Raw genomic sequence first — 113629 nt, 5'->3', positions numbered from 1 at the left:
CCGTCCCAAGTTATATACTTCGGTGGCTGTTCTTTGTCGCTGACCTCAAACATCTTATCTCTGCCAGCATGGAATATCGGCTGACCGTTTTCATCCTCGCCTAGTGTTCCTTGAGGCACCGCCATAGCCGGGTCTGAATGCTTATCTAGGATTTCTGCGATTTTGGTAAGTCGATTATTGATCTCGAAGAATAACGATTCATTTTCAGTTAAATCATCCGTACCGAAAAAGTCATCGTCTGTTGAGTAGTTCGGAATGTGGACGATTAACGGTTCGTTAACGCCTGTTTGAATGTCTTCCCTATCATCCTCAAGCTCTTCTTCGATTTTCCATTCCAGCACCTTATTTTCCGCTGTAGATGTTCGGAAAGGCGTCAGTTTGAAGCTCGAATATTTGATAAACCCCGGGTAATGCGACTCTACGTTCAACACCCACTCCTCATCGCCTGTTCCTTCAACTATCTGAGGGTAAGCGATATGGTAAGCTAACGGTGTTTTAGAATCACCCGGCAAGAACTCGATAAAAACGTATTCGGCTTTTTGGGGCTGAATCATAATCTTAAAAGGATCCGTGTTTTTCGGCAGTAAACCGTTGTATTTCTGACACCAACGAATCTTGTAAAAGGAGTCGCCGCGATAGGAGTTACCAACCGCTGATTCGTAGTTGGTAATGTTTAAATCGTTTTCTTCAACTAACCTTTCGATCGCTAACTGTTCATTCGAATCATCGTTCTTCCCTGCGCTAAATGTTGGTGTCTCCCCGAACAGGAAATCGGCTGATTTGTTGCAGATTAATTTCGCCAGATTCAAACTAATATAAATCATTTCCGCTTGGTTATCGGTTACTTTATCGATCAAATCATCGAAAGCAATGTGGTGTCTTCCTTCGAATATTAATTTGTTTTTGCGATACCGATTGATTCGGTCTTCGTGCCCAACTGGCGGGTAATACTCTCCCGGTTTAAATAGGCTCAAACGATTCACCTCCGTTTTTTTATAAGCCTGGTGGCTTGCGATGGAATGCACGCTTCCTTCTTACTCCCCCGGCTGAATCAACTGCCCCAGTCAATGCGTCAGGAATGTCGTCATGCTGTCCGGTAGGAAACTGTTCCATTTGCTCAAGTAACAAACTATGTCTTTTCTTAAAACGCAAAAAGCCACTCTCACACAACGGCTCAAGCGCTTCAATACGCTGTTCTTTCTTTGTACCGTGATGCGAAACTGACTTAATTTTCGTGGAATATATTCGTTTTTTCTGAAGCTTATCTTGTAATTGGCGATACATATCGTACCCAACACCGATTGTCTCGACTGTGAAAATTCTATGTCCGAATTCCTCTATTTTCTCTACCGCCATATTCAGCGCAACGTGTGCCGGGCATTTCTTAGCCCAAGCGTCTACCACATAAATTACACCGGTTACTCGATTCCTTGCGATGGTAACAATAGCGTTGAAGTCAGCTCGCGAAGATTTACCGGCAGCTACGTCCCAGTATGCATAGTAATCTAACGGCATTGGGCGCCCTTTGTCATCGTATAAATCCGATTCGTCAAAGTAGTGGAAGTTTTCCGGAACGAATATTTGCGACTCTTCATCGCGTGGCTCGTTCTGATACTCCGTATTAAAGGCTTTCGATCCATTGGCCCATTTCCACGTCATCAGCTTCCATACCGGTTGAACTTCCGGCCATAAAACAACCGCGCCCTCATCCATAGCAGCATGGTTAGCTTCGTAAAATTCTCTCGCCTTGATCTCACGTTCATTTATCGGAATCTGATCGCTTTGGTATATCGCCTGGCATTTCTCCCAAAGGTCAATCCGATCCGGCATCTCGATTAGCGCCTTGTATTTATGCGACTTGAAATCTGCGCGATTGTGAAGCAAGTCGTTAAGCAAACTCGCCTCATGCACGACGGTCCCCATTACGATAAATGCCGTCTTTTCTCCCTTGGCGTCACCCAATGGCATTACCGTCTGAGCGAACCAATCTCGCAACTTTTCCCGCTGTTCTTTCGTGGCTGCGTTTGTCTTAATATCTTCGAGGTCATCCCCGATTATAAAATCCGGACGTGAACCGTCCCAGTTTCTGCCTCGGAGCGCTTGGCCGGTAGATGCCGCTTGAACCATCGTTGTCTGTTTCTTGCCGTCACTTCCTGCCGTCTCCCATGCGATAAATTCCTTACTGTTATCCTTGTCGTTCATCTGTTGCTTGGGCGATAGTAACGGGCCGAAGTCAGCCCGCAGCTTAGCGTTAGTCTTTAGCTGACCAGATAGCCATTCAAGGTTGGGTTCCGATACTGACGGCGTTTCTGAGATGATTATGATATATTTTCTTTTCCGAAATACCGTTTCGCGTAGGGGAGCCGCCTTACTTAAGTACGAGCTTTTTCCGTGTGATCGGGGCGCTGCTCGCACAATCTTGGCGTTCCTGACCACGTTTGAAACTTCGTCAATCGAGGCACATATTTCTCGGTGAAATTCGGCTGCATCGTCAAGGCTGTCGAGCTCAAATCCGTCCCAGTTTCCGCTGTTGCCCGGATTACGTGATTCGCTGAAATACTCCCAAGCGAAGTATAGTAAGTTAGTTTCGCAAAGGTGAATCCGTTTCAAGCGTTCAAGCTCCGAAACCAGTTCGTCTAATTCTTCGTATTCGACCGGCGCAAGACCGACTTTTGACTCCGCCTCAAGCATTGCGTCGATGAGTTCCTTGGTGCTGTCGATCAGTTCCTTACGCTCACGCCTCGGTAACCAGCGATTTGATACCCATGCCATGACGACCGCCTCCTTCCTTCGGTTTTCACCGTGAGATTTAGTATGTAAGTACGACTAAAACCGTTAGGCATTCGATTTTAGCGCATAGAAAAAGACACCCCTCGACGGAGTGCCTTCGGTTAAATTATTTCTTTATGACTTGACGCTCAAAAGTCGCCCAGTCGGATTGTAACTTGCCTTGTCTCACATGGTAAGACGTAACCAACAAATCTGCGAATCTTACTTCGGGATGCGCTTTTATATACTCCATCCCTTTCGCCCACAGCCATTCGTAAACATTAGTTTCTGTTACTCCGCTATCTTGAACTGCTACTGTTGATCCGGAAACCTTGACGTCTAAAACAGCGAAGTCACCATTTCTTATAACTAAGCGCCTATTGTCACCTGACGGCCCTTCGTTCCAACCTTCGAACCCATCATTCTCGAATAATAATTCGTTCTGACCCATCGTCTAACCTCCCCCTTCTAACGGAAAGATTTCGACAACAATTGCGATAACACCTTTAATTGGAAGTTAAAAAGTTAAATTTGATTTCCGGATTTATCTGGCACTAGACGTAGAAACGCGCGCACGTGCCCCCGTGTGTACCCCCCTCACGAAGACAAAAAAGCCGACCGAATTAACGATCGACTTCACTCTGTTGTTTACGATTGTTTATCGCTCGATAAAGAGTCGCTTTGCTGACTTCGGTCAACTCAACGATTTCAGGAACAGAATACTCGTTACTATCATATAGTTTAAGCGCTCGTTCAACATCCTTCTTCGGCTTGGCTGGCCGACCGCCTACTCGTCCTCGTGACCTTGCCGCTTGTAGCCCTGCCTGAGTACGCTCGACTATGATATCCCGTTCAAGCTCTGCGATAGAGGCCATAGTACGGAAGAAGAACCGACCGACTGGCGTAGTAGTGTCGATGCCATCAACCACGGAAACAAAGTCGATACCTTCCCGCTCAAAGCATGCCGTCAATTCCAACAGCTTAAATGTCGAGCGCCCAAGCCGGTCCAGTTTATATACCACCAGGGCATCGCCTGACCTAAGCGCGTCCAGGCACTTTTGCAGCTCTGGCCGGTCATCTTTCTTACCGCTCATCTTCTCGGTGTATATGCGTTCACATCCAGCTTTCTTTAACGCATCTACCTGCAAATCCAACGATTGATCCTGCGTACTAACACGAGCATATCCTATTTTCATCGCTAACGCCTCCGTTTCATTTGTTGTTACAATCGTATCATTAACGGTACGTTTTAGCAACTATGAAATGAAACTATCTTTTGAGACGGTAAATCAGCGATAAACACTGTAATTATGCGCCATGTCAGCATCGTTTCACAAATAATCGTTTATGGAACGGGTAAGCCTGCGAAAATTTCCGGGAGGTCTTGCGCCATGCGCTTGCAGTCGATGTAATAGCGATAAATCACAGCGATTCACACCACGTCGGACGAGTTTCTTCTATAATATAGACGCCATTATTCTTCCGTTGTGGATTCCGCCTGTTTGTAACGGGCAAGCCTCGCCTTGATAGCGTCAATGTCTTTGCCTTCCTCACTGTTCTGCGTTACTTCTACTCGGTCAGTCAACATGTCATGCGTCTGCAAGAACGTCTTCAGCATCGCAGCGTTACCTTCTTTGATAATATGATCCGGTATAGACGCCATTACTTCCGGCAGCTTATCGATTGTGGACCGGACAATTTCGCGTTTCAATTCCTTTTCAAACAACGGATCACGGCGCCAATTATAAAGCGTGTTTGGATGAACTCCGCAAAGCTCTGCGATTTCTTCAAACGTCTTGCCGCCTTTCTTCGGAAGTGATAACCACTTAATTGCGAGTTGTTGCTCGGCATCGATTCGTTTTAATCCCATCGTTATATCTCCTTTCTAATACGGTTTAAAAAAGACCGTATGCAGGTTTCTTTGTTTGGTTTCTCTTTCTTTTCTGCGATTCTATATATAATAGAAAATAATGCCGACGATTTTATGAGTCGGAAATGTATATTTATATCGTAAATTTATTTAAGTACATTTATTTAACGGTTTAAAAAAGACCGTACGTACGGTTTAATTTCGACCGTATACACGGTATAAAAAAGACCGTATATTCATAACCAATCCATTACGTCTTCTGTGTCGACAACCTCTTCGACTGCTTCAGCGTCTTCCTTAACCGGCAATACTCCGCCCGTCCAACGAGCCTTATCAGCCAACTCTTCAGCGTCAATCTTTCGCAGCTTCTCTTCCGCCTGCTCCCGTACCTCCGGAAACTTGCGATAAAATTCCTCGATTGTCTTGACCGGCTGCTTAACGCGGTATACGTTGTTCCGCCGCCCGTTAACCTCGGCTTTTTTCGCAACAATCAAGTCGAGCTTAGTCAACGTCTGTATTTGCGTCTTCACACCGGACAATGAAAGCCCGCTGTCTCGCGCCAGGTCGTACTTAGTCGGAAACGCATATCCGTATTCATCGTTCCAGTAGTCGAAAATCAGTTCGTAAATCAGTCGAGTGTTCCCGTTAAATTTCGGATGTTTTGTATAGATTCGCTTCAGACTGTTCAGTCCTGGCGAGTAGTATTCGTTAATTTCGTATGGATATTTCTTCGCTTCGTTTTTCATTCGGATCATCCTTTTCGATTAATTTGTAGTGCTTCGATTAACTTCGTATTATTTGGCGTTGCTTTGTTGCGCCTTGTATTGGTCAAGTCCGGTCTGTAGAGCCGGAGTCTTTTCGTATAAGTTGAACGTCTTGCCTGTATTAGGGTTAATTGCTTCTGTAATCGGCACGAGTCCGCATCGATCTATTAAAAACCGGTTCACTCGGCGACTGTAGATAAACGTTAATTTGTCTTTCATTTCGCATCAATTCCTTTTCGATTAATTTGCGGGAGGAACGACTTGCTCGGGCCAATGTGAATGCCTGCTTCCGTTCTCCTCCCTCAGTCTCTATTAGGGACGGTCTTAGTCAAAAACGCGCATTAAAAAAGCCCCTGCAATTAGGAGCTTGGGTTTTCTCTGCTATAACGTAAAAATCGTACATATTCTATTACTTTCTTTTTTTCTTCTTCAGTTACTTCTTTTCCATCAATAATAGGCAATTCTGTACTTCGATTTTCTTCCTCAGTAAAGAAATAAGATACATGTACATTAAAGTAACTCGCAATCTTAATTAACAATTCAATAGAGAGTCCACCTTCCTCACTCTCAATTTTCGAAACATGAGCATGAGAAATTCCTAATTCATTAGACAGTTTCCTCATACTTATACTCTTTTCCAAACGAAGTTTCTTTATTTTCTGCCCTATTGTCATATATCTTCACACCCTTAATGAAACTAATTTTACATATGTTCCAAATAATAGTAAATTGATAATATATAATTTTTTAGAGAGGTGAACTTATGAAAGTGATCATCACGATAGGACCAAACTTTCAGTATGCCAAAGAACAAACTCAAAAATTACTTGCTCATAAGATCGTATCAAAAGCTAATCAGTATAAAGGTATAGCCCGCCGTGATTAGTCGGGTTTTTAGTGGTAACATTCTGTTACGAGTAAAAGCGATTCAACGCTTTCCTCCACCGCCACAACTCGTCAACCCTTGGCGGCCAATCACCTTTAGCTCATTCACAGTCACGCGAAACTTATTCCAGTCGTATTTCCGACCCCTCAGCGATTCATTAATGCGAATCTTCCCATCCGTCTCTACGATCTTAGCAACCTCGTGTTTTGGAACGAAAAGGATGGTCGCCTTGGTGAGGTCGTAGTTTGTTTCGCTCGGAAATAGAACAGCGACAAGGTAATCGTAAACGTCATTTCCTCCCAGCCCGTGTATTCCGTATTGAGTAACCCTTCCACCTCCAGCCACATGGACACGTGCCATTTTCACCTCAATTTTCGTTCTGTCATTAAGTACGATGTCGTGGCCTTTTTCGCTATGATTGGTCTTATGGCCGTCCATTAGAATCGCTAACATTTCCTCGGTATACTCACCCGAAAGCTCTTTCGTATGATCAATCGGCCTTAACCCGTTCTTTACCATTTCGCGATACTCAGCCGGCACTACAACCCCGTTTTCCAACGCCAACAACCCGATACATTTGAGCTGGAACACCGATTCCTCAACCTCTGCGACTTCCATTTCGATTTCTGCTGCAATTTCCGCGATTGTGGCGGTTTGGCGTTCCTTTACATACGCGAATACTGCAATTTCGTTCACTTTGTTTCCGCCTAGCCCTTGGATGATCTGTTTAATTGACATTTCGATTACCTCCCGAATTTTTTCCACGCAAAAAGGGCGCTACCGGAAGGAAAAATCCGATAACGCCCCTTGACAGGAATTGATATTTTGTTGTAGGATTAAAGTGGACATTTATATGTTGATTTCTTTGTTAGCGAAAAAAATAAAAAAACTATTTACGTTGCAGATCGCTAAGCTTCTTGTCTATCTTCTCTAACAATTCAATAATCGCGTCTATATTATTCACCTAACTCACCCTCCTTTTCTAATTCATGTTTGATTCCGTAGGTATCTAGCTTCACTATCTTGTAGGAGCTCGCTTGTTTAGGTTCAATCGTCCGTAAGAATTCGCCTTCTAGGTTGTAAACGCGGCACTGTTGAATACCAGCGAATTGTTTGTAACGACTCTTTCTAGCCACATTCTCCGCCTTTTTATCCGGATCCGATACCACTTCAGCGCTAGGTACATATTCTGCTAGTTCACGCTTCAAATTGTCGTAGTGATGCTCGATTTTTTCGTGAATAGCATATAAAACGGATGACTTCAGCGATTCCACCTCTCCCTTTAAATACGCAACCAATTCCTTCGTAGATGCAGCATCGCCAGCCAACGCCTCATACCCTAACTCAATCACCGACTCATCTTGACGTATCCATCCCGATAACTTTTCGTTCTGACCATCCAGGTCCCCATCTGATTCTGCGATTTCTATAAACTGTCTATACTTCGCGATTTCACCCAGCAAATACGTTTCCCGACGAGATATGCCGTCCTTTTTCCAGGCTTTCATTGTTCTTTCGTAGATGCGTTTCTTCATATTAGTTAGGTTAGTGCGGTCCATACCGTTTAACTCACGGAAATCACACTCCTCGACGTAATCTGTATCCTTCGATGAAGCAACCGACATACTATCGATAAATTCGTTCTGCCTGACCGTCAGGAAGTCGTGGCGATTCTCACGAAACCACTGAAGAAAAGGGTTGGCACTATATTCATAAGCAGGCGAAAATATTGATTCCGTGCAGTTATCACCGACAGTGCCTACTTGAGCATCATTTTCATCGTAGATTGGCGTATCCAAGGATTCGAAATCGATAGTTACGTAGACATTGCCGCCTGTCTCTGGGTCGTACATTCGTTTCGTGTTCGGATTGATGATTTGCGGAAGCTCATGCTCGAGTTTCGCCTCGATCGCCTTAATCAGACGATTCAAGTTATGTCGATCATCACCGGATGCAACACGTTCCCAGTCTGCGTCTTTTTCTAGGCGGAAATTAGACATCGCTTCCCATGTTTTTGTCGCTGCTTCGTTGACGATTTCTGATTCGGAAAATGTGTTCGCTTTGCCCATCGCATTGATGATACCGAATACCACTCGCTTGATTTTCGGATGCTTCGGCTTTAAAGAACACTCCATATTGCCATAGTTTGCTTCGAATAGTACCTCTTCCAACAGTTTCATTTGCGCTTCAACCATAGTAATTTCGCCCCTTTTAATAAATTTCGATTATTTGTGTTGCATTCCGGAAAATTTTTGCGTATAATAATACCAACAGGACACGTATGTCCATTTTTAGTACATAGGAATAAAAAAATTAAGAGATCAGGCGTTTGATTGCCGCGACCTTATCTGTCGTTAAGTATAATTCGCTGAATAACTTGCGTTCTAGCTGTTCCGTGATGACCCGATCCCCTCGCTCAATCTTTGCGATGAGTGACTGGCTTACACCGAGTTTGTCGGAGAGTTGTTGCTGATTGTAGCCGTAGAGCTTACGGATTGTTGCGAATAGTTTAGGTTCCATCGTTCGCCCTCCTCTGGATTCGATTTAATTACGGAGATCCCTCTCCCTCTACACCTATATAGGGCAGGTATTAGTCATAAAATTAGCACAATCACCTATAACCCTATCAAATTTTCGTATCGGTTATGTGTCACGTGAGACATTCGATGTTATACCGATATAGCAATCTGTTATTTATAATGATTATCAATAAGGTTAAATTATCCCTCTTACTCTTATAGTCTCGAGACCCCCCTCCGCACGAATTTGCGAAAAATACCCTCTTAAATTTATACGAATCCCAGACCCATTTCGTCGCACCCCTCTACTTTTTGATACCGCGTAACCACCCTCCTGTCACATACGTTTCTGAACTTCGCATTTAAACCGTCCAAATTCACGAGGAAGACCTTCTCGGCTATCTTACCATTCAAATCGATTTAAAAACGCTCAGAGGCGAATCTGAGACGTTCTGAGGCTATCCTAGCGTCTGAGTGATCGTACAACCTGCGAATATAAGTCGACAGCCCTCCAAAAAACGTTACTGACCCCCTTCAGGATGAGCAGGCGGCCCCCTATCGTAATTTGAGGACGAACTATACTCCGTTTAACTAAACTCAGGTGAACTAGACTAATAATTCCGTGTAAGTAGCGAGAAAGTATGTCACCTTTTTGTGCCTGTTTCGGGGAGATGTGTCACTATTTTGCCCAAACCGTTAAACTGCGCTAACCTTAGAGCGACAAGGGCTACATCCATTTAAAATGCCAATTAGCCGGAGATTTCTTCTTTATCTTCCAACAAAGACTGTACTGACATGGCGCTTTTTGACACTAAGAAGAACCAGCGTTTAACAAGAACGATCTTTAACCAAGATAAAACATTCCAGTCCGACAAAAACCGTCGTCCTGGCATCATTCAATTCATTTTTCGCTGAGGTCTTTTAAAGTGCTTTGCGATAAGGTATTAAAGATGGTGCGGCGACTTTAGGAGCCGAATTATTAGATCTTAAGTTCTTAGTTCTTAAGGTCTTAGTTCTTAAAAAATTTAAAAGGGTAGCACATTCGATTATAAAAAGCAACAACTAATTCAAAGATAGGTCTTTTGTACCTTTTTAATATAAATCCGATAAAATACGACGTTTTCTTGCAGGTGACATCCGACTTCAACGTTTACTAGGTATGCTGCACGATAATCGCTGACTGAATTTGCCGGAAGGCTTGGCAAAATCGTCCTCTCACCCAGAGACGAGGACATTTTGACGAGACTGTAGGCTAATTCAGCTCAGCAACTGAAATGAGGGGATTGGAACGGAGGCGGTTTTTGCCGAGAGAACAACCCCTAACCTTATCCATTAGACCGAACACATACGTCAGGCTTGCGAGACACGACGATATCCAAGCCGAAATAGTTTCCGAAGGGTAAGGGTGCCGACAGGGGCTAAGACGTCTGATTTGCCGTCCTGAGCAAGGAACAATCGAAGGGAAACGAACGGACTTACTTTCCGAGGGGTAACGGTAGGGGCTGGCGGATTGATCCGAGAAATTAACGAAATTCGTGTGGCGAAAGTGGGTGGTACGTATCACCGTTTGGGAAATCAGAGTACGTATTCCGTTATCATTTGCGATTTCTAATTGAGAATAGAGCGACAGTTATGCGGTTAAAATCAGGCGTTTTACTATATTGATATAACGATAGAAAAAGCCCGCCACACTCATCGGTGCGACAGGCCGTACTGACCTAGATGTCGAGTTTGTTCAACGGATTATGCTTCTCGTTCTTCTCCTTCAACTCTCGTCCCCATAGGTGTACGTATTTCAGGGTCATGTTCAGCGACTCGTGACGTAGCATCCGTTGTAAGCTTATCGAATCCAAGCCCGATTTAACTACATGAGACGCATAAGTGTGTCGGAAGGTATGAGGCGATACCCTCACGTCCTCCCAGCCGAACCTACTCTTCAGCCGTTTGAATATGGATCCGATTGAATCCGGCGCCAGAGCCTCGCGTTTGGTCGAGCAGAACACGTTATCGCTTAGATCGCCGTCGAAGAAGTCGTGGCAATACTTATAAAAATCCGATAGCTCCTTCCGCAGTTTGTCCGTAATCGGAATCCCATCTTCTCTGCGCTTCTTCCCTCGCACGATAATCATACTGTTCTCGAAGTCAATATCTCTCCAGCGTAGGTTCGCAAGTTCTCCACGTCTAATGTCGGTTGATAGCAACGTAATAATAATGGTGCGATTACGGTAGGCGTGATATGGCTTGTTGCGCGACTCCTTTTCGAAATAGCGAAGCATTTGTAGCAAGTGGTCAGCGCTAAAAACCTCGATGCGCGAGTCAACCTTCGCAAAACTGATTTTCTTGAACGGTTTATTCTCTGCATCATAAAGATCCTCGTCGATTAAATAGTTCACAAACGCCTTTAGAACACGTAATTTTAAATTCACGGTGTTAGGCGCGTTCTTCAGTTCGTTATGGCAGTACGCCATGAATCCTTTAACAGTTTGACGGCTAATATCCTCGACTTTCAGCACGTCCCGGGATCCGCAGTATTGCTCAAAATCGCGGAGCACACGTTTGTATGTCTTCAGGGTATAAGGCGACAGGTTCTGTAGTTTTCGGTCATCCAGGAAATCATTTACCGCAAATTTTACGATCATTATAGTCAGTCTCCTTCGCAAATTTAATAAAAAAAAAGCCCGCCGCACATTAAGCGTGCAGCAGGCCGTTAACAAAATCGTTCAATTCTTCGTATTTAGTTTCGTCTTGACGGTACGCGTCAGCTAATTCCAGCAACCGGTCAAATTGATCGGAGCCTTCCTGCGTATTTGTGTCGAGGTTCAGTTCGGCAAATAAAGCGAGCTCACGCTGGCGTAGAAGTTCGTCAGCACGGTCATGTTCCGACTGAGTGGCACCGCGGTTGGCGAGGTCGGCGGCGTAGAATTTCGCTTCGAGAAATCTGTCAAGCATACTGTTAGACTTAGCTTCCATCGTCTTTCCTCCCATATCGTATCTAAACCTCACGCTACCAATCCTTTTTTATTTCTTAAAAACCAATTTGAGATTACCGTTCTGCTCAACAATCTGAATTAGTTCGTGGCCTTCTCGACCGTATATTTCGAGAATCTTTTGAAGATCCCTTCCGCCCAAATCTACTACCTCATAATTAAAAACACGTTTAATCGTCATTATTACCATCCCCTTTCAAAATAGTTATTCAGCGCTAACCTCAAACGTTTGCTCCTCAGCGAAATCGTTCGCCATTGTCTCGCTATCGAACGCAGCACTTAGTACGAAGCTTAGCTTATCTAAATCGGCGCTCTCAACCGGCACTGCAAACTCGTTAGCTTGCTCCGTTCCAGCCATCATGGTGCTTCCTTCGTTATCATCTGTAACGATGTCGCCTTCGATCATATCCACCTGCTGAGTACCGGCCGCAAGCGTATGTACACCGGTAAATTCAATGGATTCTTCGGTCATATTGTTCTTCGCTTCTTTACCAGTTACGGCATAAATCTCTTCCGGAAACTCATCGGCAGACTCAACGCCAAGCGCCCACATTAAACCCATTTCCGCATCTTCCGTAAAGTTTGATAGCTTAATAAGTTTAACGTCTGTTAACGAATAATCCACGCTTTCATTACCTTCGAGTTTGAAATCGCCAAATTCCTTCACAACCTCTACGTCACCATAGTCGGAAATGATACCGTAGTTTTCCTTCGACTCAGCTTTCGTTTCTTCCTTAACTTCCGTGTCGGCTTTTTTCGCCTGATCGTCTGTATTGCCGGAGCTCTCTTCGCTACTTCCACATGCGGCAAGGCTTAGCGCCAACGCACCGACAGATAATAGTTTTGTAATCTTGTTCATAGAAATAAATCCCCCTTTTTCAATATTATACCATAGGCACTATCTTAAACTACTACCTTGTTAAAAAATCGGAAAGGTGAAACAAGGAGCCCGGTTAAAGGCCCCTCGTATTCCTATTTACTTGCCCCCGCTCCCACCGCCGCCTGGATCTGATACAATTTGTTGCGGTGAAATTTCTGCTGCTCCTGCGCTTGTTACTCCTGTCATTAAGATTGATGCGATAACTACTGTTTTGATTAGTTTTTTCATTTCGATTGGTCCCCTTTGTGGTTTATTTTTGTCTTAGAAGGTCGGCCACACCGCTAAATTGCAGGTATTTTTGTAGCTCTGAATACGGTAACTCCGCGTAAAACGCATCACCTCCTCTCATGAAAAGTATTAGTGACTCTACCATCACCGCAGGATCGTTTGTTGCAAGTCCAGTATAATACCGAGTGAACGGCGATTCCTGATTAAGTGTCGCAATGATGTCGAGCGCTTCGGTCTTTCTGCCATGGCGAGCGTAGTAAAATGCACGATTCGAGTCGTCCTTCAATTCCGACGGGTCCCGTACCTTATCCCACAGTACTGCGGCAAACTCCAACTCGTTCGACTCTACGGAAACAGCCGCTTCATGACGCCCGTTAGCACTGTAAATCGCGATGGCTTTTTTAAAGTATGCCGCGGTCAAATCGTAACTTGAGAACATATAAGACGTTGCCATGCGAAAGAAGGAGCCGGCGCGGTAAATCGTATTGTCAAGCACGTCCGAATTAATTATCTCCTCGCATAAGCTCCGCGGTTCTTCCTTGCGATTGTAATTGAATAAAAGCGAGATAGCTTTCGAGTCCTTAATCCGCAAAGTGTATAAGTCACGCAGATCTGAGTTCTGAACACGCTCGAGCACCTCCTCTGCCACCGTCAGGCATTCCTGCATCGCCGCCATGTGTCGCATGTCTGAGTGATAGTAAACACGTAACATTTGGCGAAGGAAACGGCCTTCAGGCGTACGTGCCTTCGTATTATCAATTCGCTGGATGAAATCGGCAGGGATGCCGACCTCCAACCGTTGGCGCTCAAGCAATAGCGTGTACATGTCGCACAGGTCCGCCAACAACTTACTGCTACTGTTATGATTCCTCATCATACGAATCTTTTCCTCGGCTACGTCAAACAACCGGTTAGCGCTCATATATTCCATCGCAAAGGATAGGTTAGTCGCTCCTTCAACATGATAGGACCATTCGGCAATTACGTTGTGATATGTATCTGGGTGCAGTATCTTTGCAACGGTAAACAGTGCGGCGAAATTTAGTTCCGATCCTTGCTTAAACTTCGTAAACGCTGAGTTTGTCATACCTACTTCCTGCGCTATCTTTTTCCAAGTCAACTTATACGGCAATTTGTCCATTGAGTCTTCAACTAACCTAGCTAATTTCATTGCGTTCCCCTCCGGAATTTTATTAGATTCATAGTTTCGCTAGTAACTTGTGACGAGACTTGTCCAACGCTATAGGTTGCCGCCAGTAGCGCTCGATCAAGCACCGCGTTACTATTAAGCGACGAGCTCGGGCGCCCTTGCCATCGACGTCCGAACTGCCGCATGCTTGCTTCATTTACCTTGCGATTGTTGCCACATAATCGAGTAAAGTCATTTCGCCGATCAGTTCCGCAGATACTTTTGCCGGAAGTTCTGCCGTTTTATAGTCACGGACGTGAAAGTTGTTTTCTTTCCGAAAACCGACGGCCACAACCCGGAAGTAAAGCATGTCATCGTATTCACTGAGTAGGATATTATCGCCAAATAATATCGCTTGCTCCTGTGTCAATTCGTCAGTGTTGTGGAAATGGACCGTTACCTTTTTCATACGAACACCTGGAAACGTTCTAGTAAGGTCAGAAGTTGGGCGGCAGACATGTCGCGGTTCGTGATAAGCTCTCGTGTGACTTCATTAGACTTAAGCGAGAAGAGTTCGTTCAGCAACTCATAATACCCGGGATAGTCATTCGAAGGGATTAATGTAGAGACAACCGCGTGGCCGTCGATTTCCGTCAAGTAGTACCCCATGTCGCTGATAAGATGCGATTTAAAATATTCCGGCTTTCCTTTTCCTTCGACTTCTAATACTACGCAAACAATTTTTTTATTTCCCAATTAATTTTCCTCCTTTAATGCGCCTGATCTATCTAAACCCACTGCCAATCCCAAGGCGAATGAACCTAATATTGAAAATCCGATTGCTGCTATCATTTATCAATTCCTCCTATTATAGATTCCCTTACCTGAGCGAGCGCTAAGACGTCTTTCTCATCAAGCACAACGTAGTCACCTGCTGCTATTAACTTGCCGTCAATTGTGGTCACGGTACCATTCGAATAAACGTGAGCGATTTGCCAAATGAAACTCTCTTTAGCTTCGTAAATGTGATCGCCAGGATTAACACCTGCGACAACTTCACCGCCGTCCCAACTGAGCAGATAGTGGATGAATTCCGGAAAGCTCATTTCCGCAAGCTTCACCGCCTCGAGGTTCTGCGGTAATTTAAAGGTGCTCATGTCGAGCGATAAAACACTGTAGTCATCTTCGCAATCTACAACTATTCGCCCCTCCTCCTTTTTATAAGTCCAAACCGCAAGGCCAGTGTCGCCAATTAGTAAGAGAAGATCCTCGTCGATTATTAAGCCTTGCATGATTTCCGTGAATTTCCTTTTTTCGCACATACAGTAAACATCTGTCGGTTTCATGTTGTGTCCTCCTATATTCGCGATTGAGTATTACCGAATCGGTATGACTTTAGTATATAACCGTTCCGGTATGACGTCAAGTAGAAAATAAAACTTTTTTTATTAATTTGAATTGGTTATAATAGATGCATATAAGGAACTGATCGGGGAGGATATTATGGCGATAAATTTTAAACTTGGGGATATACTCGCAGAACTAGCAATCTCTAAAAACGCGCTTGCTGTTGAAGGAAAGATTCGACCAGCTACTGTTGCGAAGTATGAAAAAGGCGATATGGGGAGAATAGAAATAGAAACACTCGTAGGTATGCTCGACACTCTAAACCGTATGGCAGCCGAGAAGGGTTTAAATAAAACATACTCAATAGAAGACTTAATCGAATACACTTACGAAGGCGCCAGCAACTAGGCGTCTTTTATTATGCGAAAAAAAGAGGCCACCGCAGTAGCCCCCTACATTATTATAGCGAAGAGTAATAGAATAACTCCGCAAATCATCCAATCGACGTCCCTATCTTCTACCACGTTATAACTATTATATAATCCGCGAATCTTCTTCAGCTTAATTGAGCGCGAACGATATTCCTCCGCCTGTTGCTTTGATGACTCCTTCGCGAATCGACCCTTCTCGTCGCGTGTTCTCTCCTGGCGTTGTGGCTCCGGCGGTTCCGGCTCTACTGACGTCAGCAACCGGGCCAGCACCTGCTTCTCTTCCATCGATAACATATGACGTCCCTCCCTTTTCTATTTCCGTAGGCTCCTGCGACTGCCATAACGGCGATTGTGTAGGGCGCCACTTAGGGCGAGGAAGAGAGACGTCAGCCTTCTTATATTCGCTGAGGATCGCATTGTATTCCTGCGAGTTTGCAGCTACAAACAAGGCAAGGCGAATAATTTGATTACGGTCGAGGCTAGTCGCATGAAATACCCGGTCAACATATTCGCGATAAATCTCCGAGTAACGTACGGTCGGTCGATACATATGAAAACACTCCTTTGAGTTGGCGATAGTCTATCATATGCACAGACGTCTAAAGTATGACCGAATAAGTTTTACCGGTAATTGACGTCAGTAGATTAGTCGATCACTTCTACCGTTATTACGTCATCGAAGATAATTCGCTCGAATGTACCGTCCTCGCATTCGATTTTCAATAATCGATCACTTGAGCCTATGTGATGAACCCGACCGATAAATTCTTCGCATCTACCGTTAAATTCCGACCACACTTTAAACTTTATTGCATAATGAAATTCCATTGCGTAGTGAATACGCTCTTCATTTTCGCTAAATGTAAATTCGTCGATAACCGGCTTCGAATTACGTTTAAAATCGTCCCACATATCACGGAGCTCTTTAACATGCTCCGGCAACATTAAAGACGTCCATTTAATTCGTCCACGATCCCGTATACTCATCCAATACCACCTCGATTAAATTATACAGAACAAACGTTCGATAAAACAAGCAAAATAAAACGCCCGTAGATATTCCACGGACGCTGGCGTTGTTCACTGTCAGCTTATGTGCTAGACTGCGAAAAGTTGCTAGTCTTGCTAAAAGACGTCTCGGCCCATTCGGTCGACTATATTCGCATATTCTTGGCGATAATATAGAAAAAATATCGAGGGTGACGTTATGGTTATTATAGAATATATTGTGTTTTTCGGATTACTGGCAGTAGGTCTAATTTGTTTCTCTTTATTCAAAACACCTCCAACGAGTGAGAACCCAAGAAACAAATGCGAAAGTCACATCGAAAGAAGGTTGTATGATTCTTTAACTTTTAACGGTTTTGACGTTTACACCCAAGTAAAATGCGGCCCTTATCGTATCGACTTAGCGCTCTACTTTGCAGATAAAATGATTGCAATCGAATGCGATGGGAAAGCATTTCATAGTTCACCTGAACAAAAAAGGCATGACCGTAAGAAAGACGCCTACTTACGCAAAAATGGCTGGCAAGTAGTCCGCTTTACTGGCCGACAAATAAATAGAAATCTTCCTATAACAATCGAAAAGATCAAAACGTTGTCATACAGTTAGCCACAATTAAAGTCGTGCAGTTCAATCGGAAAGATGCCGCTATCATACTTCTGCAACCCCGTCACCTCTTCAGTCGGATAAAAGCCGAGTGTAGTTCTCTTGTGAGTCCGGAATGATTCATTTTAAGGACAACGAATATAAAAAGGTGACGTCACTATTCCACTTCCGATTCCAACCGACTATTCCATTCTCAATTCCAGGCTAGAATTCTGTTTGGAAGAGGGCGAATACAGTAACGGCAAGGCTTGTGTCTTGTACCGTTGTATTCCTTTTCGCAGGGACTATATATAAATATATACGGGTTGTTCTGTACCTAATTCACTATAACCTTTTTAGAGGAGAAAAATTATTATGCTGCGACTTCATATTTAAATCGGTCATCTGAACATAGCGTCTGACCATCGCCAAGTCAGAATGGCCGAGAATCTTCTGCAGGCTAAACGGATCGCCTCCGTTCATTATATAAAAGAGAGCGCCAGTGTGACGGAACGTGTGCGGACTCACTCGCTTTCCGGTTATCTGCGCCTTTTTACCGTATTCTTGCAGAAACTTTCGTACAGTATTATCAACGATTTTTTTCCCATGCATTGTTACGAAAAGATACTCAGAATCGAATTTATCCGTCTTCCTGATGTACGTTTTCAGCATCTTTACCGTCAAATCAGAAATAGGCACCTGCCGCATCTTCTTCGTCTTTGTATCCATCGCTTTGAGCGTAACAATACCGTTCTTTAGGTCCACGTTTTCACTGCGAATCGCCAACAGTTCTTTAACCCTTACCATCGTATCCAGCATAAAATACATCATAGTGCGGTCCCTATAGCCGGTTACTGTCGTCTCATTTACTACGGAAATTAACGTTCTTACTTCCTCGACAGTGAACGCTTGAATGTTATCTTTCGGAACTTTTACCATCTTCATCTGTTCGTGAATTGGGCGCTCGATGTGACCTTCTTTATATGCGAATCTAAAGAACGCTTTTAAGGTGCGCGTACGTATGTTGACCGTGTAAGCTGCGAGCTCCAATTCGTTTAGCAAATGATTCATGTAACTGCGGACCGTATCGATAGTAAGTTCTTTCGCTTCGATTTCTCGTTTTAGATACTTCTTGAACAGCGAATAATGTAATATATAGTCCGTTATAGTCTGTTCGGCCAAACCTTGTAGATTTTTCACCACCATAAATTTATCAAATACCTCGTCCAACGTCTGCTCATTTCGGTCCCTTTGATTAGCTTTATTTTTCACTCGTCTCCTCGTTACCCTTGCCATAAGTAACACCTCCTGTAACGAGTGTACTTAAAAACGAAAAGATGCGGCAAGCTTACGCGTTATGACGTTTAAATGACGCAGTTGTTCCGTCAGCATAATCGCTGGATTTTTTTTACATAAAATACTATATGTTGTACAAGCTATTAGTAAAAAGCATAAAGGGATGTTTCTATTGGCGAAACGTATTACACGAACTAAGAAAAACAACCTGCAAATATATATTGTCGTCGGAGCGATGGGGTTAGCCTACATTTCCGGACTTAGAGACATGATGTTCGAGAGCCCGCAGGACTACGGAGTAATCGCATACCTGATGCTCCTTCCGTTTATTATCGGCTTGTTTTATAAACCTTTTCGCAGTTTGGTCTTCTATGTAATTCGGGTCTTTTGGAAGCGCCTGACTGCCCGCCATGCCTTACCGGTCAATATTCGCGAAATAGACTTAATGGACGGCATCGCCTTCGAGCAGTATTTGAAGCCGGTATTCGAACGTCAGGGATATTTCGCAACGGTAACTCAAGGATCCGGCGATTATGGGGCTGATTTGATATTGCGGAAGGGGCGGAAGAAATACGTGGTCCAGGCGAAGCGATATAGTAGTAATATCGGGGTTAGCGCCGTTCAGCAAGTTGTAGCTGCGGTTAAATACTACAAGGCTCACGGCGCCATTGTGGTGACGAATCAATACTTTACGCCTGCAGCCGTTCAACTGGCGAAGGTAAATGGCGTTAGGTTGATTGATCGGGAAAAACTGGCGAAGATGATGATTTAACTGGCGGTTCCTAGCTTCTCCGATTGTTTCCGAATTAGCTCATTCCTTTCACGTCCGATGTCGATAAGTGTTCCGATTCCCATGAATAGCGCCCCAACAGCAACGCCCGACACAATCGATATAATGGCCGTGTTAATCATGCCGCGATACAGTGTTACTTGCGTAAGGTACTCGAGATCATCGTACGCAGCCATCTTCTTCGCAAAACCGTATGCATCCCAATTAACTCCATTTAAAGCTATAAATGCTCCGATTACTCCCGCTACAATAAAGGCGATTCCTACCTTACCAATCCAATTCCCCATAATTTCACTCCTATACCTTTTATTAGTCCAATCATACTACGGTAAAGGATATTAGCCAACAGTTATTTTTATACCTTTAATCGCATAACGACGCGGTTAATCCGTGTTTTATTCCGTCTTACTTCCGTCAAGTTACCGTCAGTTAGAGTAGTTCTATCGACTCGTTTAACGGGATATATTGGAATTATCCCGGAAAGAAGTTGGCGACATCATGAGCGACTACAAGACAGGTAACTCCGGCTCGCTTTACGATTATGATCCGAGCATGAATACGAAAGAATGTAACGAGTGCCGGCAGCGACTAAGCGATAATGAGACGTATGAGGCTTACGGTAGGCTATACTGTGGAACGTGTTACCAATCGCAATAACGCAAAAGAAAGCCCGCCGTTGAGAGACGACGGGCTGTTTTTATTTATTCGCCGACAGGCAAGCATCGTCGAATTACCGTTGGCGAGCAAAGTTAATTCCTCCGAAGGGCGGTTATTCTATTCTAAATGGAATTGTTTTAAATTCCCCTTGAGAATGTTCCTTCATAATGATAAATGGTACGGGCATATCTCGAACGTTAAGAGTTGTTTCCTTTTTAGTTCTTATATTTATAATAGCTGGGAAGCCCGGAGTTATGCCGCCTTCTTTACTAACGGTAAAGACGTTATAAGTATCACCGTTAAATGAGTGATTCGGGACATAGTTCGTTAACATCATTCCGCCGCCCTTGAATGCCACATCTATTTGTGAATCATCATATTTCGTTAGCACTGCGAAACTACTAATTGGTTCATAAAATGTTTTTGCCTCTATGCGGCAGTCTATATCCCCGCTACCCGAATTAGACATAACTCCTTGAATATTTTGATAAGGTTCGTACTGAGGGGCTTTCACATTACCCTTTTCAATGATTTCGACCATTTGTCTAGTAACGACATCTATTCCGTTTCTGTACATATCAAGGTATAACCTTTGCGCTAACATGGCCGGGACTTCAACATTTTCCAATCTTATAGGTATGAAGTTAACGTTGTACTTACTTTCACGCATGATTATGTTTTGCCATTCATGCTTTACCATATCGCTTTTCAGACTATTAGAAGTGATAAAGAAGAAAAAGTACTTGCACTCTTCTAAACCCTGATTCATTTTATCTATTATTCCATCTCCCGGTTGAATAGACCAATCGTCAAAAAAGATGTTCTCTTGTCCAAAAACTTCTGCAAGATTATGAGCGACAGGACCAACAATGGGCTTGTCCTTATGTTGATGACTTAGAAATATCATGAAATTCCTCCATTTTTAGGATTTACTTTTATCTTACTATGTAAAAATCCCTAAAGTAAACATAAAAGACTTCGACAAGGTGGAACGAATGGGTTTCCGAAAGGTAAAATAAAATTTCCATCAGTATGACCGTTATGGTATTATCAATTCTTGAAGGGAGGAATCGCTATGAATAAAGGAAGCATTTCGAAACGTGGCGATAAATACCAAATTACGGTAGATGTTGGCCGTGATCCATTAACGGGAAGGAGGAAAAGGCGATACGGTACTTTCCGTACTAAAAAGGAAGCTGAAACTGCAATTGCTGAAATAGTCGCCGATGTAAACAAAGGAACGTATGTAGACGAGACAAAAAGCTCGCTCGTTTCGTTTTTGGAGGATTGGTTGAACGCGACTAGCCGCCATATACGACCAACCACCGAATACGTCTATCGGAAATACATTAAGCTGCTATCGCCTCATTTACCTGAAGTGAAAGCGAAGGACTTAACAAAGTTGCAAGCGGAGGCTTTAATTAACAATTTGCTGACTCATTATAAGCCGAGCACAGTGGCAGTTTGCAAACGATTATTGACTACTGCGTTTAAGAAAGGCGTTGAGTGGGAGTTAATCGCCAAGAACCCCTTTAGCGGAATAAAGGTGCCGCAGGATAGGCAGGAATACTCGATATGGGAGCCTGAAGAGGTCGAACGGTTCTTAGATTACGTTAAAGATACATGCGAAAATAACAAAGGTAACTGGAGCTACTACGTGGCGTTTATGTTGGCTATTCACACCGGAATGAGGAAGTCGGAAATACTTGCTTTGCGATGGGAGAACGTTGACCTAAATGAACGTGCGATCTACGTAAAAGAATCAATTCACCAACTGTATGGTCAAGGCGAACAATACGTCGGTAAGACTAAATCAAAGTCTAGTCGCAGAACTATTTTAATATCGGACAAGTTGGTTGCAGAGCTGGTTAAACACAAAAAGCGGCAAGCAAACGATCTGCCACCGCCTAAGGATTTAATAGTTACAACGAAGGAACACCGACCGATTCATCAGCGTAATTTAACGCAAGCCATGTATCGAGCAATTGTTAATTCCGGAGTACCTAAAATTCGATTTCATGATTTACGACACACCCATGCGTCTCTTCTATTAGCTAACGGTATCAATCCGAAGGTAATACAAGAACGCCTAGGCCATGCGAAAATAGATACGACAATGAACATATACTCGCATGTATTCCCGTCAATGCAACGTGAAGCTGCAGACAAAATTGACGCCCTCTTGTCGGCAAAAATGTCGGTAAAGCCTCAACGATAACTCTTCCGTAATAACTCCGAATACACACGAAGCCTTGGCGCAGTAAGCTCCGAATCATTTACGGTAATCCGGTAGAAACTCGCGAGCCATATCCTCGCTATTATATGAGTGAAAACGAATATTGATTTGATATTGGATAGTATAACGGGAACTCAGCAGTTTGTAAAGGGTCATTTCTTAACAATATGTAAATTATTCATAAAAACGTTCGTATAATGAGTAAACGGGCATAAAGTTTTATCCACTTTACACCCGTTCAGAAAGTTCCTGTAATAGCTTCCTTTTCTCCCCATCAGATAAGTCTGATGCCTTGATTTCTTTCCTCTCAGAGGCAATGAAAGCAAGCTTTTCTATATAGGAATCGTCAAATGGTTGGAAGAATTGATTGGTAAGCTTTTTAGCTAAGAATGGACTTGCCCCTCCGGTTGAAACGGCAATCGTTAAATTCCCTTTTTGTCTAAAGGAGACCATCTGCATATTTCCACAATCCCCATCATCCACCACGCATAAAAGTTGATTTTCCTCAGAGTGAATTTTCACCTGTTCATTCACCCATCGTTCATTCGTGGCAGCGATGACGATAAAAGCATCTCGTAAATCATCTGGTTCCACTTCTCTTTTGATCCATAAAATTCTATTGTCTTCATGTAATGTTTGAATTCCATCAACAGCGTCAGGACTGATGACTGTAATCATCGCACCCTGCTCTAGAAATACAGAGAGCTTCCGATATGCCACTTTCCCTCCGCCAACAATCGTTACTGGTTTTCCGTTCACATCAATCATGATAGGCAGCATGTGATTCTCCTTTTACGCAAAGGGTTTCATTCACACGGTCCAAGAATGCTTCTTCCACAAGAGGGTCATCCCCTAAATAATTACCCAGAATGATATGTTCATTTTCCGTTTGGCCGATCTCCCTTTCGATTCCTTTCATGAGTAACCCGGTAAACAGCAAGTAGGGAATGAAAATGACGTTTCTCTCTGTATTCTTTACAGATTTCAAGGTGTCTGAAAAGCTTGGTGAGGCTGCTGTTAAATAACAGGTCCTTACATCTGCTAACTTTGTCTTTCGATGCACAAGTTCAGCCAGGGCTCCTAGATCCTTTGTAACATCGGGGTCTGAACTTCCTCTCCCAATTAATACGGCAACGGTAGAAGAGTCAATTGAAGCAGCATCGTGTATTTTCATTATGACACTTTCAGCCATCTTTTCGTGAACCCCAATAGGCTTACCATACGTAACCGTAATCCAAGGATAGGCTTCTTGACAGTTTTGAATTTCATCTGGAATATCTTTTTTTGCATGAACCGCTGTCAAAAGGAGAAGCGGAACGACGGAAACGTGTGTAGCTCCTTTTTTTACGCATGTTTCAAACCCTTCTTCAATGGAAGGTGATGCAAGCTCAAGAAAGCTTATTTCCTGAATATCCGCTTCCACATGGTTCTGGCATTTTTTAATCAAATCAATGGCTTCTTCACGGGCTTTCGCAATACGACTTCCATGGCAAACGTATAAGATCGCGCGTGTCATTTACAGTGCCTCACTCATGATCGATTCCTTTTCAAAGGCTTCTTCAAACCATTGAATCTTCTCCCGGAAACGGACCACTTCTCCAACGATGATCATACTTGGATTTTCAATATTTTCTTCTTTCACAATATCGATTATCGTATCCAGCGTCCCTGTTACGGTTCTTTGCACTTCTGTAGTTCCCCAGTGGACCAGTGCCACAGGAGTATCCTCGCACTTCCCATATTGAATGAGCTTTTCTTTAATATAAGGGAGATTGCTGACCCCCATATAAATGGCCAGGGTATCGATTCCTTTGGCAAGACTTTCCCACTTTTCATCTTCTTGCTGATTATTTTGTTTATGCCCGGTAACAAAGGCGACACTTGAACTGGCATCTCTATGAGTAACGGGAATTCCTGCGTAGGCAGCCGCAGCTATACCCGAAGTGATTCCAGGGACGATTTCAAAGGGAATTCCTTTTTTTGCAAGTGCTTCTGCTTCTTCTCCTCCCCTTCCAAATACGAATGGGTCTCCTCCTTTCAATCTCACCACTACCTTGCCGCTCGCAGCATAACGCACGAGAAAATGATTGATTGTATCTTGTTTCATCGTATGATAGTTTGGCAGTTTCCCGCAGTATATCAAGTCGGCTCCTTTTTTCGCATGGGAGAGAAGCTCTTTATTCACCAGCCGGTCATATAATATGACATCTGCTTTTTGTATTGATTTCAATGCTTTTAATGTGATTAATTCAGGATCTCCAGGACCCGCTCCCACCAAGTAAACCTTCCCCATCCATTATTCCTCCTTAAGATTTGATGATTGTTTCCTGTTCATGCAGAACAAACCCTGCACCATTTCCCCGGATTCTACGTTTCTCGTAAAGAGAGATGTCTACAACATCAGGCTTTTTCAAAAAATACTTCTCGAGTTCAACTTCCACTAAATCAAAGGCTTTCTCATCTGATTCAGCCGCTACTACGACAATGGTGACAAAGACGTGAGTAGTGACTTCAAATCGATACAAGTTCATCCCCTATGCCTCCTTAAACTTCCTGAAGTAATTGATCTAACGATTCTTGTAGGGGAGCGGTACCAACCCGGTTGATATAGTCAAAAAAGGCTTCTCCCGGTTCTTTTGTTTGTTTAAAATGAAACAGCAATTGCTTTACCACTCCTGTCAGATTGCCGGCCTCCACTTTCCCTTTTAACTTTTCATTCAGTTTTCCACCGTCTTGAAGAGTTCCTCCGACGTATATTTCAAATGCTTCTATCATCTTCTTATCTTTCGTCCTCATTTTAATTCCTTGAAGTCCGATATCCGCGATTTGTCGTTGACCGCATGAATTCGGGCATCCGACCATGTGGATTCTGACAGGGACATCCAATGAAAGTTCCTGATCCAATTGATTGGCGATTTGTCTCATCCGTTCTTTCGTTTCCACTAAAGCGAGATTACAATATTCGATCCCTGTGCATGATACGGAATACCCGATGAACGATAGTGGACTTGTTGAAATGCGATCAAAGATTTTCTCAGAAAGCAAAGCATTAACATGTTCATCTGGTATGTTGGGAATGATGAGATTTTGAGAATTACAGTTTCTCAGTTCGCCATTCCCATATTTCTTGGAAATCCTCGCAAGCTCATACACCTCATCAGAATTTAATCGTCCAACCGGAACATTCAGCCCCACATAATTGAGTCCTTCCTGTTTCTGTGAATGTACACCGTAGAAATATCCTGCATTCCAACCTTCCACGGCCTCAACTCCCGCAGGTAAAAGCTCAACATACTGTAATAGAGTTTCTTTGAATTTCTCAGGACCCCAATCGGCCATTAGGAATTTCAACCGGGCCAAATGTCTTTTCTCCCGATAACCGAAGTCGCGAAAAATCGTGGTGACGGCTATCGCGACTTCCTTCACTTGATGAGGAAGGATGAATACATCCAACTCTTGGGCAAGGAATGGTCTTGCTGCCAATCCTCCACCAACTTTCAGATGGAAGCCGACTTCTTCTTTATCGTCTATCAGCTTTTTCGCGGGAACAAAGGAAACACAATTGATTTCAGCATTCGACGCATTATTGATATTAGCAGAGATTGCTACTTTATATTTTCGTGGTAAATTTGAAAAATCTTCGTTGTGCTGGAAGAAATCATACACTTCTTTCACAATATTTCGTGTATCGAAAAGTTCATCAGGATCGATCCCTGCCAGGGGGTTCCCGACGATATTACGTGTGATATCACCGCATGCACCGGCAGAAGACAATCCGACCTTTTCCAGACGTTTAAAGATGTCGGGAATCTGTTCAATCTTCAACCAGTGAAATTGGATCGCCTGGCGGGTGGTGATGTCATAGACGTCTCTTCCATACTCTTTACAAATGGCAGCAAGTTCCCGTGCCTGATCATAAGTCAGGATGCCCGATGGGACGTTCACTCTCATCATGAAATAGCCGTCTTCCTTTGGTCTTTGTAAATACAAACCTGCCCATTTAAACTTATCCCACTCTTCTTTTGGAATCGAAGAGAAGCCGTTTTCCGCATAGTATGGAATATCTTCAAAGATAGACAACCCGTCTTTCTCCAGTTTCCATTGTTCCGTTTTGTTCAATTTCTCATTTGACTCCCATGATTTTGAATATGCCATGATTTTCTCCCCTTATATAAGTTGTTTTTGCTTCAGTACAGTTAATAAGTACTCCACGCATTCTTCAATTGAATGTTTCTCCGTATCCAGTACCACTTCCGGTTTTTCAGGTGCTTCATAAGGAGCACTGATTCCTGTGAAATGAGTGATTTCCTCTTTACGGGCTTTTTTGTACAAGCCTTTTGGATCGCGCTTTTCACATTCTTCTAATGAACAATGCACATATACTTCAAAAAATTCATCAGTCTCCACTAAATTTCGTACGAGAGCACGGTCTTCCCTGTATGGTGAAATAAAGGCCGTTAGCACAATTTGTCCGCTATCAATGAAAAGTTTGGACACCTCTCCAATTCTCCTGATATTCTCCTTACGATCTTCTTCCTTAAATCCCAAATCATGATTTAATCCATGACGGACATTATCTCCGTCCAGAACATAGACCTGATTTCCTTGTTCGAAAAGGGAGTGAGACAATGCATTGGCGACAGTCGATTTCCCTGAAGCGGATAAACCCGTGAACCATAAAATAAAGCTTTGATGTCCATTTTTTTTTCGTCTCTCCTGTTTCGTTACTGCGGTTTCATGCCATACGATATTTTCTGTTTTTTCACTCAACCCGGGATCCTCCTTAAGACGTTTGTCCAGCTTCTTGTTTTAGACCTCTAATTAACACTTCGATCACTTCAGGGCGACTGAACGTTGAAGGGGGAACTTCCCCGTTACGGAGCATTCCTCTCACTTTTGTCCCTGATAAAATAACGTGATCGGTCTTATCATGAGGACATGTCTTCGTAGTCGCCATCCCTTCGCATCTCTCACAGTAAAAACTATGCTCGAAGCGGAGAGGGATAATCCCTATCTCGTCTTCATTGAACTGATTAAATATTTTCTGCGCATCATAGGTACCATAATAATCGCCAACACCTGCATGATCTCTCCCGACAATAAAATGCGTGCATCCATAATTTTTTCTTACAAGTGCATGAAAGATGGCTTCCCTTGGACCCGCGTACCTCATGGCAGCAGGGAAGACTCCCAAAAACACTCGATCTTTAGGGTAATAGTTCTGTAATAGAACTTTATAGCTCTCCATTCTGATGCCGGCTGAAATATCATCCGCCTTTGTTTCGCCAACCAACGGATTTAAGAAGAGTGCATCCACGGTTTCCAATGCCGTTTTCTGAATATATTCATGGGCCCTGTGAACTGGATTTCTCGTTTGGAAACCGACAATCGTTTTCCATCCCTTTTCCTTAAACAACTTTCTGGTTTCACTTGGGTCAAATGTATACTCGTTGAACGGTTTGGAAAGACGTTTAATAAGGCTGATCTTCCCACCTATATACACATCCCCCCGTTGCAATAATTTCTTGACACCTGGATGATCCGCGTCGGTCGTTCCATATACGAGGAGGGCTTCTTTCTGTTTATCTGGTTCATAAATATCCTCGACTTCTATGAGGCCATATGTTTCTCCCTTATAAACAAGGCGGCTCTTTGAACCTTTCTTTACGTCTCTTGCTTTTTCTTTTGCAATGGGCAGGGTAATCGGGATGCTCCACACACTGCCGTTTCGCAAACGTAATGTTTCCACTACATGTTGATAATCCACTTCGGTCAGGAATCCATTTATAGGGCTGTAAGCACCTATTCCAATGAGTTCTAAATCACTTAACGCGGTTTCGTCTAATGGGATCTCATGGAGAATATCCTCATAGGTTTCTTCTGGTAAATATAATTGAACAAGCGTTCCTCCGTGGGGCTGTAAACTCATCATTTATCCTCCTTAACATATTGTTTTAATCGGAATTAAGATTAAATTCCGCCTCCGTCTTCATGAACGGATCGCCTTTCTTCACTGATCACACGCATGAGGGATAGTGCTCCCACAGTAGCGATAATGACGCTTATTGGAACCACGATCGAATACAGATCGCTATCGATCACGAGCTTTACTAAAAAATATGAAATACTGAGTGAAATCAGGGGAGAGACCACCCATATTTTGACGATTTTTTTGACAATTTTCTTTTGCAGCATATGTTTACCGTTCTTCGCCATCCCCAAGCCAATGATAGAGGACGAAGTAACTTGAGTCAGCGGGATCGGTAATCCATATAGTGAGCTCACCATCACAAGAATCGCTCCTGTAGAGGAAATGAGGATTCCTTCGGCTTTTGAATATTGTGTAATTTTTTTCCCATTTGTTTCAACTACTTTTTTCCCCAGTAAGATAGCTCCGAGGGCAACGAATAAACCACCCAGCCAAATCCCCCGGGAAGGAGACAGTAAATCCGCACCCACTAATGGACCGACGGCGTTGGCTACATTATTCATCCCTGCAGAAAAGGCTTCAAAGAACCCGGCGATAATCAAAAGATACGCAAGCCACCTTTTTTCTAAATGGTAACCTCGCTTTTCCAGTTGTACTAAACCAATGCCGAATACCCATGTAACTACGAAGGCAATGACCGGGACAATTACCCAGAATGACATGATCGTTAATAGTGACTTCACATATAGAACTTGATATGCGACTCCAACGCCTACAACCGCTCCTACCGTTACTTCACTTGTAGACAGCGGGATTCCGATCACATTTGCCAGAAACAAGGATACGGTGGCGGATAACAAAATGATGACCACGATTTTGATGGAGAGTACATGTTCCGGGATAATCCCTGAACTAATGGTTTTAACTACTTCTCCACCACCTAAAACCGCTCCGCTCAGGACACCTGCAGCGCAGATCCATAAAGAATTCTTGATGTTTTTTATTGCTCCTGCACCATATGCAACCCCCATCGATGCTGCCGCTCCGCTGGCACCAATGTTCATAGCGAAGAACAAACTTATGATCAGGGCGAATATTTCAAGCAAAGAATGTCACCTCTTTTAATGAAGACCGCATTCAGTTTTCCCTTTTCCTTTCCATCTTCCGGAGCGGAGATCCTTTATGTCTATGGCTGGAGTTGTACAATGGAAGCATCCGATACTTGGATACCCCTGATCATGAAGTGGATTATAGGATAGGTTATGCTTATGGACATACCTCCAAATCTCCTTCCAGGTCCAGTGAATTAAAGGACAAATTTTAACTGATTGGAACTTGTCATCCTTATTGATGAATTCAACCTGACTTCTTGTAGGTGATTGTTCTCTTCTTAATCCTGAAATCCAGGCATTCCCTTTGGATAAGGAATCTTGTAAAGGGTCAAGCTTTCGAATTTGACAGCATTGGTTCGGGTTTCTCTCCCACAACTTATCTCCATATGTTACTGCTTGCTCTTGGAGCGTTAATTCAGGCTTTTTCATATGAATGGTGATACCAGGATATTTCTCCTTCACCTTTTCAATCGTTTCATAGGTTTCCTTGAAATGAACACCTGTATCAAGAAATACTATGGTTGCTTTCGGTTGTACTTTGGTTAGGAGATCGATTAATACGATCCCTTCTATGCCAAAACTGCATGCATATACGACACTTTCACCATAATGGTCATACGCCCACTCAAGGACGTTTAACGCTCCTTTATAGACCGGATCAATTTCAAATTGGATGGATGGTTTTTTCCAAGTTTGATAGGTTAACATGATACACCCCTTTCCCGCTCATCCAAACAAAAAGAGGCGATAACAAGATATAGGGATTTCCTTTATCTGTGTTATGCGCCTCTAGTTTGTCTAGTCAGCTTATTTAATTCGCACTTTCTCGTTTTTCTCCAATTGAATGACTTTACCGTCCTGAACCACAATGGTAATCGATCCAAAACTCATCGTCTTCAACATTGAAGTGATCTTCTCGACTACTACATCATTCTCTGCTTCTTGATTTTTTTCTTTAGCCACATGATTCCCCCCATTTTCATCTTATCCAGAAAAATCATGAATGAAAAAAACAACCCTCCATTTTGGAAAGTTGTTCAGGTAAGGATACCTTATCTTCCAAAATGACTTCACATTTTGCTGGAATTAGCACCTTACATAACGTAGGTTGCTGGGCTTCGCGGGGCCAGATCCCTCCACCACTCTGGATAAGAGTTATTAATTTTAATATTCTAAATAATATCATATTCTACAGAGAAGTCAACCCGAGTTTTTCGATCGGATTTATGTCTTTTGACTTATTTTTTTCAAAAAGCTTAATTCTCTTTATTTCTATTCGCTTTATAAACGCTATAGGACACTATTTTCATCTGAATGATCAAAATAATTGAAACATCAATTTACCTTCGATCACTTTCTTCTGATCCTGGTTGACGGCATAGACGTTAAAATGCAAGAGATTATCCTGTTTTTTTGATACTTCTGCAATCAATGTAATGACATCGTCCAAGAAAACCATCCCTTTAAAGCGGACGGTGTACTCTTTGATAAATCCTTCTTCATAATGATCACTAAAAAGCTTGGAGATATTGCCCATTGTCCACATGCCATGAGCAATGATTCCTGGAAGCCCCAGTTTAAGGGCTTCCTCATCGATCGTATGAATGGGGTTATAATCCCCCGATGCTCCTGCATATTTGATTAAGTCGATTCTCGAGACTGGAGCTAATTCAACAAAGGGAAGGGTTTCATCTATAGTAAGGGATGATAGTTTAGTCATTTTCCCAACCTCTCTCTAACCGTTTCAGTGATAATGACAATCGCCTCAGAGGTGAAAATCCTATTCCCTCCAGAATCTTCACCGATGTCTTCTATCACAAGAAAACCAAGTGTTCCACCCGATCCTTTCCGCTCATAGTAATCTTTTATCTCCGTATAACACTGAATCCTTTCCCCGACCTTCAGTGGTCTTTCATAGTGAAAAGATTGTTCCCCATGAATTAACCCGACGTTCGGTAAATGAAAACCTTCAATCGTTCCGTAGTCGAACACTCTAGGAAAAGTGGGGGGAGCGATATTCCCCCTGTATCTAGACCGTTTACCTGCTTCTTCATCCACATAAATGGGACGTGGATCACCGATGGCTTCGGCAAACTTACGGACCGCTCCATTTTCAACACAATTTTCTATGGAAGTTGAACGTTTACCAATATAAGATTGAAACATATCCTTCACCTCTTTCTCCCTTTAGGCTTTCGGCCCTCCAGCTACGTAGAGGACTTGTCCATTAACGAATGACGATCTTTCATCCGCAAAAAACGCCACTGCATTCGCTATATCTTCCGGCTGCCCGCTTCTTCCTACAGGAATTCCTTGAAGACTCGCTTCCACCAGTTGTTCAAAGGTAATCCCGATTCGCTTCGCCGTTTCTCTAGTCATTTCCGTTTCTATGAATCCGGGGGCTACTGCATTGGTCGTAATCCCCAGAGGACCAAGCTCTATTGCCAAAGTTTTCGTTAAGCCTTGAAGACCTGCTTTAGCCGTAGCGTAATTTGCCTGTCCCCGGTTACCAAGTGCAGATGTAGAAGAGATATTAATCATACGGCCATACCTGTTCTTCACCATATAACCTTGCGCTGCTTTCGCTACGTTAAATGATCCTTTCAAATGCACATCCATGACCGTTTGCCAATCTGTATCGGTCATTTTAAATAGCAGGTTGTCTCTGATGACTCCTGCATTGTTGACGACTATATCAACGGAGCCGAAAGTTTCAAAGACTTCGTTGACGGCCTCTTCTACTTCCTTGAATTCTATTACATTCGCAACTCTTATAAATATTTTATACTCTCCCAATTCCTTACTGACTTCCATCAGTGCCTCTTCATTCACGTCAATGATGGCAACCTTTGCCCCTTCTTCTGCAAAGAGCTTGGCAATCGCTTTACCGATCCCCCGACTCCCGCCTGTTACTAAAGCTACTTTCCCTCTGAATCTTTCACCCATTCACAATACCTCCCTATCGCTTTAAACAAATTGACCCACTTTCACATGCCCTTTTAATAGATTCCGTGAAATGATCAGTTTTTGAATTTCATCAGTACCATCATAAATCCGCCACAATCTTGCTTCACGATACCAGCGTTCAACGGGAAGCTCTCTTGTGTAGCCCATCCCTCCGTGAATCTGAAGGACCCGGTCCACTACCCTATTTCCCATGTTCGATCCGTACAGTTTGGCAATCGATGCAACATGGCGATTATCTTCTCCTTGGTCCAGCGTGAATGCTGCATTTAATACAAGCCACCTGGCTGCTTCAATTTCCACGGCAGAATCAGCGATCTGCCATTGAATCGCCTGTCGATCCGCGATTGGCTTTCCAAATGTCTCTCTTTCCTTTGAATAGTCAATCGCCATTTGCAGTAAACGTTCGGCTGCGCCTACTGCTTGTGCACCCACAATCCAGCGTGCGAACCCGATCCATTCCAGGCCCAGATTGTAACCACCATCGATTTCGCCGAGAATATTTTCTTCAGGAACCCGCACGTCATCAAAAAACAGACTGGCCGGTCCCCATTCCCCCATGGTATGAATGTATTCAGATGTCCACCCCATACTTCGATCGGCAATAAAACAGGTTACTCCTTCCCGACCCGTTCGCCGATGCTTTTCCTTATCGGTCACCGCCATGACCATGACAAAATCTGCTTCATTTCCGCCTGTAATAAAGGTTTTTTCACCATTTAACACCCACTCATTTCCATCCTTCACTGCGGTCATCCGAATGTTTTGAGTATCAGATCCAGCTCCCGGTTCCGTCATGGCAAAGCAGGACTTTTTCTCTCCGTTTATCGTGGGGATCAAATAGTTCCTTTTCTGTTCTTCGTTGGCATAGTATAGGATGTTATCTGCATAACCACCGAAACTGAAAGGCACAAAGGTTTTGGAGATTTCCATATAAACAATGGCCATCATCATTTGCCCGAGGTCCGCTCCGCCGTATTCTTCTGGTGTATTGATACCCCAGAACCCTGCTTCCTTTGCTTTTAACTGCAAATCTTTTCTTTTTTCCGGGGAAAGACTTGGTTTTCCTTCCCGTTCATTTCTTAGCACTTCATTTTCTAAAGGTATTAATTCTTTCTCAACAAATTTACGGATGGTTTTTTGAATCATCCTTTGTTCATCTGATAACCGTAAGTTCATCCCGGTTCCCCCTTATAAGATGGATCGTATACTAACTAGTTATTATTATGGCTGCAGGATTACCTTCCCTACCGTTTTTCTTGCTTGCATGAGTGTATGAACCAAAGCTGCTTCTTCTAAAGGAAATACATGACCAACCGTTACTTTCAATTCACCGGACGCGACATAATGAAAGATTTCATGAAGGGTTTTCTGGGTTAGTTCAGCATCTCTCATTAGAGGAGGGAGAAAGAACCCGATAACAGATTGATTTTTTGCCATCAAAGAAGAGGGATAAAATCTGCTCTGCTCCCCGCTTGCTACTCCATATATGACCATTCTTCCAAAATAGTCGAGACATTTTAACGTTTTATAGAAAATGTCACCGCCAGCCATCTCCAATGCCAGGTTTACACCCTTTCCATTTGTAGCTTCCAGAATTTCTGCTTCCCAGCCATCTTGAGTGTAGTTGACTAATACATCTGCCCCCATGGCCCCTGCAAGACTTAATTTTTCTTCTGTACTGGCTGTAGCAATTACCTTACCTGCACCAAAACGTTTTGCCAGTTGCACGGCAAGCAGGCCAACGCCACCAGCAGCTGCATGAATGAGGACGGCTTCTCCCTGCTGCAATTTCCCCAATGTTTTCAAAATATGATAAGCACTTAAACCTTGAACCGGGATGGCGGCCGCTTCTTTGAAATCCAATCCATATGGCAAGGGGATCACCGAACGCTCATCTGTCAGGGCAAATTCTGCATAACCTCCGGAATCCATCATGGCTACAACCCGGTCTCCTCTTTTCACCCTCGTCACGTCTTCTCCCACTTCTGTTACAATTCCTGCCACTTCGGCACCTGGAATGTATGGTAGAGTGGTTTTCACCACATATTGCCCCTCACGACGAGCCGTATCAGCATAATTGACTGCAGATGCATGAACTTCAATTACGACTTCTCTCCCTCGAGGCAATGGAATATCAATCTCCACATTTTCTAAAACATTGGGACCTCCGAACTCTTTGAACTGAATCGCTTTCATTCTAACGCCTCCTATATTCCTGAAAAATATGGTCTTCTTTTTTCTTTAAACGCTGAAACTCCCTCAGCATGATCTTCAGTTGCAATCATCAATGTTTGTGTGATTCGTTCTTGTTCAAGTATCTCATCCAATGATGAGGTAAATGAACGATCAATCATTTTCTTCATCATTCCATAAGCTTTACTTGGCCCCAAGGCTATTTTCTGAGCCCAATGAGTAGTTTCCTCATCAAGTCTTTCAGAAGGGACAATACGATTTACCACACCTAAGTCATACATTCTTCCTGCAGCCACAGGTTCTCCTGAAAAGAAGAATTCTTTCGCTAAATGTGGACCGATGATGCGTGGAAGAAAATACGAACCTCCGCCATCGGAAATAAGACCTACTTTAGAGAAGCTTAAAGCAAATTGACTATCTTTTGAAGCGATGATCAAATCACAGGCCAGGGCTAAATTAAACCCGGCACCTGCTGCAAATCCGTGTACCGAGGCGATGACCGGTTTATCTATATCTTTTATTGCTTTAATGCATGTATTTAATATCCCTATGTGTTCATAGACTTCGGTTGATGTGGCGCTCCCCATCGTTTTCACGTCGCCGCCTGCAGAAAAGGCCCTCCCGGCACCGCGAATCACAATGGCTCTGATTTCCTGATTATGTTCTGCCTGTTGGAGTGCTTCAACGATTCCCATAAGCATGTCCTCATCAAAGGAATTCAAGCTATCCGGTCTGTTTAATGTCAATGTAAGTACCCGGTCAGTAGTTTCTAGTAATAAAGAGGATTTCATTGTTCAGTTCATCTCCTTGTCTTTATTCCTGGCGATCTAATGCCGCTTCATTTCCCAGGGTGATCAGAGATTCCGCAAACCGATCAAATTGAGAAAATCGTGAATCTCTTGTTTGCCCCATCTTAAAGCGGTAATAGATTTGTTGCACAATGACTGCGAGCTTAAAGTAAGCAAAAGATAAATAAAAATGGATATTGTTCACGTCTCTACTGCTTTTCCTGGCATATTCTTCGATAAATTGTCTTCTGTTGTAAAAACCGTCCATGATCGTTACTGGAGGCTTCCCAAGACCGAATTTTAATAACTCTGGATCATCATCCTGTATCCAATACCCCATAGCGACACCTAAATCTGCAAGAGGATCGCCAACAGTCGCCATCTCCCAGTCAAATAACCCCACCATGGATTTCAGGTCAGAAGAAAACATGGCATTGTTTAATTTAAAATCATAATGAATGATTGTCGATTCAGCATTTCCTGGTACATTCTTTATCAACCAGTGTGTCAGCTGATCTACTTCAAGAATCTCACTTGTTTTGGCACGCTCGTAACGTTTGATCCACCCGTGTACTTGTCTTTCCATAAAATGTTCGGGCTTACTGATTTCATGAAGAGTTGTTTTTCGGTGATCAATGGAATGAAGTTCCACCAGTTTAGAAACCATTTCCTCCGATATTTTCCTGCAGACATCTGGTGTCACATGAAGATGCAGGGGAAAGGAAGTATCAAATACTTCACCCCTTTTTCGTTCCATGATAAAAAATGGACTTCCTACGATACTTTCATTATCAGAGAACACATACGGCTCCGGTGTAACTCCGAATAATGGTTGAATTTCTGAAAGAATCCTATATTCTCTTTTCATATCGTGAGCCTTCGGGGCAACGGGTCCTAATGGAGGACGTCTCAGTACACCTTCCCATTCACCCATTTTAAGTAGATACGTAAGATTTGAGTGTCCCGCAGAAAATTGTTTAATAGATAGCTCTTCATGAAGGAGGTGAGGGAATTGCTCATTCATAAAGCTTTTTAGATTGGTGGCATTCAGTTCTTCTCCTTCTCGCACCGATACCGTTTCATACCCTGTTTTTTTCGACATCTTATCCCTCCAAAATTAAGAATATTCAGTTTTTACCGAACGCAAATGAGTGTTTAACTGAGCTTTTAACAACTCAGGGATCATTTTGCTTTGCTGCTCAAGAAAATCAAAATAAACGATCACCGCATTTCCCTTTGCAATCAATTGATGGGTGTTCGCACATAAGATTTCATGCTCTAACTGAAAGCTCTTTGATCCAATTTTTGATAGATAGGTGGTGATCTTTAACTCTTGATTAAAATACCCTTGTGATACAAAGTCACATTTGGTTGAAGCCAGTATAAAACGCCAGTCTTTCACATCCATATCAAATCCGAGTGATTGAAAGAATTTAATTCTTGCTTCTTCTAAATAAACAAAATAGGTTGTATTGTTAATATGACCTAATGCATCGGTTTCGCAAAATCTACTCGTTACCGTAATGGTTTCCATTAGCACGCCATCTCCCTCTATAAATACTAACCAGTCGGTATGTTATTTCAAAAGGAAATCCTGTAGATGATTTCCCATTTACTCTGACTCAATCCCTTTTAATACCATATCGACAAAAGTCTGAGCAATTTCCTGATCGGATTTCGCACCTTCAGGCTTATACCATTGATAGCTCCAATTCATCATACCGAGAATTCCAAAGGCTACAATCGATACGTCAAAGTCCTCATGAAAGTCTCCGTTCTTCCTACCTTCTTTCAGGAGAGTTTCTATGTTATAGCGATACATATCCCGCTTAGGCTCAATTGCATCCAGACTTTCCTGACTCAAGTGCCTCATTTCTCTAAAAAATACTTTGGCACTGGCCCCTTGCTCTTTAATGTCCAGAATGGAAAGATGGACAATATCATATAGTTTTTCCATGTAGCTCTTCCGATCATCCCCTAGAACTCTTTCCTGTTTAGATAATAAGCCATCAATATAGCGCATGTGAATTTCCTTTAACAGCTCTTCCTTACTGGAAAAATAGTAATAGAATGTTCCTTTCGTTACACCAATGGATTCTACGATGTCCTGGATGGAAGTAACGGTAAACCCTTTTTCATCAAATAAGCGTACAGCATGTTCTGTAAGTTTTTCTTTCATCTGAAATCCTCTCAATCTGCCAATATCACCTGAATTATATCATATTACCTCACGCTTTCACGCAGAGCTCTTCGTAATATTTTCCCAACACTCGTCTTTGGAAGCTCATTTCGAAACTCAATGCTTTTTGGAACCTTGAATGATGACATATTCTCCTGACAGAAATGAACCAATTCTTCTTCAGTTGCCTTTTTCCCTGACTTTAAGACGATCACTGCCTTAACGGTTTCGCCTCTATAAGAGTCCGGGACACCGATTACGACAACTTCCTGTACGCTTGGATGCTCGTAAATGATTTCCTCGACTTCCCGGGGATACACATTGTATCCCGATGCAATGATCATATCTTTCTTTCGGTCCACAATCGATACATACCCTTCTTCATCCATTCGGGCTATGTCTCCCGTGTAAAGCCAGCCATCTCGAAGGGCGTGAGCAGTCTCTTCATGTAAATTCCAGTAGCCTTTCATGATTTGAGGGCCTTTAATAATGAGTTCGCCCACATCTCCTAAAGGAACCTCCATAGTGCCGGTTGCTAAATCGACTACCTTATAGTCTGTGGATGGAAATCCAATTCCAACGGTTCCCGGCTTTCTTTCTGCAAAAGCGGGGTTGCAATGAGTCGTTGGTGAAGCCTCTGATAATCCGTATCCCTCTAATATTTTTGCTCCTGTTTTCTTTTCAAATTGATTCAATAACTCTACTGGCATTGGAGCGCTTCCGCTATTACAAATCTTTATTGAATCAATGCCGAACTCTTCTGCCTGTGGATGATTGGTGATCGCCACGTACATAGTCGGCACACCTGGAAATAGGGTGGGCTGCTCGTTCTTAATCGTGGTTAATACTTCGGTCAATTCAAACCTTGGGAGCAAGATCATTTCATTTGCTGAATAGACTGCAAAGTTCATACAGGAATTCATCCCAAATACATGAAAGAACGGAATCACACTCAGGCTTCTTTCTTTCCCTGTTTCAATGCTGTCTTTAAAGAAGAGTTGACTCTGAATCACATTTGACAGAATGTTTTTATGAGTAAGCATGACTCCCTTGGAGGCACCAGTAGTTCCTCCCGTATATTGAAGGACTGCCACATCTTCTTCAGGATTGATCGACACCTGGGATACTTCACCATCCCCTACCATCAAAAATTCATCAAAGTCATAGTCTGGTGGGACAAGTGTGTATTCTCCTTGAAAGCTTACTGCAATAATCCTCTTTATTTTTGTCTCCTTTTGAATGGAATTGACCATAGAATAAAAACGGTCCAATACGACGATTGTCTCAGCTCCCGAGTCATTAAGCAGATGGATTAGTTCCCTTTCAACTGACATCGGATTCACCTGTGTGACAATTCCCCCGGAGGTAAGGATTCCATAATAAGAGATAACATATTGCGGACAGTTCGGGAGCATGATCGCCACCCTGTCTCCTTTCTTCACTCCAATATGTTGAAAGGATGAAGCAAGCATGGTGACGGCACCTTGAAGTTCACCATACGTTATGCGTTTTTGATAAAAGCTAATACATGGATGAGCCGGGAATGAAGAAACGGTATGTCGGAGCATTTCAGGTATAGAAAAATCAACCTCAGGAATTTCAGTCTCAAACGTTTCAGGGTAATGACTGAGCCAAGATTTAGTTGTCACAAAATCATTCCTTCCATTTCAGATTACTCATGTACCAATTCGGCATGTACCTTAAAAGATCAATCCTCCACCATCAACAGATAATGTGGCACCGGTTATAAAGGACGCGTCAGCTGAAGCTAAAAACAGAATCGCTGACGCAACTTCTTCTGGATTTCCAATGCGTCTTAGAGCATTTGATTGAGAGATCGCCGACCATTTCCTCTCATCCTTCTTCCAACCATTGATGATGTTCGTATCAATAATTCCAGGCGCTACTGCATTCACCCGAATATTATCTTTTCCATACTCCAGGGCTGCGTTTTGTGTCAGAAGTATGACACCACCTTTTGCCGCATTGTAGGCTGACACGTATTTACGGCCCTTTAAACCGAGAAGGCTCGATACATTCACAATTACACCGTCTTTTTTCATCAGTTCAGGTACGGCATACTTCATTCCCAGAAAAATGCTTTTTAAGTTTGTGTCCAATACGGCATCCCATTCGTTTTCTTCCAGATCAATGCTCCTGACTTCCGACTGTCCGATTCCTGCATTATTGATAAGGATATCGAAACCTCCGAAATGTTCTACCGTTGTATGTACGAGGGATAGAATGCTTTCACTTTCCCGCACATTCGTTTTGACAAAAAATGCACTTCCTTTTTTTTCGTGAATGAGTCTAACCGTCTCTTCACCACTCGCATCATCCAAATCTGCTACGACCACAGCAGCACCTTCTTCTGAGAACCTTAGGGCTGTAGCGCGCCCAATTCCTCCGCCTCCACCCGTAATAACGGAAACTTTCCCTTGTAATCTCATCATCATCTACCTCTTCCTAGCTCTCTACAGGAAAAGCTTTTTCGTGTTTTCTCATTTCCAATTTTGCCAATTGAGCACGGTGTACTTCATCTGGTCCATCAGCAATCCGCAGTGTACGGGCATTTGCCCATTGAGCTGCCAACGTGTAGTCATCCGATACACCTGCTGCCCCGAACGCTTGAATGGCCCGGTCAATCACGCGTAACGCCATGGAAGGAGCCACCACTTTAATCATGGCGATTTCCTGTTTAGCTGCTTTATTGCCGACGGTATCCATCATGTAGGCTGCTTTCATCGTGAGAAGACGGGCTTGTTCGATTTCAATTCTTGAATTCGCAATCCATTCTCTTACGACCCCTTGACCGGCCAGTGCATTTCCAAACGCCACCCTACTTTGAACACGCTTACATAATTCTTCAAGGGCTCGTTCCGCCGCACCAATTAAACGCATGCAATGGTGAATCCGGCCGGGACCTAATCGTCCCTGTGCAATGGCAAATCCTTTTCCTTCTGCCCAAATCATATTTTCAACGGGGACTCTTACATCGGTAAAGGTGACTTCTCCGTGCCCATGGGGAGCATGGTCGTAGCCGAATACAGGAAGCATACGCTCTATTTTTACACCTGGAGTATTCAATGGGACAATAATCATTGATTGCTGTTCATGACGACTCACTTCTGGATCGGTTTTCCCCATCAAAATTGAAAAACTGCATCGAGGGTCCCCGGCGCCTGATGACCACCATTTCTTCGCGTTAATGATGTATTCGTCTCCATCCCGAATGATACTCGCCTTAATATTCGTTGCATCGGAAGACGCGACATCAGGCTCCGTCATAGAGAAACAAGAACGGATATCACCATTTAGAAGTGGGATAAGATACTGTTGTTTTTGAGTGGGGGTTCCATAACGTTCCAACACTTCCATATTCCCTGTATCAGGAGCATTGCAATTAAACACTTCCGGACCAATCAGGGATCTCCCCATGATTTCACAAAGAGGGGCGTATTCTACATTATTGAGCCCGGCCCCATATTCGCTTTGAGGAAGAAATAGGTTCCATAATCCCCGTTTCTTCGCTTCGGCTTTTAATTCTTCCATGATTGTGGGAACCCTACTCCAACGGGTTTCTTGCAAATTGAGCTGCTTTTCATAGAGGGACTCGTTCGGATACACGTATTCTTCCATAAAACGAGAGAGTCTGTTTTGATATTCTTGTACTTTTGGAGAATAGGAGAAATCCATTTCATCCATCCTTTCTTAACTTGGAACAATCAATTTAAGGGAGTGGCTACGGTTACATGGCAGACGATCCACCGTCTACGACGAGCACTGAACCAGTGACAAAATCTGATGCACGAGCCGCCAGGAAAAGTGCTGCTCCTTTTAGATCATCTTCGGTACCGAATCGATTTAATGGTGTGCCGTTTAAAATGGCTTCTCCTGCATGAGACAGAATTCCTTTTGACATTTTTGTTGGAAAGAATCCCGGTGCGATTGCATTCACATGAATTCCTCGGGATCCCCATTTCACGGCTAGATCCTTCGTGAAATTGATGACCGCTGCTTTACTGGTACTATAGCCAATGGCATCCATATAACGTGGGTCTGTACCTTGAAGACCTGCTACGGAAGCGATATTAATGATTTTTCCTTCCTGTTGCTCAAGCATCAATTTCCCTACGGCCTGTGACATAATAAAAGTACCATTTACATTCACATTGATAACTTTATGCCAAGCCTCAAGAGGCATTTCTTCTGCAGGTGCCCCCCAGGAAGCTCCACTGTTATTCACTAAAATATCAATGCGGCCAAACACCTTCTTCGTTTCATCTACAACACGCTGTACGTCTTCAGGATTAGTGACATCACACTTCAATGCCAGTGATTGGACACCTATTCCTTCTAATTCCTTCTTCACGTCTTCACATGCTTCAACGTTTCTCGAGCATACTACAACGTTTGCCCCCGCTTCAGCAAACCCGGTAGCGATTTGTTTTCCCAACCCTCTGCCTCCACCAGTCACAAGGGCAACTTTACCTGATAAATCAAATAATTCATTCACATGCATGTTCGTGCCTCCTCATCTTTACAGCATTTCATTCACATACCTAAGATACTAACCGGTTGGTATGTTTAATTCTATAGTAAAGAATATAGTCTGAATTTTCAATCAAAATTACTGAAAATAAATAAATTTATTTTCATACAAAAGAAAAACTGACTCACATATGAATGAGCCAGCCCTCTTGTTTAAGCTTCTGCTTCAATGATTTCTTTGTTATACGTTTCGTTATCCAAATCCCCTGACACTTTACTTGTTATGATTCCAGATGTCATTGCACCACTCACATTCACTGCTGTTCGCCCCATGTCAATCAAAGGTTCAACAGAAATCAATAGACCCGCTAACGCTACTGGAAGATCCATGGCGGATAGAACAAGGATAGCCGCAAATGTAGCTCCGCCTCCAACACCTGCAACACCGAAGGAGCTAATGGCCACCACTACGATGAGCGTAAGAATAAAGGAAGGGGTTAATGGATTAATCCCTACAGTCGGTGCAATCATCACTGCAAGCATGGCAGGATACACACCTGCACAACCGTTCTGACCGATGGATAACCCGAAGGATCCCGAGAAGTTGGCAACCCCTTCTGAAACCCCCAATTTATTCTTTTGTGTTTGAATGTTAAGTGGCAGTGTTCCGGCACTGGATCTCGACGTAAAAGCAAATGCTAATACAGGAAATACTTTTTTCATATAAGTGACCGGATTTAAGCCAGCAAGAGTAAGCATGATTAAGTGAATGGCAAACATGATAATCAAGGCCACATAAGATGCTCCAACAAATTCTCCAAGCTTCATGATGGCATCAAAATTACTTAATGCTACTGTTTTAGCCATGATGGCCAACACACCGAATGGAGTGAGTCGTAACACCAAAGTCACAATTCTCATCACTACAGCATAGACGGAATCAACGATCTTCTTGAAGAATTCAGCAGCCTCAGGCTCTTTGCGCTGAGCCCCCAAGTAAGCGATACCGATGAAAGCAGCGAAAATCACGACAGCGATCGTCGAAGTTGATCTTTGTCCCGTAAAGTCCAGGAACGGATTCGCAGGTAAAAGCTCGAGAATTTTTTGAGGATAACTCTGACCTTCTAAAGATGTTGCTCTCTCCTCTAATTGAACACCCCTTGCCGCTTCTGCATCTCCTTGATCAATCTGGATCGCTTCCAAGTCAAAAGCCACGGTCGTAGCAATCCCGACTGCTGCAGCAACGGCTGTTGTGCCTACCAGCAATCCAATGATCAGTACAGAGATCTTCCCTAAATTATGAGAACGTTTCAATTTAGTGAAGGCCGAAATTATCGACACAAACACTAAAGGCATGACAATCATTTGCAGTAGTTTAATATAGCCGGTCCCGACGATGTTGAACCATTCAATCGATTGTGTGACATTTTCATCCCCGGCCTCATAGACCCACTGTAACCCAAGGCCAAATAATATCCCCAGCGCCAGTGCAGTAAACACCCGTTTTGAAAACGAAACATTTTTCCTTTGCATATAAAGTAATACACCAATGAGAACAAGAAACACCAAAATGTTTAACAAAACAAACCAGACATTCATTCTTACCCCTCCCTCTTATCGTTGATGATGATACATGTTAGACCGAGGTCTACTGTATAGTATGATAAAGAAGAAAGAGATATGAGGAAGTAGAAGATAAAATTTCCCAAGCTCCTGGATCAATTACAATGCTAATCCCCCAATCGAATGGATTGAGCCAGTCGTTTTGTTTGGCCCGGATGCTTTGAAATCGCAGAAATGACGGCAACCCCGTCTGCTCCAGCTTCCAATACCTGATAGGCATTACCTGGATGGATTCCTCCGATTCCGACAAGAGGGGTTGTGATTCCACCTGTTCTAATGGATTTAATCACCCTTGGACCCTTGACTTTTCTGCAGTCCTTTTTTGTAAAGGTCGGAAACATGGGTCCAACACCGAGATAATCTGCTCCGAACGATGTAGCAATCCTTGCCTCCCTCAGATTATGAGCTGAGACACCCAATATTTTGCTGCCTATTTTCTTTCTGACCGTTTCTACATTTCCATCCTCTTGTCCTATATGTACTCCATCTGCATTCATCGAAAGGGCAAGTTCCACATCGTCATTCACAATAAAAGGAATGCCATAATAATGACACAATCTCTGAAACTCTTTAGCCATTTCCACTCTCTTCTCACCCTCTAAACAAAAGGGACCTTTTTCACGAAATTGAAACATGGTAATCCCGCCCGAAAGAGCTTCTTCCAATACTTGAGCCGGATGATTCTCACAATTAAGGCTGCCCATCACAAAATATAACTGCAGACTTTTCCTCAGATTCATACCGTCAGACCTTCTTTGTAAGCCCAATGATTTGTTGGACCATGTTCACTCCCAATGCCCAATGAGTGTCCGATTGCTGTCGTGATGAAATTTTTAGCTATAAGCACTGCATCATAGACAGTATGTCCTTTTGCTATTTCTGCCGTTATCACCGCTGAGAATGTACACCCTGTTCCATGTGTATGCGGAGTGTAGATTCTTGGGCTGCTAAACTCATAAAATTTCTTTCCATCAAACAGAAGATCAGCTGCTTCTGACGATCGAGATTGATGTCCGCCCTTGATCACCACATTTTCAGCCCCCATTTGGAACAATATCTCAGCCACTTTTTTACGGTCAGCATCAGTGAGGATATCATGCCCGGTAATGGCCTCGGCTTCAGGAATGTTCGGCGTGACCACAAACGCAAGGGGAATCAATTCATTGATTAAAGCGTTAACGGATTTCCTCTCCAACAAAGATGCCCCCCCTTTGGCTATCATGACAGGATCCACAACAAGCTTCTTCCAGGAGCGTGATCGAACAAAGTCGGCAACGTGAGAAATGATGTCTCCGTTTACCAGCATGCCGGTTTTAATGGCTTGGGGAGGTAAATCTTCAGCAATCGAGGTTAATTGATCAATAACAGCCTCTGCTGATAATGGATACACGCCTTGTACACCTCTTGTATTCTGTGCCGTCACTGCTGTGATGGCAGACATTCCATAGACGTTCAGTTCCTGAAAGGTCTTGAGGTCTGCCTGGATTCCAGCCCCTCCGCCACTATCCGATCCGGCAATCGTTAATGCTTTTTGAATCATACTGATCTCCTCCCTTTACCCCAAATAACGATGATAAATCGTTTTTGCTTCCCTTATATCTTTTGTTCCGTGAATGAGGGTACGCCCATCACGGAAGAGTACGATTCGATAAGATTCAACCTCGAATGAAATCAAATAAGGATTTCTATCTACTGGTTTTCCCTGAAGTTCTAACGATTTTGATCGTTCAATAAGATCGACATCATGCTGTACAGCTGGACGGATCTGAACTGAATCCCTTCCACAAAGGACGGCTGTTTTGATTTGATTTTCATACTTTAGACTTGGGAATGTGCGATGCTGTCCACATGAAGGGCATCCATCTTTTTTCAGCTTCCTTACATCCATCGAAGTATGCTCATTTCTCCATAAATCAAAAGAAACCACCCTATGACTCAGGGCATCAATGTCTCCTACTAAAAGTTTTAATGCCTCGGTTGATTGGAAAGCGACAACCATAGATACAGCAGGATTGATGATTCCCGCTGTATCACAGGTTAAACCTCCTATCGGAACACGCTCGATTAAACAATGAAGGCATGGAGTGATTCCAGGAAGAATGGTGAATGAGATGCCATAACTCCCAACACAAGCCCCATAGATCCAGGGAATGGAGTATTTTTGAGATACGTCATTGATGATCATTCTCGTATCGAAATTATCCGTTGCATCGATGATAAGATCTACGCCCCTGGCAAGTCTCGTCATCTCTTCAGGCATGGCATCGAGTATATGCCCTTCGATTTTTACAGTTGAATTAATCGCTTGGAGTCTTTTTTTTGCCGCTACAGCTTTTGGAAGTCGGTTTCTTGCATCTTCCTCGTTATACAGCTGCTGACGTTGTAAATTACTCCACTCTACATAATCACGATCCACAACCGTCAACTTCCCGACACCTGCACGCACAAGGGCTTCTGCATTGCCTGTTCCCAGTGCTCCTGCCCCGATCAGCAACACATGTTTATTTCTTATTAACTTTTGTCCCTCTGTTCCGATGGGGTGAAACAGCGTTTGTCTTGAATATCTATCTTCTATCAAACACTCATCCCCTCCATTGGGCTGCTTGCTGTTGCATAACGTTTTTTCGGAATTCTTCCCGCCTCATATCCGAATCGTCCCCCTTCAATCGCAAGCCTCATAGCGTTCGCCATCATAACGGGATCGTTAGCCGAAGAGACGGCTGTATTGAGCAATACAGCATCAGCCCCGAGTTCCATTGCAAGGGCTGCATCTGAAGGAGAACCAATTCCGGCATCCACAATGACCGGTACCTTTGTTTGCTCAATAATGAAACGGAGATTGACTGGATTGATGATTCCCTGTCCAGATCCTATCGGGGAAGCGCCGGGCATGATGGCATGGGCCCCTAACTCTTCCAATCGCCTTGCAAGAACAACATCGTCAGACGTATAAGGAAGCACTGTAAAGCCTTCTTTTATTAATTCTTCTGTTGCTTTCAGTGTTTCGACGGGATCGGGCAGCAACGTTTTATCACATCCGATCACTTCTACCTTAATCATGTCACAAAGCCCTGAAGCTCTCGCTAATTGTGCATGTCGAACCGCTTCCTGAGCACATTTAGCCCCTGCTGTATTCGGTAATAATGAATAGTTTTCAAGATTCAGTTTTTCTAAGAAATTAGGTTGACTAGGCTCAAAGATATTCATGCGCCTTACCGTGAACGTAAGAATTTCTGCACCGGAAATCTCGACAGCTCTTTTTTGAATATCAAAATCAGGATATTTTCCCGTCCCTAGTAAAAGTCTTGAATGGAATGTGTACTTTCCGATTTTCAACATTTCAACCGCCTCCTACAAATTGGACTAACTCTAAGATATCCCCATTTTTCACTTCGGTGATCTCATGCTCCTGTTTTTCAAGGATGTTTTGGTTCTGTTCAACGATAATCATTCGATTTTCCAGGTTAAAATGATGAATCAATTCCAATACTGTTGAAATGGATTCCGGCACTGTAACCATCTGTCCGTTAATTCGTAATTTCACAGTATCAACTCCTTACGTATGAATGTAGGGGATGGAATTCCTTCCCCTCTATCAGGTCTGCCATCAATACTCCTGTAATGGGAGCCAGGAGTATGCCATTACGGTAATGCCCCGTTGCAATGGAAAGTCCTTCCCATTCCTCACTTCTTCCCATAAATGGCACCCCTTGTTCTGTTTGCGGCCGTATCCCGGCCCACGCTTTTTCCCACTTGGCATCAACTAATTCTGGAAGAATGGTTGTGGCCAAATGCATAAGGTTCATTAATCCACCTATGGTAATGGTTTCATCGAAGGTATGGGGGTGCTCTGTTGCTCCGATTAACAGACGCCCACCAACTTTTGGAACAATATAGCAGCCTTCTGTGAAGATGGTCCGCTCCACCAGTTTTCCGGGTACCTTAACGGATAAGCATTCACCCTTGACTGGATAACTTCTGAACTTCATTTCTAGTCGTTCCATGAGGAATTGACTCCAAGCACCGCCCGCTACAATCGTTTCGTCTGCATAATAAACACCTTTAGACGTCCTGACTCCAGTGATTTTGTTACTCTCTTTCAAAAAATCATAGACGTCTGTATATTCACTAATTTCTGCACCCAGCATGATTGAAGCCAAACCTAAGGCTTGTGTAAGCTTTGGTGCTGAGACGTTTCCATCCTTCGGAATATATAATCCCCCTGCCACATCTTTGGAAAGATGAGGTTCATAGGTAAATAGAGTGTTGGGTGAAAGCCATTTAACTTGTTCCCCTTGTGATATCAAAGAGGCTGTTTCTACTAAATCCTGTACTTCCTCCTCCGTTCTCGCCAGTTTAATCATTCCATTTTCAACATATTCAATGTCCATTCCACTGATTTTTTTTAAATCCTTTGATAAGGAAGGATACATATCACGGCTAGCCTTCGCCAGATGATACAAAGGACCGTTCCCCTTCAATTCGGTTTGAACGCCGAGCATGCCTGCAGCTGCTTTCGATGCTTTTCCTGCCAGCCTATCTTTCTCAATCAGGAGAACTTTCTTTCCTCTTTTGGACATTTGATAAGCAATGGAGCAGCCTATCACCCCTCCACCCACAATCAAAGCGTCATACCGTTTTATCAACCTGCATCACCTCCTATGTAATTGTTTGTAATAAGATCGTGCTGCTTCTAATGGATCCTTTGAAAGCAAAATGCCTGATAATACAGCGATCCCTTTTGCTCCGGTTCCCGTAATCTCACATACACGTTGAGGTGTGACGCCCCCTATGGCAATAGTGGGAATCGGAACGGTTTGAACCACTTTTTCTAAGCTTGCTACACCTATGCCAGGCTTACCTGGCTTCGAAGAGGTAGCATAGATATTTCCATAGAGCAGGTAATCCGTTCCGTTTTCCATTGCCTGTTGTGCTTCTTCCAAGGAATGGACAGAAGCTCCTATTTGTATGGAAGGAAAAGCACTCTTCACTAAGCTGATATCCGCACTTTGATGGCCAAGCTGCACCCCTCTTACGTGCTTCATAAAGGCAATGTCTGCCCTATCATTGACACATAATTTCGTTAATGGGACTCCTGCTGCTACTAATCGATCAATAGCCACAGTCATTTCTTTCCCCGTCCACTGCTTTTCACGAAGGTGGAGCACGTCGAAGTATGGATAAATGGATTTAGAAATTTTCACTAATTCTTCCAATGATTGTTTTCCTGTTGAAATCACATGTAAATGTTTCCTCGTTTCAGTTCCCATAGCGAACATCTCCCGCAGGTAAAATGGGTAGATGGGTAGAAAAATAATAACTGAGCACAATCATGAAGAGAATGCTCCCCAAGAAATATCCATCATATTTCGAAAAGGTTACTCTGTAGTAATAGGTTCGTTGCCTACTTCCTTTAAAACCCTTTGTTTCCATGGCGACGGCAATTCTGTGAGCTCTTCTGATGCTCTGAGCAAGCAGGGGAATGGAATACGATTTCATTTTATGGAATAAGTGCTTTATTCCTTTCTGTTCTTCAACTCCCCTGACTCTCATGGCATTTCGAATCGTGAAGAATTCTTCAACCATAATGGGGATTAATCTGAATCCTGCCATAAAACTATACGCGTACTTAGGTTTTAATCTCAGTTGCTGCATGAGAGAGTAGAAAAGCTTCACCGGTCTCGTTGTAAGAGCAAATATTAGCCCTAAAATAGCGAATACGATGGTACGCAATCCAACATGGACTCCCCGATAAAAACTCTCTTCGGTAATGTGGATCAATCCAAATTTTATCCATGTTGTTTCACCTTTCCCAAATAAAATCATTGATGAAGCTGTAGAGATGAAAACAATGAAAAAGGGTAGAATCATTAAACTGACCGTTCTATATGAATACCCTGAGAACACCCATAACAGGAGAAAAAAGAGTAAGCTCAAATATAGCAACCAGTTAAGATAATGAATAAAAAGCAGGAATACAAAAAGCCCGATCAAGGTCATTAGCTTGAAGCTGGGATTGATTTGATGAAGCCAGGTTTCTCTATGCTCGAGTTCTATATTCATATTGCTTTACTACCTGCAATCCCATTATAGAAATCCTGGGTGAGACGCCCATTTTCAATTACCCATATTCTGGATGCAAAGTGAGTAATGATATTTTCATCATGTGTCACCATCAGAATGGTAGATCCTTCTTTTTGATAGTCTTGAAGCATCTCGAGTAGTGCAAACGTATTTTGGGAATCCTGGCCAAAAGTCGGTTCGTCCAATAATAGAATGTCTTTATTCCTGACAAGGGAAGCTGCGACACTTAATCTGCGTTTTTGCCCCATGGATAAATGATAAGGATGATGATGTTTGTATGGATCAAGCTTGAATCGCTTCAATAATGCATGCACCTTTTCCTCCACTCTTCCTTCATCCATTTTCTTGAGCCGATAGGTATACGCAACTTCATCAAACACACTGTGTGTCACAAACTGAAACTCGGGATTTTGAAAGACAAACGTACACTCCTCTGGAACATTCTTTCCTTTTACCTGTCTTCCATTTATTTCATATTTTCCGGTCGTTTGGATGAATTTCATGAGACTGTGAAGTAATGTTGATTTACCGGCTCCGTTCTTTCCGGTGATTGCAATCCATTCACCTTTAAGGCTGACAGCATTTTGAAGGTGAATCTTCACCTCTTTTTGTACATACCCTTTGAAGCTTTCCAGTTTTATACTCTTTTTTCCAAACGGGGCAACCTTCTCCGGAGGGTGGGAAGAAAGATAATCTTTCCACGCTTCCGGATACCACACTCCTTCTGATTTCAATGTTTCCCTGAAATTTGATAAAATGTGAGCCTTTGGACCATCCGCCACTATCCTTCCGTTAGCATCGAAAAGAATAATGCGATCAATGATCTCCAGTACGTGACTCAGCTTATGCTCAACGATAAGTAACGTTTTATCCTTACATGTCGTTTTCACTGTTTCCCATACAGATTTTGTACTCTCTTCATCCAACATGGCTGTAGGCTCATCCAGAAATAGCGTATGGGGATGGACCGCAAGTGCGGAAGCAATGGCCAATTTTTGCTTCATCCCACCCGAAAGAGTGGAGATTTTGCTATGGGTATTTCCCAGCTTTAAATTCACTTTCTTTAACAGTTCTTTAATTTTCACTGGCATTTCGTCCCTTGGAATTTGGAGGTTCTCTAAAACAAAGGCAATTTCCTCATCAACATAAGGCATACAAAATTGAGCGTCCGGATCTTGAAAGACATACCCGAAAGAATCAGGTCGTTTAATCGAGTCAGCTTTCATCGGTACATCTACCGAGTGGGGTATCACACCAGATAAGACCTGGAGGAGTGTGGATTTTCCACACCCTGATGGACCTAATAGCAATACTTTTTCCCCGTCTTCTATCGAAAGGCTTACGTCTTTAAACATCAAATTCTCTGAACCGGAAAACGTAAGGCGCAGATTCTCAACATGCATCGGCCTTCCCTCCTTTACTGATTCAATGCATCATAATCTTTTTGATCTGCACTTCTGACCAAACTGGTTACCCCCGTTTTCTCCAGAGCCCTAACCAGATAAAAGGCACCAATGCCTGCAATCACGATAGATCCTATTAATCTGGCACCAATGAAAAGTGATAAATTCCACAGAACCAAGTCTCCCATGTACCCTTTAAAGTAGTCCATCAAGATAGATCCAAGTGCTGAGCCCACAGCAGCAGTACAAATGACGATGACATCAAAACGCTTATAGCGGGTGATAAGAAAAATCAACTCTGCAAACAAACCTTGAATCAGACCGAATAGTAATACCTCAAGCCCCCATTCACTTCCCATGAGAAATTCCCCTGAAGACGCTGCAATCTCGGCCAGAAGTGCGACGCCAGGTTTCCGAATGATTAAAAATGCCACGGTTGCCGCCATGAACCACATGCCATAGATCAGTTGGTCAGCATGCAATCCAAATGGCTTTAACAAGTTGTAAACCGGTCCCCAAAGCTTATATATAATTCCAAAACCTATTGAGATGACGACCGTTACTAAAATGTCTGTCAGTTTTAATTTAGACATGTATTCTACCTTCTTTACCTAGTGATGTCTGAAACGGCCACTTCTCCAGTGTGTATGCCATTTCCCAAAATTGTAATTCATAAATGCTGCTCAAAATGAAGTTCTCTTTCATTCTTTCCTTATCCGTTTCGGTCATCGTTTCTGCCAATCCATCCAGTCGATGAATTTGTTCTTCCACTAACTCCCGAAACCATTCTCCACCATAAGCTGCAATCCACTCCTGATAAATACCTTCCTCAGGTGCACATGATTTCAAGCGCTCACCGATTTCATAATACAGCCAGTAGCATGGGAGTATGGCTGCCAGGATATCTGCGAGACCTCCATACTGTGCAGAACGATACATATGTGACGTGTAGGCATATGCAGTAGGTGCCGGTTTGAATTGCTGCTTTTCTTTTTCTGTGATCCCCAAACGATTCGAGAAATTTTCATGAAGTGAAAGCTCTGCTTCATTCGTTCCTACAGCGTGTGTTGCCATTCTGGATGTAGTATGTAAGTCTGTCGCTTTTGCTGCACCAAGTGCCTGCACCTTTGAAAAGTGGGAGAGGTAATAGGCATCCTGCAGAATGTAGTATCTGAAGTTTTCAAGGGGGAGGGTTCCATCTCCGATCCCTTTAACGAAAGGATGGTGAAAACTCGCTTCCCAAATTTCCTTCACTTCGTTTCTTAAGTACGTTGTAAATGACATAATATCTTTCTCCTTTTCCAGACGACCCGAAATGGGCAACAAAAAAAGCCACTTTCATTATGCATACCGCATACAGAAAGTGGCTTGAGATCAGCTTGATAGAATACGATTCTATGTGACCGTCAAACACCACTTCCCTACGCTGGTCTCAACCAGATCAGGTTCAAAGGGTCTTAAAGTCACACTTTAATCTCAGCCTTTTAGAAGGCACCCCTAGTGGATCGTCCTATGAAATTTTGTATTCGTTGTTATCGTACCACGATTCTTTTACTTGTCAACACCAAAAAGAAAACCTTTCATCATTTTTTCATTTGGCCTTTCCATAAAAACCTATCATAGCAAAGGATACCCCCTTTGTAATTTAAATGAAATTCCTTTTAGAATAAAGCACTTGTAAAGCAAAATTAAGTGTCTGTTACAAATCTATAAATATACAAACCATAGATTAAGTAATTACAACACTAAATAAAAGTGGGACGGACCTCCAAGTTGGAGGTCCGTCCCAACACATCATTTAAACCATCCTTTTTCTTTTGATTGAGTGATGGCTTCGATTCGATTTTTAACTTCAAGTTTGTCGAGAATGGTTGAGATATAGTTTCGGACGGTACCCGTTTTGAGGCTGAGTTCATCGGCTATCTCCTTCGTGTTTTTCCCGTCAGCAACCAGCTCCAACACTTCTTTTTCACGGTCTGTAAGGGGGTTCTCTTCACCATACACATCATCCATAAGCTCTGGTGCATAAATTCTTTTACCATCCATCACCAGGCGGATCGAGTTGGCCAGTTCTTCACTTGGACTATCCTTTAACAAATACCCTTTCACCCCGCCTTTTAATGCGCGTTGAAAATAACCGGATCTTGCGAAAGTGGTGAGAATGATCACTTTGCAATCTTTACCCTTTAATTCTTCTGCTGCTTCAAGTCCCGTTTTTTTCGGCATTTCTATATCCATGATACAAATATCCGGCTTCAGCTCGTGGACGAGGGCAATGGCTTCTTCTCCATTGTCGGCTTTCCCTACCACTTCCATATCATCCTCCAAGCTAAGTAACGAGCCTAAGGCACCTAATAGCATTCGTTGGTCTTCTGCAATAACAATTCGAATCATTCCATTCTCTCCCTGTCTGTTTGCTTGATTACTTTCGGCACTCTCATAATCAAAGTGGTCCCATTATCGGAAAAAACGTCTAAGCTTCCATTTACAAATTCTAACCGTTCTCTCATTCCGATTAAACCGCTTCCTTTAGACTGTGTGTAATCTCTCTCGATTCCCATACCATCATCCTTCACTATGATGGTCATCTCTTTATCCGACTCTTCAATGCTGAGTTCACAGTGCGACGCCTTGCTGTGTTTGACAACATTCGTAACGGCTTCTTTTAGGCACATGCTCAAGATATTTTCAAGAAAGAGTGATGCTTGGGGCAGCATGACCTCATCATCCATCACGAAATCAATTTCCGCTGCCTTTAATAGCTGTTTGATCTGGACGATTTCGTCTTTTAGTCGAATACCCCTCATTTGCGAAACCATTGTCCTTACTTCACTTAAAGCGGTTCGCGCCGTTTGCTGAACATCCTTTAATTCGCTTCGGGCCTGCTCTGGATCTTTGTTTACCAATTTTCTGGCCAGGTCACTTTTCAGGCCGATAAGAGAAAGCTTTTGACCCAATGTATCGTGTAGATCACGGGCAATCCTCTGGCGTTCTTCCTGCTTGACCAAGTCTGAAATACGTTTATTAGCATCTTCCAACTGATCTTCGAGCTGCACCTGTTTATTTCGATTATAAATATTAAACGGCAATAGAATGACGCTTATCCAAATGATTAGAATAAAAGGAAATTGAGATAGAAATAATTCATCCTGTATAACAAAATTATAATTGATCGATGCTGTCGTTAACACCAGGTGAATGATATAAAGGGTTAAAAACGCCACCCGATTTTTTATATTCCCATTATAGTAGGCAATGTAAAAAGCAAAATAGATAAAATTAAATTGAATGGTCATGGTGATGGATATCGCGATTAAAATCGATGTCCATAAATAAACCGGCCAATCCTTTGAAATAAAAGCAAATCGTAAAGAAATAAAGAACATGATGGTCAGGGAAATCCCTACAACAATTTCGATCGTAGAGGAGGACTGAAAGATAAAATAAAATGGCAGGATGCTGATGATGCTCCATATGTAAGGGGAAATTCCTGAACCTTTTTGAATATTGATTAACTTTTTCGGCATTTGCACAATAAAATTACCTCTTTTACTTTGTTTTTTTAACTATGTAACCTATAGTATGACATAAATTATACCAATTTTCATACAAACGGTTTAAGAATTTCTCCACCGTATAGACAAGAAAATCATATAAATACTCCATTAAAAAATACTAATATTTCCGATTTTGAATCGCTTTTTGCTTCTGCATGATCTCATAGGATTTATGGATGATATCTGTTAAAACATCACCTTTGTAAACTCTTCCAATTTTCGTGTTTTGCTGATAGTATTCAACGATTTCATCCAATTTCTTGGATGTTTCCTTATCAACCCTTACATTAAGCTGTATTCTTCCTTGATCTGACAAGGTTCGCCCTCCTTTTCTATCTCTTTGTTAGCAACTGCTAGCACTTTGTTATCACTATTATAACAAACGCTATCAATTATATATACCGGCAAATGACCTAAAAAAAAGTTGATTCACTTTGAAAAAGCCCGAGCGTCAATCCGCCCAGGCTTTCCGTTCAATTCTATTTGTTTTCAATCGAGATTTTTACTGGTACGATATCTATCCTCACATTGAGATATGAATAATCATCTTTGTTTCCATCTTTATAACCCCAAAAGCCTTCCGTTTGATCTTCTTTTTTGAAAATCAGTTCGAATCCTTCATCTTTAGAAAAACTAAAGCTCTTTACTTCATCCTGTCCAAAGTTATCAAGAAGGCTATAGCTTAAATAGTTTGCAAGCGAAGGATGCGGCGTTAAGACTCCTGAATGGGGAACAGCTTTATATTCGTAGTATTCAGAGTCTTTTGTTGAAACCTTATGATCACTGATTGTATATTCCTTTGTATTTAAATTTAATTGATCACCTGAGGTAATTCATGATAAATGTACATTTTTATACGTATGAGTTGATTGTGAGAGATCTGACTGACTCAAATCTACTACTGAAACGCCGCCTCTACCTTTTACTTCAATGGTTTTCGCTTCGTTATCCACTATAATCGCCGTATCTTCATCGATACCATAGGCGAATTCATTTTCTTCTCCATGTTCAGCATTGGTTGCAATTAAACGCCCCAATCGTGCTTTTTTATCAAAGTGCTGATCCACGATACCATACGGGAAGAATCCTAATCCCTTCTCAAGATATCCAGGTCCGCCTTCTTGTTGAGACATCCCGTCATACGTATCTGTAAAGCCTTTTGATAGAGTCTCATAGCTTCCACCACCTGCGATCATCACATCGCTCATGATTGCAGCTCCTGCACTTGTACCGCCAATAACGGCTCCATTACGATAGATTTTCCAAATGCTTTCAAGAGCCATTGACTTCGATCCATCTTCGTTTAATAGGGATCGAGTGATATCCGTTTGATCACCTCCTACAAACCAAATGGCATCATACTCTAGAATCCTTTCTGCCAAATCCGGGTTATTCTTATTATCTCCCCACTGGGACTCGTCTTCTCCCGTCCCTTTAAAGTCATGATTGGAAATAGGAAGAATGTCGATTCTTTCTGTCGGAACACCATATGAGGAAAGATCCTCTTTAAATGCTTTTGATGATTTCAAACTGGAACTTGCTGCAGGGATAATCCCTATTTTCCCATTTTCCCCCGTACGATTAATAAATTCCTGGTACACTTCTTCATTGCTGCTCCCTAAAGCTCCCCCGACAATCACCAAACTTCCCTTTGTTTCAGGATCAAAGGAATTCTCAGGCATTTCTAATGTTGATTCCCTAAATTCTTGTGTCAGACGGTCTTTCTCATTAAATCGGACCGATACTGGAGAGACATCCATTTTCACATGCAATAAAGAGTAAGAATCTTTTTGACCATCCTGATAACCCCAATATCCGTTTGTTTCATCTGTCTGTTTGAATCCGAGCTCAAAACCATTACCTTCACTATCATAAAGGTAACTATGTACCTCACTTACTGCTTCATTGTCCACTAGGGAATACGACAGGTATTGGGGAAGTGTTCCATAGGATGATAGAACACCCGTAGCTGGAAGAGGCTTAAAGTTATAATATTCATAGTCTTTGGTTTCAACCTTATCCCCGCTCATCGTAAATTCTTTCGTTTTCGCATTAAGTTCATCACCAGGAGATAGATAACTAAGATCAACGTTCTTTATTTCTTTTCCTGTGGAAGTTGATTGTGCTACATCTATAACCGTGATGTTACTTCTTCCTAATACTGAAATCGTTTGTTTTTCGTTGTTAACCAACATCGCCGTATCTTCATCAATTCCATAGGCGAAGTAATGTTTGTTTGTTTCGTAATGGATGGCTGTAGCTACTAGTCGGCCAAGACGAGATCTTTCATTAAAATGTTGATCCACAATCCCCCATTGGAAGAATCCAAGCCCTTTTTCGATATATACAGGTGCATATTCTTCATCTGGATTGGATACGTCTTCCGTTATGAACTCTTGACGAAGACCTCCTAAACTGTCACCGCCTGTAATCATCACATCACTCATGATGGCTGCTCCGGCGCTTGTCCCACCAAGAACGGCTCCTTCCCGGTAAACATTCCAAATTTCATCTAAAGCTTTCGTGTTTTTCCCATTTTCCTTAACTAATGTGTCTGTGATCTTAAGTTGATCTCCTCCGACAAACCAAATTCCTGTCATCTTCTTGATTTTTTCTGTTATTTCTTTCTTTTGAGCATTATTTTTCCATTTGCTTTCGTCTTCCTCTGTACCTGAGAAATCGTGAGCAGATAGAGGAAGGATTTCAATTGATTTTTCATCTACTCCATACGACATCAAATCTTCCTTAAATTGATTTGATGACTTCAGAGAGCCTGAAGCAGAAGGAATGATTCCTATTTTCGCTTTCTTTTTACCCCCTGATAGTTTAATGAACTCTTCGTAAACAGCCGAGTTGCTGCTACCTAAAGCTCCTCCGACAATCACTAGATTCCCCTTGATGCTGCTCTCGTTTTCCTTGGCAAATACACTGGAAGTTGCCAAGCTGATTATAACTGTAAATACAGTCATAATAATGAATAGTTTCTTCGCTTTACCCCAATAACCATTCATCAACATTTCTCCCTTCTATTAATCTATTTTCTATTAATTATTATGCAATTTCCATGCCAACTCTGAAGTCTCTGAATTATCAGTCATATAAGAAGGAAAGGGTTAAAATTGGATGGTTATGGTGAGGTTATAAATGAACCAATAAAAAAACCTCTACATTCGTTTGGTTACGAATGTAGAGGGTGCAACTTATATCGATTACCCGATATTTTCCTCGCAATATGAAAGAAGGAGACTTTCTTCATCTTCTTCTAATTCAAAATCAAGATACGTTTCAGTGTTTCTTTCTACAATGGTCGACTGCACAATCCTGGAACCGTTCTCCTCTCGAACAAAAATGACTTTTATGTAAATACCCTGTTCTCTGTAAAGCTCATCATCCTCGGGTACTTCAATATCAAGAATAACTTCATATCGATCTCCATTTAGTATACCGGTAGGATCTTTCAGTTCCTCGGCACTATGACTTGTAATGTTCATTTTCTAACTTCCTTTCAATGTGAAACAAGTTTCTTTCATCATTCTATTATACACCTAAACCGGTGGATTTTAAAAACGTATTCCTCTATTCAGCCTCATAAGTAAATGAATGGGTTTGCTCCCCAAACTTCGTTATAATAGAAGTAGATACGAAGTTTAAGGAGAGAATGCAATGAATTCTAAAGAGATGCAAGAAAAAATCATTGAAAATTATCAAAAGGACGAGCATATGATGATCCTTGTGTTTGCGCAATGGTGTGTGAATCACGACCTTGACCCTGCAACCCTTTATCAGAAAGCCTACCCCAATCAAGGGGAAAATCCCGCATTATTGCAAGGAATTGACTTAACGGTCCCTAAAGAAGAGTCGGAAGAAATTCCCGACACGACTTTACTGGGTGTCCTCTCCCTATTCGGCAATGATGACCTGGCCCATGTCGTAACAGAAGAAATCAGCAAGCGTCCTGGTAATAAAGGATAACCATTAGAGGGACGGACCTTCACAAGGTCCGTCCCTCTATTTATATTCACATATTACTTTAAGCCTCATCCACCGTTTGAAGGAGAAGAAAAAGGAAATCATATATGAGCTCATAGACAGCAAGCATCGATAAACCTTCATGAAAATCCGGGTGATCGTTTAATGTGATGTTTAGATCCCATAATCCATCTTCCCCATTAAACAATAAGTCATACGACGATTCTCCTTGAAGCCTCCCTTCTAAATACTGGACAATGTGTGTACGATATTTTTTTTGGAGCTTCAATCCCAGCATCGCATCATACGTTCCGAACACATCATCCACTTCAAATGAAACAGCATCCACTCCAATCACATCAAACCAAACTGATTCGAGGAAGATGAACTCGTTCTTATGATCTTTTAAATAGCTGATAGGCTGATCAAGAAATGTGACAGGTTCATTTTTGATTAGTTCTTCTGTTTCCTTATTACAACGCTCGATGTAAGCATCTTGATAACGTGAACCCGACTCTGGAGAAGAGATATCGTGAGCATCCAGCAATCCATGCTTTACTGCATATTCTTTTTCCTGTTGAAATAAAGAAACGGTGCCTTTTGATTCTTCAATATACTGCAGCAATCTTTTTCGTAACATCCTTTACCCTCCGTAAATGTAATTTGCCTACTTATTGTATGTACTACTCTAACTCTAAGTATACAGGACAGTGATCACTTCCCAGGATTTCAGAATGAATTTCTGCACTCTTTATTGCAGGGGTTAAACGATTTGACACAATAAAGTAGTCAATTCTCCAACCAATGTTCCGTTCACGGACATTACTCATATAGGACCACCAACTAAAGGCATCATCCTTTGATGGATGTATATATCGAAAGCTATCGACAAACCCTTCCTGCAAGAGCATTGTCATTTTCCCGCGCTCTTCATCTGTAAAGCCTGAATTCCCTCGATTCGATTTGTCATTTTTCAAATCGATTTCGGTATGTGCGACATTCAGGTCCCCACATAGAACAACAGGTTTATGTTGATCCAAATCAAGAAGATATTTCCTTAAAGTATCCTCCCACTCCAGACGTTCACCGATTCTTGACAGATCTCTTTTTGAATTAGGGGTATATACATTCACCAAATAAAAAGAATCAAACTCACATGTGATGATCCTTCCCTCAGGCTCTATTTGGTCATCATTGAAACCATAAGAGACAGCCAGTGGTTTCATTTTAGTGAAAACGGACGTGCCTGAATATCCCTTTCGCATCGCATAGTTCCAATATTGATGGTATCCCTCTAAATCTAATGAGATTTGCCCATCTTGAAGCTTTGTTTCTTGAAGGCAAAAGATATCTGCGTCCATATGTTGAAAATAATCTAAAAATCCTTTTTTCACACACGCTCTAATTCCATTTACATTCCATGATACTAATTTCATATTAATCTATTTAACTCCTTTTCTCATAGCAATACCCTTTATTATCCTAACATAAAACCACCATTAGATATTTATTATACTGATATAACATATCATTTTGAACATTACTATTCTAATATAAATATGCCATTTCATTGGAACTTTCGCACAATAAAAACCATGCCTCCGCATGGTTTTATCGTTTATTTTTTTCGCTTATAAGATCGAGATGAAGATCCTCTTTCGGTTTTTCTCCCTTTAAAGTGCGGCTTCGCTTCTGTCACCTCGGAAGTTTTTAGTTGTAGTGAGGTAGAGGACTTGCTACTCGTCATTTGTTTATCTTTGAACTCGTCCTTTCCCCTGGTCAGGGATTCCCGATTATTGCTTTTCCTGTTTCTTTGTCTTTTATCTCCCTTTTTCTTAGAGGTTGTTTTTGATTTTAGAGAAATGGTATTCCCAAGATTTTGCTTTTGAATCCGACTATTTAACTCTGCTTCAATTCCGTCCAGTAGGCTTCTTTCTTCAGATGAATAAAGTGTATAAGCTAAGCCTGTTTCACCCGCTCTCCCGGTTCTTCCTATTCGGTGAATATAGGTCTCGGCATTCTCAGGCATGTCATAATTAAAGACGTGAGTGACTCCCTCAATATCCAATCCCCTGGAAGCCACGTCAGTCGCAACTAACATTGGTACGTTTCCGGTTCTAAATTGCTCCATTACAATTTCACGCTTCTCTTGTGGGATATCCCCATGAAGTTCAGCCACTTTAAATCCTTTTGACTTCAGTACTTGATATAATTTCGTCACCCGTCGTTTCGTTCTGCAAAAAACGATGGATTTACTTGGTTGAAATGCCTCTATTAATTGAATGACTGTGTCTTGCTTGGCCCGATCAACTGTAAAAATGGCAAATTGATTTATGGAAGTGGATTTTTCAGGTTCCGCTACCTCGATAAATTGGGGAGTTTTCATATATTTGCGACCCAATTTTTTGATTTCAGCAGGAATCGTCGCAGAAAATAACATCGTTTGACGATGAGCTGGCGTTTTCCTTAAAATTTCTTCGACTTTATTTAGAAAACCTACTTGCAGAAGTTGATCTGCTTCATCAATCACCAAAAACAAAAGATGAGATAGATCGAGATTCCCTCTTTTTAGATGATCCAATAGCCGCCCTGGAGTTCCAACCACAATATTAACATTCTGTTCCAGTTCCTTGATTTCCTCTTCATGGCTTTTACCACCATAAACGGAGAGAACGCTAAACCCTTTGTTTTTCGGTGTGAGCTTTCTTATCTCACTTGTTACCTGGATAGCCAGCTCACGTGTCGGGGTAATAATCAAACTCTGAATATGATGAGTGTTTGATTTACTTTTCTCCAGAATGGGTAAAACGTAAGCAAAGGTTTTACCTGTCCCGGTTTGAGCCTTGGCCATGACATCTTTGCCCTCCAAAAGTGCCGGGATTACATTTTCTTGTATGAGTGTCGGTTTATTTACACCGTTAGTAGATAGGGTTTTCTGAAGACCTTTTGATAGTCCCAGTGATTCAAACGAGTTCAATGATCATTCCTACTTTCTTAATACGAGATTTGACTTGTCTACTAATAGTGAATGTTTCATGGCGAAAAAGCAAGAACAAAAAGAATCCCGAATTGGCATCCTTCATGTTAATCGTGTATTAACCTATAGGGAATTTTGTCAACCAAATAAAAACGCGATCACCTAAAGATCATCGCGTTCTGGTGTTCCCTCAATATACTACTTCTTTATAAACTCATTTATTTCCTGAAAGATTTCTTCTTTAATTGTATTCACCTTCGAAAAGTCCATGGCTCTTATATAAATGGATTCAAGTTGTTCACGAAGGCTTTTAGCTTCTTTAAGATATGAGATTGCTTCTTTCATTTTATCCTTATAGGCTTTTGTCGTTCGTTCTATATCGTCAGCGTATTTCTCATCTGTTCCTTGAGTAATGCATATTTCATACATATCGATAATTTCATCAGATTCCCGATCTGGGAAATATTCATGTGGTGCTGTACTATCGAAAATAGCGATTCCTTTTTCTCGTATGATTAACATATCAAGACTATTGGGGTCAAATCCACAATGATAAACCTCTATATCATAGCCTTTTTCTTCACCAGCAGAAGCAATTTTCTTTAACATCGTTGACTTTCCGGATCCTGCACGCCCTTTGATAAAGTAACGCTTATCGACATCCTCTGTTAAATTTTGAATGTAGTCAACTGCTCCATCAGGAGTCGCGGCACCTAAGAACCGATGTGTGACTGTAGAGGATTTAGAAAGGCTTTTATCTTCAAAGAAGAGTGAAATTAACTCATTTGTTAATTCATTTGCTTTTGTGAAGTTCATGTTGGAAATGTAGATTTCTTCAATATCATCATGTGCACGCAGAGATGCTGCAAAGGTGTTGTAAGCTTTCTGAAAGAGTGAGGCAATTTTATCATTTAAGCCAAGTATTTCTTCTTTGTTCCTGGACAGTTCTTCCCGGTCCCATGCTACTCCTAAATTCACATACTCTTCAATAACACCGGGTGCTTTTGGTTCTATAATATGAGGAGCTGTCCCATCCACAATCCCCACACCAAACTCTGGGAGGAGAACACCATCGATGGATTGATTATCGGAAGCACAATGTAAATAGTCCACGTTTAATCCTTTTTCCTCAAAACGTTTTCCAATCGACTTCATTAATGAGGATTTACCTGTTCCAGGACCAGCCTTTAAGATATATACTCGCTCTAACCCATCTATAACTGAATCATATAGACTGTAAAAACCTTTAGCCGTATTCCCTCCAGCATAATAATGACGAATCTTTCCAGTCATGAAATCACCCTTTCACATCATTTATTTAAACATATGATGTGGGATCTAAATAGGTGAATACCCAACTAAAGCGTAATGGCTTGAACATAAAAAACATTTCCACGAATGGAAATGCTTTTTATGTATAGCCGTGAATCAATCGTCTCCGTTTAGAAAATCACCGATTCCACCAAGTAAACTTCCCTCACCAGTCGAACGACCTCCCCCTTGGGGAGCACTTGCATAAATTCTTTCAGCTAAACGACTGAAAGGGAGTGACTGAATCCAGGCGGTCCCAGGTCCACGGACCGTGGCAAAAAATAATCCTTCTCCGCCAAGGAAGGCAGATTTGATTTTTCCAACATACTCGATATTGTAGTCTACATCTTTCGTCATGGCCACTAAGCAACCGGTATCTACCCGTAACACCTCGCCAGGTTGAAGTTCTTTTCTGTGAATCGTTCCGCCTGCATGAAGAAAAGCTAACCCATCTCCTTCAAGCTTCTGCATAATAAATCCTTCACCGCCAAAGAAGCCAGTTCCTAATTTCTTTTGAAAATCGATGCCAACAGATACTCCCTTTGCTGAACAAAGAAATGAATCCTTCTGACATATCACTTTGCCACCCAATTCACTTAGATCAACCGGAATAATCTTTCCTGGATAAGGTGCTGCGAAGGAAACATGTTTTTTACCCATACCTTCATTGGTGAACACGGTCATGAACAAGCTTTCACCCGTTAATATACGCTTTCCTGCACCAACAAGTTTTCCAAGAAATCCCCCGTTACCACTTCCCTGGGATCCATCGCCAAAGATCGTTTCCATCCCGATCCCGTCTTCCATCATCATCATTCCACCAGCTTCGGCTACGGCACTTTCTCCTGGATCTAATTCTATTTCAACGAACTGCATATCATCTCCATGCAATTTGTATTCAATTTCATGTGAATTCATTCCTTGTTCCTCCTTCTAATTCAAGCATATTTACCTATTCTTCAAAACAGATACATTTCCCTCCTCTAATTCTTTTTTCGCAATAATGAGATTTCATACAAAAAAACACACTCCGACATGAATCTGCTCGTGACGGAGTGTGTTTCTCCCATGATTATGTTTTAGGAATGTTCTTACCGTAAAAAATTTCGTCCATTTCCATTTTTACTTTGTCTGTAATTTCATCCATTTCACTTTCATCCAGTTTATCTTTTGTATAGCCGAATAAATAGTTATTTAAATCAAACTCTTTCAACTTACATTTGGTATGAAATATATTCTGAGGATACACATTTACATCAATCATGTCATACTCATCTTTAATTTCTTCTGGAATGTAATTCTGAATCGAATTAATATCATGATCGATAAATAACTTTCGTCCATTGATATCACGTGTAAATCCTCTCACCCGATAATCCATGGTCATGATGTCTGTGTCGAATGAGTGAATAAGATAATTCAACGCTTTAAGTGGAGAAATCTCCCCGCAAGTAGATACATCGATATCTGCCCGGAAAGTAGAAATCCCTTCGTGAGGGTGATACTCAGGATACGTATGAACCGTAATATGGCTCTTATCAAGGTGCATCGAAACTGTGGATGGTAGCGGTCCGGGCGATTCATCAAAATGCTCCGTGGGTACTTCAACTATCGGTCCTTCAGAAACCAGGATTGTCACACTCGCACCCTGTGGGATATAATCCTGCTTAGAAACGTTTAAGACGTGGGCGCCAATAATATCCGATACATGTGTCAGGATCTTCGTTAACCGATCAGCGTTGTATTGCTCATCGATATATTCAATATACGCTTCACGCTCCTCACGGGTCTTGGTATAGCAAATATCATACATATTAAAACTCAATGACTTCGTTAAGTTATTAAATTCATGTAGTTGAATTCGTTCTTCATGAGATAATTTCATCTTGTATTTCCCCTTATATGTAAGTTTGTCGAGCCTGCCTATGCTTTTATCTTACCCAGAGCCAGCCATACTAAAACAGTTTCTCTTGATTGAAAATGATTGAGAATGGGTACTGAACATAGTGAGTAAGCATTTCTCTTTTTACTTATTTATTAAATTGGATACAATGGAAGATAGAATGGAGTGTTAGCAATTGAGACGAATATTTTTTCTTATTATGATAGTTGTTGTTGCCTATATATCGAAACCCGCTTGGGAAGAGAAAGTGGAAGCAACAGAATTCGATTCTGTTCTATCAAAACTGGAAGAAATCAAAAACAGCCCTAAAGTGAAGGACACCTTTGATCAACTATACAATGAAGTAAACCTTCTTCTCATAAAATTGGACGAGTCATTTCGAGATCTCGAAAATTCCTCAAATACCAAGGAAGAGAATCCTGTAGAAAAACCAACTTTAATGGTACCAAGTGATCAAACGTTCTCTATCTATAACATTGAAACGGGAGATTCCAAAGAGAGCGTTGAACAGGAACTGGGTGAAGCAAAGAGACAATCGATTAATGAATACGGGGTTTCCTGGTATGCTTATCACGAAAACTACCGGAATTTCCTAATGGTCTCTTATGATAAAAATGAAAAGGTTAATGGTCTTTACACCAATCAGGCCCTCCTTTCTTCCTCTTCAGGCATTGAAATGGGAGTTTCCAAAGAGGTAGTTCAGAGAGAACTCGGTGAACCATTGACGAATATTCGAAAAGGATTAACTCTTTATCAGCTCCAAAACAATGGAGAACAGGAAGTATATCAAGTGGATGGAAGCTACGTAACTGTGTTCTATGACAAGCATGAAAATGACACTGTCACAGCCATTCAAATAATTGATGAAAGCCTGGAGGCAAATAAGAAGAATTTCTATTCTGAAGCGAGTTCCGAGTTGAAAGAAGGCTTTGAATTCCAGCTTTTCGACCTGACAAACGCTACACGTGTGGAAAAAGGATTACATGCTCTCTCCTGGGACGATCAAGTCAGGGACACTGCAAGAAAACATAGTCTGGACATGGCCGAACAGAACTATTTCAGTCATACCAATCTTGAAGGCGAATCCCCATTCGACCGCATGGAAGAAGATCAGGTAGCCTTTCGTACCGCAGGAGAAAACTTAGCCTATGGACAATTAAGTTCCATCTTTGCCCACGAGGGACTGATGAATTCAAAAGGGCACAGGGAAAACATCCTGCAACCCCATTATGAACATTTAGGTGTCGGAGTCGCATTCAACGGAAAAGCACAACCGTATTTCACGGAGAACTTCTTTAGTAATTAACATTGATATTCATAACCACTGAAAAAAGCAAGTGAGGAACGCTCACTTGCTTTTTTGGCTGAACATGGTCTTTGGGTTATGATTTAGATGAAGGAACATCGCATCCATTTTCGTCACAAGCCATACCATCGGTTCCCAGTGGCTGGAGCGAAGCCGTTTGATTCTCCTCTTCCCATACTTTTTGGATGGAGCTTAAAAATACGTCACTAGGCTGTGCACCTGAAATAGCGTATTTGCGGTTGATCACAAAGAATGGGACACCTTGTACACCAATTTTTCTGGCTTCTTCTTCATCGAATCGGACATCCTGGCTGAATTCATGACCTTCTAGTACAGCTTGTGATTCTTCTGCATCCAATCCGGCTTGTTCCGCTAATCCTACCAGCGTTTCCTTATCACCGATGTGCTTTGAAAGAGTAAAGTGGGCGTGTAACAGTATTTCAGTAAGCTCTGTTTCTTTCCCTTTCGTTTTTGCATATTTTGTCAGGCGATGTGCATCGAATGTATTCGTTGGAACACTGGTATCAAAGCGGAAGTCCAGACCAACCGTTGCTGCTTGTTTCGCCATGCTGTCTGTCATGTTTTTTGCTTGTTCAAGAGAAGTTCCATACTTTTTCGAAAGAATTTCCTGAATACTCATGTCTGTATCCACAGGTGCATCGGGATCTAACTCAAAGCTCTTGAAAGCAATCTCAACTTGATCTCTTTCAGGGAATTGTTGGAGTGCTTCCTCTAAATGACGTTTCCCTATATAACAAAATGGACATACATAATCTGACCAAATCTCAATTTTCATACTTAACACCTCTATTTAGCATTTTCAATTCGTATCTGATCGTACCATAATTCGCATGATTCCACTTTTTATTTGCTCATGGCTTACGAAAATGGAGGCTTTCTTCTCGTTCTTCTTTTCACTCTGGCTGCATGACACCTATCACAAATTGGAAACCCGAAGCTTGGAGGTAATTTTTTTCCGCATTGTTTACACGTCTGACTCATACTGGTGACCTCTGTCCTAAGACTTTCGTGTACTCCATCGGCGATTTCACTTCTAATCCGCTCCCAGTAATAAGCCTCCGTTTGTCTTTCCAATCGATATAAGAATAAGAGATGCAGACCGACAGCCTTGTAGGATACTTCTTTTTGTTCCAGGTTTTTGTTTTTAATCAGAGGTTCGGGTAACTCTTCTCCGTGTGCAATGGCGTACATACACTCTAACCATTGCTCGGTTAACTGAGCCTCTTTTTTCGAAAAAGGAAGATGTAAAAATCCGTACAGGTCATTCAATGTAAGCTTCGCCTCGATATCGGTACCACGAATTAATTCATATAACTCCCTTTCTTCAAATAGGGTTGCTTTTTCCGTGCCATAAGGACTTTTGAATTTCTCCCAAAAGTAGAAAAACGTATCAAGGTCATGGTAATAGAGTTGAAAACGTTCAAACACACCGCTTGTCGGCGCGATGGCAAATGTTTCGAGAGATCGATCGGGCTGATCTAACAGAAGTTTCATTACTTTAACATCCTTTGTAAAAGCTACTTTCCCTTCATTGTACAGTCCTTTTCTGCCGGCACGACCGGCAATTTGTTTTACTTCCTGGGATGTCAGCCTTCTCCTTCTCGTTCCGTCAAATTTATCGGTTTCCAGGAATACAATCCTTCGTATCGGTAAATTCAAGCCCATTCCGATTGCATCAGTCGCCACAATCATGTTTGTCTTCCCTTTAATGAATTGCATCATTTGTTTCTTTCTTGTTTCAGGAGGCATACTGCCGTAAATCATGCTGACCTTATGCCCATTATTTTGCAACCTTGATGCCGTATCCAATACTTTTTTACGGGAAAAGCAAACGAGAGCATCTCCTTTTTTGGCATGCCGTAATTGGAATTCCTTCGATTCGACTTGCAAAGGAATTTCTCTTTTGTAATCATGGACCTCAATGTTTCCTTCACCCACTAATTCCATTAGCAACTCCCGGACATTTTCACTTCCGATGATATGTACCTCTTTTGCCCTTGCTTTCGTAATCGCACGGTACCAGGAAAAACCTCTATCTTGATCGGCAAGCATCTGAGCCTCATCAATTACAATCACTTCATATTCGTCCTTTTCTCGGAACATCTCTACGGTAGACGATACGTGCTTTGCTAAAAGGACTTCTTTTTCCTCTTCTCCTGTTTTCAGATTACAAGGTACTCCATCGGCGTTCAATGTATCAAATACCTCCAGGGCTAGGAGGCGGAGTGGAGCTAAATACATGCCGCTTTTCGCTTCTTTCATCCGGCTTATGGCATGATGGGTTTTCCCTGTATTCGTTTCACCAATATGGAGGGTATACTTGATATCACCCCGGAATGAAGGACTATATTCCCTTCCGAAAATATCTTCCAGCATTCGCTGTTCTTCTTCCTGCTTCCTTTTCAACTCGGCTAACTCAGCAGCCTTTCTCTTCTCCCGCTCTTTTAAATCCCTATCATAAATGGAAAGGTGAATATTCTCATCAAAAGGAACTTCTACAAGTTGATATAAGTCCACAACATACTCCTCTTGAATCATAGTAAAAAAGGTCGACTTCAACGTAAGGAGAAAATGGTGACTAAGCCTGCTCAAACGTTCTTCCGATAAGGGCTGACCGAATACATCACCGTAATCTGACAATAATTCTTCAGGCATATGATTCAGGAGTGAGCGGTATACAATTTGCTCTGAATAATAAAAGACGAAACGCTCATACGGATGGAAATAGGTTTCGTATTCCCATACGTGTCCATCCCAGTTTTCACTCTTCTTGTGAATGGAGCCTGTAAATTCCTTCAAGAAGTCAGATACCGTCGTAAAAGAATCACTAGTGAAGTTTCCTTCCTCTTCCAGTTTCTCTTCCAGCATATATGGTTCAATATGGCGATATTTTGTTTTTGTTCCCAGATCTTGTACAAATTTTTTAGCAAATAAATAGCGTAACTCCACATACCAATACAGTTCAAGTTCATCCATTTGCTTGTTTATGAAGGAGAGGATATCTTTTTGAATATCTTTTTGAAGAGCTGTTTGCTTTTTTTCTTCGTGTTTTTTTATATAGTTTTCTCTAACATGTTGATGGCGCTCCTTCCAATCGTTTGCTGAAGGTGGATATTCCATTAACCAGTTTAAAATATGAAATGGCTGAAAATTTCTTATCTCATTGCGAAATAACTTATTTATTAGTTTCTTATCAGTCCCTTCGATATCATAACCTTTCTTTCTTAAGAAGGCTTTTTTATGGCTTCGAAGAACATCATTGGTTACTTTGTTAAGCCAGATATTCGTCCAGATATTGTGAAAGAAAGCACTTCTTTCTGTAATATAATCCTGGAATGTAGGACAACTTTCATTGTTCTCTAAGTAAAGTGTGATATCATCTTCTATTTTTCGTTTTGTTTCCTCTATTGCTTCTTCACGAAGTATTTGAAGGTTTTGCATGGTAAGACCCCTTTATATGTTTTACACGTTATCCCTATATGTACTTTATAGTGTATGTATTTCTTCTAAATCTAACAAACCTCTTGCTTACAAATAGTTCATTATAGCATACAAGCTGCTCCTAAATGATGATAAATTAAAACGAAACCATGCAAGCCCCATAGTTCAGGGCATGCATGTCATTTCTTGCCTCTCTCAATCGCTTCCCCAACCGCTTCAGTTAGTTCCTCGGTGAGCTCATGCACCATTTTATCAAATGTAGATTCAAGGATTTTAGCCAGTGAACTTGTGGATTCAATAGTTAGACACCCCGTCATAGCCGTGATGGAAGAGTTTACTTCATCAGCCTTAAAAAAACCTTCACCTGTAAACTTTTGATTGATCCCCCTTAATATGAACTTAACTTGGGATGGTTCCTTCCATTCTGTAACCAGTACCTTCACATGTACCTTTTTGCTTACCACCCCAAAATGCAAGGTGAATTTCCAAGTGGATTGTACGTCAGAGACAATGGTATGCTCTTTGTATCCAGGAACAAGAGGAGCCCAGGCATTCATATCACGAATAAATTCCCATACATGTGAGCGTGATGCCTGAACGTTAACATGATGAATTCCTATTCCCATGAGAGTACCCCTTTCCTTATTAAATGAGATGTCCGTGAATAGTATGAAGGGTAAGAGGCTTTTATGACTGGTGGGAGTGATCAAAAAAAAGCTTCACAAGGAAGCCTCTATTTCATGTTATTTACGATCTCGAGAACTTCATGGAGCTCTTTGATTTCATAATCAGGGATAATATCTTGAGGTTTTTGCTGACGGCGATTAATCCAAACCGTTGTGATACCGAGATTTGAAGCCCCGAGAATGTCTGTATTTAAATTATCTCCTACCATGATCACTTCGTCCTTTTGAAGCTTAAGCCTCTCTAATGCATGAAGGAACATCGCTGAATCTGGTTTCCCTTTACCGATATCTCCTGAGATGATAATTTCTTCAAAATAAGGTACGAGATCAGGAGTCTTATCAAGTTTTGTATTCTGTAAATGAGGAGATCCATTCGTTAATAACAATAGTTGAAAATTCCCCTTCAATTCATTTAATACACGGAAGGTATCTTCATACACGTAAGGTCTCTCTTTTCTTTCTTTGCGAAATCGCTCGGATAATTCTGCTCCAAGCTCTGCATCAGTAATGCCTAAAGATTGTAACCCTGACGTCCAAGCCTTTTTGCGGTAAGTAGGAACAATTTCTTTCATCTTAAGGAAGCCTTCATCATGTTCATCCAGGAAGTCTCCCCAAAGTCCTTCAAAGGGGTTAATACCAATATTTTGTGTGAATTCATATGTATCATAGGTTGAATACAACTTTGTCGCAGCTTCTCTGACACTAAGCACTAAATCTTGGGGATCCACCTCCACTCTCGTCTGTGCATAATGGCAAGTTGCTTTAAACGCTTCTTCGATACTTTTGGAGTCCCATAATAATGTGTCATCTAAATCAAACATGATGGCTTTAATCATCTTCTTCTCTCCCTTTTTCGTTTACGTTGACCTTATATTTTAGATTACTAGCTATACGGGAATTAGTAAACCAGGAAGAGAAATAAATTTTCTTCACGTTATTTTCAAGATTTTTAGGGAATATAAATAAAAACAATGTTTATTGAGGTGAACTTTACATGTGGATTGTATATGCAAGTATTGCGTTAATTGTTGTTGCTATAGTCATGCTGGGAGTCGCACTAATGAAAACAGTGAAGACGACCCGCCCCGTTATTAAAGAAATGAATCAAACGGTGGCAAACATTCAAACCAGAATGGACAAAATTTCTTCTGAAGCGAACCAGTTACAAGAAACACAAGGAGAGATTCAGGGAGATATTGAATACAAAAAGACAACCATTACCAACACCGTTCAAGAATTCAAACGAACACCAGAAGTATTGAAAGGATTTTTAACCAGCTTGAAAAAATAATACACGATCACCTTACTCTTTAGTGAGGAGATCGTGTATTATTTTATATTAATTTACATAATATAATTATAGTTTACCACTCCCTCGCTTCCATCCCTGGCTTTAAACATGATACAATCGACTGGACTAGTAATGAGGAGGAGATGGTATGAGAAAATGGGCATTTGTGTCTGACTTTGATGGTACGATCTCTAAAAAAGATTTTTATCATCTTGTACTGGAGAAATACTTTGCAGAGGGACAAGATTTATACAAACAATGGAAGTGTGGAGAAATAAAGGACATCGAATTTTTGCGTCAGGTTTTCACTTCCATACATCAAGAAGAAAGTCAGATCATTGAAGATATACATTCTCTGGAGATTGATGCACACGTTCCTTCCTTCATCCGTAAAGTGCAGGCACAAGGAGGGGACTTCTATATTTTAAGCGCAGGTACGGATTACTATATTCATCATATTCTTCAACAGTACGGGATTACTGGCGTTGAGGTATACTCAAATGAAGGATACTATAAAGAGAAGAATGTACATATGAATATTGATCCTGAACATCCACATCACTCCGAAAAATATGGAATCGACAAATCAAAAGTTCTTACTGATCTCAAAAAAGAGTATGAAACCATTTATTTTGCAGGTGATAGTGAACCAGATAGTCATCCTGCCAAAGTGGCAGATGTTACTTTTGCCATGAAAGCATTACAGGATATCCTGAAAGAAAACAATACTCCTCGTATTGAAGTGAATGATTTCATTGACATTGAGCAACATCTAATACGTATTGGAGTGCTGCGCTAGATCTTTTTGCTTATCTTGCCCTAGCGTGATACAATTGTCTTGCCTCTCCCGAACATTCGCTTGTTGCGGGACACTTAACCATGTACGGACGGGAGGGGCCTCGTTACAAAAACCTTCAGACTGAATTCCCTTTAGGAATTCAGTCTTTTTTATTGGCTGTTCATTTTTAAAGATATGAAAAAAGCCAGCCCCCGATTGGGAACTGGCTTGAGATACTAATGTAAGGAGCCACATTTGCCGTAATTTGATATAAGAAAGTTTTAAACCACCACTCCTCAAAGTGGGTGTTTGCAGAAGGTTTCCTGTCGTCCTCAGGTCGTGGAGGCTTGACATTCCAACTTCGATGTAAAACTCCCTATTACAGTTTAAAGGTTAAAACTTCGTTATGATTACGTACAACGCAGCCTGTATTAGTATAATACATCATCATGAATAGCATTTCAACTATTGTTTTTCTTTACCATCAATAAATATTCGTTAACAAAAGAATCGGACCAAGGTCCGTCCCTCTTTCATTACGCGTCGTATACTTCCATTTTCTCCATAACATCGCCGTTTCTCATTGATTTAGCGATGTCGATTCCTGAAGTCACTTTTCCGAAGACGGTATGAACGCCGTTTAGGTGAGGCTGTGGCTCATGAACGATGAAGAACTGACTTCCTCCTGTATCTTTACCCGCATGGGCCATGGATAATGAACCTTCTTCATGCTTATGTGGATTTCCTTCTGTTTCACATTTGATTGTGTAACCAGGGCCACCCATTCCATTTCCATTAGGGCATCCTCCTTGGCTTACGAAACCAGGGATGACACGGTGGAAGCTTAAACCGTTGTAGAAACCTTCGTTTGCTAATTTTTCGAAATTTGCCACTGTTCCAGGTGCTTCATTTGGAAATAGATCAAATTCGATTTTTTCACCTGTCTGAAATTGTATGTATCCTTTTTTCGCCATTATTAACAGCTCCTTTTTGTATTAGGTCAATCAATATAATATCATTGAACAATTCTTATGTCACTTTAAAGGTCAGTTTTCATTAGGAAACATTTTAATGAACGTACCACTTCAATTATTTTTACCGTTTATGCTTGCTTTTTCTACTTTCCCCTAAATCTTCGAGTACAGGTTGTCATGAAACACTATCCTGTTCGAATAAGCTTTTATAGAAGTCATATTTCATTTTAGGGAGTGAAACATATGGTCGGAAATTTATTGAGTGGAATTTCCATCGATCCTCAAGTCACTGTACTTGTTCCAATGCTATGGGTTTTAGGGTATGCATTGAAGCGGACTCCTCACATTCCGGATTGGTTGATTATCTGGATCTTGTTGCTGGTAGGAGTAGCTGCCAGTGGATGGACATTGGGGTTTGATTTTAATGGAATTGCCAATGGATTCATCGCAACGGGTGCAGCCATCACCACCCATCAATCTGTTAAACAGACGTTTTTCTCAAGGGTGAATGATCGAAATAAATGAGATAAAAAGAAATAGGGACGAAAAAGGACTGGTCCACGTGAAACTGAATCACAGTTTCTCTTGGCCCCAGTCCTTTTAATTGTGCATTTATTTTGCTAACACTTCAATGAATTCTCTCATATAGTCTGGTAAATCAGGTGGTCTGCGGCTTGAAACAATATGACCATCTGTGACGACAGGTTCATTTACCCAGGTTGCCCCTGCATTTTCCATGTCATCTTTTATTCCTGGTGTGCTGGTGACTTTTACACCTTGAAGAATTTTGGCTGAAATCAAAACCCAACCTGCATGACAGATTTGACCGATCGGCTTCTTATTCTTGTCCATGGTTTGAACCATCGAAATCACATCTTCATAGCGACGCAGCTTATCAGGTGACCATCCACCCGGTACGAGGATTGCATCATAGTCTTCGGAACTGATGTCTTTAAACGCGTATTCTGAAACAATCGGAACCCCGTATTTCCCGATGTATTCTTGATTTGCATTTTCGCCGACAATATGTACAGTTGCTCCTTCTTCACGCAAACGCAATACAGGATACCACAGTTCAAGATCTTCAAAATCTGCACTTACTAATTGAATGACTTTTTTACCCGTTAGCTTCAACAGGACCCCTCCTCACTTATCTTCACTATCATTGTCTAAGTTATATTTAGTTATTGCAAACAATAAATCTTAATTATACGGACTATACTTCTTAATTGCTTGAATGATTGTTTTCGTTTGGAAATAAGATACAAGGAAGGTAACTACGGTCATGATAGAACCAAACGTGTATATAAGTGTCGAAAATTGCTTAAATGAATTTTTTTTCAAAAGAATCACCATACCTTCAAATTAGTAACAACACTCTCCTATTATTCCCATTTAAAAAAGAAGTATGATATGGGGGCAGCGTTCGCTGTTATGTTTCCAATAATTTTATCAGAGCTTGAGTACCGCTGTTTTCTTCACCTTTAAGAGCCAATTCTTCATACAATGAGAGGGCTAAGTCTAACCCCGGTGTTTTGATTTCCATCTCCCTGGATGATTCAAGGGCAATCTTAAGATCTTTGATAAAGTGCTTTACATAAAAGCCGGGAGCATAGTCCTCATCAATCATTCGTGGAACCAGATTACTAAGGGACCAGCTACCTGCCGCTCCCGAGGTGATACTCTTAAGCACATTATCTGGATTCAAGCCTGATTTCTTCGCATAAAGAAGGGCTTCACTTACTCCCATCATGTTAGAAGCAATCGTGATTTGGTTACACATCTTCGTGTGCTGTCCCGCTCCTGCCTTTCCTTGATACACAACATTTGAACCTAGAAGGTCTAAAAGGGACTTTGCCGTTTCGAATGATTCCTCGTCTCCTCCTACCATGATTGAAAGCCTTGCTTCTTTGGCTCCGATATCTCCACCTGAAACGGGGGCATCCAATGTTGATATCCCTTTACCCTTACCTACTTCAAAGATTCTCTCTGCTAATCTAGGAGATGAAGTGGTCATATCAATGGCAAGTGAATCACATTTTAAGTGATGAAGAATACCATTTTCACCGAGGTAAATTTCTTCTACGTCTGTAGGAAATCCAACGATCGTAATGACTGCATCCGAAATTTCAGCCACTTCCTTTGGTGTGTCTGCCCATTTTGCCCCTTTATGTATAAGCTTCGATGCTTTCTCTTTCGTGCGATTATATACGACCACCTGGTAACCGGCCTCCAATAGATGACCAGCCATGCTTTGCCCCATTACACCAGTTCCAATAAATCCAATGACACTTTGTTTGGTAATATCCTTCATTGATTTCTTCCTCCCTTTGCTTTACATCTATTATGTATATTTTTAACTAGAACTCTATAATTGTCCACTCTTGTATTTATTTGAATCAATCTCTAATGTTTAAATTCATGTATGCCGGGAAAATAAAGAACATACTACACAAACTATATAACCCCTGAAGGAGGAAGAATAAAATGAGAGTAAATAAAACCTTACTGGTTGGTGCGACGGTTACGGCTGGTTCATTAGGATGGATCTTATCATCGAAGGAGAAGCGTAATCAGCTGCACAATGTTAAAGAAGGATTGGTAACGAAATTCAAAAAGAGAAGAAAAGAAGATCTACCTGTTGAAAAAGGCGGAAATCCAGATCCTACTAATATTGAAGACAATTCCATGGTGAGTGAAGGAGCCATGACATCGGTTCAATATTACAATGAAAAAAAACAAGATTAATAAAGCTGAACGAGTGGGATTAACCCACTCGTTCAGCTTTTTCAATTCAGTATAAAAAAATATACGGTTACAAATAAAAGGACAACAGTTGCTACAATCCCATCATCTTGATGAAGGCATCTACAGATACAAATGTTTGTGTATTTATATGTCTCCTCGTTCGGTAGTAGTTAACGGTCGATCCATCGAGAGATATTTAGTCAATTACTATTTATTTCCATTAAAAAAACCGACTCTGCCCTTAGAGTCGGTTTGATATTTTATAGATAATAATAGTAGCGTTTATGTGGGCCCTTAAATGGGCTATTTACAATCTGTCCTCCAAGAAAGCCTAATCCAAGACCAATCAAACCTGCACCGATTGGATTTATACCATACCCGTATCCTCCTGCCGGCCCAAATGGTGGTTGACCGTAACCGGGCTGTGGAAATCCAGGTGGCTGAAATCCTTGTGGTCCGTATCCCATTGTACTACCATAAGGTCCTTGATTATAATAACCTGGTCCACCACCGAATCCCCCTCCTTGACCCTGGTTACCTTCCCATGGTACATAGCCTTGATACCCGCCTGGAGGATTGCCGTCATATCCAGTCCCAAGGTTTGGAAATCCTGTATTAAATAAGTTCATCAAATTCTTTCTGTATATGGTTCTCCTCTCATACATCTTCGTCACTCCTCTTTATTAGCCTATTAAGAAATGGGAAAAAGGGAAGGGCAAATGTCCATGTTCTGGGAAAAGTAGTGAGCCATTAACGGATTTTCACTCCGAACCCCGCTGTATTACATGCTAAAATGGAGAAAGCTAATACGGTAAATGTTTCTTGTATCATAAAAAATTCACTAATTTCGTCTATAATAAAATTTATGCCATTGCATGTGTAGAATGGATAGGAGTGGTTTACGTTGAAAAAATGGAATGTCCTGATTGTGGATGATGAGCCGGAAATGAGGCAGCTGATCAAACTGTATTTAAACAGGGATCAGTATTTCTGCATAGATGCAGAGAATGGACTCGCTGCCCTTGATCAACTGAAGAAAACACATGTGGATATCATGGTTGTGGATATCATGATGCCATTCATGGATGGTTATCAATTAATAAAAGAGGTTCGGGAAACAAGCCAGGTCCCCTTTATCTTCCTTTCGGCAAAGGGAGATGATTTAGACAAGGTGAAAGGACTTAAGCTCGGAAGTGACGACTATATGGTTAAACCTTTTAATGCTGAAGAACTTGTTGCACGAATCGAAACGATACTGAGAAGATCCTACGGAAATCAATCGTCCCAACATTCGATGATTGAACGATATGGACCGGTTTCATTTAATTTGGCATCAAGGACAATTTCAGTTGGTGAACTTTCACCTCGCTTAACCTTAAAAGAATATGAACTTTTCTTGTTCCTTGCCCGGAATCGAGGAAGAGTGTATAAGCGAGATCAGCTTCTCGATCAAGTATGGGGAAGTGATTATGAAGGAAGCGATCGTACAGTGGACACCCATATTAAAACATTACGGCTGAAATTGAAGAACTATGGACCTTTGATTGAAACCGTGTGGGGCCTTGGCTATAAGTTCGAGGGATCCATTTGAAAAAAACAAACCTGACTCTCAATAAAAAAGTCTCTCTTCTATTATTAAGCAGCTTATTTTTAACCATTGTCTTTTCATTTCTTTTTATTCATTTTCTCTATAAGGATTTATATATTGGGACTGTTAAGGACTCACTGCTTTATCAAGGTCAGAGAACAGCTGATCACTATCACTATGGTGACGTAAGCGGGAGTGTAAGGGATAAAATTCTTTGGTATAATGTGATCTCCCCTTACGAAGTGTCTGTTGTGGAGAAACTTGAAGACTTAACCCAAAGCTTCCCATATCATATTGACCAAAATCCTCTCATCAATAACGATGACAAAAGTGAATTGGCTAAAGGAAATCCGGTAATGAAAGAAGGATATGTAGCAGAATTTAATCGGAATGTGATTGGAGCTATCTTTCCTCTTATGAACGAAGAACGATTAATGGGGTATTTACTTATTTATATCCCCTTGGCTGAAATGACGGAAGTCTTCAGTAAAGGGATCCCTATATTGGTACTCACAGGTGTCATGTTTTATTTTGTATTGTTCTTGATCATTCAATCTTCTTTAGGATCATTATTTAAACCGGTTAGGGAAATGCAACTATTTTCAAATAAAGTGGCTAAAGGTGATTTTTCAGGCAGGCTCAATGTCAACTCGAAAGATGAAATGGCAGAACTTGCCCTGACCTTTAATAGTATGGTCGATTCGCTTCAACATCAAGAGGAACGGAAGCGTCAGTTTCTTTCGAATGTTGCCCACGAATTAAGGACTCCCCTTACCTATATTGGGGGATATGCAAAGGCATTGACCGACAAGGTACAAACGAACCCTGAAGAAATGGAAGAAAGTCTGCACCTCATTCAAAAAGAATCGATACGGATGCAGAAATTAATTACAGAGCTACTTGAATTGAATAAATTGGAAAACACCTCTTTTTCTTTAGATATTGAACCGATTGTACTCTCTCAGTTAATAATGGATTCTTTAACACTTATCCGCCCCCATGCAGAAAACAAAAAAATGGATGTCCAACATGATTTATATGAAGGATCCATTATTAATGGGGATCCCAACCGGGTCATGCAGGTATTCTATAATATTTTAGATAATGCATTGAAATATTCTCCTGAAGAGAGTCGCATTCTCATTCAATCGTACGAAGAAGGTGGAATGGCTGTTGTGAAGATCGAGGATACCGGTATTGGCATTCCTGCAGGTTCCTTGTCCCGTATTGGAGAAAGATTTTACCGCTCGGATTTGTCGAGAACAAGAAATACAGGAGGATACGGCCTCGGTTTATCAATCGCGAAAGAAATCATGTATAAACACGATGGTTCTTTGTCTGTAGATAGTGAGGAAGGCAAGGGAACAACGGTCTATCTAAGGTTTCCTTTACTTGAAATAAAAGACTGAGTCATTTGCAGACTCAGTCTTTTTGTTATTTTAAATACTAAATAGTCAATTACCCAAATAGATTTTTAATCGATTTAAAGAAATCAGCGATGGCATTTAACAAGCCAGTAAAGAAGTCAGACACTTTTTGCCCGAACCCTTCATCTTTGACAATTTCCTTAATCGTGGTTTGGATGTCATTCGTTAAGTCATCTAATTGTTGTTGAACATTATCAAAGTTAATATCCAGTGACCTCATTTTTTCAAACAAATCGATTAATAACTGGCGATCCTCCGGGCTTAGCTCGATGTTCAGAGTTTGGAGCTTCTCTTCAACAATTTGTTCAACTTCTTCTTTCGTAGCTGGATCTTGCTCGGCTATTTCCTTTTTTATTTCGGTTAACAGGTTGCTGACCTCTTCCTTATCAATCCCGGCTTCTTTGGCAAGTTCTGTTGCCACGGTTAATTCCTCGTTGGCAACCTCCATACGAACCGTATCAAGCTTCTCTCCACTAACATCATACGCTTTATAAATTCCGACTAATGCAGAATGACCACTTACCTTTACAGGGGAGGCGACATCTACTACTGCGTTCTCGATCCCCGCAGTTAATAGAGCATTTGAATACATAGAATTCGTCACTTCCGTAATATTCTCCGGTGTCACGATATTAACCTTTAGACCCTCACCTTTCTCTTTGCGAATAATCATCGCGGAGGAAAACATACGGGCATTACGGCTTTCACCTTCAATATACTTCACAAGGTCTTCACCTGTTGCCGTAAACTCTTCTACTTCAGTTCCCTCTTCAATTCCTAATTGACCTTGAACCTCTTTCTTTTGTTCGCCGGTAAGTGTTTCTCCATATACAACGATAGGCAGGCCGAATTTTTCATTAATGCTTTCTTTATCATTATCTGCAGCAGATGCTGGCTGAATGAGGCCCACCATTAGTGATAATAGTAAGGCAATACTAATCAATTTCTTCATTAATCATTCTCCCTTTTTCATGATGGATAGGTAATAGAGCTATTCCACTCTTCCATTGTACTAGTCTCATTAAGTATGTTCATCCATCTAGAGTCTTATTTCTTTCTGTTAGTTAGACGAACAATAATAGATGAAAGTTACAATGACTTTTTTATTCACTACTATAACCGCCACGATTCTACAACACATAAAAGCTTAGTTCTGCTCACCATAAATCCTCTATAGGGTAGAAGATACTATGTGAATTAGAACTAAGCTCAAAACGGTTTAGAGTATATCGAGCCAAATCTTAATCGCTGTAGCCAGGATTAAAACGGCTAAAATCATTTGAAGAATCTTTGTATTCATTTTCTTTCCTGCCATAGCGCCCAGTGGAGATGCAATTAGACTAGCTACGACCATGATCATAGCTGGTAAATAGTCCACTTGACCTGTAGATATCTTTCCGATTGTTGATCCAATTGAAGAAATCAACGTGATGGCAAGGGATGAAGCGATTGTCATTCTTGTCGGAATTTTAAGGACCACCAGCATAATCGGAACTAAGAGGAAAGCTCCTGCTGCTCCTACAATACCTGCTCCAATCCCGACGATCAAGGCAAGTGATGCAGCTAACCACTTGTTAAATGTAACGTCCTCGAGTTTACAATCATCCATGCCTTTTTTAAGAATGAACATCATGATAGCTGCAATTAATGCAAGAATTCCGTACACAATATTAATTCCAGCCTCACTTATGAATTTCGAACCATACCCGCCAATGAAGCTGCCCATTAAAATACTTACACCCATGTAAGTGATAAGGGTTCTATTAAGATAGCCTCCTTTGCGGTAAGCCCAAACCCCACCAAGTGTAGCAAAGAATACTTGAACTGCGCTAATACCTGAAACTTCATGAGCAGTGAATGTTGCTACTCCAAGCAATGGCGGGATATATAGGAGCATGGGATATTTAATGATACTACCGCCGATCCCGACCATTCCTGATATATACGAGCCGACAAATCCGATAAGAAAGATTGTCATTATAAATGCCAAATCCATCGTGTTGTTCCTCCTCTTCTAATAAAACGGGAACCTTTCTGGCAGGTTCCCATTTTGATTATTTCTTTAGATTAGTAAGATTGATTATCGAACAGCACAACGGTTTGGTCCAATTTCCATCTTACGCTGTTTCTCTTCATCTGGAGTTACTTTACCCATGTTCGTTTCACGAATTTCTTGATACGCGTTTGGCTGAGGTGGAAGGTTTTCAGATACCAGCTTTCTGAATTCTTCTTCACTTTCGATATTTAAACCGTGGTTTTTTGCAAATAATGTTCCTAGCTTTTCACCTACAGAGCCATCTTCATTTAATTCATCAATACTCATAAAGTGAGCCGGTAAAACGGTAAGCTCCATAGAAAGGTCTTTATACCGTTTGTAAAGACTTTCTCTAAGATCAGCTACCCAATCGTCTGCTTTCCCGGCAAGATCCGGACGTCCGATACTGTCCACAAATAGAATGTCACCAGATATTAAATACTTTCCATCAATCACAAATGAAGTTGACCCGATGGTATGCCCCGGTGAGTACAGAGCTGTGATATCAATCGTTGTATTTCCAATCACGACTTCATTCCCGTCTTCAAGAGCTGCATATTCAAAAGTAACTTCTTCAGCATCTTTAGGAGGCAACCAATAGGTAGCATTTGTTGCTTCTGAAATGTTACGTCCACCAGAAATATGATCGGCATGCAAGTGAGTATCAAATACATTTGTAATCATTGCGCCTTTTTCTTTTGCAAAGTCGATAAAGATATTAGTCATACGAGTAGCATCCACGATCGCTGCTTCACCATTTGACACGACCATATAGGATAGACAACCTTTACCTAAACGTACAAATTGATAAAGCTCTCCGCCATTTGTTAATTCACCCACTTTAACAGATTCCAAATGTTCGCTCCAAGCTTTCATTCCGCCTTCGAGGTAAGAAACGTCCTTCCCCTCATCTGAAAGCATTTCAGCTACCATAATAGAAGAACCTTCTTTCGCACATACGACAAGAATGTCTTTGTCCTTAGGAAGTTGATCCATTATTTCTTCTACCCCATCTAAAAGATCGAAATATGGGATGTTCAGGTATTCAAATTTTACACCTTCAATTTTCCAATCTTCAAAGGCATCTGCATTACGAACATCTAAAATGAATAAACCTTCTCTGTTCATGACTTTTTGAGCTACAACTTTAGATTTCATTGGTTTGACTGACATTAATTTAACCTCCCAGTATTAGTGTTAATAATTTTACTTCACGTTCGATTCAACGTCTCCAGTCCAATCGCTCATGCCTGGAACTACATTGATTACATTAGTAAATCCTTTTTCAGCTAATAATTGCGCCGCCATGTCGCTTCTGTTTCCTGTACGGCATACTACATAAATATCTTTGTCTTTATTAAGTTCATCCACACGAGTTTCCAGTTCTCCGAGTGGCATTGAAATCGAGCCTGGAATATGTTTGAATGCATATTCGGCTTTTTCACGGACATCCAGAACAACGACATTTTCATCGCCTAATTTACCTGCTAATGTATCATTATCTGTTACTGACTCATGTTTACGCTCTACAGCCTCTTCACCACTTGATTTGCGGACAAAATGCTTCAGAACATCTCCTTCTTCAATGGTTCCGAGATAATCATGTCCAAAACTCTTTGCCCAAGCTTGAAGATCCGCCTTCGATCCCTTGTCTGTTGCTTGAATTTCAATCACTTGTCCTGCTTCCAGGTTATTCATGGTCTTTTTTGTTTTTACGATCGGCATTGGACAAGCAAATCCCTTTGCATCTAATACGAAGTTTGATTCAATCGTGTTCATTTATAAAACCTCCAATTACCTAACGGGGTATATTTTATTGCAAAAAAATTAGATGAACAAGTTCACGTTCCCATTTTCAGCATCCGCTAAATACGCAGCTACTCCTGCATACTCGATTTCTTCTAATAATTCATCTTTGTGTAAACCTAATAAATCCATTGTCATGGTACACGCAACCAGTTTGATTTCTTGTTCCCTTGCCATGTCAATTAAATCAGGTAAAGGCATAGCATTATGCTTCTTCATAACACCTTTGATCATTTTAGGGCCCATACCCATGAAATTCATGTTGGATAATCCTAGTTTATCTGCGCCACGAGGCATCATCTTCCCAAACATTTTCTCCATAAATCCTTTTTTCACAGGTACCATTTCTTCTTTTCTTAAAGCATTCAATCCCCAGAATGTATGGAAAATGGTTACGTCATGATCATAAGTTGCAGCACCGTTCGCAATGATATATGCAGCCATCGCTTTATCGTAATCTCCACTAAAGAGAATGATATTGGTTGTTTTTCTTTCTGACATTGTATCTCCTCCTATTTACTGTAAGGGGTATTGATCCCCTTAAAAAAATTTATCCTTTTTTAATCCAGAATGTAAATACATCATTTTCTTCATTTGAATTGAGCAATTCATGTCCTGTAGATTTAGCCCAGGCTGTTAAGTCACTATTAGCACCTTTATCCGCTGTTTGAACCTCTAAAATTTGACCAGCTTCAATTTCTTTTATAGCCTTTCTAGTTTTTACAATCGGCATTGGACAAGCTAATCCTTTTGCATCTAGTACTTTATCTGCGTTCATTTATAATTCCTCCTAAGAATGATTGTTTTTAAAATACCTATAAGGGTATATTATATGATATAAAAAAAGATGTCAACTTCTTTTTTATCGACTCTTCACTAATAAATTCACAGCTTCTATTACTAGGTCTTCTGTATTTTCACCCGTCTATTGTGAATCCCTTACGCATTCAACAAGGTTCATACTAACAATTAAGCCTACGGAACGGTTTAGAGCTGTCTTTGCTGCGGAAAGTTGTGTAATAACGTCTTTACAATCCTCCCCTTGCTCCATCATTCTTACGATTCCACGGAGCTGCCCTTCAACACGTTTAATTCGATTTTTAACTTGTGAATTGTATTCCATAAAAACACCTCCTGTTGGCTTGTTGTTTTCTTGCTACATTCACTATAATATACCCAGATAGGTATAAAGTTAAGGAGATAATCCACCATTTTTATGAAAAATGCTAAATAATAAATGAGTACAATTGGGGGAATTGTACTCATTCACTCATTATATAAGATAGAAGAACATTTGCCTTTTTGCCATATATTCCAAACGGTTTTGAATGAAGGCAACGGGTTCCTCCAGATAGATCGGGATAACCTGATTCCATTCAGGAATATATTGTTTGATGTTGAACTCCATGGCATAGCAGGTATTTGCTGTTAGTGGCAGGTCGCCTTTAATGGGGAGGTCTCTTTGTTGATCATATAGTCCCATTAAGGCTCCTGCCTCATGACAATGGTTTCCTATGGGGTGAGAATAAAGCATCGCCTCTATCTCTTCATCTCTTGCCTTGCTCATTGCCCGTTGAAACACTTCATTTCCTGTTCTTCCCACTTTCATTTCTTCTGTAATGATATCTTCAAACCTTAAGGCTGTTTGTAATGCGGATTGAAGTCCTTCAGGAGCTTCTTCCTCGCCTGGATAGAGAACGTATGCAAGTTGCTGGGTATCTGTCGCTAAACCGAGATAACGAATACCAAAATCCAAATGTACAATATCTCCACATCGAATGATTTCCCCTTCTAATCGTTCCATCACTGCCCCTTTTCTTTGTAAATCTACCGTAGGGTAAAATGACGTTTCCATTCCTAAATCCAAGACCCGTTGCCTTATCCAATCAACTACATCTTCAGTCGTTGTGATACCCGGATGGATCACCGCTCCGGATAAAGCTTCTGCCGCTATTTGCCTCGCAAGTTCCGCTATTGAAGGATAGGCTGTGAGTTCCTTCGATGACCTTATCGACAGCCAATCAACAATGATGTGTTGGGCAGACACAAATTTATGTGAGTACTCATCGAGTAATATGCTTAAATGTTGGTAAAGCGAATGACTTAACCCATCACTTGCAGCAAAGGATGTGGAATAGTTCAAGGCAATTGTATCAGGGCAATGCTCTTCTATAAGTCGTTTAAGGCACACCCATTGATCACAGTCTTCCGGCTTCCAAACACGTTCATAAAATGGCTCAAAGTTCGGGTTATTGTGTAGTACCCACCTTTTCAATTGCTGATCTTCGTCAAGGTAAAACACTAGAATCGTCAATCTCCCGGAACTGTCTATTGATGCCGGATAGAGACTCTTCAGAACAGGATCTTCATTATACTCTCTGCCCGCAATAATCCACATATCTAGATTATGCTTTTTCATTAAGGAAGGTAAAAGGGTATTAAGTCGATGAAATAGCCATCGGTTCTGTGTTTCTTCTCTTTTCTTCAACGGAAGAATTCCCGGTAAATGTTTCTTATCACCACTCATGGATACCACTCCCTTATTTTCATTGATTTCATTACATTTTCGACAAAATATGATTTTTCCCTCCTAAAAAATAAAAATGACCATTAGAGAAAATAGCCTAATGGTCCGTAAGTTCCTATGTACACTCTTATGTTATATGGTTCTTTCACCACTAATTACTTCTTTCTGTAGATAGTCTACAAACTTGTCGAGATGACGTGGTGAACAGATATCTTCTTCTAATAGAGGAATACGATAAAACGTCTGGTTTGTAAACTTCTCTTTCATCAACTGTAGGTATAAATTTTCCTGGTCCCTCCTTTTTTGGAGGAACTCTCCATCTGCCTGAATCGGAAGGATCTTATTTATGATCAGTCCCCCAATATTCAATCCGTGCTTAGACATCAATTCAATGGCTTTTTCTGTTTCCAGTATCGGGAGCCTTTCAGGAACGAGTACAAATATAAATCCTGTTCTTTTTTGATCCAGTAGAATCCCCCGTACTTTTGAAAACTTTTCACGACGCTTTTGCAGGACATCATAAATGGGGTCTTCTACCGGCTCCCCATCATTTAATAGCTGTGAATAGTTCTTGTTTGTTTTCTTCCGCCTTTCAAGCATCCCGTCCATCCAGACTCCCATCAATTCAGGAAGAGATAAAAGTCGGATTGTATGGCCTGTAGGTGCTGTGTCAAAAATGATTTTATCGAACTCATTTCCTTCCTCGAGAATGATGGAAACCATTCGGTCAAATAATGCTGCTTCTTCTGCCCCAGGTGCCGAAGCAGCCATATCGATTTGACGGTGAACCTCATTCACCATCTTTGATTTAACCATTCCCTTTAAATTTCGTTTCACTCCGTTAATGTAATCCTGTGTTTCAATCTCCGGATTAATTTCTATCCCCCATAGATTTTTGAGTAGAGGGGTTTTATACCCCTTGATTTCCTGGTGAAAAATATCACCCAGGTTATGCGCGGGATCTGTTGAGATGATTAGCGTCTTTTCTCCCATATTCGCAAACATTACGGCTAAAGCAGAGGCAGATGTTGATTTTCCTACTCCTCCTTTACCTCCTACAAAAAGAATGGACTGGTGTTGTAATTCATTCATGTACATATCCCCCTCACTTTACTTCAACAACATCTGATGCCATCTAAGGGTGAGTGCTCCATTCCCATTCTTAAATGCCAATCGTGAAATTTCTCTATTATATACGGATAAAGTTCCAATGTGTAATAAAAAACGGGATTCGGCAGGCCAAGCATATCTGAATAGAGCAATAATAAGAATAAATCATCCTCATCTCTTAATTCCCTGGCAATTTCCGTTTTGTGAGGGAGGCGAATCATGTCATCATAGAGCTGTATGATTCTTTTGAACTTTTCTTTCATAGACGAATCCATTCGTGTTCCCCCTTATAGTTGTTTCTGTTATGTGGCATGATAATTTCGATAATCTTGCTCCTTCTTCAAAAATAAGTAGAAAAAGGGGACTCGAACCCGAGTCACCCTTTTCTCCTAACTAAGCAGAGAACTGTGAAGGGTCATCTCCCTTTTTAGATAGGGAAGATGCAGCAGTTATAAGAATCCATAAGGTGAAAATGAGAATGATACTTCCAAAGATAAAGAGCAGCATATTCCCTTCTGATTCACCGATACCTGACCATTCAAACACTACTTGGTTAATCATCGCCCATAAGGTCATGAACATAAGGAATACCATTGGAATTAATGTGGCGATATAATTCCTTCCTTGTCGCTTAAGCCAGATGGTAATCAGAAGTAAACTGATTCCCGCAAGCAATTGATTCGATGTACCAAAAAGTGGCCATAGAAGGTATCCACCTGACCCGAATCCTTTAGGGCCTTGAGGTAATATAGTTAAGGCTGCACTTGAAACAACGGCAATCGTAGTTGCAACATGAGCATTTGTTAAAGGATTTACGTTGTATTCTTCTCCCAACTCGGCAATGATATATCGCATCAGTCGAACAGAAGAGTCCAATGTTGTTGCAGCAAAGCTCACAATGATCACTGAAACAATCGTAGCTGCGATATCAGCAGGAATTCCTACACCTGTTGCAAGTTGTCCGGCTCCTTGGATGAAGACACCCAACCCAGCTCCACTTGCTGCAGCAAAACCGCTGTAAGTCGCTTGGAATTCTTCAACATTCGGAAAAAATGTAATACATGCAATGATTGCTATCAATGCAAGTGCTCCTTCACCTACAGCACCTAAATATCCTACAAAGCGTGCATCCGTTTCTTTATCCAACTGTTTTGACGATGTGCCCGATGAAACCAACCCGTGGAATCCGGAAATGGCACCGCAAGCAATCGTAATAAATAGTAACGGGAACCAGGAAACATCTGCAGCTCCGTTTGTCATTGGTGCGGTAATTTCTGGATTTGTAAATAAGAGACCAAGGTAAAGCAATCCCAAACCAACAATTAATTGATGGGAGTTGATATAATCACGTGGCTGTAATAGCTTCCAAACAGGTAGAGTTGAAGCTATGTACACATAAATCATCAGAATGACGATCCACACAAAGAAAGCCATGCTTGTTGAACTCAAGCCAAACAATGATGTGGCCTCTTGTCCACCAAAATAACGAACTAAATCAATTTGCAAAAATTCAACCCGGCTGGCAATGACAGCTGATGCATACATGACTGCCAGTGCAACGATTGAAGGCAATAACATGCTGCCATTACGTTTGTAAACTGAATACCCAATCCATATCGCTAGCGGGATCTGAATGAAAACTGATACGACACTTGCCGGGAATGTAATAAAAAGATTTGCGATAACCCATGCAAATACTGCATTAACCATTAATACAAGAATTAAAATAATAAACAAAAATAGTACTTTTGCTCTTTTCCCTATTAACTTATTGGCTAATGAACCGACGGATTGTCCTTTATTTCGAACTGAAAGAACCAAAGTTCCAAAATCATGCACCCCAGCTGCAAATACTGTCCCTAAAATGACCCACAGAAATGCTGGAAGCCATCCCCAGTAAACGGCGATTGCCGGTCCTACAATCGGAGCCGCCCCCGCTACAGAAGTAAAATGGTGACCCCACAGAACAAACTTATTCGTTGGCACGAAATCGACACCATCTTTGTATTGGTGTGCCGGCGTCACATAATTCGGATCCAGACGGTACACCCTCTCAGCAATAAGCTTAGAATAATATTTATACCCAAATAAAAAGACAAGCCCTCCTATTACCGCTAACCATATTCCACCCATCAAATTCCTCCTTCTTCTTTTAATTTGTATACATTTAAATGTCTGAATTTTTAGAATGTATACGCTTACTACATTTTACATTGGGTTTTTATGGATTTCAATGAGAACATTTACTCTTATTGTTCTTATAACTAAATAAAAAGACAGATTCAATAATAGAATCTGCCTTAAAGTTAAACGACGTATATGCTATCCTCATCTGTCGGATCAACCGCTTGGGGTATGTCTACTGTGGTTCTTAAAATGGTTTTGTTTGCATCCGTTGTTTTGGGATGATCTGTAGATGTAGGAAACGTGAAAGGAATCCTCTTTTCTTCACCCGCACCGATTGTACCGATTTTATCAAGGATAATCGTGTCTAAATCTTTTTCATGATAGGAAAAGTCACTATCTTTTTTATCCTCCTCATATTTCTCGAGAAGCAATAAATGAATTTCATTAATAGGCTGGTCGGCCATACCACCGATCAAAACGACTTCACCTTCAATTAAATCTCCAGGAGAAATTTTAGTTTTGTGCACAATTGTATCTACTTTAACATGTCCTATCCCAATACTTGACAAAAACTGTTTAAACATATTTAAGCCACCTTCCCTATACCTAATGGTCTTTACCCTATCATATACCCCTCTTATTCATCTATTCCTACATATTCTGCGAGTTTTCCGCAAAGAATATGAGAGAAACATTGGAAAGGAGTGAATAAAATGAAAAAAATGGTTGTATCTATCTTAGCTGTATTCTTGATTAGCCTGAGTGTCGGTACATTTGCAGCAGCAGAAGGTGAACCACAAACGCCCAAGGTAAACCTTACTGAAGAACAAAAAACGGAGCTTGCCAAATTGCATGAACAAATGTATTCAACAAAAAAAGAACTTGTGAACAAATATGTAGAATATGGCGTGTTCTCAAAAGAACAGGGAGACAACGTACTTAAAATGATGGAAGCTAAGTATCAAAAACTGAAAGACAATGACTACATGATGAGATGGCATCCACATCCACACCATGGAAAAAAACTAGATCACAAAGAGTAAGAAAAGTGGAAGGGCTTTTTTGTCCCTTCCCTACCTAAATGATCAGAAAATTTCCTCCAGTAATTAAGAAAGGCTCCTTAAAATTCCAGACACCTTGTTTATATCTTCCATTGAAACATCATAATGAGTGGTAAAACGTACAAGAGTAGGTCCAAAGGTCACTGCCAATATTCCCTTTTCTTTTAACTCATCAATAAATTGCTCTGATGTGGTCCCTCTTCCCTTTACATCTGCAACGACAATATTCGTATCAACCTGATTGATTACTTCAATACCCATACAGGCTTGAAGGGTTTCCTTTAGTACTTTCGCTTTCTCATGATCCTCCACTAATCGTTCTCTCATAGTCTTTAATGCAACCAATCCAGGAGCTGCAATCATTCCTACCTGTCTTAAGCCACCCCCTAACCGTTTTCTCCACTTTCGGGCACGATCAATAAATGCATGATCACCTGCGATAATAGACCCTATAGGAGCACCCAACCCTTTGGATAAGCATATTTGAACAGTATCACAATGATCAGTGAACTCCCTAATATCCCTTCCACTAGCATATACTGCATTAAAGAGCCTTGCTCCATCGATGTGCACAGGAATTGAATGTTTTTTTGCAAGTGTATAGATCGCTTTCATATTCTCTGGAGACACAATTGCTCCACCTGCGCGATTATGTGTATTCTCCAAACAAATGAGCCCTGTTTCTGGAAAGTGCTGATCTTCAGTACGTATAGCCGCTTCTACTTCAATCGGATCCATCACTCCATTTATCCCATTAATCGTACGTGTTTGAACACCTGCCAATGCGGCAACCGCTCCTGATTCATAGTAGAAAATATGTGAATTCGCTTCTAATAGAATTTCATTCCCTGGACGTGTGTGTGTTAAAACTGCAACTTGGTTACCTTGAGTACCACTTGTTACAAATAGAGCCGCTTCTTTACCAAGTAAGGTGGCCGCTACTCTCTCAAGCTTTATGACTGTAGGATCTTCTCCATACACATCATCCCCTACTCCAGCCTCGAAAGCAGCCCTTCGCATTTCTTCCGTTGGTTTTGTTACTGTATCACTTCTTAAATCAATCAAAGTGGAATACCCCCTCTTAAAACTTTCACTAGTTTCATTATAACAAAGGAAGGCGTTTGACGAATCAACATTCAACTGAAGTAAGATGAATAAAAGACCATACAAAATACCCAGAAAAAATATAATTATAGGAATATTCAAAACATTTACCTTTTTTATATGTTACTATTTTAATAACAATTACCTAAAAGAGATGAGCAATTAAAGCCAGTTAGAGGAGAAGGATCATATGACAATCGGTTCTAAAATCCGCTTTCACAGACTTAAACGAAATTTAACACAAGAAGATTTATCAAAAGGGATTATTTCCGTATCATATCTTTCCAAACTGGAAAACAATCAAGTTACTCCGTCAAATGACATAATTAATTTACTCTGTGACCGATTAGGTGTAAATAGTCTGCTTGATACGACTGGCCATTTGAACAAACTACTTCAGAATTGGAACCATGCCCTACTGTGGAATAAAACAGAGGAATCTAAGTCGATCAATGCAGTCGTTAAGAAGGACCTGGAACAGACGGATGATCTCATTCCACATTTATTCTATAAAATCCTTTGCTTCCGTGTTCAATTAATTAAAGGGAACCTTCAGAATGCATTGGAACACATGAAACAAATCCAATCCAATTATAAAGAACTGACCGATACGCTGAAATTCTATTATCACAAATACAAAGGGAACTATTATTATTTGATTGAAGAGTACGATAAAGCCAAAGAAGAACTGAAAGAAGCTGAAACCTGCTATGTACTTGGAAATGTGATTAATGAAGAAGAAAGAGCAGATTTATATTATTTATTCAGCCTGGTCTTGACTCGTTTAAGTAGGTACCGATTAGCAATCTTCTACGGGGAGAAGTCACTCTCTATTTTCCAGGGCGTCTACTACCAGAAAAGATGCGCTGAGGTGCATTTGATTTTAGGAATTTGCTATCGGCGTATACGTTATAGCGAAGAAGCAATAAAGCATTATGAGTGGGCCAATTTCATTTCTCAATCCATAGACTATACGTCGTTAAATTCAAAGGTAGAGCAAAACTTAGGATATTTAAAATCCTTTATGAACAAGAGCGATGAAGCCATTCAGCATTATTTGCGAAGTATTGAATTGAAAGGCTCAGACGAAGAAGGAAAGCTTTACTCTATTCTCTCTCTGGTCAAGGAATATTATAAAAAGAACCAATTTTCCGAGGTGCGTTTCTGGTTACCTAAAGGATTACATCTTTGTTCTAAAGAAAAGTTCCCGGATAAATTCTATCAATTATCTTATTATCAGTTTGCTTTAACTGATTTTCCACAAGGTTTTGAAGCTTTTATGAAGGAGTATGCACTGCCCTTCTTTAAAAAGAGCGGATCCCATCTATTATATGCTGAGTATTCTAAATTCCTTGGCCAATATTACCAAGGGGTTAGAAAATATAAATATGCAGCATTTCATCTAAATGAAGCCAATCTCATTTATGAAGAAATGTTAACTTTATAGGAGGTGAAATGATGAAAAAGGTGAAAAAATTATTATTAATCACCAGCCTTACTGCTATGGCACTCTCTGGTGTTGTTGTTATCAACTCCCCGGAAGAAGAATTCCCACCATTCTCAAGCAAATTATAAAAATCAAAACAATCAGGACTGGCCCTTTTAGGACCAGTCCTTTTCAATCTTTCAGCTCATCTGGTGATCCACCATATGTGAACCAGTACAAATCGCAATTAAAGAAGGTTCACATCCTTTACGTGCATCTGTAATTATTCAATGAAATGTTCTGAATAAAGAGATATAGTTAGTATTGAATACATATTAAGGGGGATTTTAGATGAATCATGCATTTGAAAGTAATTTAGAAAGATACGCAGATTTAATCGTACAGGTAGGACTAAACCTGCAAAAGGATCAAGAACTTCTGATTTCTGCACCTATTACAGCGTACAAATTTGTTCGACTTGTTACTAAGAAGGCATATGAAGCGGGCGTATTAAATGTACTAACCGACTTCTACGATGAAGAGTTAAAGAAAATCCGCTTAGACAATTCTTCTGAGGAAGGACTGAAAGCGTTTCCTGATTGGAAGGCAAAAGGATTTATTGAAATGGCGGAAAACAATGTAGCGCTATTAAATTTAGCCTCACCAAATCCTTCCCTATTAAAAGATGCAGATCCAAAAAGGGTTGCAATATTGAACAGAGCTTCCGCTGAAGCAATGAAAGATTTTTCTGCTTATATCGGCGGCGGTAAAATAAGCTGGTTAATAGCGGCAATCCCTACAATGGAATGGGCTCAAACTGTTTTCCCGGAACTCTCTCAAGACGAAGCAATCGATAAACTATGGGAAAACATCTTTTATACAACCCGGACGGATCAGGAGAACACCGTTGCTCTATGGGAATCTCATATTAGTAATCTGAATAAGAACGCAGACCGTTTAAATGAAAGCAAATACAAAAAGCTTCATTATAAAGGACCTGGAACAGATCTTTCCATTGAATTCCATCCACAAACAAAATGGATCAGTGCCCAGTTCACAAATGATCAGGGAGTTCCCTTTGTTCCGAACCTCCCAACGGAAGAAGTGTTTACAATTCCAGTCAAACATGGTGTGAATGGGACTGTCTCGAGTACGAAACCACTTAACTATAGCGGTACGTTAATCAGGAACTTTTCCCTAACATTTAAAGACGGTAAAGTGGTAGAGTTTTCAGCTGAGGAAGGATATGAAACCCTGAAAAATCTGCTTGATACAGATGAAGGGGCCTCCTATTTAGGAGAAGTGGCTTTGGTTCCTCACAACTCCCCTATTTCTAATACAAACATAATCTTTAACAACACACTTTTTGATGAAAATGCTTCTTGTCATATAGCTCTGGGTAGAGCTTTATCAGTGTGTGTGGAAGAAGGCAAAAATATGACAGCGGAACAATTACGGAAAGTAGGTTTTAACGAAAGCATGATTCATGTAGATTTCATGATAGGATCGGCTCAGTTAGATATCGACGGCGAAAAGGAAGACGGAACGATTGAACCTATCTTCAAAGCCGGTGATTGGGTTTAATATTTGATTTCGAAGGAAGAATAATGGTGTTGGCTTAAATATTTTATTTAAGCCTTTTTTTATTGAGGTTTTCGTTCACAATATTATTTACTCTATATCATACTTTTGGAGAAAAGAATTACTAATATAAATTGTCGGTACCATTATTGGTAAAAGTTACATATAATATGACAAACAAATTTCTTTTTTAACATATTCAATACTTCACGAATCCTTTACAATAGAAGTATACCTTTTTTAAGGAGCGATTTCCTTGTCGATCAATCATAAACATTCGTTTTTGTGGAGTGGCATCATTATCTCTTTCTTCACTTTATATATAATATTTCGCACTACAAATGTACAATCCAGTGAAAAACCGTTGACCTTTGAAGAGAAATTTCCTACTGTCTTTGTGCACGGGTACAAAGGTACATACAATTCATTCAGAACGATGCTGGAACGATTTGAAAACCAGCATGGCTGGGGTCAAAAAACGTTGGAGATTTATGTGTCTGAGAATGGCAGTGTAGTGTATAAAGGAACTCTTTCCCCAAATCCCACTTCCCCTCCACTCGTTCAAGTCATCTTTGAAGATAATCGGGCATCATTGGAGAAACAGGCGATTTGGTTAGAAAATGCCATGAAGCTGTTACATCATCAGTTTGACGTTTCAAATGTAAATATTGTGGGACACTCTATGGGCGGTCTTGCGTCAACAAAATATATTCTAAATACCAGGGATAGCTCGTTTGTCCCTAAGACCCATAAATTTATTTCGATTGCTACCCCTTTCCTTGGTGTTACGAAAGCATCCTATGATCAAATTAATACAGGCGCAGCTGTTATAGACTTAAAACCTGAATCACGTGCATTGAAGAAGTTGTTTTTGAATCGCCATTTAATCCCTGCCGATATAAACGTATTATCCATAGCAGGATCGGGTGATGATGTGGTGAATGTTCAAAGTGCTATAGGCAGTCAATCACTATTTGAAAAAAACCAATATCAATCCAGGATAGTGTATGATCCATCCATCTCTCATAGCGGTCTACATGAAACGATAAAAGTAGACCGGCTTGTAGGAGATCACTTATGGGGTAAATGACCTACTTCCCTATTCAGACAGTTTTATATCTGAATAGGGAAGTTTTTTGATGTGCAGTTGCGTAAACTTCCTTTACGTTCTATACTACACAAGACTAAACCTCAAGGTTAGGATGAGTAGAATGACAAAAGAAAGAATCATTAAAGCAAACCCAAAATACATACAACATTTCCAAAAAGGATTTCCCCTTCTTAATAAAGAAAATGTGACATCATCGATTGAGAATATTCAAGAAGGAGAAATTCTCAAACTTGTAGACAATAAAAATGGCTTTATCGCCAAAGGCTACTCCGGAATACAGAACAAAGGAATCGGATGGCTTCTGAGTTGGAAGGAACAAGAAGCAATTGATAGAGACTTTATCTTAAAAAAGCTTCAAGCTGCCATCAATCAACGTCTTCACCTCTTTTATAGTGAAGATACGACAGCGTTTCGAGTGTTTAATGGTGAAGGAGACGGATTTGGAGGCATCACCATTGACTACTTTGATGGATACTACCTCGTTCAATGGTATTCAAAAGGAGCCTATGCCTTTAAGGAAGAAGTAATGCAAGGGTTAAGAGAATTAACGGATTATAAAGGCATTTATCAGAAAAAGCGATTTGCACAGGAAGGAAAATATGTGGAAGAAGATGATTTCGTTGAAGGAACCCGCCCTTCATTCCCCCTTCTCGTCAAAGAAAATGGCGTTCTATTTGCCATCTATTTAAATGACGGCGCGATGGTAGGGGTTTTCCTAGACCAACGTGAAGTGCGTAAACGAATACGTGACTCGTACTCTGAAGGAAAACGTGTATTGAATACGTTCTCTTACACAGGAGCATTTTCTGTTTTCGCTGCACTCGGTGGTGCCTTAGAAACAACCAGCGTTGATCTCGCTAATCGCAGTTTAAGTAAAACGATTGAACAATTCAGTATTAACGGGATCGATTACGAAGCACAAAACATCATTGTGGAAGATGTCTTTAAGTACTTTAAATATGCAGTAAAAAAAGAATTGACCTTTGATCTTGTGATTCTCGATCCACCAAGCTTTGCCCGTTCAAAGAAACATACATTCAGTGCAGCTAAGGATTATAAAGATTTGTTAAAAGAAGCGATTGCCATTACTGAAAAAAAGGGTACCATTGTGGCATCCACTAATTGCAGCACCTTCAATATGAAGAAATTCAAAAGTTTTATTGAAACAGCCTTTAAAGAAACTAATGGAAAATATAAAATACTCGAAGAATACACACTGCCGGAAGACTTTAAAACCCTCAGTCAATACAAACAAAGTGATTACCTTAAAGTCGCCTTTATTCAAAAACTATAATGGATAGGGACAGACCATGAAAAGGTCCGTCCCTCTTCCAGTCAGTATAAATAAACGAAAGGTGGTAAGATTTCAATTAAAGCGTTTTGGATTATTACTTCCGTAAATGACAGAATAATCTGTCATTATTTCCTCGGAAACCGCATAAAGCGACATGTAGTAAGGATTTATTGGAGAAAAAGATCGAATAAGGAGGTCTACTGATGAAAAAAGCTGTTTTTCTTGATCGTGATGGAGTAATCAATGAGGTAAAAACACAGAGGGTGACATTTGTTAATCGACCCGATCAATTTTATTTCCTGGAGGGAGTCCTTGAAGCTATTAAGTTATTGACTGATTCCGATTTTCTAATTTTCGTCGTTACCAACCAGGGTGGAGTTGGGTTAGGATATCTTTCTCATGAACAACTTCAATCCATTCACGAACATATGTTAAAGGAAATTGAAAAGGCTGGGGGATTCATTCAAGAGGTTTCCTGTTGTACTCACAAGCCGCACGAGGGTTGTGAGTGCAGGAAGCCTGAAGCAGGGATGCTTTTGGACCTTGCAAAAAAGCATGATATAGATATTGCACGATCGTATATGGTAGGTGATCGCGAGGTAGATATTGAAGCTGGTCGCAAAGCGGGATGCACTACTATCTTACTTGCAGACAGCCCCTCTCACCTATATAACGCCGATAACATGTTTACTAACTTAATGGGAGCTGCTGAATTTATTCTCACTAATAAGTAAGTCTCAAAGGTGCCCCAAAAACGGGACACCTTTTTCTCATCCCTTTTTCACAGCTATATCGATTTCTCCTTATCATTAATCGATATCGTGAAGATGTAACAAATTTGACCTTTCAATCTATCAATTCAAACTCCCATCAGGATGTCCGGAAGATCCCGTTTTATCGTTTTCAAAATAGGGAACTCTATGTTAAAGTACTATGGGACTATTGAGAACGGGAGGTATTCGATGAACCAGCAGGAATTATTACAAATTATACGAGATCACTATCCCTTTGATGTTCTAACCACTGAACAGTTAGATTACATTATTTCCGGCTCTAAATACACCACCTTCAAGAAGGGTGAATTCCTTTTTCATGAAGATGAAACGGTAGAAGAACTTGATATATACTTCCTTGTCTCGGGACTTGCTAAGAATGTTCTCCATCGCTCAAGCGGCAAGCAGTATTCACTCCGATTCTACTATCCTGGAGACTTAATCGGGATTATGATTATGCTTACAAGCGGTGAAATGACCTTTTCCGTACAGGCAATAGAGGATTGTACCGTGTTCCGCATTCAGAAGGATCGACTATTGGAGATTATGACCAAGAACAATGACTTTTCAAAAATCATCTTCGAAAGCATCGGAAATCGTATGAAAACATTGTACGATGAAATAAAAGTGAAATCTGCCACTGAATCCGACGACGAAAATATCAACCTGTTTCGAACCAAAGTGCATACGTTAATGGATCGCCCTACCTTCATTGACGAGAATGCCACTGTTCTTGACGCTGCCAGAAAGATGAAAGAAGAAGATACATATGGTCTAGTGGTAGTAGATCAAGAGAAAAAAATGCATGGCATTCTTACCCAACGTGAAATCCTGTCTTATATCACAAACCCAATTTTCAGTGAATCCGTTAAAGACTGGATGAAGAAAAAACCGTTTTGGATTCGTGATGAATCCTTTGCATATGAAGCCCTTTCCTATTTCAAGCATGAAGAAGTGGATTTTGTACCCATTACTCGCAACGATGAAGTTGTGGGAGTTCTGACCAGTACTTCGTTTCTCAATATACAGGATTCCAATTATTTGGATCTATCATATAAAATCCAAAAAGCCGTTTCGAACGACGAACTGATAGAGCTGGCAACTGTGAAAAGTAATACTTTTCAACAGTTCATTCAAGATTTACTCCTTCAAGATAGTTTTGGCTACGATATTTGCGAAGTGATCTCAAACTATAATGATCGCCTTCACCGAAAAATCATTCAATTAACCGAAAAAGAAATGCGTCAGGAAGGATTCGGATCTGCACCTATCAATTATTGTTTTATCGTAATGGGCAGTCAAGGCAGAAGTGAGCAAGGCTTTCATACGGATCAGGATAATGGAATCATTCTCGATGATTATAACCACTTGTCCGATCTTAAAAAGGTTGATTTGTATTTCCAGGCATTCACCGAAAAACTCAATTTAAAGCTTGCTGCATGCGGTTTTCCTGAATGTACTGGCGGGATCATGGCAAAGGAACAGAAATGGAAACGATCCTATACTGATTGGAAAAAGGCGATTGATGAATGGCTATACGAAATAGATGCACAGGAAGTTCAAAACATTACGATGTTCTATGATTTCCGCCCCATTTATGGTGATTACTCCATCGCAGAGGAAATTCGAAATTATTTAGCGGAAAAATCGAAACGGTCTCTTAATATGCAACAACTATTAAGAAAAGATGCCCTTCGTTTCAAACTTCCTGTTGGCCCTTTGGGACGAGTGAACCTGAAGCCCAGGAATCAATTGTTTAACATCAAAAAGTCTGGGCTTTTGCAAATCGTCAATATGATTCGCATTCATTCTGTAAAATACGGAATAAAAGAAGTCAATACCATAAAGAGGGTTCAAGCATTGAAGAAGATGCAGGCATTCCATCCAAGGGACGCTGAAAATGTAAAAACAGCTATGCATATTCTTCTAACTCTGCGAACAAAGCAAAACCTTCTTGAACTTAAAGAAGGAAAACCATTAAGTAATGATATTGATGTACGTACTCTTTCAAAAGAGGATCGTCAGAAATTAAAAGAATCCATCCAGATTGCTAATCGACTTCAACAAGTGATGGAAATTAGTTTTAATAGGAACCGGGTGGTTTAATGAATGATATTGGAATTAATGTGGGCTACCGCATTCTGAAGTATTATTTATGGCAGCAATTTTTCTTTCGTTTTCAAGTGAAACGGGAAAAAGAAAAGCTTTCTTACCATAAATTATCTCGTGCACTAAAAGAGTTTGAAGAAGAAAAACCCACGCTTCAACAAAAACATTTGTTCGATTGTGACTTTACCATATTTGACCTGGAGACAACGGGCTTTTTCCCTGAGGTGGGGGATGAAATCATCTCAATCGGAGCGGTTAAGGTCAAGGAAGGTAAAGTTCAACGGAAAGACACATTCTATCAGGTCATCAATCCCCTTCAAACGGTGTCGAGGGATACGAAGCGATTTACAGGTCTGAGACGAAAAGACTTTCTGAATGGCGTTACGTTACCTATCGGATTGGAGCGATTTATAGAGTTCAGTAAAGGAACGATCCTTGTCGCTCACCCAGCCAGTTTCGACATAAACTTTCTCCAGAAACGGATATATAAGTGGCAGCTCCCTTCATTTGATCCCGAATATGTCGACTCCTTTTCGCTTGCTAATGGATTATTAGAACGGGACGATTGCTACCTGGACGCCCTTGTAAAACGGTTTGGCATCGATGACAGGACACGACATCATGCTCTAAATGACGCGATCATGACCGCCGAAATCTTTGAAGAGCTATTAAAAATCTGTTATCAGCAAGAGGTTCACACGATAAGGGGATTGAATGAGTTTATACTGGAGGAGACAAGCTCTGGGTTCTGATTTGAACTCTTTCCCCCTGATACCTGATAAATGAGAAAAAACGCTTGAGAAAATTTCCTCAAGCGTTTTTCCATGTTTATTATCGGATTTGTCCAGTTCCATGCATCATATACTTAACGGTCGTTAACGCTGGGAGCCCCATTGGTCCTCTAGCATGAAGTTTCTGTGTAGAGATTCCAATTTCAGCACCAAATCCTAATGCTCCTCCATCAGTGAAACGAGTGGAAGCATTATGATAGAGAGCGGCAGCATCAACGAGCATCATGAAATTCTTCGCTGTTTCTGTGTTTTCCGTGACAATGGCTTCTGAATGCTTTGTACCATATTGTTCGATGTGATCGACTGCTTCATCCAAAGAAGATACAATCTTCACGGCAATATCCAGACTTAGATATTCATTTGCCCAATCTTCTTCTCCGGCAAGCTTCGCGTCTTCAATCGCTTCGACAACTTTTTCATCTCCGTGAATGGATACATTGTGTTCTTTAAGCTTTTCTACAAAAGCACCCTTATTTTCCTTAAACCAGTCTTCATGTAGAATGACGGTTTCAGCTGCATTACATACCGCTGGACGGTCTGTTTTTGCATTGATGATGATGTTTAATGATTTTTCCACTTGAGCTTCTTTGTCAATATAGATATGACAGTTTCCTACGCCAGTCTCAAGGACAGGTACAGTTGCATTATTAACAACAGCATTGATTAATGCACCTCCACCGCGCGGAATCAACACATCAATATGCTCTTTCATCGTGAATAACTCACTTGTTGCTTCTCGATCGGTTGTATTAATGAATTGTACTGCATCTTTAGGAATATCCGTTTTCTCAAGTGCTTCATGCATTACGTCCACAATTGCTTTGTTCGAGGTAATGGCATTTGAACCACCTTTTAGGACAATGGCATTACCGGATTTTAGTGCTAATCCGGTTGCATCAACCGTTACATTAGGACGTGCTTCATAGATCATTCCAATGACACCAAGTGGAACCGTCACTTTTTGAACTTGCAGTTGATTTTCAAGAGTCCAATCGGATACTACTTTTCCAGTGGGATCTTCCAGGTCAGCTACTTGACGAAGACCACTTGCGAAATCTTCAACCCGTTCTTTAGAAAGTGATAAACGATCCATAAATGCAGCTTCGAAGCCCTTTTCTTTCCCTCTATCAAGGTCTTTTTCATTTTGCTTTAGTATAGATTCGTAATTCGCCTCTAAATGATCGGCAAGGATATGAAGGGCTTTATTTTTTTGGTCGGTAGTCAGCATACTTAGTGTTTTAGAAGCTTTCTTGGCAAGCATCGCTTGTTTTTTTACATCAGTTTTTTCTATAGTTAAAGTCATCAAATACCTCCTGATTTTTTTGAAAAGAATTCGACCCGATTGTGCAGGGGAAGAAGGAGAGAAACTCCTACTTTTATACTCCTGCTGGAATGGGTAAATCCACATGACATACTAGGTGGTCAATTTCGACTGCGATTTGATCCGCTTTGATGTCTGTAGGATTTTTCAGTTGCCCTGAACGGAAATTGACCATTCCCAAACCAATTTCTTCATTTCGATTATCAAGGATTCGCACGACTGCACCTTTATTAAATCGGCCTTTTACAGTATAAATATCATCAATTGTTAAACTTTCTTTTTGTTCCAGGATTCGTTCTTTCGCATCTGAATCGATGGTGATTTCACCTTCGGGACCTGAATTGAACGCAATCCATTGCTTTTTGGAATCAAGGTTTACGGAATCTTCTGCAGTTTCAAAGTACGTCCCTTTTGCTGTATGTTGGACAGCATCGTAAATAACATTTGAGTTTCCTGATTTACCTAGAAACGCAGGAATTCCAGAAGCCATTGTGATCTTAAATGCATCGATTTTGGATCTCATTCCACCAGTACCTACAGAACTTCCAGGCTCTCCTGCCATGTCTTCGATATCTTCAGTAATTTCCGTTACGCTTTCTAACAGTTCAGCATCTGGATTTTTACGTGGATCAGAATCATATAGTCCGTCAATGTCAGATAGAATGATAAGTTGATCAGCATCCACTAATGCCGCAACTTTGGCAGATAGGGTATCATTGTCTCCGAATTTCAGCCGGTCAATCGTTACTGTATCATTTTCATTGACAATTGGGATAATCCCTCTTTCAAGCAAGACATTGATTGTATTTCTTGCATTGTTGTATCGGTCTTCATCAGAAAAATCACTACGAGTAATCAGAATCTGAGAAGCCACGTATCCGTTGGAAATTAACAGATCAGAATACGCCTCAATCAATAGCCCTTGACCAATAGCTGCTGCTGCCTGCTTCTCTGGAAGAGAGCTTGGACGTGTTAAACATCCTAATTTACGATAACCGGCAGCAACGGCACCTGATGAAACAAGCAATACTTCATGGCCGTCATCCTTTAAACGGACGACTTCATCAACAAGACGTTCCAGTTTCCTACGACTCATTTCTCCATGCAGGCTTGTTAATGAACTACTTCCAATCTTGATTACGATACGTTTCTTCTGATTATTTTGGGACATTCAATCACTCCTAATAAAAAGGTCCGTCTCTCGCCCCTCTTTATGTGTGTAGGGACGGACTTGTATTTCTTGTTTGGTTGGTAATAGTTATTTGGGGTATTTACGATTCGATGTTTGTTTAGCTAGTTACTAATTGTTTGGACTGTAAGGATGAGCTTATTTCTTTCGATCGTTTTTCCGCTCCCTTGACAGCTTCTGAGATAGCCTTACCTCCGCCGAACTCTGCCAGTGCATCAAGTCCTGCAGCTGTAGTACCATTTGGGGATGTTACATTCTCTCTTAGTTGAGTTGGTGATTCTTCACGTTCAAGCATCATTTTGGCTGCACCGAAAATGGTTTGAGCTCCAATTTTACGTGCTAATTCAGGATCTAATCCGGCTTGGGCACCTGTCTTTTCAATGTGTTCCATTAAATAGTAAAAGTATGCTGGGCCACTGCCGGCAATGCCAGTGAAAATGTCCATCTGACTTTCTTCAATCACGAACACTTCACCAATACTTGATAGTAACTCTTTTGCATTTTCCATGTCTTCTCTTGAAGTAAAGCGGCCTGCACTTATGGCTGTAGCAGATTCTTTCAACATACTTGACGTATTTGGCATGACTCGGATAACAGGCTGACCTGCAGGTAATTGCTCTTCCATATGAGAAGTAGTGATTCCTGCAAGCACCGACATAATCACTGTATCGTTTCTTACTAAGTGATTAATCGAATCTAATGCTTTATCAATATCCTTCGGTTTCATCGCGAGAATGAGAACATCTATCTCATTAAAGGGTAAATCATCTTTTGTGAAAGCCGTTATATCGTATTTCGCTTTCATTTCCTGAAGTCTTCCTTGATTGCTTCGGTTAGAAACAATAATTTGTTCTAATGGGATCTTTCCGCTTTGAACGGTACCTGAAATCATTGCTTCCGCCATGTTTCCTGCACCTAGAAAAGCAATCGTTTTTTGTTTTAACAATCATATCCACTCCTGTTCCTATATTTGTTGGGTTTTTAATCGTACATGCATTGTTTAAGTTAGTAATAAATATAAAGAATTGTTAGTTGTTAAATTTCCTGGTTAATGTGTTTAAAAACCTTAGTTGTCGTGTGTTTGTTCACAACGTTTATTATCGTAACACGCTGGTATATGATATCAAGGGCAATAAAGGAAGTAGTTAGGAATTGGCCGAAATACGAAGTGGAAGCGCTATCATTGCCATTTATGTTAGTCAGATTCCTTCTAAAGGCTATATATTGGCTCAGAGAGCGTATAATCAGAATTTTTACTTTTGCTTTACTGATTGAATGTGAGTTGATTTTTCAACCACATACTGTCAGAGCAGTTCTTATCGCCGTATTCATTCCTACTTCCCAATCAACAAAAAAACCCGTTAAGCATTTTTCAGCTTAACGGGCTTTATGAATTCATTCAGTTGTAGCTTCGTCTGCGCTCTTACCATTAAGAAAACCTTTCAGAGCTTGTATATTTTCTGCAAAGTTAATATCAAGTACAGAACCTACACCGCTATAGCTTCCAAAACCATACGATCCTTCAACTGGAATGGTGAGTTTATCCATATCACTACTGTTACTCAACAGGATATCTTTAGCGATGGAAATTTGATCAAGCTTACTCATATTTGTCTGAATATAGGGTTGAATGGATCCAGCCATTTTAGGAAGCTTTGTTACTCCACCTATTGAGAGGACCTCATCTTTAAGAGCATTTATGACTTTTTGTTGTCTTTCAACCCTGCCAAAGTCTCCCTCTGCATCAGCACGGAACCTTGCATACCCCAATAATTCTTTCCCATTTAAGGTTTGAACACCAGGCTGAAGGGAAACGCCGATGTTTTCCGACATCGCCTTTTCCACATCCATTTCAATTCCATCCGGTGCCAGTATATCAACGGATTGTTCAAATCCCTTAAAGTCGACTACCATGAAATATTGAATATCAATATCAAAGTTGTGTTTGATGGTCTTTCTAAGCAATTCTGGTCCACCTAAATAAAAAGCTGTATTCAGCTTGTAGTTTTGATATCCCGGTATTTCAACATATATATCCCTCATAAAGGAAACGAGTCTGGTTTCATTTGTTTTGGGATCGATCTGTGCGAGCATCATCGTGTCGGTTCTGGATTTCTCCTCGCCTCTGCTGTCGACCCCCAATAACAATACGTTGACCTTACCGTTTTTATCTTTCACACCATTAAATTTATAATCTTCTTGAAGCTTATCGTCTCCCGCCATTTTGTATCCACTATAAAATTGAAATGCTGTATAACCGAGTAAACTAAATATAAGTAATAATAATACCAATATCACTTTTCTTCCGCGTTTTTTCTTTTTAGACTTGCGATCTAATCGTGAATCCATTTCTTCACCTACTTTTATGACATTCATGAATTACTGATGATAGTATGAAATAGTACTCTATTCGAATGAAATTAACAATCGAAGAATCTTGGATAAACTAACACATTTCTCCATACCATTTGAAAGTTTATTTTATCACAAATATCCATAAAAGTATTTATTTGTTCCTATCATTGCAAATGAAGGGAATGGAAGTAACCGTTCGTAAGTTCTATTACATCATGTTCCTCTACTTTGTGGTAAGAAATGATGAATGAAGTAGAAGGCCCGCTCGATTTGTCTAAGTCTTGGGTGGACGTGACATCCTCTCTTCTTAAAGGCTTCCCTAATAAGAGAGAAAGTTCATGAAAAACGCCTTTAGAGCCGACTGGCATTATATCGATGATAGAAGAGTGATGAACACAGCTCATAAATAGAGATAGTGGAGCAATGGAAGCATGTTGCTTTATCACTTCATTTCCTACCAGGGGGGTTCCGATAAGCGCATAAGCAAGGTTGGTACAAGAGGGAAAGGGTCTCTTCTTGTTTCTTATGCCAATACACGTAACTCCAAGGGCCGATTGATTAAGATCTATATTCGATTCAGTACTCCCCGTAATTGGAATACCTTCCTGATTCATTTCACTTAAACCTTTCTTCACACCACTGCAATACTGCTCCCATACAGCATCACTTGTAAAGTTCATTAATTGAATAGCTTTGAGCCTTGCTCCCACGGCCAAACATTCCATCGCTGCTACACGGAAACAGTAATATCCCACTGTCTCCGGATCGGTCAGGACTACATCCCCTTCTTTATTTCCAATCCCTCCGCTGCAATCCGAAGCCAGGATCAGCTCTTCTTCATCTGAAATTGAAATGGATATAACATCTCGAAGCTTGATCATGCGATTTTTCCCCTTTTCACTCTTGAACGAAGAGGAGGATACAAGAAGTGGGCAATCGTTAAATTAATGAAACTGGCTACTAGTAAGGAAGGAAGAATGGCATAATAAAATGAAGAACTAAGGATAAATATAAATGGAATTCCCGCAAGTAGACCGTTTCCTATAAAAAAAAGGATGGCTGCAAGTCCCCGTTTCCCATTCGAAAACACATATCCAAATAACCATACAAAGAAGGCCATTTCAGCAGCAATGAGCACATGAAAAGGGCCAAGTGGGAAGCCGGCGTACAGACTCGAAAGCAAGTGGCCTCCCCCTGCAATGATTGCCCCCCATCTCCCATTGTAGAGGGAAGCAATCAATAATGCAGGCATACTATCCAATGCAATCGTACCTATTACGGCAGGTATCTTCACCATCCCACCGATCGCCGAAAAAGCCATAAACAAGGAAAGTAATAAAAGAGTTTTAAGATTAATTTTCATTTTTTTTCTGAACTTTACTGTTTGAAAATACGTTGGCGCTGCGAATATATTCGACATCCTTTACGTTACAACGATAATTGATTACACGGGCCAATGCGAAAAAGTAATCAGATAGTCGGTTGATATACTGCAATGCCACAACTGGAAATTCCTTGTCCGTTTTTAAAAGCGAAACCATGATTCTCTCTGCTCTTCTTGTAACCGTTCTAGCGATGTGAATACTTGATGAAGCTTTCACGCCACCTGGTAAAATGAACTTCTCAAGTGGAGGCGCTTCCTTCGTAAACCTATCAATCTTCTCCTCCAACTCCTGGACGGATTGGGTCTGAAGCTTGATTTTTCTATGCTTAGAAACGTTGGATAGGTCACCGCCACAATCAAATAGTTCATGCTGAATCGTCTCAAGATCCTGTAGTACATCCTGAAAACGCTCGGCATCCAGTTCTGAAATGGCTTGCCCGACAAAAGAATTCACTTCATCTAATGTTCCATATGCTTCGACACGAATATCATCTTTATCTACTCTTCCACCGATTAAACTTGTTTGACCTTTATCACCAGTTCTTGTGTAAAGCTGCATCCTTACCCTCTCCTTTAACCTTTTAATGATGTAGCAAGTCCGTACCAAACCAGCCAAACTTGCTGAGAAATTTCCGCCAGATCTTGATAAACCCATCCTGTCATATCCCGCCATTCCCTGGACAGCTTATCCATTGGGACAATTCCTTTCCCGATTTCTGAACCTATCCAGATCACTCTGCGATCAGGGTCTTCTTCTTCCCACTGCTTTAAGGATTGCATCAAAATTGTAAATGACTTTCTGATTTCACAATCATTATTTAAAATGATTGATCGAATTCCATACTCAAGTCCCTCAATTACGATGACAGAGTTTGAAAAGTTGATGTCATCCAAATGAATCCTTTCTCCTCCAAATAATGGAATCCAGGTTGTATCCGTTTCTTTAAGATTAAAATGGATTTTCACCCACCTGCTTTTCCCATTAAAGGAACCTCCCGTAACGAAGTACATGTTTGATTCCTCCAATCATTTTCTGTCTTCCATACCAATTCATACCCTGCCCCATGGTTGACCTCCCATTCCCAAAACGTTCTGTGAACATTTCTAGGAGATAACGAAGTTAATAGATGTCGAATGACTCCACCATGAGTAATTACAGCGTACCGCTTCCCATTGTGCTCTTCTATCTGGTTTATGATCTGTGCCCAGGCTAGATCGACTCGTTTTCCAAATTGATCCATCCCTTCCCCATTTGGTGGAGAAATGGATGGGTCCATTAACCATTCTTGATAAGCAGCGTCATCCTTTAAGCACTCATAGGTTAATCCTTCCCAGTCTCCAAAGTGTATCTCTCTTAAAAGGGATGAAGAGTTCAATGGAGCATGAGGAAACAGAAAATGAGCGGTTTCTAAACAGCGGTTAAGATCACTCGAAAAGCAACGTTCATACTCTTCACAAAAAGTATTTCGCCTTTTAAGTAATTCGATTCCTTTTCGAGATAAACTGGAATTGGTCCAGCCGAGGTATTTCCCCTTCTCATTTTCTTCTGTTAAACCATGGCGAATACATGCAATAACCATATAGTCATCCATAAACACAACTCCACTCCCTCTACACTGCCCCCGATTGTATCACCGGTCATACCACCAAACCATTTAATGGTTTTAGAATAAACAAGCCAGAATACAACGAACGTCACCATGGTGAATAAAGCATATAGATTAATCAAGTCTAAAAGGAAGCCGCCAATCCCACCCAACAATAAGGCAAGAACAATCCATATAAGATCATAAACCCTCACATTCTTGCTGAATCCACTTCCCATTCCTGATGTCTGGGCTGGAGGAATAAGAATGAGACTTGCCCCCATGACCATTCGACTAAAAAAGGGAATCGACACCAGGAACAGACCAATCAATAAAGTAGAATACGTTTGATGAATGGTTTCATAAATAAATAAAAAACGTGATGAAAGCAATACCACCAGTGATAAAACCCCAAAGGCACCTACACGTGGATCCTTCATAATATCTAATCGTTTCTCCCTATCTCTATAGGAAAAAAAGGCATCACTTGCATCCATATATCCATCTAAATGAATCCCACCTGTTAATACGATGGGCATTACCCAAATGAAAAACGATAATCCTAAAGAGCTAATATGAGTATAAGAATCCAGAAATACATATACTCCTAAATGAAGCATACCCAGGAATAGACCTAAAAGTGGAAATGTACGAACCATCCACTTCATTTCCCTTTTTCCTACTGAGAATTCTTTACGGATTGGCAGAATCGTAAAAAACTGAAGATTAAGGAGGAAACTTTTAAATAGGATCATACTGCAACCGTCCTTCCTCATTTAGACCCCTCTTTTTCACAACAGGGATCCCCGCCGTCATTTCAATCGCAACACATGCTTTTTTCACCATTCTTCTATGTAATGCACCAAGTGTTTTCTGGAAAGTAAGGAGACCGTTTGAATCAACTGGAAGGTCAGAAACCAATTCATTACTAACCAGGAGCAGTACATCAACTCTATTTAGTAATTGAATGATAGACTGATAGATTTTCTCTTCTATATACTGACCTTTCTTCTCTCCATTACCATACAGCTCATTTGTTAAAAGAGTTGTGAGGCAGTCTAACAGAACAACGGAGTGTGGAGGAATGTCGTTGATTATCCTTTCAATCGAATTGGGACATTCAATCGTCGTCCATTCCACCTTATACTCTTGCCGGTCTTGCTGGTGTTTTCTGATTCTTTGCTCCATCTCCCTGTCAGTGTTCACTCCACAAGCAAGATAGACCAATGGAACGTTTGACTTTTTGTTCTCTATTGCCCATTTCTCAGCAAAAGAGCTTTTGCCGCTTCTAACCCCTCCGGTTATAAAATATAGGGTTCCCAAGCCGATTCCCCCCTCTTCTCAATCACCCTGTCATTGAAATAATTCTACTCTGTTTGATCCAAATAGCGTTGAATGGCTTTTTTCGTTACCTCATACACACCGCGCCCAATCAACTTCCCTATCGGTGTAATCGGCCCAGCAAACGGTTCCAGTCCACCTTTTTGACTGGAGGCAATCAGAATACTGTCGGTCGGTGTCCCGGTTGCAAGCTGACCTGTTCTTCTGTCCCTCACATTCATGTCGTGCAGGGCTCTCACCTTCGCTTCTGTTGAAGTTACAAGGGCTTCAATATATGCCTCATCTGATAAATTCCCATTTATAAACACCCACGTATTTATCGTGCCCGGCTTAGACTCTATACCATATTGATAACTTGTTGACACATCAATAGCATTTCCAATACCAGCAGTCACAACAACGAACACAGAATGCCCATGTGTCTCGAAACGATCGCATACCATATTATTTAAAGGAAGAGCGGTCATCATACCAACTGAAAAAGATGAATCAAGGTCTTTTTGAACAAGAAACCCCTTCATATCCTCGTGATAGTCCGAGCAGTCATAATCTGCAGGGACTCTGCGGTTGATAAAGTGCTTGTACCAGCCGATTCCTGCACCAATGATCCCTGAGGACATACATTTAAGTGAAAAAGGTGCAGAGAAATGTATATAATCTTCCTCCACATTGAGGTAATGTTCATCTAAAACGGGGTCCTCGATCTCACCCTCCTCTGGAATGATTACCATTTGAGGTTTTGCCACTAAAGGGTGAGCCTGTTTTTGAACCTTTGTATGATACACCTCTTCGATATACTTCTCTTTCAAGACTTCTTCTGGATGATGGAGAAGTTTTGTTCTTCCTTTGTCCAGTAGGAGTAAGCGGTCACAGTATAAACTTGCTAAATTTAAGTCGTGAAAGATCGCGACTACCGTTAATTTCTCTTGAGCCGTTTGATTTTTAATTAAATCTAACAGTGATTTCTGATACGAAAGATCAAGATGATTAGTAGGTTCATCAAGCAACAGGACCTGCGGCTCCTGAGCGAGAGCCTGGGCAAGGAATACCCTCTGCCGTTCTCCCCCGGACAACTCATGAAGAAAGCGGTGCTGAAAGGACGTAATGCCCGTTTGATCCATTACCTTCTCTACGATTTCAGTATCTCGTTCAGTCGTTCCTTTTAAAAAACCTTTTTGGTGAGCATATCTCCCAAGCATAACCGTCTCCCTCACTTCATAGGAGAAGGATTCTGTTGATATCTGAGGAAGTACCGCTACTTGTGTGGCCAAATCCCTTGAAGAAAAATGATGCAGTTTTTTTCCTTTTAATGTGATGTTTCCATCCATTAATGGAAGCAGACCTGTCATGGCTTTTAACAGCGTCGTCTTTCCACTTCCGTTCGGTCCAAGAATCCCAAAGAATTCCCCTTTATCTATATGAAAATTCATGTCTTCCACGATTATTTTATCGTTATATCCTACTGTAACACCGTTTACATTTATCATGATGAAAGCCCTCTTTTCTTCAGGAGAATATAAGCAAACATCGGGGCACCGATAAGAGCTGTTATCACTCCAATCGGAAGCTCGGTTGGTGCAATGATGGTTCTTGAGATGAGATCGGCCAACACGAGAAAGCCTCCACCTACGAGGATGGACAAAGGAAGTAAGTGTCTATGGTCATGCCCTACTATCCTTCTTAGAAAATGAGGGATTACAAGCCCCACAAATCCAATTGTACCTGAAACGGCGACAGCCGCTCCCGTCAGGATACTACCTGCAATTAAGATGAGGAGTTTTCTTTTTTGTACGGATATTCCGATATGATGAGCTTGTTCTTCACCAAAGCTCATACCATTCAGTTCCTTGCCATTGAGAAACAACACTATCACTCCAATTAAGAAAAAGGGGAATATAATCGTAATGTAATCCCACCCTCTCATGGATACACTTCCAAGAAGCCAACCGATGATCTGTCTTAATTCCTCTCCAGTCAGGGCAATCATTAAAGATATAAGGGAACCTAAAAAAGAACTGAAAATGATTCCTGTTAATATGATGGTTTCTACCTTCATGGTTCTTTCAACCTTCTGTGCAAACCATAATACAAAGAACACGGTTATAATCGAACAAAGAATACTGAGAAAGGGAAGCGTAAACTTCCCAATGAACGGAATGCTCCAATTAAAGAACAACGTAATAACAGCGCCGACCGATGCTCCTGAAGACACACCCAATGTATATGGATCAGCCAGCGGGTTGCGCAATAGTCCTTGAAAAGAAGCTCCTGCAATTGCTAAGGAGCTTCCAACCAATAATGCCAATAATACTCTGGGCAATCTTATTGAGTACACTATATTTACAAACATTGGATCAATTTCTTCCGGTAAAGGGTATCCAAGCCATTTAGCTCCAACGATGAACAAGATATCCTTCGGTGGGACAGAGACGGTTCCAATCGAAATACCGGCAAAGAGAGCGAATAGTAAAAACGATACAGCCAACCCGTATGTTATCCAAATTTTATTCTGCAAATAACTCCGGATAGATCGACTTTGCAATTTCCTCTACTCCTTCAACTAATCTCGGACCAGTACGTGTGACCAGATCTGAATGCACGTCATGGACATCTTCATTTTTCACAGCGGTTACATCCTTCCAACCTTCTCGGCCCATCACTTGTTCTTTAGGATTTTCACTATAAAAACCATAGGTTGTAATGATGACGTCAGGATTTGAAGCGATGACCGCTTCTTGGTTAACTTGGACCCATCCCTTCTGATCACTCATCACATTTTCGGCATTTACAAGTGAAAGCATTTGATCAATAAAAGTATTTTTCCCTGTCGAATATATGTCAGGTGAAGGTGAAACCTCTACATACACGTTTTTCTTTTCAGTTACCCCACTGACTTTTTCCTTAATGGATTCTAGATCCGCTTTCATCTCAGAAATGACGGATTCAGCTTCATTTTTCTTGCCGACCAATGTGCCGATGTTTTCCATCGTGGTGTACACTTCCTCAAAGCTATTGGCATCACGGACGATATATATCTTTACCCCTGCATTGCGAAGTTGTTCTAACCCCTCTTCTGCCGACACAGCAGAGGACTCATGAGCAAGAACCAAATCCGGATTCAGACTGATAATCTTCTCAACGTTAAATTCCATTCCACCTATTTTTTCTTTCTCCGCCGTTTCTTTTGGGTAATTATCAAAATCTGAAACCCCAACAATTTCTTTGTTTAACCCTAACTCAAATAAGATTTCTGTGTTGCTTGGAATCAATGAAACAATATGCTTAGGTTGCTCATCCAGCGTGACTTTATTATTCAGGGCGTCGTTTATTGACAAAGGAAAAGCAGATTGTCCCTGACTGACTTCCCCGCTATTTTTTTTCTTTTCTACACTTTCACCATCAGTACCGCATGCTGAAAGTAGTCCTAGAGATAATATTAGTGCAAGAATGATTTTGAATGTGTGTTTCATGCGTTTTCCTCCTGTTATTGAACTTATTCCAGACAAAAAAAACATCTCCAGTGGGACTAGAGATGTTGTGTAAGATGCATAAAAAGGTTTTGGACCGTTAACCATGCACATTACACCTTTCTATCCGCGTAGTTTGGTGCGAAAGACATTAGGCAGGTCTCCTGGCTCATGGTCATTGTTTGCTGCACCTTCCCATACCTATTGGTATAGTGGCATTCATACAGCTCACTTCCATTTACAGTGGCGGGACCGCGTTGGAATTACACCAACTTCCCTATTATGAAGCAACAAAGTTTGCTACCGAAACCTCCGCTTCACCTAATCTCGTATCATATGTAATAATTGTTGCGTTCACATGAATTATACACAAGTTATCATCGTTAGTGAATTGATTTTTATGAATTTGTTGAAATTTGCGGGATGATTGAACCTGCATAATGTAAGTTGATCGTGTGCTTGGGCAACCGAATAGGAAAAGAGCTTTGGATTATGTGAGTTAAACCATATAGGCAAAGAGTTTGAAGCTAATTGATTGTCGCTTCCTGCCTTTCATGATAGAATCTGTTTCAAGTTATCGCTTTACTACTTTAGAGTGGCACATTTATAGGAGGTTTTCGCAATGAATGAAAAAAAAGAGGTTGCTACTTTTGCCGGGGGTTGTTTTTGGTGTATGGTAAAACCATTTGATGAACTACCGGGTATTATTGACGTAGTATCAGGTTATTCAGGGGGCCATCTTGAAAACCCTACCTATCAGGATATTAAAGCCGGTAACAGCGGACATTATGAAGCTGTTCAAATCACCTTCGACCCTGCTCTCTTTCCCTATGAAAGATTATTAGAATTATACTGGCCGCAAATTGACCCCACTGATGATGGAGGACAATTCCATGACCGCGGTGACCAGTATCGCACAGCTATTTTCCATCACAACGAACATCAAAAACAATTAGCAGAAAACACGAAGAAGGAAATAGAAGAAAGCGGACGATTCAAAAAACC

126 protein-coding genes, 1 other RNA gene, 1 pseudogene and 4 riboswitches (2 of these 132 running past the window's edge) are annotated in these 113629 nt (G+C 41.0%); of the genes and pseudogenes, 22 read left to right on the top strand and 106 right to left on the bottom strand.

Annotated features, from left to right (window positions below; translation table 11 throughout):
* From AC6CIB_RS02205 to AC6CIB_RS02175, 7 genes are all read right to left on the bottom strand, one after another.
* Positions 1–974: the 5' portion of a phage portal protein gene (locus tag AC6CIB_RS02205; protein WP_498277733.1), read on the bottom strand. Its footprint begins 514 nt before the window's first position; the window shows 974 of its 1488 coding nt (coding positions 1–974); it begins with the start codon at positions 972–974; its stop codon lies beyond the left edge, outside the window.
* Positions 975–993: 19 nt separating this feature from the next.
* Entirely contained in the window at positions 994–2772 is a 1779-nt protein-coding gene (gene terL, locus AC6CIB_RS02200; protein WP_498277732.1) for a phage terminase large subunit, read from the bottom strand.
* Between the two features lie 124 nt (positions 2773–2896).
* A complete protein-coding gene (locus tag AC6CIB_RS02195; RefSeq protein WP_498277731.1) occupies positions 2897–3220 on the bottom strand; it encodes a hypothetical protein in 324 nt (107 codons plus the stop codon).
* Positions 3221–3392: 172 nt separating this feature from the next.
* Complete coding sequence (locus AC6CIB_RS02190; RefSeq protein WP_498277730.1) at positions 3393–3965, bottom strand: recombinase family protein; 573 nt, start codon at positions 3963–3965, stop codon at positions 3393–3395.
* 278 nt (positions 3966–4243) lie between these two features.
* Complete coding sequence (locus tag AC6CIB_RS02185; RefSeq protein ID WP_498277729.1) at positions 4244–4639, bottom strand: phBC6A51 family helix-turn-helix protein; 396 nt, start codon at positions 4637–4639, stop codon at positions 4244–4246.
* A gap of 236 nt (positions 4640–4875) precedes the next feature.
* On the bottom strand, positions 4876–5385 hold the full coding sequence (locus tag AC6CIB_RS02180; RefSeq protein WP_498277727.1) for a helix-turn-helix domain-containing protein: 510 nt from the start codon (positions 5383–5385) through the stop codon (positions 4876–4878).
* A gap of 377 nt (positions 5386–5762) precedes the next feature.
* Positions 5763–6077 (bottom strand): helix-turn-helix domain-containing protein, encoded by a 315-nt coding sequence (locus AC6CIB_RS02175; protein WP_498277726.1) that lies wholly within the window; start codon positions 6075–6077, stop codon positions 5763–5765.
* 89 nt (positions 6078–6166) lie between these two features.
* Here AC6CIB_RS02175 and AC6CIB_RS02170 point away from each other — a divergent pair, with 89 nt between their 5' ends.
* Positions 6167–6289, top strand: a complete 123-nt coding sequence (locus AC6CIB_RS02170) for a hypothetical protein (protein WP_498277724.1) — start codon at positions 6167–6169, stop codon at positions 6287–6289.
* Positions 6290–6331: 42 nt separating this feature from the next.
* Here the strand turns inward: AC6CIB_RS02170 and AC6CIB_RS02165 are convergent, their stop codons facing one another.
* The 12 genes from AC6CIB_RS02165 to AC6CIB_RS02110 form a co-directional block, all read right to left on the bottom strand.
* Positions 6332–7027 (bottom strand): hypothetical protein, encoded by a 696-nt coding sequence (locus AC6CIB_RS02165; RefSeq protein WP_498277723.1) that lies wholly within the window; start codon positions 7025–7027, stop codon positions 6332–6334.
* A gap of 218 nt (positions 7028–7245) precedes the next feature.
* On the bottom strand, positions 7246–8484 hold the full coding sequence (locus tag AC6CIB_RS02160) for a hypothetical protein (protein WP_498277722.1): 1239 nt from the start codon (positions 8482–8484) through the stop codon (positions 7246–7248).
* Positions 8485–8602: 118 nt separating this feature from the next.
* Positions 8603–8809, bottom strand: coding sequence for a helix-turn-helix domain-containing protein (locus AC6CIB_RS02155; protein ID WP_498277720.1), 207 nt, complete (start codon positions 8807–8809; stop codon positions 8603–8605).
* Positions 8810–10526: 1717 nt separating this feature from the next.
* Complete coding sequence (locus AC6CIB_RS02150; RefSeq protein ID WP_498277718.1) at positions 10527–11447, bottom strand: tyrosine-type recombinase/integrase; 921 nt, start codon at positions 11445–11447, stop codon at positions 10527–10529.
* Between the two features lie 49 nt (positions 11448–11496).
* Complete coding sequence (locus AC6CIB_RS02145) at positions 11497–11778, bottom strand: hypothetical protein (RefSeq protein WP_498277716.1); 282 nt, start codon at positions 11776–11778, stop codon at positions 11497–11499.
* Positions 11779–11826: 48 nt separating this feature from the next.
* Positions 11827–11976, bottom strand: a complete 150-nt coding sequence (locus AC6CIB_RS02140; protein ID WP_498277714.1) for a hypothetical protein — start codon at positions 11974–11976, stop codon at positions 11827–11829.
* Between the two features lie 24 nt (positions 11977–12000).
* On the bottom strand, positions 12001–12654 hold the full coding sequence (locus AC6CIB_RS02135) for a hypothetical protein (RefSeq protein ID WP_498277713.1): 654 nt from the start codon (positions 12652–12654) through the stop codon (positions 12001–12003).
* Between the two features lie 117 nt (positions 12655–12771).
* Complete coding sequence (locus tag AC6CIB_RS02130) at positions 12772–12903, bottom strand: hypothetical protein (RefSeq protein ID WP_498277712.1); 132 nt, start codon at positions 12901–12903, stop codon at positions 12772–12774.
* Positions 12904–12925: 22 nt separating this feature from the next.
* Positions 12926–14074, bottom strand: coding sequence for an AimR family lysis-lysogeny pheromone receptor (locus AC6CIB_RS02125; protein ID WP_498277711.1), 1149 nt, complete (start codon positions 14072–14074; stop codon positions 12926–12928).
* A 175-nt stretch (positions 14075–14249) separates the two neighbouring features.
* Entirely contained in the window at positions 14250–14501 is a 252-nt protein-coding gene (locus AC6CIB_RS02120; RefSeq protein ID WP_498277710.1) for a hypothetical protein, read from the bottom strand.
* Entirely contained in the window at positions 14498–14788 is a 291-nt protein-coding gene (locus AC6CIB_RS02115; RefSeq protein ID WP_498277708.1) for a hypothetical protein, read from the bottom strand. The genes AC6CIB_RS02120 and AC6CIB_RS02115 overlap by 4 nt, the downstream gene beginning before the upstream one ends.
* Positions 14789–14880: 92 nt before the next feature.
* Complete coding sequence (locus AC6CIB_RS02110; RefSeq protein WP_498277707.1) at positions 14881–15378, bottom strand: hypothetical protein; 498 nt, start codon at positions 15376–15378, stop codon at positions 14881–14883.
* A 157-nt stretch (positions 15379–15535) separates the two neighbouring features.
* Between AC6CIB_RS02110 and AC6CIB_RS02105 the strand changes: the two genes are divergently transcribed.
* Positions 15536–15787, top strand: coding sequence for a helix-turn-helix domain-containing protein (locus tag AC6CIB_RS02105; RefSeq protein WP_498277705.1), 252 nt, complete (start codon positions 15536–15538; stop codon positions 15785–15787).
* A gap of 153 nt (positions 15788–15940) precedes the next feature.
* Here the strand turns inward: AC6CIB_RS02105 and AC6CIB_RS02100 are convergent, their stop codons facing one another.
* Together AC6CIB_RS02100 and AC6CIB_RS02095 are read right to left on the bottom strand one after the other, a co-directional pair.
* The gene (locus AC6CIB_RS02100) at positions 15941–16360 is read right to left on the bottom strand and encodes a hypothetical protein (protein WP_498277703.1); all 420 of its coding nucleotides are present in this window, start codon (positions 16358–16360) and stop codon (positions 15941–15943) included.
* A 95-nt stretch (positions 16361–16455) separates the two neighbouring features.
* Positions 16456–16797, bottom strand: a complete 342-nt coding sequence (locus tag AC6CIB_RS02095) for a YolD-like family protein (RefSeq protein ID WP_498277702.1) — start codon at positions 16795–16797, stop codon at positions 16456–16458.
* Positions 16798–17017: 220 nt separating this feature from the next.
* Between AC6CIB_RS02095 and AC6CIB_RS02090 the strand changes: the two genes are divergently transcribed.
* Positions 17018–17425: an endonuclease domain-containing protein gene (locus AC6CIB_RS02090; RefSeq protein WP_498277701.1), complete on the top strand. Its 408-nt coding sequence runs from the start codon at positions 17018–17020 to the stop codon at positions 17423–17425.
* A 321-nt stretch (positions 17426–17746) separates the two neighbouring features.
* Here AC6CIB_RS02090 and AC6CIB_RS02085 read toward each other — a convergent pair whose 3' ends face one another.
* Complete coding sequence (locus AC6CIB_RS02085; protein WP_498277700.1) at positions 17747–18697, bottom strand: tyrosine-type recombinase/integrase; 951 nt, start codon at positions 18695–18697, stop codon at positions 17747–17749.
* Positions 18698–18869: 172 nt separating this feature from the next.
* Between AC6CIB_RS02085 and AC6CIB_RS02080 the strand changes: the two genes are divergently transcribed.
* Complete coding sequence (locus AC6CIB_RS02080) at positions 18870–19469, top strand: restriction endonuclease (RefSeq protein WP_498277699.1); 600 nt, start codon at positions 18870–18872, stop codon at positions 19467–19469.
* On the opposite strand, the gene AC6CIB_RS02075 is transcribed toward AC6CIB_RS02080, so the two are convergent.
* Both AC6CIB_RS02075 and AC6CIB_RS02070 read right to left on the bottom strand, forming a co-directional pair.
* Entirely contained in the window at positions 19466–19774 is a 309-nt protein-coding gene (locus tag AC6CIB_RS02075) for a hypothetical protein (protein WP_498277698.1), read from the bottom strand. The genes AC6CIB_RS02080 and AC6CIB_RS02075 overlap by 4 nt on opposite strands.
* Before the next feature lie 482 nt (positions 19775–20256).
* The gene (locus tag AC6CIB_RS02070) at positions 20257–21051 is read right to left on the bottom strand and encodes a toll/interleukin-1 receptor domain-containing protein (RefSeq protein ID WP_498277697.1); all 795 of its coding nucleotides are present in this window, start codon (positions 21049–21051) and stop codon (positions 20257–20259) included.
* Between the two features lie 168 nt (positions 21052–21219).
* On the opposite strand from AC6CIB_RS02070, the gene AC6CIB_RS02065 reads away from it, so the two are divergent.
* The gene (locus tag AC6CIB_RS02065; protein WP_498277696.1) at positions 21220–22362 is read left to right on the top strand and encodes a site-specific integrase; all 1143 of its coding nucleotides are present in this window, start codon (positions 21220–21222) and stop codon (positions 22360–22362) included.
* Between the two features lie 22 nt (positions 22363–22384).
* Positions 22385–22490: riboswitch (purine riboswitch) on the bottom strand.
* A gap of 118 nt (positions 22491–22608) precedes the next feature.
* Here the strand turns inward: AC6CIB_RS02065 and AC6CIB_RS02060 are convergent.
* The 40 genes from AC6CIB_RS02060 to AC6CIB_RS01865 all read right to left on the bottom strand — a co-directional run bounded on the left by AC6CIB_RS02060 (position 22609) and on the right by AC6CIB_RS01865 (position 58197).
* A complete protein-coding gene (locus tag AC6CIB_RS02060) occupies positions 22609–23160 on the bottom strand; it encodes a precorrin-2 dehydrogenase/sirohydrochlorin ferrochelatase family protein (RefSeq protein ID WP_498277694.1) in 552 nt (183 codons plus the stop codon).
* Positions 23141–23896: a sirohydrochlorin chelatase gene (locus AC6CIB_RS02055; RefSeq protein ID WP_498277693.1), complete on the bottom strand. Its 756-nt coding sequence runs from the start codon at positions 23894–23896 to the stop codon at positions 23141–23143. Before AC6CIB_RS02055 ends, AC6CIB_RS02060 begins: the two co-directional genes overlap by 20 nt.
* Positions 23897–24673, bottom strand: coding sequence for a uroporphyrinogen-III C-methyltransferase (gene cobA, locus AC6CIB_RS02050; RefSeq protein ID WP_498277692.1), 777 nt, complete (start codon positions 24671–24673; stop codon positions 23897–23899). It abuts the gene before it with no gap.
* Between the two features lie 13 nt (positions 24674–24686).
* Entirely contained in the window at positions 24687–24911 is a 225-nt protein-coding gene (locus AC6CIB_RS02045; RefSeq protein WP_498277691.1) for a DUF3906 family protein, read from the bottom strand.
* Positions 24912–24924: 13 nt separating this feature from the next.
* Positions 24925–26535 (bottom strand): nitrite/sulfite reductase, encoded by a 1611-nt coding sequence (locus tag AC6CIB_RS02040; RefSeq protein ID WP_498277690.1) that lies wholly within the window; start codon positions 26533–26535, stop codon positions 24925–24927.
* A 12-nt stretch (positions 26536–26547) separates the two neighbouring features.
* Positions 26548–27150 (bottom strand): adenylyl-sulfate kinase, encoded by a 603-nt coding sequence (gene cysC, locus AC6CIB_RS02035; protein WP_498277688.1) that lies wholly within the window; start codon positions 27148–27150, stop codon positions 26548–26550.
* Between the two features lie 13 nt (positions 27151–27163).
* On the bottom strand, positions 27164–28309 hold the full coding sequence (gene sat, locus AC6CIB_RS02030; protein WP_498277686.1) for a sulfate adenylyltransferase: 1146 nt from the start codon (positions 28307–28309) through the stop codon (positions 27164–27166).
* A gap of 41 nt (positions 28310–28350) precedes the next feature.
* Positions 28351–29415 (bottom strand): sulfate permease, encoded by a 1065-nt coding sequence (gene cysP / locus AC6CIB_RS02025; protein WP_498277684.1) that lies wholly within the window; start codon positions 29413–29415, stop codon positions 28351–28353.
* Positions 29416–29430: 15 nt separating this feature from the next.
* Complete coding sequence (locus AC6CIB_RS02020) at positions 29431–30129, bottom strand: phosphoadenylyl-sulfate reductase (RefSeq protein ID WP_498277683.1); 699 nt, start codon at positions 30127–30129, stop codon at positions 29431–29433.
* A 99-nt stretch (positions 30130–30228) separates the two neighbouring features.
* Positions 30229–30384, bottom strand: a complete 156-nt coding sequence (locus AC6CIB_RS02015; protein WP_498277681.1) for a YezD family protein — start codon at positions 30382–30384, stop codon at positions 30229–30231.
* Between the two features lie 86 nt (positions 30385–30470).
* Positions 30471–30576, bottom strand: a riboswitch (SAM riboswitch).
* A 163-nt stretch (positions 30577–30739) separates the two neighbouring features.
* Positions 30740–31141, bottom strand: a complete 402-nt coding sequence (locus AC6CIB_RS02010) for a MaoC/PaaZ C-terminal domain-containing protein (RefSeq protein WP_498277679.1) — start codon at positions 31139–31141, stop codon at positions 30740–30742.
* Positions 31138–31587 carry a MaoC family dehydratase N-terminal domain-containing protein gene (locus tag AC6CIB_RS02005; protein ID WP_498277678.1) on the bottom strand — a complete coding sequence of 150 codons (450 nt, stop codon included), beginning with the start codon at positions 31585–31587 and terminating at the stop codon, positions 31138–31140. The genes AC6CIB_RS02010 and AC6CIB_RS02005 overlap by 4 nt, the downstream gene beginning before the upstream one ends.
* Positions 31588–31608: 21 nt before the next feature.
* On the bottom strand, positions 31609–32367 hold the full coding sequence (gene fabG, locus AC6CIB_RS02000) for a 3-oxoacyl-ACP reductase FabG (RefSeq protein ID WP_498277677.1): 759 nt from the start codon (positions 32365–32367) through the stop codon (positions 31609–31611).
* A 21-nt stretch (positions 32368–32388) separates the two neighbouring features.
* A complete protein-coding gene (locus AC6CIB_RS01995; protein ID WP_498277675.1) occupies positions 32389–33564 on the bottom strand; it encodes an acyl-CoA dehydrogenase family protein in 1176 nt (391 codons plus the stop codon).
* A 45-nt stretch (positions 33565–33609) separates the two neighbouring features.
* The gene (locus tag AC6CIB_RS01990; protein ID WP_498277674.1) at positions 33610–34584 is read right to left on the bottom strand and encodes a quinone oxidoreductase family protein; all 975 of its coding nucleotides are present in this window, start codon (positions 34582–34584) and stop codon (positions 33610–33612) included.
* A gap of 11 nt (positions 34585–34595) precedes the next feature.
* The gene (locus tag AC6CIB_RS01985; RefSeq protein WP_498277672.1) at positions 34596–35372 is read right to left on the bottom strand and encodes an enoyl-CoA hydratase/isomerase family protein; all 777 of its coding nucleotides are present in this window, start codon (positions 35370–35372) and stop codon (positions 34596–34598) included.
* A gap of 22 nt (positions 35373–35394) precedes the next feature.
* On the bottom strand, positions 35395–36471 hold the full coding sequence (locus tag AC6CIB_RS01980; protein WP_498277671.1) for a phosphotransferase family protein: 1077 nt from the start codon (positions 36469–36471) through the stop codon (positions 35395–35397).
* Positions 36472–36486: 15 nt separating this feature from the next.
* The gene (locus AC6CIB_RS01975; RefSeq protein WP_498277670.1) at positions 36487–36903 is read right to left on the bottom strand and encodes an acyl-CoA thioesterase; all 417 of its coding nucleotides are present in this window, start codon (positions 36901–36903) and stop codon (positions 36487–36489) included.
* 78 nt (positions 36904–36981) lie between these two features.
* Complete coding sequence (locus AC6CIB_RS01970; RefSeq protein WP_498277669.1) at positions 36982–37548, bottom strand: TetR/AcrR family transcriptional regulator; 567 nt, start codon at positions 37546–37548, stop codon at positions 36982–36984.
* A 44-nt stretch (positions 37549–37592) separates the two neighbouring features.
* A complete protein-coding gene (locus AC6CIB_RS01965) occupies positions 37593–39197 on the bottom strand; it encodes a long-chain-fatty-acid--CoA ligase (RefSeq protein WP_498277668.1) in 1605 nt (534 codons plus the stop codon).
* Positions 39198–39248: 51 nt separating this feature from the next.
* A complete protein-coding gene (locus tag AC6CIB_RS01960) occupies positions 39249–39998 on the bottom strand; it encodes an SDR family NAD(P)-dependent oxidoreductase (protein WP_498278614.1) in 750 nt (249 codons plus the stop codon).
* Between the two features lie 16 nt (positions 39999–40014).
* On the bottom strand, positions 40015–41244 hold the full coding sequence (locus tag AC6CIB_RS01955) for an acyl-CoA dehydrogenase family protein (RefSeq protein WP_498277667.1): 1230 nt from the start codon (positions 41242–41244) through the stop codon (positions 40015–40017).
* A 52-nt stretch (positions 41245–41296) separates the two neighbouring features.
* Complete coding sequence (locus AC6CIB_RS01950) at positions 41297–42070, bottom strand: SDR family oxidoreductase (protein ID WP_498277666.1); 774 nt, start codon at positions 42068–42070, stop codon at positions 41297–41299.
* Between the two features lie 182 nt (positions 42071–42252).
* Complete coding sequence (locus AC6CIB_RS01945; protein ID WP_498277665.1) at positions 42253–43638, bottom strand: L-cystine transporter; 1386 nt, start codon at positions 43636–43638, stop codon at positions 42253–42255.
* Between the two features lie 131 nt (positions 43639–43769).
* The gene (gene thiE / locus AC6CIB_RS01940) at positions 43770–44402 is read right to left on the bottom strand and encodes a thiamine phosphate synthase (protein ID WP_498277664.1); all 633 of its coding nucleotides are present in this window, start codon (positions 44400–44402) and stop codon (positions 43770–43772) included.
* On the bottom strand, positions 44399–45202 hold the full coding sequence (gene thiD / locus AC6CIB_RS01935) for a bifunctional hydroxymethylpyrimidine kinase/phosphomethylpyrimidine kinase (protein ID WP_498277663.1): 804 nt from the start codon (positions 45200–45202) through the stop codon (positions 44399–44401). The genes thiE and thiD overlap by 4 nt, the downstream gene beginning before the upstream one ends.
* A 15-nt stretch (positions 45203–45217) precedes the next feature.
* The gene (locus AC6CIB_RS01930; protein WP_498278612.1) at positions 45218–46237 is read right to left on the bottom strand and encodes a thiazole biosynthesis adenylyltransferase ThiF; all 1020 of its coding nucleotides are present in this window, start codon (positions 46235–46237) and stop codon (positions 45218–45220) included.
* Positions 46237–47001, bottom strand: a complete 765-nt coding sequence (locus AC6CIB_RS01925) for a thiazole synthase (protein ID WP_426892746.1) — start codon at positions 46999–47001, stop codon at positions 46237–46239. Before AC6CIB_RS01925 ends, AC6CIB_RS01930 begins: the two co-directional genes overlap by 1 nt.
* Before the next feature lies 1 nt (position 47002).
* Positions 47003–47206 (bottom strand): sulfur carrier protein ThiS, encoded by a 204-nt coding sequence (gene thiS / locus AC6CIB_RS01920; protein ID WP_498277662.1) that lies wholly within the window; start codon positions 47204–47206, stop codon positions 47003–47005.
* Positions 47207–47210: 4 nt separating this feature from the next.
* Positions 47211–48308 (bottom strand): glycine oxidase ThiO, encoded by a 1098-nt coding sequence (gene thiO, locus AC6CIB_RS01915; RefSeq protein ID WP_498277660.1) that lies wholly within the window; start codon positions 48306–48308, stop codon positions 47211–47213.
* A 6-nt stretch (positions 48309–48314) separates the two neighbouring features.
* The gene (locus tag AC6CIB_RS01910) at positions 48315–48932 is read right to left on the bottom strand and encodes a thiamine phosphate synthase (RefSeq protein ID WP_498277658.1); all 618 of its coding nucleotides are present in this window, start codon (positions 48930–48932) and stop codon (positions 48315–48317) included.
* A complete protein-coding gene (locus AC6CIB_RS01905; RefSeq protein ID WP_498277657.1) occupies positions 48922–49725 on the bottom strand; it encodes an energy-coupling factor transporter transmembrane component T family protein in 804 nt (267 codons plus the stop codon). Before AC6CIB_RS01905 ends, AC6CIB_RS01910 begins: the two co-directional genes overlap by 11 nt.
* Positions 49722–51149: an ABC transporter ATP-binding protein gene (locus tag AC6CIB_RS01900; protein ID WP_498277656.1), complete on the bottom strand. Its 1428-nt coding sequence runs from the start codon at positions 51147–51149 to the stop codon at positions 49722–49724. The genes AC6CIB_RS01905 and AC6CIB_RS01900 overlap by 4 nt, the downstream gene beginning before the upstream one ends.
* A 14-nt stretch (positions 51150–51163) precedes the next feature.
* Positions 51164–51742: an ECF transporter S component gene (locus AC6CIB_RS01895; protein ID WP_498277654.1), complete on the bottom strand. Its 579-nt coding sequence runs from the start codon at positions 51740–51742 to the stop codon at positions 51164–51166.
* Complete coding sequence (gene tenA, locus AC6CIB_RS01890; protein ID WP_498277652.1) at positions 51735–52433, bottom strand: thiaminase II; 699 nt, start codon at positions 52431–52433, stop codon at positions 51735–51737. The genes AC6CIB_RS01895 and tenA overlap by 8 nt, the downstream gene beginning before the upstream one ends.
* Positions 52434–52550: 117 nt before the next feature.
* Positions 52551–52658: riboswitch (TPP riboswitch) on the bottom strand.
* A 285-nt stretch (positions 52659–52943) separates the two neighbouring features.
* Positions 52944–53543, bottom strand: a complete 600-nt coding sequence (locus tag AC6CIB_RS01885; RefSeq protein WP_044336940.1) for a response regulator transcription factor — start codon at positions 53541–53543, stop codon at positions 52944–52946.
* Complete coding sequence (locus AC6CIB_RS01880; RefSeq protein WP_498278610.1) at positions 53540–54676, bottom strand: sensor histidine kinase; 1137 nt, start codon at positions 54674–54676, stop codon at positions 53540–53542. Before AC6CIB_RS01880 ends, AC6CIB_RS01885 begins: the two co-directional genes overlap by 4 nt.
* A gap of 148 nt (positions 54677–54824) precedes the next feature.
* Positions 54825–55022, bottom strand: coding sequence for a hypothetical protein (locus AC6CIB_RS01875; RefSeq protein WP_498277650.1), 198 nt, complete (start codon positions 55020–55022; stop codon positions 54825–54827).
* 517 nt (positions 55023–55539) lie between these two features.
* Positions 55540–57717, bottom strand: coding sequence for a cyanophycinase (locus AC6CIB_RS01870; protein WP_498277648.1), 2178 nt, complete (start codon positions 57715–57717; stop codon positions 55540–55542).
* A 198-nt stretch (positions 57718–57915) separates the two neighbouring features.
* A complete protein-coding gene (locus AC6CIB_RS01865) occupies positions 57916–58197 on the bottom strand; it encodes a DUF6509 family protein (RefSeq protein ID WP_498277647.1) in 282 nt (93 codons plus the stop codon).
* Positions 58198–58369: 172 nt separating this feature from the next.
* Between AC6CIB_RS01865 and yxiS the strand changes: the two genes are divergently transcribed.
* On the top strand, positions 58370–58678 hold the full coding sequence (gene yxiS, locus AC6CIB_RS01860) for a protein YxiS (RefSeq protein WP_498277646.1): 309 nt from the start codon (positions 58370–58372) through the stop codon (positions 58676–58678).
* Between the two features lie 58 nt (positions 58679–58736).
* On the opposite strand, the gene AC6CIB_RS01855 is transcribed toward yxiS, so the two are convergent.
* The 6 genes from AC6CIB_RS01855 to speD all read right to left on the bottom strand — a co-directional run bounded on the left by AC6CIB_RS01855 (position 58737) and on the right by speD (position 64848).
* Entirely contained in the window at positions 58737–59315 is a 579-nt protein-coding gene (locus AC6CIB_RS01855) for a branched-chain amino acid aminotransferase (protein ID WP_498277645.1), read from the bottom strand.
* Positions 59316–59358: 43 nt separating this feature from the next.
* Positions 59359–60111: an exodeoxyribonuclease III gene (locus AC6CIB_RS01850; RefSeq protein WP_498277644.1), complete on the bottom strand. Its 753-nt coding sequence runs from the start codon at positions 60109–60111 to the stop codon at positions 59359–59361.
* Between the two features lie 182 nt (positions 60112–60293).
* Positions 60294–61652 carry a DEAD/DEAH box helicase gene (locus AC6CIB_RS01845; protein WP_498277642.1) on the bottom strand — a complete coding sequence of 453 codons (1359 nt, stop codon included), beginning with the start codon at positions 61650–61652 and terminating at the stop codon, positions 60294–60296.
* Positions 61653–61850: 198 nt separating this feature from the next.
* Positions 61851–62945 carry a PRK06851 family protein gene (locus AC6CIB_RS01840; protein ID WP_498277641.1) on the bottom strand — a complete coding sequence of 365 codons (1095 nt, stop codon included), beginning with the start codon at positions 62943–62945 and terminating at the stop codon, positions 61851–61853.
* A 135-nt stretch (positions 62946–63080) separates the two neighbouring features.
* Positions 63081–63881: a TIGR00266 family protein gene (locus AC6CIB_RS01835; protein ID WP_498277640.1), complete on the bottom strand. Its 801-nt coding sequence runs from the start codon at positions 63879–63881 to the stop codon at positions 63081–63083.
* Between the two features lie 154 nt (positions 63882–64035).
* Positions 64036–64848, bottom strand: a complete 813-nt coding sequence (gene speD, locus AC6CIB_RS01830; protein ID WP_498277639.1) for an adenosylmethionine decarboxylase — start codon at positions 64846–64848, stop codon at positions 64036–64038.
* A gap of 193 nt (positions 64849–65041) precedes the next feature.
* Between speD and AC6CIB_RS01825 the strand changes: the two genes are divergently transcribed.
* The gene (locus AC6CIB_RS01825) at positions 65042–66172 is read left to right on the top strand and encodes a CAP domain-containing protein (RefSeq protein WP_498277637.1); all 1131 of its coding nucleotides are present in this window, start codon (positions 65042–65044) and stop codon (positions 66170–66172) included.
* A gap of 76 nt (positions 66173–66248) precedes the next feature.
* On the opposite strand, the gene AC6CIB_RS01820 is transcribed toward AC6CIB_RS01825, so the two are convergent.
* The 4 genes from AC6CIB_RS01820 to AC6CIB_RS01805 all read right to left on the bottom strand — a co-directional run bounded on the left by AC6CIB_RS01820 (position 66249) and on the right by AC6CIB_RS01805 (position 71156).
* Positions 66249–66968 carry a DsbA family oxidoreductase gene (locus AC6CIB_RS01820; RefSeq protein ID WP_498277636.1) on the bottom strand — a complete coding sequence of 240 codons (720 nt, stop codon included), beginning with the start codon at positions 66966–66968 and terminating at the stop codon, positions 66249–66251.
* 83 nt (positions 66969–67051) lie between these two features.
* On the bottom strand, positions 67052–69634 hold the full coding sequence (locus AC6CIB_RS01815; RefSeq protein ID WP_498277635.1) for a helicase-related protein: 2583 nt from the start codon (positions 69632–69634) through the stop codon (positions 67052–67054).
* A 179-nt stretch (positions 69635–69813) separates the two neighbouring features.
* Complete coding sequence (locus tag AC6CIB_RS01810; protein ID WP_498277633.1) at positions 69814–70260, bottom strand: SRPBCC family protein; 447 nt, start codon at positions 70258–70260, stop codon at positions 69814–69816.
* Between the two features lie 107 nt (positions 70261–70367).
* Positions 70368–71156: an HAD family hydrolase gene (locus AC6CIB_RS01805; RefSeq protein ID WP_498277631.1), complete on the bottom strand. Its 789-nt coding sequence runs from the start codon at positions 71154–71156 to the stop codon at positions 70368–70370.
* A 158-nt stretch (positions 71157–71314) separates the two neighbouring features.
* Here AC6CIB_RS01805 and AC6CIB_RS01800 point away from each other — a divergent pair, with 158 nt between their 5' ends.
* Both AC6CIB_RS01800 and AC6CIB_RS01795 read left to right on the top strand, forming a co-directional pair.
* Positions 71315–71611 carry a DUF948 domain-containing protein gene (locus AC6CIB_RS01800; RefSeq protein WP_498277629.1) on the top strand — a complete coding sequence of 99 codons (297 nt, stop codon included), beginning with the start codon at positions 71315–71317 and terminating at the stop codon, positions 71609–71611.
* A 148-nt stretch (positions 71612–71759) separates the two neighbouring features.
* Positions 71760–72410 (top strand): MtnX-like HAD-IB family phosphatase, encoded by a 651-nt coding sequence (locus AC6CIB_RS01795; protein WP_498277628.1) that lies wholly within the window; start codon positions 71760–71762, stop codon positions 72408–72410.
* Between the two features lie 221 nt (positions 72411–72631).
* Here AC6CIB_RS01795 and ssrS read toward each other — a convergent pair.
* Both ssrS and AC6CIB_RS01785 read right to left on the bottom strand, forming a co-directional pair.
* A non-coding RNA gene (gene ssrS / locus AC6CIB_RS01790) (6S RNA) lies at positions 72632–72820 on the bottom strand.
* Between the two features lie 105 nt (positions 72821–72925).
* Positions 72926–73363: a peptidylprolyl isomerase gene (locus tag AC6CIB_RS01785; protein WP_044336908.1), complete on the bottom strand. Its 438-nt coding sequence runs from the start codon at positions 73361–73363 to the stop codon at positions 72926–72928.
* Between the two features lie 243 nt (positions 73364–73606).
* Between AC6CIB_RS01785 and AC6CIB_RS01780 the strand changes: the two genes are divergently transcribed.
* On the top strand, positions 73607–73888 hold the full coding sequence (locus tag AC6CIB_RS01780; protein ID WP_498277626.1) for a phage holin family protein: 282 nt from the start codon (positions 73607–73609) through the stop codon (positions 73886–73888).
* A gap of 87 nt (positions 73889–73975) precedes the next feature.
* On the opposite strand, the gene AC6CIB_RS01775 is transcribed toward AC6CIB_RS01780, so the two are convergent.
* Both AC6CIB_RS01775 and AC6CIB_RS01770 read right to left on the bottom strand, forming a co-directional pair.
* Positions 73976–74497 carry a type 1 glutamine amidotransferase domain-containing protein gene (locus AC6CIB_RS01775; protein ID WP_498277625.1) on the bottom strand — a complete coding sequence of 174 codons (522 nt, stop codon included), beginning with the start codon at positions 74495–74497 and terminating at the stop codon, positions 73976–73978.
* A 298-nt stretch (positions 74498–74795) separates the two neighbouring features.
* The gene (locus AC6CIB_RS01770; RefSeq protein ID WP_498277624.1) at positions 74796–75677 is read right to left on the bottom strand and encodes an NAD(P)-dependent oxidoreductase; all 882 of its coding nucleotides are present in this window, start codon (positions 75675–75677) and stop codon (positions 74796–74798) included.
* Between the two features lie 173 nt (positions 75678–75850).
* On the opposite strand from AC6CIB_RS01770, the gene AC6CIB_RS01765 reads away from it, so the two are divergent.
* Positions 75851–76111 (top strand): YbyB family protein, encoded by a 261-nt coding sequence (locus tag AC6CIB_RS01765; protein ID WP_498277623.1) that lies wholly within the window; start codon positions 75851–75853, stop codon positions 76109–76111.
* A 260-nt stretch (positions 76112–76371) separates the two neighbouring features.
* Here AC6CIB_RS01765 and AC6CIB_RS01760 read toward each other — a convergent pair whose 3' ends face one another.
* Positions 76372–76776 carry a hypothetical protein gene (locus AC6CIB_RS01760; RefSeq protein WP_498277622.1) on the bottom strand — a complete coding sequence of 135 codons (405 nt, stop codon included), beginning with the start codon at positions 76774–76776 and terminating at the stop codon, positions 76372–76374.
* A 239-nt stretch (positions 76777–77015) separates the two neighbouring features.
* On the opposite strand from AC6CIB_RS01760, the gene AC6CIB_RS01755 reads away from it, so the two are divergent.
* Both AC6CIB_RS01755 and AC6CIB_RS01750 read left to right on the top strand, forming a co-directional pair.
* The gene (locus AC6CIB_RS01755; protein ID WP_498277620.1) at positions 77016–77702 is read left to right on the top strand and encodes a response regulator transcription factor; all 687 of its coding nucleotides are present in this window, start codon (positions 77016–77018) and stop codon (positions 77700–77702) included.
* Positions 77699–79108: a sensor histidine kinase gene (locus tag AC6CIB_RS01750; RefSeq protein ID WP_498277619.1), complete on the top strand. Its 1410-nt coding sequence runs from the start codon at positions 77699–77701 to the stop codon at positions 79106–79108. Before AC6CIB_RS01755 ends, AC6CIB_RS01750 begins: the two co-directional genes overlap by 4 nt.
* Positions 79109–79157: 49 nt before the next feature.
* On the opposite strand, the gene AC6CIB_RS01745 is transcribed toward AC6CIB_RS01750, so the two are convergent.
* The 12 genes and pseudogenes from AC6CIB_RS01745 to AC6CIB_RS01690 all read right to left on the bottom strand — a co-directional run bounded on the left by AC6CIB_RS01745 (position 79158) and on the right by AC6CIB_RS01690 (position 89315).
* Positions 79158–80078 carry a DUF1002 domain-containing protein gene (locus AC6CIB_RS01745; protein WP_498277618.1) on the bottom strand — a complete coding sequence of 307 codons (921 nt, stop codon included), beginning with the start codon at positions 80076–80078 and terminating at the stop codon, positions 79158–79160.
* A 267-nt stretch (positions 80079–80345) separates the two neighbouring features.
* Positions 80346–81122 carry a sulfite exporter TauE/SafE family protein gene (locus AC6CIB_RS01740; RefSeq protein WP_498277617.1) on the bottom strand — a complete coding sequence of 259 codons (777 nt, stop codon included), beginning with the start codon at positions 81120–81122 and terminating at the stop codon, positions 80346–80348.
* Between the two features lie 84 nt (positions 81123–81206).
* Positions 81207–82334: an MBL fold metallo-hydrolase gene (locus AC6CIB_RS01735; protein ID WP_498277615.1), complete on the bottom strand. Its 1128-nt coding sequence runs from the start codon at positions 82332–82334 to the stop codon at positions 81207–81209.
* A gap of 33 nt (positions 82335–82367) precedes the next feature.
* Positions 82368–82940 (bottom strand): sulfurtransferase TusA family protein, encoded by a 573-nt coding sequence (locus AC6CIB_RS01730; protein ID WP_498277614.1) that lies wholly within the window; start codon positions 82938–82940, stop codon positions 82368–82370.
* Between the two features lie 48 nt (positions 82941–82988).
* Complete coding sequence (locus AC6CIB_RS01725) at positions 82989–83468, bottom strand: DsrE/DsrF/DrsH-like family protein (RefSeq protein ID WP_498277613.1); 480 nt, start codon at positions 83466–83468, stop codon at positions 82989–82991.
* Positions 83469–83517: 49 nt separating this feature from the next.
* Positions 83518–83745 carry a sulfurtransferase TusA family protein gene (locus AC6CIB_RS01720; RefSeq protein WP_498277612.1) on the bottom strand — a complete coding sequence of 76 codons (228 nt, stop codon included), beginning with the start codon at positions 83743–83745 and terminating at the stop codon, positions 83518–83520.
* Positions 83746–83829: 84 nt separating this feature from the next.
* Positions 83830–84090: pseudogene (locus AC6CIB_RS01715) on the bottom strand (metal-sensitive transcriptional regulator).
* Positions 84091–84240: 150 nt separating this feature from the next.
* Positions 84241–85494 (bottom strand): M24 family metallopeptidase, encoded by a 1254-nt coding sequence (locus AC6CIB_RS01710; protein WP_498277611.1) that lies wholly within the window; start codon positions 85492–85494, stop codon positions 84241–84243.
* A gap of 132 nt (positions 85495–85626) precedes the next feature.
* The gene (locus tag AC6CIB_RS01705; RefSeq protein ID WP_498277610.1) at positions 85627–86586 is read right to left on the bottom strand and encodes an ArsA family ATPase; all 960 of its coding nucleotides are present in this window, start codon (positions 86584–86586) and stop codon (positions 85627–85629) included.
* A 23-nt stretch (positions 86587–86609) separates the two neighbouring features.
* The gene (locus AC6CIB_RS01700) at positions 86610–86867 is read right to left on the bottom strand and encodes a cory-CC-star protein (protein WP_299739558.1); all 258 of its coding nucleotides are present in this window, start codon (positions 86865–86867) and stop codon (positions 86610–86612) included.
* Between the two features lie 130 nt (positions 86868–86997).
* The gene (locus AC6CIB_RS01695) at positions 86998–88737 is read right to left on the bottom strand and encodes a carbon starvation CstA family protein (protein WP_498277608.1); all 1740 of its coding nucleotides are present in this window, start codon (positions 88735–88737) and stop codon (positions 86998–87000) included.
* A gap of 173 nt (positions 88738–88910) precedes the next feature.
* Positions 88911–89315, bottom strand: coding sequence for a sporulation protein (locus AC6CIB_RS01690; protein WP_498277607.1), 405 nt, complete (start codon positions 89313–89315; stop codon positions 88911–88913).
* A 129-nt stretch (positions 89316–89444) separates the two neighbouring features.
* On the opposite strand from AC6CIB_RS01690, the gene AC6CIB_RS01685 reads away from it, so the two are divergent.
* The gene (locus AC6CIB_RS01685) at positions 89445–89774 is read left to right on the top strand and encodes a YckD family protein (RefSeq protein WP_498277605.1); all 330 of its coding nucleotides are present in this window, start codon (positions 89445–89447) and stop codon (positions 89772–89774) included.
* A 63-nt stretch (positions 89775–89837) separates the two neighbouring features.
* Here AC6CIB_RS01685 and ltaE read toward each other — a convergent pair whose 3' ends face one another.
* Positions 89838–90857 (bottom strand): low-specificity L-threonine aldolase, encoded by a 1020-nt coding sequence (gene ltaE, locus AC6CIB_RS01680; protein WP_498277604.1) that lies wholly within the window; start codon positions 90855–90857, stop codon positions 89838–89840.
* Between the two features lie 229 nt (positions 90858–91086).
* Between ltaE and AC6CIB_RS01675 the strand changes: the two genes are divergently transcribed.
* From AC6CIB_RS01675 to AC6CIB_RS01645, 7 genes are all read left to right on the top strand, one after another.
* The gene (locus AC6CIB_RS01675; protein ID WP_498277603.1) at positions 91087–92343 is read left to right on the top strand and encodes a helix-turn-helix domain-containing protein; all 1257 of its coding nucleotides are present in this window, start codon (positions 91087–91089) and stop codon (positions 92341–92343) included.
* A gap of 330 nt (positions 92344–92673) precedes the next feature.
* A complete protein-coding gene (locus tag AC6CIB_RS01670; RefSeq protein WP_498277602.1) occupies positions 92674–93906 on the top strand; it encodes an aminopeptidase in 1233 nt (410 codons plus the stop codon).
* A 253-nt stretch (positions 93907–94159) separates the two neighbouring features.
* Entirely contained in the window at positions 94160–94993 is an 834-nt protein-coding gene (locus AC6CIB_RS01665; protein ID WP_498277601.1) for an alpha/beta hydrolase, read from the top strand.
* 121 nt (positions 94994–95114) lie between these two features.
* Positions 95115–96308, top strand: coding sequence for a class I SAM-dependent rRNA methyltransferase (locus tag AC6CIB_RS01660; protein WP_498277600.1), 1194 nt, complete (start codon positions 95115–95117; stop codon positions 96306–96308).
* Positions 96309–96511: 203 nt separating this feature from the next.
* Entirely contained in the window at positions 96512–97042 is a 531-nt protein-coding gene (locus AC6CIB_RS01655) for a D-glycero-alpha-D-manno-heptose-1,7-bisphosphate 7-phosphatase (protein WP_498277599.1), read from the top strand.
* A 228-nt stretch (positions 97043–97270) separates the two neighbouring features.
* Positions 97271–99187 (top strand): DUF294 nucleotidyltransferase-like domain-containing protein, encoded by a 1917-nt coding sequence (locus tag AC6CIB_RS01650; RefSeq protein ID WP_498277598.1) that lies wholly within the window; start codon positions 97271–97273, stop codon positions 99185–99187.
* The gene (locus tag AC6CIB_RS01645) at positions 99187–99942 is read left to right on the top strand and encodes a 3'-5' exonuclease (RefSeq protein ID WP_498277597.1); all 756 of its coding nucleotides are present in this window, start codon (positions 99187–99189) and stop codon (positions 99940–99942) included. The genes AC6CIB_RS01650 and AC6CIB_RS01645 overlap by 1 nt, the downstream gene beginning before the upstream one ends.
* A gap of 79 nt (positions 99943–100021) precedes the next feature.
* Here the strand turns inward: AC6CIB_RS01645 and AC6CIB_RS01640 are convergent, their stop codons facing one another.
* The 14 genes from AC6CIB_RS01640 to AC6CIB_RS01575 all read right to left on the bottom strand — a co-directional run bounded on the left by AC6CIB_RS01640 (position 100022) and on the right by AC6CIB_RS01575 (position 112627).
* The gene (locus AC6CIB_RS01640; RefSeq protein WP_498277595.1) at positions 100022–101284 is read right to left on the bottom strand and encodes a glutamate-5-semialdehyde dehydrogenase; all 1263 of its coding nucleotides are present in this window, start codon (positions 101282–101284) and stop codon (positions 100022–100024) included.
* 73 nt (positions 101285–101357) lie between these two features.
* Positions 101358–102473 (bottom strand): glutamate 5-kinase, encoded by a 1116-nt coding sequence (gene proB / locus AC6CIB_RS01635; protein ID WP_498277594.1) that lies wholly within the window; start codon positions 102471–102473, stop codon positions 101358–101360.
* Positions 102474–102591: 118 nt separating this feature from the next.
* On the bottom strand, positions 102592–103437 hold the full coding sequence (gene proC / locus AC6CIB_RS01630) for a pyrroline-5-carboxylate reductase (protein WP_498277593.1): 846 nt from the start codon (positions 103435–103437) through the stop codon (positions 102592–102594).
* 449 nt (positions 103438–103886) lie between these two features.
* The gene (locus AC6CIB_RS01625; RefSeq protein ID WP_498277592.1) at positions 103887–104840 is read right to left on the bottom strand and encodes an LCP family protein; all 954 of its coding nucleotides are present in this window, start codon (positions 104838–104840) and stop codon (positions 103887–103889) included.
* 170 nt (positions 104841–105010) lie between these two features.
* On the bottom strand, positions 105011–105727 hold the full coding sequence (locus tag AC6CIB_RS01620) for an ATP-binding protein (RefSeq protein ID WP_498277590.1): 717 nt from the start codon (positions 105725–105727) through the stop codon (positions 105011–105013).
* The gene (locus AC6CIB_RS01615; protein ID WP_498277589.1) at positions 105724–106209 is read right to left on the bottom strand and encodes an ECF transporter S component; all 486 of its coding nucleotides are present in this window, start codon (positions 106207–106209) and stop codon (positions 105724–105726) included. Before AC6CIB_RS01615 ends, AC6CIB_RS01620 begins: the two co-directional genes overlap by 4 nt.
* On the bottom strand, positions 106199–106789 hold the full coding sequence (locus AC6CIB_RS01610) for a cob(I)yrinic acid a,c-diamide adenosyltransferase (protein ID WP_498277588.1): 591 nt from the start codon (positions 106787–106789) through the stop codon (positions 106199–106201). Before AC6CIB_RS01610 ends, AC6CIB_RS01615 begins: the two co-directional genes overlap by 11 nt.
* A 14-nt stretch (positions 106790–106803) precedes the next feature.
* Positions 106804–107241, bottom strand: a complete 438-nt coding sequence (locus tag AC6CIB_RS01605; protein ID WP_498277587.1) for a bifunctional adenosylcobinamide kinase/adenosylcobinamide-phosphate guanylyltransferase — start codon at positions 107239–107241, stop codon at positions 106804–106806.
* Entirely contained in the window at positions 107193–107822 is a 630-nt protein-coding gene (locus AC6CIB_RS01600) for a histidine phosphatase family protein (RefSeq protein ID WP_498277585.1), read from the bottom strand. Before AC6CIB_RS01600 ends, AC6CIB_RS01605 begins: the two co-directional genes overlap by 49 nt.
* On the bottom strand, positions 107780–108571 hold the full coding sequence (locus AC6CIB_RS01595; RefSeq protein ID WP_498277584.1) for an adenosylcobinamide-GDP ribazoletransferase: 792 nt from the start codon (positions 108569–108571) through the stop codon (positions 107780–107782). The genes AC6CIB_RS01600 and AC6CIB_RS01595 overlap by 43 nt, the downstream gene beginning before the upstream one ends.
* Positions 108558–109139: a bifunctional adenosylcobinamide kinase/adenosylcobinamide-phosphate guanylyltransferase gene (locus AC6CIB_RS01590; RefSeq protein WP_498277582.1), complete on the bottom strand. Its 582-nt coding sequence runs from the start codon at positions 109137–109139 to the stop codon at positions 108558–108560. The genes AC6CIB_RS01595 and AC6CIB_RS01590 overlap by 14 nt, the downstream gene beginning before the upstream one ends.
* A 44-nt stretch (positions 109140–109183) precedes the next feature.
* Positions 109184–110644 carry an adenosylcobinamide amidohydrolase gene (locus AC6CIB_RS01585; RefSeq protein WP_498277581.1) on the bottom strand — a complete coding sequence of 487 codons (1461 nt, stop codon included), beginning with the start codon at positions 110642–110644 and terminating at the stop codon, positions 109184–109186.
* On the bottom strand, positions 110641–111699 hold the full coding sequence (locus AC6CIB_RS01580; protein WP_498277580.1) for a FecCD family ABC transporter permease: 1059 nt from the start codon (positions 111697–111699) through the stop codon (positions 110641–110643). The genes AC6CIB_RS01585 and AC6CIB_RS01580 overlap by 4 nt, the downstream gene beginning before the upstream one ends.
* Positions 111662–112627: an ABC transporter substrate-binding protein gene (locus AC6CIB_RS01575; protein ID WP_498277579.1), complete on the bottom strand. Its 966-nt coding sequence runs from the start codon at positions 112625–112627 to the stop codon at positions 111662–111664. Before AC6CIB_RS01575 ends, AC6CIB_RS01580 begins: the two co-directional genes overlap by 38 nt.
* A 134-nt stretch (positions 112628–112761) precedes the next feature.
* Positions 112762–112959, bottom strand: a riboswitch (cobalamin riboswitch).
* Between the two features lie 287 nt (positions 112960–113246).
* Here AC6CIB_RS01575 and msrA point away from each other — a divergent pair.
* Positions 113247–113629: the 5' portion of a peptide-methionine (S)-S-oxide reductase MsrA gene (gene msrA / locus AC6CIB_RS01570; protein WP_498277577.1), read on the top strand. The gene runs 157 nt beyond the window's last position; the window shows 383 of its 540 coding nt (coding positions 1–383); it begins with the start codon at positions 113247–113249; its stop codon lies off the right edge, out of view.

Source organism: Rossellomorea sp. GQ25 (genome assembly GCF_059758515.1).
Note: the sequence above shows the minus strand (reverse complement) of the source record. Positions and strands in the feature narration are given on the sequence as shown.

What these genes read in the sequence shown, in the direction of transcription:
- AC6CIB_RS01905 (WP_498277657.1), bottom strand. Translation starts at nt 49,725, where the DNA reads ATGAATATAGAACTCGAGCATAGAGAAACCTGGCTTCATCAAATCAAT.
- AC6CIB_RS01855 (WP_498277645.1), bottom strand. Translation starts at nt 59,315, where the DNA reads ATGTTACGAAAAAGATTGCTGCAGTATATTGAAGAATCAAAAGGCACC.
- AC6CIB_RS01880 (WP_498278610.1), bottom strand. Translation starts at nt 54,676, where the DNA reads ATGCCGAAAAAGTTAATCAATATTCAAAAAGGTTCAGGAATTTCCCCT.
- AC6CIB_RS01945 (WP_498277665.1), bottom strand. Translation starts at nt 43,638, where the DNA reads ATGAATGTCTGGTTTGTTTTGTTAAACATTTTGGTGTTTCTTGTTCTC.
- AC6CIB_RS01960 (WP_498278614.1), bottom strand. Translation starts at nt 39,998, where the DNA reads ATGAGATTACAAGGGAAAGTTTCCGTTATTACGGGTGGAGGCGGAGGA.
- AC6CIB_RS01760 (WP_498277622.1), bottom strand. Translation starts at nt 76,776, where the DNA reads ATGTATGAGAGGAGAACCATATACAGAAAGAATTTGATGAACTTATTT.
- AC6CIB_RS01900 (WP_498277656.1), bottom strand. Translation starts at nt 51,149, where the DNA reads ATGCATGTTGAGAATCTGCGCCTTACGTTTTCCGGTTCAGAGAATTTG.
- AC6CIB_RS01865 (WP_498277647.1), bottom strand. Translation starts at nt 58,197, where the DNA reads ATGAACATTACAAGTCATAGTGCCGAGGAACTGAAAGATCCTACCGGT.
- AC6CIB_RS01955 (WP_498277667.1), bottom strand. Translation starts at nt 41,244, where the DNA reads ATGGATTTCTCCTATTCTCCAAAAGTACAAGAATATCAAAACAGACTC.
- sat (WP_498277686.1), bottom strand. Translation starts at nt 28,309, where the DNA reads ATGAGTTTACAGCCCCACGGAGGAACGCTTGTTCAATTATATTTACCA.
- AC6CIB_RS02060 (WP_498277694.1), bottom strand. Translation starts at nt 23,160, where the DNA reads ATGCTGCCTATCATGATTGATGTGAACGGAAAACCAGTAACGATTGTT.
- AC6CIB_RS01780 (WP_498277626.1), top strand. Translation starts at nt 73,607, where the DNA reads ATGGTCGGAAATTTATTGAGTGGAATTTCCATCGATCCTCAAGTCACT.
- proB (WP_498277594.1), bottom strand. Translation starts at nt 102,473, where the DNA reads ATGTCCCAAAATAATCAGAAGAAACGTATCGTAATCAAGATTGGAAGT.
- AC6CIB_RS02100 (WP_498277703.1), bottom strand. Translation starts at nt 16,360, where the DNA reads ATGTATCGACCGACCGTACGTTACTCGGAGATTTATCGCGAATATGTT.
- AC6CIB_RS01810 (WP_498277633.1), bottom strand. Translation starts at nt 70,260, where the DNA reads ATGGGAATAGGAATTCATCATGTTAACGTTCAGGCATCACGCTCACAT.
- AC6CIB_RS01595 (WP_498277584.1), bottom strand. Translation starts at nt 108,571, where the DNA reads ATGATCCTATTTAAAAGTTTCCTCCTTAATCTTCAGTTTTTTACGATT.
- AC6CIB_RS01575 (WP_498277579.1), bottom strand. Translation starts at nt 112,627, where the DNA reads ATGAAACACACATTCAAAATCATTCTTGCACTAATATTATCTCTAGGA.
- AC6CIB_RS02130 (WP_498277712.1), bottom strand. Translation starts at nt 12,903, where the DNA reads ATGAAAAAACTAATCAAAACAGTAGTTATCGCATCAATCTTAATGACA.
- AC6CIB_RS01730 (WP_498277614.1), bottom strand. Translation starts at nt 82,940, where the DNA reads ATGAACACGATTGAATCAAACTTCGTATTAGATGCAAAGGGATTTGCT.
- AC6CIB_RS02140 (WP_498277714.1), bottom strand. Translation starts at nt 11,976, where the DNA reads ATGACGATTAAACGTGTTTTTAATTATGAGGTAGTAGATTTGGGCGGA.
- AC6CIB_RS01765 (WP_498277623.1), top strand. Translation starts at nt 75,851, where the DNA reads ATGAGAGTAAATAAAACCTTACTGGTTGGTGCGACGGTTACGGCTGGT.
- AC6CIB_RS01620 (WP_498277590.1), bottom strand. Translation starts at nt 105,727, where the DNA reads ATGATCAAGCTTCGAGATGTTATATCCATTTCAATTTCAGATGAAGAA.
- AC6CIB_RS01600 (WP_498277585.1), bottom strand. Translation starts at nt 107,822, where the DNA reads ATGGATGACTATATGGTTATTGCATGTATTCGCCATGGTTTAACAGAA.
- AC6CIB_RS01725 (WP_498277613.1), bottom strand. Translation starts at nt 83,468, where the DNA reads ATGTCAGAAAGAAAAACAACCAATATCATTCTCTTTAGTGGAGATTAC.
- AC6CIB_RS01710 (WP_498277611.1), bottom strand. Translation starts at nt 85,494, where the DNA reads ATGAGTGGTGATAAGAAACATTTACCGGGAATTCTTCCGTTGAAGAAA.
- AC6CIB_RS02020 (WP_498277683.1), bottom strand. Translation starts at nt 30,129, where the DNA reads ATGTTAACCTATCAAACTTGGAAAAAACCATCCATCCAATTTGAAATT.
- AC6CIB_RS01610 (WP_498277588.1), bottom strand. Translation starts at nt 106,789, where the DNA reads ATGCAGCTTTACACAAGAACTGGTGATAAAGGTCAAACAAGTTTAATC.
- AC6CIB_RS02180 (WP_498277727.1), bottom strand. Translation starts at nt 5,385, where the DNA reads ATGAAAAACGAAGCGAAGAAATATCCATACGAAATTAACGAATACTAC.
- AC6CIB_RS02160 (WP_498277722.1), bottom strand. Translation starts at nt 8,484, where the DNA reads ATGGTTGAAGCGCAAATGAAACTGTTGGAAGAGGTACTATTCGAAGCA.
- AC6CIB_RS01705 (WP_498277610.1), bottom strand. Translation starts at nt 86,586, where the DNA reads ATGAATGAATTACAACACCAGTCCATTCTTTTTGTAGGAGGTAAAGGA.
- yxiS (WP_498277646.1), top strand. Translation starts at nt 58,370, where the DNA reads ATGAATTCTAAAGAGATGCAAGAAAAAATCATTGAAAATTATCAAAAG.
- AC6CIB_RS01990 (WP_498277674.1), bottom strand. Translation starts at nt 34,584, where the DNA reads ATGAAAGCGATTCAGTTCAAAGAGTTCGGAGGTCCCAATGTTTTAGAA.
- AC6CIB_RS01925 (WP_426892746.1), bottom strand. Translation starts at nt 47,001, where the DNA reads ATGTTGAAAATCGGAAAGTACACATTCCATTCAAGACTTTTACTAGGG.
- AC6CIB_RS01670 (WP_498277602.1), top strand. Translation starts at nt 92,674, where the DNA reads ATGAATCATGCATTTGAAAGTAATTTAGAAAGATACGCAGATTTAATC.
- AC6CIB_RS01805 (WP_498277631.1), bottom strand. Translation starts at nt 71,156, where the DNA reads ATGATTAAAGCCATCATGTTTGATTTAGATGACACATTATTATGGGAC.
- AC6CIB_RS02110 (WP_498277707.1), bottom strand. Translation starts at nt 15,378, where the DNA reads ATGAAACCGACAGATGTTTACTGTATGTGCGAAAAAAGGAAATTCACG.
- cobA (WP_498277692.1), bottom strand. Translation starts at nt 24,673, where the DNA reads ATGGGGAAGGTTTACTTGGTGGGAGCGGGTCCTGGAGATCCTGAATTA.
- AC6CIB_RS02005 (WP_498277678.1), bottom strand. Translation starts at nt 31,587, where the DNA reads ATGTTTCAATCTTATATTGGTAAACGTTCAACTTCCATAGAAAATTGT.
- AC6CIB_RS01840 (WP_498277641.1), bottom strand. Translation starts at nt 62,945, where the DNA reads ATGACTGGAAAGATTCGTCATTATTATGCTGGAGGGAATACGGCTAAA.
- AC6CIB_RS01700 (WP_299739558.1), bottom strand. Translation starts at nt 86,867, where the DNA reads ATGAAAGAAAAGTTCAAAAGAATCATACAGCTCTATGATGACATGATT.
- AC6CIB_RS02090 (WP_498277701.1), top strand. Translation starts at nt 17,018, where the DNA reads ATGGTTATTATAGAATATATTGTGTTTTTCGGATTACTGGCAGTAGGT.
- AC6CIB_RS02075 (WP_498277698.1), bottom strand. Translation starts at nt 19,774, where the DNA reads ATGGGGAATTGGATTGGTAAGGTAGGAATCGCCTTTATTGTAGCGGGA.
- AC6CIB_RS01950 (WP_498277666.1), bottom strand. Translation starts at nt 42,070, where the DNA reads ATGCATGTGAATGAATTATTTGATTTATCAGGTAAAGTTGCCCTTGTG.
- AC6CIB_RS01995 (WP_498277675.1), bottom strand. Translation starts at nt 33,564, where the DNA reads ATGAACTTACGGTTATCAGATGAACAAAGGATGATTCAAAAAACCATC.
- speD (WP_498277639.1), bottom strand. Translation starts at nt 64,848, where the DNA reads ATGAAATTATCTCATGAAGAACGAATTCAACTACATGAATTTAATAAC.
- AC6CIB_RS01850 (WP_498277644.1), bottom strand. Translation starts at nt 60,111, where the DNA reads ATGAAATTAGTATCATGGAATGTAAATGGAATTAGAGCGTGTGTGAAA.
- thiE (WP_498277664.1), bottom strand. Translation starts at nt 44,402, where the DNA reads ATGAATCTGAGGAAAAGTCTGCAGTTATATTTTGTGATGGGCAGCCTT.
- AC6CIB_RS02095 (WP_498277702.1), bottom strand. Translation starts at nt 16,797, where the DNA reads ATGAGTATACGGGATCGTGGACGAATTAAATGGACGTCTTTAATGTTG.
- AC6CIB_RS02175 (WP_498277726.1), bottom strand. Translation starts at nt 6,077, where the DNA reads ATGACAATAGGGCAGAAAATAAAGAAACTTCGTTTGGAAAAGAGTATA.
- AC6CIB_RS01645 (WP_498277597.1), top strand. Translation starts at nt 99,187, where the DNA reads ATGAATGATATTGGAATTAATGTGGGCTACCGCATTCTGAAGTATTAT.
- AC6CIB_RS02170 (WP_498277724.1), top strand. Translation starts at nt 6,167, where the DNA reads ATGAAAGTGATCATCACGATAGGACCAAACTTTCAGTATGCCAAAGAA.
- AC6CIB_RS01795 (WP_498277628.1), top strand. Translation starts at nt 71,760, where the DNA reads ATGAGAAAATGGGCATTTGTGTCTGACTTTGATGGTACGATCTCTAAA.
- AC6CIB_RS02065 (WP_498277696.1), top strand. Translation starts at nt 21,220, where the DNA reads ATGAATAAAGGAAGCATTTCGAAACGTGGCGATAAATACCAAATTACG.
- AC6CIB_RS01640 (WP_498277595.1), bottom strand. Translation starts at nt 101,284, where the DNA reads ATGACTTTAACTATAGAAAAAACTGATGTAAAAAAACAAGCGATGCTT.
- AC6CIB_RS02125 (WP_498277711.1), bottom strand. Translation starts at nt 14,074, where the DNA reads ATGAAATTAGCTAGGTTAGTTGAAGACTCAATGGACAAATTGCCGTAT.
- AC6CIB_RS02040 (WP_498277690.1), bottom strand. Translation starts at nt 26,535, where the DNA reads ATGGCATATTCAAAATCATGGGAGTCAAATGAGAAATTGAACAAAACG.
- AC6CIB_RS02185 (WP_498277729.1), bottom strand. Translation starts at nt 4,639, where the DNA reads ATGGGATTAAAACGAATCGATGCCGAGCAACAACTCGCAATTAAGTGG.
- AC6CIB_RS01895 (WP_498277654.1), bottom strand. Translation starts at nt 51,742, where the DNA reads ATGTCTAAATTAAAACTGACAGACATTTTAGTAACGGTCGTCATCTCA.
- AC6CIB_RS02145 (WP_498277716.1), bottom strand. Translation starts at nt 11,778, where the DNA reads ATGGAAGCTAAGTCTAACAGTATGCTTGACAGATTTCTCGAAGCGAAA.
- AC6CIB_RS01980 (WP_498277671.1), bottom strand. Translation starts at nt 36,471, where the DNA reads ATGTCGAAAAAAACAGGGTATGAAACGGTATCGGTGCGAGAAGGAGAA.
- fabG (WP_498277677.1), bottom strand. Translation starts at nt 32,367, where the DNA reads ATGGGTGAAAGATTCAGAGGGAAAGTAGCTTTAGTAACAGGCGGGAGT.
- AC6CIB_RS01970 (WP_498277669.1), bottom strand. Translation starts at nt 37,548, where the DNA reads ATGAAAGAAAAACTTACAGAACATGCTGTACGCTTATTTGATGAAAAA.
- AC6CIB_RS01650 (WP_498277598.1), top strand. Translation starts at nt 97,271, where the DNA reads ATGAACCAGCAGGAATTATTACAAATTATACGAGATCACTATCCCTTT.
- AC6CIB_RS01985 (WP_498277672.1), bottom strand. Translation starts at nt 35,372, where the DNA reads ATGAAATCCTCTTTATTACTAGAAACTACTGACCGGGTACTTACATTG.
- AC6CIB_RS02120 (WP_498277710.1), bottom strand. Translation starts at nt 14,501, where the DNA reads ATGAAAAAGGTAACGGTCCATTTCCACAACACTGACGAATTGACACAG.
- AC6CIB_RS01870 (WP_498277648.1), bottom strand. Translation starts at nt 57,717, where the DNA reads ATGAATGGTTATTGGGGTAAAGCGAAGAAACTATTCATTATTATGACT.
- AC6CIB_RS01585 (WP_498277581.1), bottom strand. Translation starts at nt 110,644, where the DNA reads ATGATAAATGTAAACGGTGTTACAGTAGGATATAACGATAAAATAATC.
- AC6CIB_RS01745 (WP_498277618.1), bottom strand. Translation starts at nt 80,078, where the DNA reads ATGAAGAAATTGATTAGTATTGCCTTACTATTATCACTAATGGTGGGC.
- AC6CIB_RS02195 (WP_498277731.1), bottom strand. Translation starts at nt 3,220, where the DNA reads ATGGGTCAGAACGAATTATTATTCGAGAATGATGGGTTCGAAGGTTGG.
- AC6CIB_RS01690 (WP_498277607.1), bottom strand. Translation starts at nt 89,315, where the DNA reads ATGTTTAAACAGTTTTTGTCAAGTATTGGGATAGGACATGTTAAAGTA.
- AC6CIB_RS02010 (WP_498277679.1), bottom strand. Translation starts at nt 31,141, where the DNA reads ATGACTAAACTATCATCCCTTACTATAGATGAAACCCTTCCCTTTGTT.
- AC6CIB_RS01655 (WP_498277599.1), top strand. Translation starts at nt 96,512, where the DNA reads ATGAAAAAAGCTGTTTTTCTTGATCGTGATGGAGTAATCAATGAGGTA.
- AC6CIB_RS01695 (WP_498277608.1), bottom strand. Translation starts at nt 88,737, where the DNA reads ATGGGTGGAATATGGTTAGCGGTAATAGGAGGGCTTGTCTTTTTATTT.
- AC6CIB_RS02190 (WP_498277730.1), bottom strand. Translation starts at nt 3,965, where the DNA reads ATGAAAATAGGATATGCTCGTGTTAGTACGCAGGATCAATCGTTGGAT.
- AC6CIB_RS01685 (WP_498277605.1), top strand. Translation starts at nt 89,445, where the DNA reads ATGAAAAAAATGGTTGTATCTATCTTAGCTGTATTCTTGATTAGCCTG.
- AC6CIB_RS01615 (WP_498277589.1), bottom strand. Translation starts at nt 106,209, where the DNA reads ATGAAAATTAATCTTAAAACTCTTTTATTACTTTCCTTGTTTATGGCT.
- AC6CIB_RS01625 (WP_498277592.1), bottom strand. Translation starts at nt 104,840, where the DNA reads ATGGATTCACGATTAGATCGCAAGTCTAAAAAGAAAAAACGCGGAAGA.
- AC6CIB_RS01675 (WP_498277603.1), top strand. Translation starts at nt 91,087, where the DNA reads ATGACAATCGGTTCTAAAATCCGCTTTCACAGACTTAAACGAAATTTA.
- thiD (WP_498277663.1), bottom strand. Translation starts at nt 45,202, where the DNA reads ATGATTCAAAAAGCATTAACGATTGCCGGATCGGATAGTGGCGGAGGG.
- terL (WP_498277732.1), bottom strand. Translation starts at nt 2,772, where the DNA reads ATGGCATGGGTATCAAATCGCTGGTTACCGAGGCGTGAGCGTAAGGAA.
- AC6CIB_RS01975 (WP_498277670.1), bottom strand. Translation starts at nt 36,903, where the DNA reads ATGGAAACCATTACGGTAACGAGTAGATTTTGCGAAACCGATGCATTA.
- AC6CIB_RS02150 (WP_498277718.1), bottom strand. Translation starts at nt 11,447, where the DNA reads ATGATCGTAAAATTTGCGGTAAATGATTTCCTGGATGACCGAAAACTA.
- AC6CIB_RS02105 (WP_498277705.1), top strand. Translation starts at nt 15,536, where the DNA reads ATGGCGATAAATTTTAAACTTGGGGATATACTCGCAGAACTAGCAATC.
- AC6CIB_RS02155 (WP_498277720.1), bottom strand. Translation starts at nt 8,809, where the DNA reads ATGGAACCTAAACTATTCGCAACAATCCGTAAGCTCTACGGCTACAAT.
- AC6CIB_RS01885 (WP_044336940.1), bottom strand. Translation starts at nt 53,543, where the DNA reads ATGATTCGAATTGTTATTGCAGAAGACCAACGAATGCTATTAGGTGCC.
- AC6CIB_RS01835 (WP_498277640.1), bottom strand. Translation starts at nt 63,881, where the DNA reads ATGAATTCACATGAAATTGAATACAAATTGCATGGAGATGATATGCAG.
- AC6CIB_RS01735 (WP_498277615.1), bottom strand. Translation starts at nt 82,334, where the DNA reads ATGTCAGTCAAACCAATGAAATCTAAAGTTGTAGCTCAAAAAGTCATG.
- AC6CIB_RS01785 (WP_044336908.1), bottom strand. Translation starts at nt 73,363, where the DNA reads ATGGCGAAAAAAGGATACATACAATTTCAGACAGGTGAAAAAATCGAA.
- tenA (WP_498277652.1), bottom strand. Translation starts at nt 52,433, where the DNA reads ATGTCATTTACAACGTACTTAAGAAACGAAGTGAAGGAAATTTGGGAA.
- AC6CIB_RS01800 (WP_498277629.1), top strand. Translation starts at nt 71,315, where the DNA reads ATGTGGATTGTATATGCAAGTATTGCGTTAATTGTTGTTGCTATAGTC.
- AC6CIB_RS01660 (WP_498277600.1), top strand. Translation starts at nt 95,115, where the DNA reads ATGACAAAAGAAAGAATCATTAAAGCAAACCCAAAATACATACAACAT.
- AC6CIB_RS02045 (WP_498277691.1), bottom strand. Translation starts at nt 24,911, where the DNA reads ATGAACTTGTATCGATTTGAAGTCACTACTCACGTCTTTGTCACCATT.
- AC6CIB_RS01740 (WP_498277617.1), bottom strand. Translation starts at nt 81,122, where the DNA reads ATGGATTTGGCATTTATAATGACAATCTTTCTTATCGGATTTGTCGGC.
- AC6CIB_RS02070 (WP_498277697.1), bottom strand. Translation starts at nt 21,051, where the DNA reads ATGATATTTCTAAGTCATCAACATAAGGACAAGCCCATTGTTGGTCCT.
- AC6CIB_RS02135 (WP_498277713.1), bottom strand. Translation starts at nt 12,654, where the DNA reads ATGAACAAGATTACAAAACTATTATCTGTCGGTGCGTTGGCGCTAAGC.
- AC6CIB_RS01815 (WP_498277635.1), bottom strand. Translation starts at nt 69,634, where the DNA reads ATGCAAAACCTTCAAATACTTCGTGAAGAAGCAATAGAGGAAACAAAA.
- AC6CIB_RS01770 (WP_498277624.1), bottom strand. Translation starts at nt 75,677, where the DNA reads ATGAAGGATATTACCAAACAAAGTGTCATTGGATTTATTGGAACTGGT.
- AC6CIB_RS01720 (WP_498277612.1), bottom strand. Translation starts at nt 83,745, where the DNA reads ATGAACGCAGATAAAGTACTAGATGCAAAAGGATTAGCTTGTCCAATG.
- AC6CIB_RS02055 (WP_498277693.1), bottom strand. Translation starts at nt 23,896, where the DNA reads ATGACACGCGCGATCTTATACGTTTGCCATGGAAGTCGTATTGCGAAA.
- AC6CIB_RS01605 (WP_498277587.1), bottom strand. Translation starts at nt 107,241, where the DNA reads ATGTACTTCGTTACGGGAGGTTCCTTTAATGGGAAAAGCAGGTGGGTG.
- AC6CIB_RS02165 (WP_498277723.1), bottom strand. Translation starts at nt 7,027, where the DNA reads ATGTCAATTAAACAGATCATCCAAGGGCTAGGCGGAAACAAAGTGAAC.
- AC6CIB_RS01820 (WP_498277636.1), bottom strand. Translation starts at nt 66,968, where the DNA reads ATGAAAATTGAGATTTGGTCAGATTATGTATGTCCATTTTGTTATATA.
- AC6CIB_RS02085 (WP_498277700.1), bottom strand. Translation starts at nt 18,697, where the DNA reads ATGGCAAGGGTAACGAGGAGACGAGTGAAAAATAAAGCTAATCAAAGG.
- AC6CIB_RS01910 (WP_498277658.1), bottom strand. Translation starts at nt 48,932, where the DNA reads ATGGGAACTGAAACGAGGAAACATTTACATGTGATTTCAACAGGAAAA.